The sequence below is a fragment of the Deltaproteobacteria bacterium genome, from assembly GCA_020848905.1.
Classification (GTDB): Bacteria; Myxococcota_A; Polyangia.
The window spans coordinates 115,343-230,685 of the sequence record JADLHG010000004.1 but is presented as its reverse complement, the minus strand read 5'-3'; the positions used below and the strand labels follow the sequence as shown (position 1 = coordinate 230,685).

At 69.8% G+C, this 115,343-nt stretch carries 94 protein-coding genes and 1 tRNA gene (2 of these 95 running past the window's edge); 36 read left to right on the top strand and 59 right to left on the bottom strand.

The features are described 5' to 3' along the window. From IT371_01735 to IT371_01710, 6 genes are all read right to left on the bottom strand, one after another. Positions 1-560 carry the beginning of a 2-oxo acid dehydrogenase subunit E2 gene (locus IT371_01735; GenBank protein MCC6746348.1) on the bottom strand. Its footprint begins 862 nt before the window's first position, so 560 of the gene's 1,422 nt are visible here — the first part of the coding sequence; it begins with the start codon at positions 558-560; its stop codon lies off the left edge, out of view. 32 nt (positions 561-592) lie between these two features. Beyond that, positions 593-1,573 carry an alpha-ketoacid dehydrogenase subunit beta gene (locus tag IT371_01730; protein MCC6746347.1) on the bottom strand — a complete coding sequence of 327 codons (981 nt, stop codon included), beginning with the start codon at positions 1,571-1,573 and terminating at the stop codon, positions 593-595. Continuing rightward, positions 1,566-2,663 (bottom strand): pyruvate dehydrogenase (acetyl-transferring) E1 component subunit alpha, encoded by a 1,098-nt coding sequence (gene pdhA, locus IT371_01725; protein ID MCC6746346.1) that lies wholly within the window; start codon positions 2,661-2,663, stop codon positions 1,566-1,568. Before pdhA ends, IT371_01730 begins: the two co-directional genes overlap by 8 nt. A gap of 173 nt (positions 2,664-2,836) precedes the next feature. Next, positions 2,837-3,436: a hypothetical protein gene (locus IT371_01720; protein ID MCC6746345.1), complete on the bottom strand. Its 600-nt coding sequence runs from the start codon at positions 3,434-3,436 to the stop codon at positions 2,837-2,839. 122 nt (positions 3,437-3,558) lie between these two features. After that, positions 3,559-5,727, bottom strand: coding sequence for a zinc-ribbon domain-containing protein (locus tag IT371_01715; protein MCC6746344.1), 2,169 nt, complete (start codon positions 5,725-5,727; stop codon positions 3,559-3,561). Positions 5,728-5,833: 106 nt separating this feature from the next. Further along, positions 5,834-6,793, bottom strand: a complete 960-nt coding sequence (locus tag IT371_01710) for a hypothetical protein (GenBank protein ID MCC6746343.1) — start codon at positions 6,791-6,793, stop codon at positions 5,834-5,836. A gap of 175 nt (positions 6,794-6,968) precedes the next feature. Between IT371_01710 and IT371_01705 the strand changes: the two genes are divergently transcribed. Beyond that, the gene (locus tag IT371_01705; GenBank protein ID MCC6746342.1) at positions 6,969-7,217 is read left to right on the top strand and encodes an acyl carrier protein; all 249 of its coding nucleotides are present in this window, start codon (positions 6,969-6,971) and stop codon (positions 7,215-7,217) included. Here IT371_01705 and IT371_01700 read toward each other — a convergent pair. After that, positions 7,177-8,052: a hypothetical protein gene (locus IT371_01700; protein ID MCC6746341.1), complete on the bottom strand. Its 876-nt coding sequence runs from the start codon at positions 8,050-8,052 to the stop codon at positions 7,177-7,179. The two genes, IT371_01705 and IT371_01700, sit on opposite strands and share 41 nt — an antisense overlap. 176 nt (positions 8,053-8,228) lie before the next feature. On the opposite strand from IT371_01700, the gene IT371_01695 reads away from it, so the two are divergent. Further along, a complete protein-coding gene (locus IT371_01695; GenBank protein MCC6746340.1) occupies positions 8,229-9,383 on the top strand; it encodes a hypothetical protein in 1,155 nt (384 codons plus the stop codon). A gap of 6 nt (positions 9,384-9,389) precedes the next feature. Next, a complete protein-coding gene (locus IT371_01690) occupies positions 9,390-10,553 on the top strand; it encodes a hypothetical protein (protein ID MCC6746339.1) in 1,164 nt (387 codons plus the stop codon). Here the strand turns inward: IT371_01690 and IT371_01685 are convergent. From IT371_01685 to mutL, 4 genes are read right to left on the bottom strand one after another with little or no spacing between them, the layout of a single operon-like run. Then, complete coding sequence (locus IT371_01685) at positions 10,523-12,724, bottom strand: rhomboid family intramembrane serine protease (protein ID MCC6746338.1); 2,202 nt, start codon at positions 12,722-12,724, stop codon at positions 10,523-10,525. The genes IT371_01690 and IT371_01685 overlap by 31 nt on opposite strands. 4 nt (positions 12,725-12,728) lie before the next feature. Next, the gene (locus IT371_01680; protein ID MCC6746337.1) at positions 12,729-13,685 is read right to left on the bottom strand and encodes an acetyl-CoA carboxylase carboxyltransferase subunit alpha; all 957 of its coding nucleotides are present in this window, start codon (positions 13,683-13,685) and stop codon (positions 12,729-12,731) included. Next, positions 13,660-14,619, bottom strand: a complete 960-nt coding sequence (miaA, locus tag IT371_01675; GenBank protein ID MCC6746336.1) for a tRNA (adenosine(37)-N6)-dimethylallyltransferase MiaA — start codon at positions 14,617-14,619, stop codon at positions 13,660-13,662. The genes IT371_01680 and miaA overlap by 26 nt, the downstream gene beginning before the upstream one ends. Then, on the bottom strand, positions 14,616-16,388 hold the full coding sequence (mutL, locus tag IT371_01670; GenBank protein ID MCC6746335.1) for a DNA mismatch repair endonuclease MutL: 1,773 nt from the start codon (positions 16,386-16,388) through the stop codon (positions 14,616-14,618). The genes miaA and mutL overlap by 4 nt, the downstream gene beginning before the upstream one ends. A 180-nt stretch (positions 16,389-16,568) precedes the next feature. On the opposite strand from mutL, the gene IT371_01665 reads away from it, so the two are divergent. From IT371_01665 to IT371_01655, 3 genes are read left to right on the top strand one after another with little or no spacing between them, the layout of a single operon-like run. Then, complete coding sequence (locus IT371_01665) at positions 16,569-17,597, top strand: NAD-dependent epimerase/dehydratase family protein (GenBank protein ID MCC6746334.1); 1,029 nt, start codon at positions 16,569-16,571, stop codon at positions 17,595-17,597. Continuing rightward, positions 17,575-18,744 (top strand): acyltransferase family protein, encoded by a 1,170-nt coding sequence (locus IT371_01660; protein MCC6746333.1) that lies wholly within the window; start codon positions 17,575-17,577, stop codon positions 18,742-18,744. The genes IT371_01665 and IT371_01660 overlap by 23 nt, the downstream gene beginning before the upstream one ends. A 6-nt stretch (positions 18,745-18,750) precedes the next feature. Next, positions 18,751-19,281, top strand: coding sequence for a hypothetical protein (locus IT371_01655; GenBank protein MCC6746332.1), 531 nt, complete (start codon positions 18,751-18,753; stop codon positions 19,279-19,281). Positions 19,282-19,287: 6 nt separating this feature from the next. Here IT371_01655 and IT371_01650 read toward each other — a convergent pair whose 3' ends face one another. Together IT371_01650 and IT371_01645 are read right to left on the bottom strand one after the other, a co-directional pair. Then, positions 19,288-20,658: an MATE family efflux transporter gene (locus IT371_01650; protein MCC6746331.1), complete on the bottom strand. Its 1,371-nt coding sequence runs from the start codon at positions 20,656-20,658 to the stop codon at positions 19,288-19,290. Between the two features lie 11 nt (positions 20,659-20,669). Beyond that, the gene (locus IT371_01645; protein ID MCC6746330.1) at positions 20,670-21,473 is read right to left on the bottom strand and encodes a diguanylate cyclase; all 804 of its coding nucleotides are present in this window, start codon (positions 21,471-21,473) and stop codon (positions 20,670-20,672) included. Between the two features lie 263 nt (positions 21,474-21,736). On the opposite strand from IT371_01645, the gene IT371_01640 reads away from it, so the two are divergent. Then, complete coding sequence (locus tag IT371_01640; GenBank protein MCC6746329.1) at positions 21,737-23,044, top strand: penicillin-binding protein; 1,308 nt, start codon at positions 21,737-21,739, stop codon at positions 23,042-23,044. Here the strand turns inward: IT371_01640 and IT371_01635 are convergent. Then, positions 23,007-23,906 (bottom strand): tetratricopeptide repeat protein, encoded by a 900-nt coding sequence (locus tag IT371_01635; GenBank protein MCC6746328.1) that lies wholly within the window; start codon positions 23,904-23,906, stop codon positions 23,007-23,009. The two genes, IT371_01640 and IT371_01635, sit on opposite strands and share 38 nt — an antisense overlap. A gap of 167 nt (positions 23,907-24,073) precedes the next feature. On the opposite strand from IT371_01635, the gene IT371_01630 reads away from it, so the two are divergent. Together IT371_01630 and IT371_01625 are read left to right on the top strand one after the other, a co-directional pair. Continuing rightward, positions 24,074-24,817: a hypothetical protein gene (locus IT371_01630; GenBank protein MCC6746327.1), complete on the top strand. Its 744-nt coding sequence runs from the start codon at positions 24,074-24,076 to the stop codon at positions 24,815-24,817. Beyond that, positions 24,814-26,469, top strand: a complete 1,656-nt coding sequence (locus IT371_01625) for a hypothetical protein (protein MCC6746326.1) — start codon at positions 24,814-24,816, stop codon at positions 26,467-26,469. Before IT371_01630 ends, IT371_01625 begins: the two co-directional genes overlap by 4 nt. 76 nt (positions 26,470-26,545) lie before the next feature. Here the strand turns inward: IT371_01625 and IT371_01620 are convergent, their stop codons facing one another. Further along, positions 26,546-27,283: a GAF domain-containing protein gene (locus IT371_01620; protein ID MCC6746325.1), complete on the bottom strand. Its 738-nt coding sequence runs from the start codon at positions 27,281-27,283 to the stop codon at positions 26,546-26,548. 219 nt (positions 27,284-27,502) lie between these two features. Here IT371_01620 and phnD point away from each other — a divergent pair, with 219 nt between their 5' ends. From phnD to IT371_01605, 3 genes are all read left to right on the top strand, one after another. Then, positions 27,503-29,566 (top strand): phosphate/phosphite/phosphonate ABC transporter substrate-binding protein, encoded by a 2,064-nt coding sequence (gene phnD / locus IT371_01615; protein MCC6746324.1) that lies wholly within the window; start codon positions 27,503-27,505, stop codon positions 29,564-29,566. 4 nt (positions 29,567-29,570) lie between these two features. Then, positions 29,571-31,127, top strand: coding sequence for an acyl--CoA ligase (locus IT371_01610; GenBank protein ID MCC6746323.1), 1,557 nt, complete (start codon positions 29,571-29,573; stop codon positions 31,125-31,127). Between the two features lie 142 nt (positions 31,128-31,269). Continuing rightward, the gene (locus IT371_01605) at positions 31,270-32,787 is read left to right on the top strand and encodes an acyl--CoA ligase (protein MCC6746322.1); all 1,518 of its coding nucleotides are present in this window, start codon (positions 31,270-31,272) and stop codon (positions 32,785-32,787) included. Between the two features lie 18 nt (positions 32,788-32,805). Here the strand turns inward: IT371_01605 and IT371_01600 are convergent, their stop codons facing one another. The 12 genes from IT371_01600 to IT371_01545 all read right to left on the bottom strand — a co-directional run bounded on the left by IT371_01600 (position 32,806) and on the right by IT371_01545 (position 47,314). Beyond that, positions 32,806-33,957, bottom strand: a complete 1,152-nt coding sequence (locus tag IT371_01600) for an AI-2E family transporter (protein ID MCC6746321.1) — start codon at positions 33,955-33,957, stop codon at positions 32,806-32,808. Between the two features lie 17 nt (positions 33,958-33,974). Next, on the bottom strand, positions 33,975-34,307 hold the full coding sequence (locus IT371_01595; GenBank protein MCC6746320.1) for a hypothetical protein: 333 nt from the start codon (positions 34,305-34,307) through the stop codon (positions 33,975-33,977). 9 nt (positions 34,308-34,316) lie between these two features. Next, positions 34,317-35,414 (bottom strand): hypothetical protein, encoded by a 1,098-nt coding sequence (locus tag IT371_01590; GenBank protein MCC6746319.1) that lies wholly within the window; start codon positions 35,412-35,414, stop codon positions 34,317-34,319. A 12-nt stretch (positions 35,415-35,426) separates the two neighbouring features. Next, positions 35,427-37,394 carry a zinc-ribbon domain-containing protein gene (locus IT371_01585; GenBank protein ID MCC6746318.1) on the bottom strand — a complete coding sequence of 656 codons (1,968 nt, stop codon included), beginning with the start codon at positions 37,392-37,394 and terminating at the stop codon, positions 35,427-35,429. Between the two features lie 357 nt (positions 37,395-37,751). Beyond that, entirely contained in the window at positions 37,752-39,041 is a 1,290-nt protein-coding gene (locus IT371_01580) for an adenylosuccinate synthase (protein MCC6746317.1), read from the bottom strand. A gap of 63 nt (positions 39,042-39,104) precedes the next feature. Then, the gene (locus tag IT371_01575) at positions 39,105-39,920 is read right to left on the bottom strand and encodes a methyltransferase (GenBank protein MCC6746316.1); all 816 of its coding nucleotides are present in this window, start codon (positions 39,918-39,920) and stop codon (positions 39,105-39,107) included. Further along, a complete protein-coding gene (locus IT371_01570) occupies positions 39,917-40,516 on the bottom strand; it encodes a threonylcarbamoyl-AMP synthase (protein ID MCC6746315.1) in 600 nt (199 codons plus the stop codon). The genes IT371_01575 and IT371_01570 overlap by 4 nt, the downstream gene beginning before the upstream one ends. After that, positions 40,513-41,799: a phosphoribosylamine--glycine ligase gene (gene purD / locus IT371_01565; protein ID MCC6746314.1), complete on the bottom strand. Its 1,287-nt coding sequence runs from the start codon at positions 41,797-41,799 to the stop codon at positions 40,513-40,515. The genes IT371_01570 and purD overlap by 4 nt, the downstream gene beginning before the upstream one ends. A gap of 51 nt (positions 41,800-41,850) precedes the next feature. After that, complete coding sequence (purH, locus tag IT371_01560; GenBank protein ID MCC6746313.1) at positions 41,851-43,413, bottom strand: bifunctional phosphoribosylaminoimidazolecarboxamide formyltransferase/IMP cyclohydrolase; 1,563 nt, start codon at positions 43,411-43,413, stop codon at positions 41,851-41,853. A gap of 253 nt (positions 43,414-43,666) precedes the next feature. Beyond that, complete coding sequence (locus IT371_01555; protein ID MCC6746312.1) at positions 43,667-44,185, bottom strand: DNA-binding protein; 519 nt, start codon at positions 44,183-44,185, stop codon at positions 43,667-43,669. A gap of 35 nt (positions 44,186-44,220) precedes the next feature. Further along, positions 44,221-44,751 carry a MerR family transcriptional regulator gene (locus IT371_01550; protein ID MCC6746311.1) on the bottom strand — a complete coding sequence of 177 codons (531 nt, stop codon included), beginning with the start codon at positions 44,749-44,751 and terminating at the stop codon, positions 44,221-44,223. Between the two features lie 619 nt (positions 44,752-45,370). Then, positions 45,371-47,314, bottom strand: a complete 1,944-nt coding sequence (locus IT371_01545) for a protein kinase (GenBank protein MCC6746310.1) — start codon at positions 47,312-47,314, stop codon at positions 45,371-45,373. A gap of 56 nt (positions 47,315-47,370) precedes the next feature. Here IT371_01545 and IT371_01540 point away from each other — a divergent pair, with 56 nt between their 5' ends. The 3 genes from IT371_01540 (at position 47,371) to IT371_01530 (ending at position 51,380) form a co-directional block, all read left to right on the top strand. Further along, positions 47,371-47,871 (top strand): hypothetical protein, encoded by a 501-nt coding sequence (locus tag IT371_01540; protein MCC6746309.1) that lies wholly within the window; start codon positions 47,371-47,373, stop codon positions 47,869-47,871. A 72-nt stretch (positions 47,872-47,943) separates the two neighbouring features. After that, positions 47,944-48,858: a penicillin-insensitive murein endopeptidase gene (locus IT371_01535; protein ID MCC6746308.1), complete on the top strand. Its 915-nt coding sequence runs from the start codon at positions 47,944-47,946 to the stop codon at positions 48,856-48,858. A gap of 176 nt (positions 48,859-49,034) precedes the next feature. Beyond that, positions 49,035-51,380 (top strand): tetratricopeptide repeat protein, encoded by a 2,346-nt coding sequence (locus tag IT371_01530; protein ID MCC6746307.1) that lies wholly within the window; start codon positions 49,035-49,037, stop codon positions 51,378-51,380. Here the strand turns inward: IT371_01530 and dnaK (IT371_01525) are convergent. The 4 genes from dnaK (IT371_01525) to IT371_01510 all read right to left on the bottom strand — a co-directional run bounded on the left by dnaK (IT371_01525) (position 51,377) and on the right by IT371_01510 (position 56,668). Further along, positions 51,377-53,302: a molecular chaperone DnaK gene (dnaK, locus tag IT371_01525; GenBank protein MCC6746306.1), complete on the bottom strand. Its 1,926-nt coding sequence runs from the start codon at positions 53,300-53,302 to the stop codon at positions 51,377-51,379. The two genes, IT371_01530 and dnaK (IT371_01525), sit on opposite strands and share 4 nt — an antisense overlap. 172 nt (positions 53,303-53,474) lie before the next feature. Further along, positions 53,475-55,922, bottom strand: coding sequence for an endopeptidase La (gene lon, locus IT371_01520; protein ID MCC6746305.1), 2,448 nt, complete (start codon positions 55,920-55,922; stop codon positions 53,475-53,477). Positions 55,923-56,200: 278 nt separating this feature from the next. Next, positions 56,201-56,398 carry a hypothetical protein gene (locus IT371_01515; GenBank protein MCC6746304.1) on the bottom strand — a complete coding sequence of 66 codons (198 nt, stop codon included), beginning with the start codon at positions 56,396-56,398 and terminating at the stop codon, positions 56,201-56,203. Between the two features lie 12 nt (positions 56,399-56,410). Beyond that, positions 56,411-56,668 (bottom strand): hypothetical protein, encoded by a 258-nt coding sequence (locus IT371_01510; protein MCC6746303.1) that lies wholly within the window; start codon positions 56,666-56,668, stop codon positions 56,411-56,413. Between the two features lie 169 nt (positions 56,669-56,837). Here IT371_01510 and IT371_01505 point away from each other — a divergent pair, with 169 nt between their 5' ends. Genes IT371_01505 through IT371_01495 form a run of 3 tightly spaced genes read left to right on the top strand, consistent with a single transcriptional unit; the run spans position 56,838 to position 59,250 of the window. Next, positions 56,838-57,662: a ParA family protein gene (locus IT371_01505; GenBank protein ID MCC6746302.1), complete on the top strand. Its 825-nt coding sequence runs from the start codon at positions 56,838-56,840 to the stop codon at positions 57,660-57,662. After that, the gene (locus IT371_01500) at positions 57,659-58,525 is read left to right on the top strand and encodes a ParB/RepB/Spo0J family partition protein (protein ID MCC6746301.1); all 867 of its coding nucleotides are present in this window, start codon (positions 57,659-57,661) and stop codon (positions 58,523-58,525) included. The genes IT371_01505 and IT371_01500 overlap by 4 nt, the downstream gene beginning before the upstream one ends. Beyond that, positions 58,522-59,250 carry a TIGR02266 family protein gene (locus tag IT371_01495; protein MCC6746300.1) on the top strand — a complete coding sequence of 243 codons (729 nt, stop codon included), beginning with the start codon at positions 58,522-58,524 and terminating at the stop codon, positions 59,248-59,250. Before IT371_01500 ends, IT371_01495 begins: the two co-directional genes overlap by 4 nt. 20 nt (positions 59,251-59,270) lie before the next feature. On the opposite strand, the gene folD is transcribed toward IT371_01495, so the two are convergent. Continuing rightward, the gene (gene folD, locus IT371_01490) at positions 59,271-60,128 is read right to left on the bottom strand and encodes a bifunctional methylenetetrahydrofolate dehydrogenase/methenyltetrahydrofolate cyclohydrolase FolD (GenBank protein MCC6746299.1); all 858 of its coding nucleotides are present in this window, start codon (positions 60,126-60,128) and stop codon (positions 59,271-59,273) included. A 164-nt stretch (positions 60,129-60,292) separates the two neighbouring features. Between folD and IT371_01485 the strand changes: the two genes are divergently transcribed. Both IT371_01485 and IT371_01480 read left to right on the top strand, forming a co-directional pair. Beyond that, positions 60,293-62,446: a DUF1926 domain-containing protein gene (locus IT371_01485; protein MCC6746298.1), complete on the top strand. Its 2,154-nt coding sequence runs from the start codon at positions 60,293-60,295 to the stop codon at positions 62,444-62,446. 19 nt (positions 62,447-62,465) lie between these two features. Then, positions 62,466-63,914, top strand: a complete 1,449-nt coding sequence (locus IT371_01480) for a glycogen/starch synthase (GenBank protein ID MCC6746297.1) — start codon at positions 62,466-62,468, stop codon at positions 63,912-63,914. Here the strand turns inward: IT371_01480 and sctQ are convergent. Both sctQ and IT371_01470 read right to left on the bottom strand, forming a co-directional pair. Next, entirely contained in the window at positions 63,905-64,939 is a 1,035-nt protein-coding gene (sctQ, locus tag IT371_01475) for a type III secretion system cytoplasmic ring protein SctQ (protein ID MCC6746296.1), read from the bottom strand. The two genes, IT371_01480 and sctQ, sit on opposite strands and share 10 nt — an antisense overlap. 133 nt (positions 64,940-65,072) lie before the next feature. Continuing rightward, positions 65,073-65,855, bottom strand: a complete 783-nt coding sequence (locus IT371_01470) for a flagellar hook-length control protein FliK (protein MCC6746295.1) — start codon at positions 65,853-65,855, stop codon at positions 65,073-65,075. 164 nt (positions 65,856-66,019) lie between these two features. Here IT371_01470 and IT371_01465 point away from each other — a divergent pair, with 164 nt between their 5' ends. The 4 genes from IT371_01465 to IT371_01450 all read left to right on the top strand — a co-directional run bounded on the left by IT371_01465 (position 66,020) and on the right by IT371_01450 (position 72,847). Next, positions 66,020-66,400, top strand: a complete 381-nt coding sequence (locus IT371_01465) for a PilZ domain-containing protein (GenBank protein MCC6746294.1) — start codon at positions 66,020-66,022, stop codon at positions 66,398-66,400. A 178-nt stretch (positions 66,401-66,578) separates the two neighbouring features. Next, positions 66,579-70,733: a HEAT repeat domain-containing protein gene (locus IT371_01460; protein MCC6746293.1), complete on the top strand. Its 4,155-nt coding sequence runs from the start codon at positions 66,579-66,581 to the stop codon at positions 70,731-70,733. Positions 70,734-70,814: 81 nt separating this feature from the next. Then, positions 70,815-71,747 (top strand): FHA domain-containing protein, encoded by a 933-nt coding sequence (locus IT371_01455; GenBank protein MCC6746292.1) that lies wholly within the window; start codon positions 70,815-70,817, stop codon positions 71,745-71,747. 26 nt (positions 71,748-71,773) lie between these two features. Beyond that, positions 71,774-72,847, top strand: a complete 1,074-nt coding sequence (locus IT371_01450; GenBank protein ID MCC6746291.1) for an FHA domain-containing protein — start codon at positions 71,774-71,776, stop codon at positions 72,845-72,847. Positions 72,848-72,860: 13 nt separating this feature from the next. Here the strand turns inward: IT371_01450 and IT371_01445 are convergent, their stop codons facing one another. The 9 genes from IT371_01445 to IT371_01405 form a co-directional block, all read right to left on the bottom strand. Then, a complete protein-coding gene (locus tag IT371_01445; GenBank protein MCC6746290.1) occupies positions 72,861-73,202 on the bottom strand; it encodes an IPT/TIG domain-containing protein in 342 nt (113 codons plus the stop codon). 137 nt (positions 73,203-73,339) lie between these two features. Then, a complete protein-coding gene (locus tag IT371_01440; GenBank protein MCC6746289.1) occupies positions 73,340-74,596 on the bottom strand; it encodes a sigma-70 family RNA polymerase sigma factor in 1,257 nt (418 codons plus the stop codon). A gap of 326 nt (positions 74,597-74,922) precedes the next feature. Then, positions 74,923-75,831 (bottom strand): lysophospholipid acyltransferase family protein, encoded by a 909-nt coding sequence (locus tag IT371_01435; GenBank protein ID MCC6746288.1) that lies wholly within the window; start codon positions 75,829-75,831, stop codon positions 74,923-74,925. After that, positions 75,828-76,850 (bottom strand): tetraacyldisaccharide 4'-kinase, encoded by a 1,023-nt coding sequence (gene lpxK / locus IT371_01430; GenBank protein ID MCC6746287.1) that lies wholly within the window; start codon positions 76,848-76,850, stop codon positions 75,828-75,830. Before lpxK ends, IT371_01435 begins: the two co-directional genes overlap by 4 nt. Beyond that, positions 76,850-78,175, bottom strand: coding sequence for a hypothetical protein (locus tag IT371_01425; GenBank protein MCC6746286.1), 1,326 nt, complete (start codon positions 78,173-78,175; stop codon positions 76,850-76,852). Before IT371_01425 ends, lpxK begins: the two co-directional genes overlap by 1 nt. Positions 78,176-78,197: 22 nt before the next feature. Beyond that, complete coding sequence (locus IT371_01420) at positions 78,198-80,528, bottom strand: methyltransferase domain-containing protein (protein ID MCC6746285.1); 2,331 nt, start codon at positions 80,526-80,528, stop codon at positions 78,198-78,200. Between the two features lie 42 nt (positions 80,529-80,570). Then, positions 80,571-81,437 carry a phosphatidylserine decarboxylase gene (gene psd, locus IT371_01415; protein ID MCC6746284.1) on the bottom strand — a complete coding sequence of 289 codons (867 nt, stop codon included), beginning with the start codon at positions 81,435-81,437 and terminating at the stop codon, positions 80,571-80,573. Positions 81,438-81,533: 96 nt separating this feature from the next. Next, positions 81,534-81,872, bottom strand: a complete 339-nt coding sequence (locus IT371_01410; GenBank protein MCC6746283.1) for a P-II family nitrogen regulator — start codon at positions 81,870-81,872, stop codon at positions 81,534-81,536. A 68-nt stretch (positions 81,873-81,940) separates the two neighbouring features. Further along, positions 81,941-83,788 carry a serine/threonine protein kinase gene (locus tag IT371_01405; protein ID MCC6746282.1) on the bottom strand — a complete coding sequence of 616 codons (1,848 nt, stop codon included), beginning with the start codon at positions 83,786-83,788 and terminating at the stop codon, positions 81,941-81,943. Between the two features lie 151 nt (positions 83,789-83,939). On the opposite strand from IT371_01405, the gene IT371_01400 reads away from it, so the two are divergent. After that, on the top strand, positions 83,940-84,776 hold the full coding sequence (locus IT371_01400; GenBank protein MCC6746281.1) for a PEGA domain-containing protein: 837 nt from the start codon (positions 83,940-83,942) through the stop codon (positions 84,774-84,776). A 98-nt stretch (positions 84,777-84,874) separates the two neighbouring features. After that, positions 84,875-85,252 carry a ribosomal protein S18-alanine N-acetyltransferase gene (gene rimI, locus IT371_01395; GenBank protein MCC6746280.1) on the top strand — a complete coding sequence of 126 codons (378 nt, stop codon included), beginning with the start codon at positions 84,875-84,877 and terminating at the stop codon, positions 85,250-85,252. Between the two features lie 10 nt (positions 85,253-85,262). On the opposite strand, the gene IT371_01390 is transcribed toward rimI, so the two are convergent. Both IT371_01390 and IT371_01385 read right to left on the bottom strand, forming a co-directional pair. Next, complete coding sequence (locus IT371_01390; GenBank protein ID MCC6746279.1) at positions 85,263-86,390, bottom strand: SDR family oxidoreductase; 1,128 nt, start codon at positions 86,388-86,390, stop codon at positions 85,263-85,265. Then, positions 86,387-86,992, bottom strand: coding sequence for a dephospho-CoA kinase (locus IT371_01385; protein ID MCC6746278.1), 606 nt, complete (start codon positions 86,990-86,992; stop codon positions 86,387-86,389). The genes IT371_01390 and IT371_01385 overlap by 4 nt, the downstream gene beginning before the upstream one ends. 69 nt (positions 86,993-87,061) lie before the next feature. On the opposite strand from IT371_01385, the gene IT371_01380 reads away from it, so the two are divergent. Next, complete coding sequence (locus IT371_01380; GenBank protein ID MCC6746277.1) at positions 87,062-87,655, top strand: YihA family ribosome biogenesis GTP-binding protein; 594 nt, start codon at positions 87,062-87,064, stop codon at positions 87,653-87,655. Here IT371_01380 and IT371_01375 read toward each other — a convergent pair. From IT371_01375 to IT371_01320, 12 genes are all read right to left on the bottom strand, one after another. Beyond that, the gene (locus IT371_01375) at positions 87,645-89,195 is read right to left on the bottom strand and encodes a hypothetical protein (protein MCC6746276.1); all 1,551 of its coding nucleotides are present in this window, start codon (positions 89,193-89,195) and stop codon (positions 87,645-87,647) included. The genes IT371_01380 and IT371_01375 overlap by 11 nt on opposite strands. 112 nt (positions 89,196-89,307) lie before the next feature. Next, a complete protein-coding gene (gene dnaK, locus IT371_01370) occupies positions 89,308-91,137 on the bottom strand; it encodes a molecular chaperone DnaK (protein MCC6746275.1) in 1,830 nt (609 codons plus the stop codon). A gap of 95 nt (positions 91,138-91,232) precedes the next feature. Beyond that, positions 91,233-92,843 carry a DnaJ domain-containing protein gene (locus tag IT371_01365; GenBank protein MCC6746274.1) on the bottom strand — a complete coding sequence of 537 codons (1,611 nt, stop codon included), beginning with the start codon at positions 92,841-92,843 and terminating at the stop codon, positions 91,233-91,235. 182 nt (positions 92,844-93,025) lie between these two features. Then, positions 93,026-94,393: an ATP-dependent protease ATPase subunit HslU gene (gene hslU, locus IT371_01360; protein MCC6746273.1), complete on the bottom strand. Its 1,368-nt coding sequence runs from the start codon at positions 94,391-94,393 to the stop codon at positions 93,026-93,028. A 5-nt stretch (positions 94,394-94,398) separates the two neighbouring features. Beyond that, complete coding sequence (hslV, locus tag IT371_01355; GenBank protein MCC6746272.1) at positions 94,399-94,983, bottom strand: ATP-dependent protease subunit HslV; 585 nt, start codon at positions 94,981-94,983, stop codon at positions 94,399-94,401. Further along, positions 94,980-95,912, bottom strand: coding sequence for a tyrosine recombinase XerC (locus IT371_01350; protein MCC6746271.1), 933 nt, complete (start codon positions 95,910-95,912; stop codon positions 94,980-94,982). Before IT371_01350 ends, hslV begins: the two co-directional genes overlap by 4 nt. A 58-nt stretch (positions 95,913-95,970) precedes the next feature. Continuing rightward, positions 95,971-97,284: a PhoH family protein gene (locus IT371_01345; protein ID MCC6746270.1), complete on the bottom strand. Its 1,314-nt coding sequence runs from the start codon at positions 97,282-97,284 to the stop codon at positions 95,971-95,973. Between the two features lie 5 nt (positions 97,285-97,289). Beyond that, on the bottom strand, positions 97,290-99,455 hold the full coding sequence (locus IT371_01340; protein ID MCC6746269.1) for a diguanylate cyclase: 2,166 nt from the start codon (positions 99,453-99,455) through the stop codon (positions 97,290-97,292). A gap of 3 nt (positions 99,456-99,458) precedes the next feature. Then, on the bottom strand, positions 99,459-99,752 hold the full coding sequence (locus IT371_01335) for a septum formation initiator family protein (GenBank protein MCC6746268.1): 294 nt from the start codon (positions 99,750-99,752) through the stop codon (positions 99,459-99,461). Positions 99,753-99,820: 68 nt separating this feature from the next. Next, on the bottom strand, positions 99,821-100,240 hold the full coding sequence (locus IT371_01330; protein ID MCC6746267.1) for a biopolymer transporter ExbD: 420 nt from the start codon (positions 100,238-100,240) through the stop codon (positions 99,821-99,823). After that, positions 100,237-100,947: a MotA/TolQ/ExbB proton channel family protein gene (locus tag IT371_01325; GenBank protein ID MCC6746266.1), complete on the bottom strand. Its 711-nt coding sequence runs from the start codon at positions 100,945-100,947 to the stop codon at positions 100,237-100,239. The genes IT371_01330 and IT371_01325 overlap by 4 nt, the downstream gene beginning before the upstream one ends. A 76-nt stretch (positions 100,948-101,023) precedes the next feature. After that, the gene (locus IT371_01320; GenBank protein MCC6746265.1) at positions 101,024-103,012 is read right to left on the bottom strand and encodes a hypothetical protein; all 1,989 of its coding nucleotides are present in this window, start codon (positions 103,010-103,012) and stop codon (positions 101,024-101,026) included. 196 nt (positions 103,013-103,208) lie between these two features. Between IT371_01320 and IT371_01315 the strand changes: the two genes are divergently transcribed. The 5 genes from IT371_01315 to IT371_01295 all read left to right on the top strand — a co-directional run bounded on the left by IT371_01315 (position 103,209) and on the right by IT371_01295 (position 108,051). Further along, positions 103,209-104,048 carry a hypothetical protein gene (locus IT371_01315; GenBank protein MCC6746264.1) on the top strand — a complete coding sequence of 280 codons (840 nt, stop codon included), beginning with the start codon at positions 103,209-103,211 and terminating at the stop codon, positions 104,046-104,048. Positions 104,049-104,124: 76 nt separating this feature from the next. Beyond that, positions 104,125-104,916 carry a tetratricopeptide repeat protein gene (locus IT371_01310; protein ID MCC6746263.1) on the top strand — a complete coding sequence of 264 codons (792 nt, stop codon included), beginning with the start codon at positions 104,125-104,127 and terminating at the stop codon, positions 104,914-104,916. 46 nt (positions 104,917-104,962) lie between these two features. Beyond that, positions 104,963-105,038 (top strand) — tRNA-Ala (locus IT371_01305). 126 nt (positions 105,039-105,164) lie between these two features. Continuing rightward, positions 105,165-106,442 (top strand): citrate synthase, encoded by a 1,278-nt coding sequence (locus tag IT371_01300; GenBank protein MCC6746262.1) that lies wholly within the window; start codon positions 105,165-105,167, stop codon positions 106,440-106,442. Between the two features lie 127 nt (positions 106,443-106,569). Further along, positions 106,570-108,051: a response regulator gene (locus IT371_01295; GenBank protein ID MCC6746261.1), complete on the top strand. Its 1,482-nt coding sequence runs from the start codon at positions 106,570-106,572 to the stop codon at positions 108,049-108,051. A gap of 15 nt (positions 108,052-108,066) precedes the next feature. Here the strand turns inward: IT371_01295 and IT371_01290 are convergent, their stop codons facing one another. Together IT371_01290 and IT371_01285 are read right to left on the bottom strand one after the other, a co-directional pair. Then, positions 108,067-109,233: a hypothetical protein gene (locus IT371_01290; GenBank protein MCC6746260.1), complete on the bottom strand. Its 1,167-nt coding sequence runs from the start codon at positions 109,231-109,233 to the stop codon at positions 108,067-108,069. Further along, positions 109,230-110,843, bottom strand: coding sequence for a protein kinase (locus IT371_01285; GenBank protein MCC6746259.1), 1,614 nt, complete (start codon positions 110,841-110,843; stop codon positions 109,230-109,232). Before IT371_01285 ends, IT371_01290 begins: the two co-directional genes overlap by 4 nt. 132 nt (positions 110,844-110,975) lie before the next feature. On the opposite strand from IT371_01285, the gene IT371_01280 reads away from it, so the two are divergent. The 4 genes from IT371_01280 to IT371_01265 all read left to right on the top strand — a co-directional run. Beyond that, positions 110,976-113,354, top strand: a complete 2,379-nt coding sequence (locus tag IT371_01280) for a VWA domain-containing protein (GenBank protein MCC6746258.1) — start codon at positions 110,976-110,978, stop codon at positions 113,352-113,354. 27 nt (positions 113,355-113,381) lie between these two features. Further along, on the top strand, positions 113,382-114,290 hold the full coding sequence (locus IT371_01275; protein ID MCC6746257.1) for a hypothetical protein: 909 nt from the start codon (positions 113,382-113,384) through the stop codon (positions 114,288-114,290). A gap of 233 nt (positions 114,291-114,523) precedes the next feature. Then, complete coding sequence (locus tag IT371_01270; GenBank protein ID MCC6746256.1) at positions 114,524-115,102, top strand: hypothetical protein; 579 nt, start codon at positions 114,524-114,526, stop codon at positions 115,100-115,102. A gap of 67 nt (positions 115,103-115,169) precedes the next feature. Continuing rightward, on the top strand, positions 115,170-115,343 hold the beginning of the coding sequence (locus tag IT371_01265; GenBank protein MCC6746255.1) for an AgmX/PglI C-terminal domain-containing protein. It continues 2,127 nt past the right edge of the window; only the first 174 of its 2,301 coding nucleotides appear in the window; its start codon is at positions 115,170-115,172; the stop codon falls past the right edge of the window.

Sequence of the window (115,343 nt, the reverse complement as noted above, 5' to 3'; positions counted from 1 at the left end):
TGCACGTCCTCGGAGGTCACGCGTCCGCCGGGGCCGCTCGCCGGCACGCTCCGGAGCTCCACCCCCAGCTCGCGTGCGAGGCGGCGCGTGGCCGGGGCCGCGGGGATCGGCCCCTCGCGGAGCGGCGCGGGAGCCGGTGGGCTCGGGGCGGCGGCTGCCGGGGCCGGACGCGGCGCGGGCGCGACGGCGACGGGCGTAGCCCGCACGGCGGGGGCAGGCTTCGGCTGCGCGGCAGGTTGCGCGGCAGGTTGCGCGGGGGCCGCGGCGGGGGGTGCGGCCGTGACCTGCGGCACCGGTGCGCGCGTGGCCGAGGCCGCGCTCGTCCCGTTGTCCTCGATGACCACTAGCACCGCACCGACGGAGATCGTCTCACCGACCTGCCCGGTCCGGCGGAGAACCTTGCCCCCCTTGGGGGAGGGGATCGTCACGGCCGCCTTGTCGGTCTCGACCTCCACCAGCGGATCGTCGGCCTTGATCTGGTCTCCCTCGGAAACGTACCAGTGGAGGATCTCTCCTTCGTGCACGCCTTCGCCGAGGTCTGGAAGCTTGAATTCGAACACCGGATCCTCCTGAGCAGCCAGCGAGAGCGCTTCTAGAAGTCGAGCGTCGCCTCGAGCGCGCGGCGAATGCGGCCGGCGCTGGGCATGTAGAGCAGCTCGCGCTGAAAGTACGGGGTAATCACATCGTAGTGGGTCACCCGACCGACGGGCGCCTCGAGCGACAGGAACGCCTCGTCGTTGATCCGGGCCACGATCTCCGACGAGACACCGAAGGAGCGGGGCGCCTCCTGCACGACCACGCACCGGCCGGTCTTCTTCACCGACGCGACGATCGTCCGCGCGTCGAGCGGCGAGATGGTGAGCAGGTCGATGACCTCGACGCTGACTCCGCGGCTCTGCTCGACCTCGTCGACGGCCTTCAAGACCGGAGGCATCATCGCGCCCCAGCCGACCACCGTGAGCTGCGTGCCGGCGCGCACGACCTGCGCCCGCCCGAGCTCCAGCACCTCCTCGACCTCGGGGACCTCCTCGCGGAAGGCCCGGTAGGAGTGCTTCGGCTCCATGAAGATCACCGGGTCGGGATCCCGGATCGCGGCCACGAGCAGCGCGCGGGCGTTGCGCGGCCCCGACGGGATCACGACCTTCAGCCCGGGCACCGTGGCGAAGGTCTGCTCGCGGCTCTCCGAGTGGTGCTCGAGGGCCCGCACGCCGCCGCCGTAGGGCATGCGCACCACCATCGGCACGGTGAACTGGCCCTGCGTGCGGTTCCGATAGCGCGCGGCGTTCCCCTCGAGCTGCCCCATGGCCAGGAAGGCAAAGCCGTCGAACTGCATCTCCGCCACCGGGCGCAGGCCCGCGAGCGCCATGCCGATCGCCGTCCCCACGATCCCCGACTCGGCGAGCGGCGTGTCGATGACGCGCTCCGCGCCGAACTTCTGATAGAGCCCGGCGGTGACGCGGAAGACGCCTTCATTGCGGCCGACGTCCTGGCCGAGCACCAGCACCGACGGATCGCGCTCCATCTCCTGCAGCAGCGCCAGGTTGATGGCCTGGACCATGGTCATCTTAGCCATGGGAGGCCTCCCCCGCCGCGCGATGCACCTCGGCCAGAAACTCGGCGCGCTGCGCCTCGAGGTCGTCCGTCGGCTGCGCGAAGACGTGGTCGAAGGCCGCGTCGGGCTTGATCGGGTAGGGCTCCTCCAGGGCCGCCACCGCCTCTTCCACCGCACGCCGCGCCTTGGCCTCGAGACCACCCTGCAGGTCGTCGTTCCAGATCCCGCGCCGCTCGAGCAAGGTCTTCAGCCGCGCGAGCGGGTCTTTCTTCCACTCCTCGGCTACCTCGTCCTCGGGGCGGTAGCGCTTCGGGTCGTCCGCCGTGGTGTGCATCATCAGGCGATAGGTGATCGCCTCGATCAGCGTCGGGCCGCCACCCGCCCGCGCCCGCTCGAGCGCCGCGTTCGTGGCCTTGTAGACGGCCAGCACGTCGTTGCCGTCCACCTGGATCCCCTCGAAGCCGAAGGCGATGGCCTTCTGCGCGATCGTCTCGGCCCGCGTCTGCGCCTCGCGCGGCAGGGAGATGGCCCACTGGTTGTTCATGCAGACGAAGACCACCGGCGCCTGCCACACCCCCGCGAAGTTCATGGCCTCGAGCACGTCCCCCTCGGAGCTCGCGCCGTCCCCGAAGTAGGTCACGACGGCGGCCGGCTCGCGGCGGAGCCTCGTCGCGTAGGCCACGCCGACCGCGTGGAGGGCCTGCGAGCCGACGATGGCGGCGATGGGCAGGTTTCGCCCCTTCTCGGGGAGGGTGTTCCCCTCCTCGTAGCCGTTCCAGTAGCGCATGTACTGCAGGAGCGGGTACCCCCGCATCAGCATCGCCCCGAGCTCGCGGTAGGACGGCACGAACCAGTCCTGCTCGCGCATGGCGAAGGCCACGCCGCACACGGCGGCTTCTTGCCCGGTGGAGAGGGGGAAGGTGCCCATCCGCCCCTGGCGCTGGAGCTTGAGCATGCGCTGGTCCGCCTCGCGAGCCAGCGTCATGGCCTCGTAGAGCTTCACGAGGTCGGCGTCGGGGAGCTTCGGGTCGAGCTTCTCGTCCACCCTCCCCTGCTCGTCCAGCACCTGCAGGTGCGAGACGGCAAAGCGTGCAGCATCCTTGAGCGGCATGCATTCGTCCTCGGCGAGGGGTCTCTCCCCCGCGCTGCCGGTTTAGCTTCCGGGCGGCAAAAGGTCAACGGGCTCGACGCGGCGCTGCCCGTCGGACACAGAGTACGAGCGTGGAGGGGGACGGGCTACGGTGCGGAGGGCGGAAACCGACGTGGTCGTGACCGGTCGCCGAACTAGAAGATCACGCCGCCGCCGAAGGAGAGGTTGTAGCGCGCCTGGAACGGGAAGTCGCCCGCGAAGAAGTCCAGCTCGAAGGGCCGGAAGAACACGATCCCGCGATTCATGATCACCAGCTTGCCCTCGAAGCCGAACCCGAAGTTGAAGCCCGCAGCGGCCGAGCCCCCGGCACCAGCGAGCGCGAACGCAATGTGGGCCGTCGGAGCGAGGTAGACCCCGAGGTCCCGCACGATCTGGAAGTCCCAGGTGAACTTGGGGCCCACCTGAAAGCCGAAGAAACCCGATCCAAACGACTCGGCCAAGATACCGCCGATCGCCGGGCCGTCGGACTTGCCGGAGAAGTGGTACCCGAACTCCTCGGAGAGCCGAAACTGGCTGCCCGAGAAGGAGGTCATTCCGATGGCCCCGCCCATGCCGAAGAAGCCCCACATCGGGCGCGTGCCCGCCTGGAGCGCGGGCGGAATGGCCTCCGCGCGAGTCGGAACGAGCGCCAGCAGGGAAGCGAGCGCCGCGGCGCCGAGCAGCCCGGTGCGCATCCGACGGGCAGAGCGCTTCGTGGACGGAGAAACCGATTGAGAGCGGAGAGCGGTGAGCATCCTTTCCTCCTTGGAAGTCAGCGGCGGACAGCGATCGCCCGTGGAACCCAGGCCTTTAGCCTTTCACCCCGCAGCGTGTCAACACCGACCGTACGGCGAGGCGGGACAAGCGGGCAACTTCTTCACCGGAGGACGTAGGGATAGCGCAGCGTGACGGTGGGGTTCGCGAAGCGCGGGAAGCGCGCGGCCTCCTTGGCCGCCTCGAGGACGCACCCCCCGGCCTCCGTACCGGCCAGGTCGCCGAGGACCTCCCCCTGCACGATGCGTCCCGTCGACCCCGAGATGGTGACCTTCAAGATCACCTGGCCCGGCTGCTTGTGCTTCTCGTGGCAGCGCTTGACCGCCTTCTCCGCCTTGGCCATCCCGGTCGCGATCTGCGCGCGAGAGAGGGTTCGCGCGAGCTCTCCCGGGCGAGGAGCCTTAGCCTCCGCGGTCCCGGCCGCGTCCCCCTCCCCCGCGGCCAGCGACGGTTTCGCGGCGGGAGGCGTCTCGGCGCTCTCTCCGTCGGCTACTCCGCCCCCCTTCTCCGCCGCCTCGCTCGCCTTCTTGAGCAGACGCTGGAGCCGCGTTTGCGAATCCTCCTTCTGAATCGTGCTGCGGCCGCTCGGTCGCGCGCCCCCCTTCGCGGGCACCGCGGCAAGCGCGCGATCCGGCCCGCGGGCGAGATCGGCTGGGGCTGCGTCCACGACCACGACGGCAGGGCGAACTGCCTCCGAAGCGGGACGGCCCGCGTCGGGAGCCGAGGCGCTCGCCCCCGCGTCGGCCGCGCGCGAGGGGGCAGCCGTACCCGCGGCCCCGGTCCCCGGGTCGCGCGGAGGCACGGTGGGGCCTCCCGATCGGACCTCCACGGAACCCGACGCGCCGTCGGCCCGCCCGAGCAGCACCTGCAGCGCCCGCGGCTGCATCAGATAGATCGCGAGCACCAGGCCCCCGGCCCCCAGCATCGCGCCGCCGAAGGCCACGCCGACGAGCCGTCCCCACCCCTCGCCGAGTCCACGTCCCGCTGCGGGGCCGACCAGCACGGGGGGCGGCGCAGCGAGAGCCTTCGCGGACGCGGGAGCCTCCTCCCCCGCCGCAGCCAGCGCGCTCGCACGAGCGACCTCCCCCTCGCGGGCCACGGCGTCGATGGCCGACGGGATCTCCTCGGCCTCCTTCTTCGGCGCCGCCGCCGGCTTCTTGTACATGTTGGCCAGGTGCGGCAGCGAGAAGAGCACCGAGCTCTCGTTGCGCTCGCCCTTCAGCAGCTTGTCGCGCGAGGGGTCGCCACGCGAGGGGTCACCACGCGAGGGGTCACCACGCGAGGGGTCGCCACGCGAGGGGTCACCACGCGAGGGGTCACCACGCGTCGCACCCGAGGACGGGGGCCGCTCCTCGGCCACCGCAGCGCGCGGTCCGCCACGCGAGGGGTCGCGCCTCCGCGCAGCTTGCGGTTCGCTCGCCGCACGCTCGGCAGCCAGGGCTGCGGGCACCGACTCCTCGATCGTGGCCTTGTCCATCCCCACGTCGAGCGCGTCCCCGAACAGCCCCCCCGGCCGCCCTTGCGCCACGACCTCGTCGCGCACCCCCGGCTCGGAGAAGACTGCGGCTCCCGGATACCAGTTCGGCGAGACCGCCGTCGGGACCCCCGTACCTCCCGCGTCGGCTGCCGGTCGCACCTCGTCCCGAGCGGGCTCGTCCTCGGAGGCATCGTCATCCGCGCTGGCCTGGGCGACGCCCTCGGCCGGGTCGGCCCAGCCGGTATCGATCCCCGCGGGCCACCCGCCCTCCAGCTTGACGGCCTCCTCCCGCCGGTTCTCGTCGGGCTGAAGAATGGCCGTGGCGGCGTCGGTGTCGGGCAGCGCCTCGGCTGGCGCTGGTGCAGGAGCCGGTGCCGGCTCGTCGATCCGGGGGAGCGAGCCGCTCGGACGCGAGGCCCTCGGCGGCTCGGCGATCGTCCCGCCCGCGAGGTCGCTGAACTCCTCGATGCGACGGAGCCGCTCCCACTGCGTCAGGCTCGGATGCCAGGCGTAGGTGGTAAGCTGGACCTCCCCGCGCGCGAACCGGTCGCGCACCTCTTGCGCGGTGAAGGGACCCTTGCGCTCGCCCCCCACCGCGACGTACCAGCCCTTGCGCCCCCGGGCTACCGCAGCCCCGGCCGTGCTCCCCTCGGTAACCCGAACCTCGAACAGGTTCTGACAGGTCTTGCAGCGGATGCGCAGAAGCCTGCCGCGCACGCGCTCGCCGGGGAGGCTATACCGGGCACCGCAGCTCGTGCATTGAACCTTCACGGAGCCCGCGCCTTCGGTGGCCATCTTGCGCCTTCCTCGCCATGCTGGTGGAGCTGTTCGCTCCCGCCGCCCGGCCCGGAACCCCGCGAATTCCTCGCTCCAGGGCGCCGGGCGTTAACCCCTCTGCCGTCTATTTCACGAGGCGGCCGAGCGCCTCTTTCAGCCCCTCGTGGAGCGCCCGCACCGCCGGCTCGGGCCACTGCTCGCGGGGCTCGCGCACGAAGCTCGTCTTGTCCACGCGGTTGTCGAACCGCGCCAGCGGAATGTGGAAGACGCGGTCCCCCTTCTTTACCTCCACGGTGCCCGGCTTCGACGCCCGCGAGAGCAGGTACTCCATGTCGTCGCAGCCGTACTCGTTCAGCATGACCTCGATCGGCACCCCATGGTGCAGGATCGACCCGGGGTCGTTCGGATCCGTGCGCGCGGCGTTTTTGCGGCGGGACTCCTCGGGCGTGACCCAGATGTAGAGCGCCGCGGAGCGGGAGAGAATCTCCTCGGAGAGCACCGACAGCGAATAGCCGTAGCCGTACGGCGGCACGAGCGGGAGCGACGAGCCATCCGCGCCGCCTCGCGCGAACTCGATGACCACCGTGCGCTCCGCTCCCGGCGCGAGGACCTCCGGCTGGGTGTGGCGCACGACGTCCGCGGCCTCGCCTTCGAGTCGCTTCGCGAGCTCGGCCCGCACCCCCGCCTCGAGCCGGCTCAGCTTCGGCTGTCCCCCGACGCTCACCCGCGCGGCCTCCAGACGCTCCAGAAGCCAGGTCGCCCCGTGGCCGGGACGCATCGCGCCACCGTGCAGACGACGATAGTCCTCGTTGATGAGCGCGATCAGGGTCCCCCACTCGATGCCGTCCTGGAAGGGACGGTCGTCGGCCCAGAAGAAGATCCGCGGCTGCCCGAGCGCCACAAGCTCCTCGTCGATCCGCCGCATGAAGTGGACGTAGGGGAAGTCGTCGAGCTGGGCGGTCGGCGCGATGTGGAACTCGTCCCGACACTGCCTCTCGGTCAGACCGGCCAGGTAGCGGCGCACCTCGGATTTCCCCGAGGCCGGGAGCGCTAGGAGCAGCAGCGTGTCGATGAGCTGGGCCATCTGGATGAAGCCTCCGGCGGGCGCGGACCATAGCACAGCCCCGGTGGGCTGTCCCTCGGCGGGCGCACCGCCTCGCGCGCCATCGCCGATCTGGTCGTGATTTACATCATTTTTGCCGCTCGGGCGAGGGACACAAGATTGACAACACCCCTGGGTTTCCGTAGACGATTAGAAGATGGACATCGAACAGAGGCTCCGGCAGTACATCGTCGAGAACTTCATGTACTCGGGCGATGTAGGCCAACTGACCGCCGACTACCATCTGTTCGAGAACGGCGTCATCGATTCGACCGGGGTGCTCGAACTGGTCTCCTTCCTCGAGCAGGACTTCGGGGTGAAGGTCGAGGACAGCGAGCTCGTGCCGGAGAACTTCGCGACCGTGGCTAGCCTCGCCGCCTTCGTGGCGCGCAAGAGCGACGCCTGAGCCACCAGGCGAGCGCCCAGAGCGGCGTGAGCCCCTCCGTCGTCCCTCCCGTCGGCACTTCGCACGCGCAGCCCGCTCCGCCACCGCTCCCTCCATCGCCCCCTCCGGGCGAGGTCTCCGCACCCGCGTCGCGCCGGGGGCTGACGCCACCGTCCGGCACCGCGGCAGCCGCATCCCAGCCCGGCCCGGGACAGGCCTTCGGATAGCGTCCCGACGGGTCCGGCTCCCCGGTGGTCCCGCACTCGTAGTATTGGCCGGTGCCGCGCCAGCCGCAGCGACGGTTCAAAAAGCAGGAGACGCGGACCAGCCGCCCCTCGTCGCAGTAGTAGAGCGCCTCCTGGGCGCAGCAGCCCTCCAGGGGCACTCCGCGGCAGCCGCCCCCGTCGCCCGAGCTACCCGCGTCGGGGGCCCCCGGGACGCCTCCGTCCCCGAAACGGCACTCCCGCCCGAAGGTCCCCGTCGGGTCGGCGCCACCGCCCGTGTCGCAATCGTAGCCGTGCGTGCGCCACCCGCACGCCGGACGAGCGCGGCAGTCGAGTCGCCGCAGCCCGGCGGTCGCGCAATAGTAGAGCACGTTCCCGAGACAGCACCCCTCGGCGGGGACTACCCCGCAGCTTGCGGCCCCGGCGTCGGTACTCGCGTCGCTCCGCGCTCCGCCGTCGGTCCGCGTTCCGCCGTCGATGGACCGCGCCGCCCGGACCCATCGCGACCCGCCCGAAGACGGCGGTGCAACGTCGCCTCCGCAGGCCGCGAGACCCGCGACGACGAGCGCGAGGCCGCCGCCGATCTTCCGGCCTCGGCCGAGCTGCACCCGCGTGGCGCGTTGACGGTTCACCGCCCCATTGTGCGAGGCTGCGGTCCACGGCGTCAAAGGCAACCTGCGGGCACCACGCCCCCGGCCGCCTCCGGCACTGCGGGCACTGCCGTTGACAGCCGACACAACGTTGCCGATGCTCCGCCTCGACCGCCGCCGCAACGAGACGCACGCGGCCCCAACGAAAGGAACCGGCCATGCGCCACCGGGTGTTCCTCGCCCTCGCCCTGCTCGTCACGGGACCCGTCTCCGCGGCTCCGAGCTCGAAGCTCTGGAGCTTCGCGCCAGAGCAGGGCTTCGTGGACGACCCCACGGCCTTCTCGGCGAACGGAGAGCTCCTTGCGTACATCCACACCGACGCGGCCAAGTTCCTCCACCTGCTGGTGCTGGACCTCCGGACCCTCAAGCCGCGCGCCAAGATTGTCGTCAAGGACCCGACGCGCGTGCCCAAGCTCCTCGAATTCTCCCCCGACGGCACGCGGCTCCTCTTCGGCTGGATGGACAGCCACAAGGGGGCCCACGGCGCGATGCTCTTCGCCGTCGAGGACGCCAAGCTGGTGCGCGAGGTGGGACCCGCGGACACGCTCGAGCTCGCTGCCCTCGACGGCCGACCGGTGCTCTCCCTCGTCGCGACGAAGACCGGGGCGCAGGGCGACGCGACGGTCTCCGTGGCCGTGTACGACACCGCCGACCTGAAGAAGCTGCGAACGGCCCGGCTGAGTCTCCAGGCCGACCAGACGGTGCGCAAACCCCCCATGCGCCTGCTCTACTGGGAGGCGGGGCACCTCTCGCTCGTGGGGCTGGAGAAGGGCTCGTACGACCGCAAGAAGGACGTTCGGCTGCCGGACCGGGTGGTGCGCTTCGACCTGCTCGCGCAGAAGGTCGTCTCGAGCGACGCGTCCTCGGACCTGCTGGCGTGGACGAAGGCCGCCAACCTCCGAGGCGATCATCCGGGCCAGCACCGCTTCCTGCACGTGAGCGAGGACCTGAAGACGCTGCACGTGGTGGACCGCGAGAACACGTCCGCAGCAGTCTCGCCCCCCGTCGCCTGGCGCCTCTACGAACCCAAGTCTCTCGAGCAGAAGGAGTCCTGGGAGGGCAAGGCGCTTTTCTTCTCACTCACCATCGACCCGGTGAATCCCGACGCCGTGAAGCGCCAGAAGGCCGACCTCGAGCGCATGGACCTCTACCGCCTGGATCCGGGCCCCAAAGCCGTGCCCGTCGGACAGGTGCTCACGGAGAAACGCCGCTTCAGCTGGGCCATCGGTCCCAAGCACTTCTCCTACCTGCGCAAGCTGAAGGGGTTCGGCCGAGGGGGAAAGCAGCTCGAGCTCTACGGCCTGGGTCGCTGAGGCGAGATGTCGACGAAACCCCTTCTGCTGCTCGCGGGGCTCCTCGGCGCCTGCACCTTGCCGGTGGAGGACCTGCCCGGGCGCTCCGTGACGTCGGCCTCGGACGCCACCGACGAACGCTACACGACGGGCCGCTCCGTCACCGCCCGTCGGTACCTGCTCGACACGACGCTCGAGGTATCCGGCATCGGCGGCTTCGCCCGCCTCACCGGCCCCCAGAAGGAACAGCTCGCACGCCTCGGCGCGCGGCAGGTGGCGACCACCGAGGTCCTGGCGCTCGGGGAGCGGATGCTGGTTCGCCTGCCCGAGGATCATCCGGCGGGCCCCCTCGAGCTCCTCCTGGCCGACGACGCCGACGACCTGACCGTCTTCGCACCCGGCAACGTCACCCAGACCCTCTCCCGCGAACGACTCCCCGATCTGCTGGACGGCAGCGAGGCCTCCGCCCGCAGCGAGCTCCAGCTCGAGCCGCCCGCCGAGGAGCAGGCCGACGCGTTCCCCGCGCGGGCCGCGCTCTCCACGCCGATCCGCGTCGACCTCCCGCTGAAGTACCGCCCACCGGGGCGCCACGCGGGGTCCTGGTCCGTGCGCCTCGCTCTGCGCCTCGAGGGACGCGACGCTGCAGGGCGCGGCCCCACGCCGTCGGCAGCGCCGCTCCTCCACCTCGCGCTTCCGCTGCTGCAGGACTTCGAAGGCCTCCCCGTGCTGGACACGCTCGCGCAAGGGGTCGGCGAGCCGCTCGGGTGGCAGCTCACCGTCGAGAACGCGACCGCCCGCCCCGGACGAGCCCCGACCTACCGCACGCGCGTGCGCGAGGCGAGCTGGGTCAAGGTGCCGCTGCGACGGTTCAGCCGGGAGCGGCCGGGCTACGAGACGGCCATGCGCCCCCTCAAGCCGCGGCGGGCCGGCATGCAGCGACTACGGGGCAAGGAGCTGTCGCCCCTGCGCGCCGGCGCGCCCGGAGGTCCACTTCGTGTGCGGAACCTCTCGCCGTTCGCGGCCTGGCTCTACCTCGACGGGCTGCGGCTCGGCTGGGTGGCTCCCGAAAGCGACTTCAGCTTCGCGGAGGTCCCCGCCGGCTACTACCGGCTCTATGCCGTCACCTCGACCGGCGTGCGCGCCTGGGGCCCCGTCGACCTCTACGTGCCCGGCGGCTGGACGCTGCGCTGACCGCCGCGCTCGGCGAGCGAGAGGCTCCGGCCCACCCGCTCGAGGAGCGCGCGGTAGGTCGCGAGCCGGGCCGGGGGGAGACGCGAGCGCCCCACGAGGAGCAGGTCGGTCTGACGGCGGAAGTAGATCAGCTCGACCGCGGGCTGGCCATCCACGACCACGCGCCGTTCGACCTCGATGAGGTCCGGGTGCAGCGCGCGCTGGTGCGGCTCCGGGCCGGCCGCGGCGCCGGGGTTCGACCGCGTCTCCGCCCGCCGCAGGGCCGCCAGGTATTCCCTGACCACCTCCGCGAGCGGCGTGCCCGGCTCACTCAGCCCCTCCGGCGCGAGCATCTGCCAGGTCGGGTAGATGTCCTCGAGGAGCGGGTCCTGCACCATCGTCCCCGCCTGCCCGCGGAGCTCGACCCAGTGCCGCGGGATACGCGCCACGACGCCGCTTCCGACGAGGTTTCTGCCGGGGAGCCGCGCGAGAGTCTGCGCCGGTCCCGTCACCGAGACCATCACCGCGCTCGCGGCCGTCGCGCCGCCCCAGATCACGGCAAGCAGGATCAGCGCCTGTCGCGCCGCCGGAAGAGTCGCCACCTTCGGCAGCGCCAGGAGGAGCGCCACCGCCCCACCGCCGACGAGTCCCCCCACGTGCGCCGCGTTGTCGATCATGGGCACCGTGAAACCGATGTAGAGCTGCAGGCCGACGGAGATGAGCAGGTTCATGGTCAGCTCCTTGCGCCACGCCTCGGGGACCTGTCCCCGCAGGCGGCGCACGCCGACCAGCGCCGCTCCGAGCAAGCCGAAGATGGCCCCCGAGGCCCCCACCGAGAGGCGCTCGTCCCCCCCGTAGACCGCGCTCGCGAGGGCCCCCGCGAGCCCCGCGCCCATGTAAATCGTCCAGAACCGGAGCGAGCCGTAGAGCTGCTCCACCAACCGCCCGAGCAGGTACAGGGCGTAGAGGTTGAAGGCGAGGTGGAGGAGGCCGCCGTGCAGAAACATGCTGGCCAGCAGACGCCAGGGCTCGCCGTGGAAGGCCGCCAGGCGAAAGTTCGCCCCGAAGCGCCACAGCACCCACGCGCGCTCCGCGCTCCCCTGGAGCTCTACACCGACGTGGATCGCCGCGAGCACCACGAGCAGCGCCGTCGTGACCGGCGCGGCCCGCCACACCCTCTTCGCGTTGCGCGGCACGCGATGGTGCGCCCCAGCGCGCTCGGTGACGATCCGCACCAGCTCCTCGACCCCTTCGTCCTCGGGCGGCGCCAGCGAGGGAGGTGGGCTTTCGAGGCGCCGGCGCGCGGCCTCGACCGCCTCGCCGTCGGCGCCCACCTCGACGACCGTTCTCCATAGCGCCGTGGCCTCTTCGGCGCCTCCCGACCGCGCCAGCGCCACGCCCAACCAGAGCATGCGTCGCGCCTCTGAGAGCTCGGGCATGAAGCCCGAAGCGGGGTCCAGCAGCTTCGAGACCTCTTCCACCCGGCCGAGGTGCGCGAGCAGGCAGAGCCGCGCGCCGTTCACGACCTCCGCCGCGCTCCCCTCCACGGCCGCCGGATGGCGCTCGACCACCCACTGGCAATGGGCCGCGAGCTCGAGCTCTCCGAGCTCGGCGTAGGCGCGCACCATGGTCGTCGCGATCCCCGGCGCAGCCTCTGCGAGCGGCATTCCGCCGTGGCGCTCGAACTGCGCCACCACCTCGCCGAAGCGCCGATCGTAGAGGTAGAGCACGAGGAGCCGCTCCACGAGCACGAGGCGTACGGTTTCGTCGGTCGCGCGCGCCAGCTCGGCCTGGGTCTCCGACACGGCCTCGGAGAGCCGCCCCTCTCGGACGAGCGTCAAGCTGGAGAGGAGCTGCTGCTCCACCCCCTGCCCGGTCCCCGGCTGCATCACCGCCCGGACCCGCTGCAGCAAGAACGCCGCCCGGACCCGACCCGTTCGTAGGAGGCGCCGCGAGAGTCCGAGGAGCAGCGCGGGAAGGAGCAAGAGCCAGGCGAAACCCGCGAGCGCGGCGTAGACCCAGAACGGCGAGGCCTCGCCCCGCGAGATGGAGAGCGTGAGCAAGCCGAGCTCGCCGACGAGGAGGGCCGCGAACGGCAGGCCCGTCCGCCCGCGTCGCTTGACGGTCACGAGCAACGCCAGGGCGGTCGTGGCCGCCAGGATGAGAAGGAGAGAACGCTCGAGAGGATCCAACCCGTCAACGCTCCAGAAAGACACCCATGTGCCGGAACTTCTGGTAGCGCCGCTCGAGCAGCACCTCCGGGGAGAGCCCCCGAAGCTCGGCCAGGTGTCTTTGCACCACGGCCCCGAGGTTCTGCGCCGCCTGATCCGGACTCCGGTGCGCGCCGCCCGGGGGCTCGGGGATCACCTCGTCCGCCACCTTGAGCGCGCAGATCTCCTCGGCCCGGAGCTGCATCACGCGAGCCGCCTCCTCCGCGCGCGAGCCGTCCTTCCAGAGGATCGAAGCGCACCCCTCGGGCGAGATCACCGAGTAGACCGAATACTGGAGCATCAGGATGCGGTCCGCGACCCCGAGCGCGAGCGCCCCGCCGGAGCCCCCTTCGCCGATCACCACGCAGATGATCGGCACCGGCAGCCCGGCCATCACCTCCAGGTTGTGCGCGATGGCCTCGGCCTGGCCACGCTCCTCGGCGTCGATCCCGGGGTAGGCCCCAGGCGTGTCGATGAGCGTGAGCACCGGCACCGAGAAGCGCGCCGCCAGCTCCATCAAACGCTTGGCCTTGCGGTAGCCCTCGGGGCGCGGCATACCGAAGTTCCGGCGCAAGTTCTCCTTCGTGTTGCGTCCCTTCTGATGTCCGAGGACCAGGATCGGCCGGCGGTCGAAGTAGCCCAGACCTCCCACGATGGCCGGGTCGTCAGCGTAGAGCCGATCGCCGTGGAGCTCCACGAAGCCCGTCACGAGGCGGTCCAGGTAGTCGACGGTGTACGGTCGGGCCGGATGGCGGCTGAGCTGCACCACTTGCCATGGCGTCAGCGTGGCGAAGGTCTCCTCGCGCAGCGACGTCGCCTTGGCTTCCAGCCGATCGATCTCGTCGGAGAGCGTCTCGTCGCCGCCGAGAAGCTGCTTGAGCTCTTCGATCTTGCGTTCGAGGTCCAGGATCGGTCGCTCAAACTCCAGGGCCGGGCCTTCCACCACGGTGCTCCTCTTCCGCCTCTTCCGTCGCTTCGTCGAGGGCCGCGGCTAGCCCCGGCAGGGAGACCGCCGCCGCATCCGGCTGCCAGACCACGGCGGTCTCGGCCGCAAACCAGGCCCGCTGTCGGCGGGCGAAGCGTTTGGTCTCCCGCCTTGTCTGGCGCACCGCCTCGGACAAGTCAAGTCTCCCCACGAGGTGCGCCCGAAGCTGTCGGTATCCAAGGGCCCCCATCGCGTGGCTCTCGCCGTGACCTTCGGCGCAGAGTCGCACGACCTCGTCGAGCCAGCCTCGCTCGAGCATGCCGTCGACGCGTTCGTCGATGCGGGCGGCGAGCGCTTCTCGGCCAGGATCGAGCCCCACGGTGACGTGCGCGTAGCGCTGGGCCTTGAAGCCGTGAGCTCTTCGCAGGGCCGACACCGGCTGTCCCGTCTGTTCGAACACCTCGAGCGCGCGGGAGACACGTACGTGGTCGTTCACGTTCAACGCCGCCGCCGTCTCGGGGTCCACCCGCGACAGCGCCGCGTGCAGAGCTCCGGGGCCCTCTCGACGGCGCAGCTCGGCGTGCGCAGCGCGACGCTCGGGGTCGGCCGGCGGCGCCTCGAAGAGGCCTCTGAGGAGCGCCCGGACGTAGAGGCCCGACCCGCCCACTACCACCGGCCGGCGTCCACGCGCGATCACCTCGGCGATGGCGCGGTCCGCCGCCTCCACGAAACGCGCCGCCGAGAAGACCTCCGAGGGGTCGGCCAGGTCGAGCAGGTGATGTGGGACCCCCGCGCGCTCCTCCGGGGTCGGCTTCGCCGTGCCGATGTCGAACCCGCGGTACACCTGCATCGAGTCGGCGCTCACCACCTCGCCGCCGAGCTCGCGCGCCGCCCGCAGCGCGAGCGCGCTCTTCCCCGCGGCCGTCGGTCCCACGATCACGAGGAGCCTCACCCCTCGTCCTCCTCGAACAGCGCCTCCAACCGCAGCCGCACTCCCGGAAGGTCGCGGGCCCCGTGCGCGCGCGCGGCGTGAAGCTCCGCGGCCAGCTCCTCGAACGAGAGGCCCATCTCTCGCAGCTCGGCGAGCAGATCGTGCGGCGTCGGGAGCCGCGTCTCCAGGCGAGCGGCGCGCCGGGCGAGAAGCGCGCACAGCCTCTCGGGGCCGTCGGCGAGGCCGGTCGGCCGCTCCCCGAGGCGGGCCAGCTCCTCGAGCGCCACCTCGAAGATCCGCTCGGGGTCGAGCTCGGCCAGCGGGCGCGGCACCGCTCGCAGCACCCACCCCTCCCCTCCGAACGGCTCGAGCGCAAACCCCAGCCGCTCGAGCAGCGCCACGCGACGCCGGAGGAGAGCCCCTTGCCCCTCGTCGAGAGTCAGGCTGCGTGGCGGATCGAGGGCCCGCCCCGGAGAGGTCGGCCGGGCGAGCTCTTCCTTCAACTGCGCCTCGAACAGCACGCCGCGCAGCCGCCGCAGATCCAGGAGCACCAGCTCGCCTCCCGCTTCGCACACGAGCAGCCGAGTGCCGGCGCGCCCGATGACCCGCAGGCCAGCCCAGACCTCGCGCCCCACCTGCTTCTCGAGGCCTTCGGCCACGCCGGGAGGTCGACGCTGCGCCGACCAGAAACGCGCCGCCGCCGCGAGGCGCCGCGCGTCCCCGCGCTCCGCGGCAGCCGCGCCCTCGTCGGTCAGTCGGTAGACCCGCGCCGGCGGTTCCTCGGCCCTCGACGGCGCGCCGCTCACGAGCTCGAGCGCACAGCGACGGATCAGCCGATACACGGCCGCCGCGTCCGCGAAGCGCACCTCGAACTTCTGCGGGTGCACGTTCACGTCCACGAGCTCGGGCGGAACGTCCACGTGGACCACCCCGACGGGATACCGTCCTCGCGGCAGGAGCTCCCCGTAGCCCGCGAGGACCGCCTGAAGCAGGGGGCGGTCCCGCACCGGTCGCCCGTTCACGAGAAGCATCAGTCCCCGTGGCGAGCCGAGGCTCTGCGTGGCCGCCGAGAGGCAGACCTCGACCCGAAGCCCCTGCTCCTCGACGACCCCGCCGCGCAGACGCCCCCCGCGTTGCCCAAGGAGCGCCTGGGCGCGCTCGAGCCGGCTCTCGCTGCCGGGCAGATCGAACCCCGCCCGCCCCTCGGGTCGCCAGCCGAAACGCACCCCGGGCGCGGCGCAGGCCAGGCTTCCGAGGAGCTCGCCGACGAGCGCCACCTCGGTGGTCGAGCTCTTGAGGAACTTCCGTCGCGCCGGGGTGTTGAAGAAGAGCTCGCGAACCTCCACGCGGGTGCCGATCGCGCACCCCGCGGGCCCCGTCTCCATGAGGCGACCGCCCTCCACCTGCAACCGGCTTCCCGCCTCGCTCCCCGCCTGCCGGCTGACCAGCGTGAGCCTCGATACCGCGGCGACCGACGAGAGTCCCTCGCCCCGGAACCCGAGCGTTCGCAGCTCCTGCAGGTCCGAGAGGCGGCGCAGCTTGCTCGTCGCGTGGCGCTCGACGGAAAGCTCGAGCTCCGCGGCGCTCATCCCACAGCCGTCGTCGGTCACACGAATGAGGCTCTGCCCCCCCCCATGGAGCTCGACCTCGATGCGGCGCGCCCCCGCATCCACCGCATTCTCGACGAGCTCCTTCACCACGGCGGCCGGGCGGTCCACCACCTCCCCCGCGGCGATCTGTTCCACGACGTCCGCGTGAAGCCGCACGATGCGCGAAGACCTCGCCTCCACGTCCCTCCTCTTCGTCGAGACTCGTTCGGTACCACGGTCGTTCGCCACTGTCACGCCGCACCCGCCGCGCCCGCCGCGCCTCCGCCTTTGACTTCCCCCGGACCATCTCCTAACGTCCTCGCCATGGTGGCCAAGTCAGCTCCGCCTCCGCCCTCCGCTCCGACGGAGGCCTCGCGATCCATGGTCCCCCGTTCTCCGCGGGGGCCTCACCGCCGCGTAGTGGCCGTGACCGGGGCCGCGGCGTTTCTCGGCTCCGAGCTCATCCGTCGCCTCGAGCAGGATCGACGCTACGCGAAGATCCTCGCCCTCGACGTACGCCCGCCCGACGTCCCGGCTGGCAAGACCGACTTCCACAAGATAGACCTCACCCTCCCCACGGCCGACGCAGAGGTCGCCGAGCTGCTCCGGAAGGAGCGCGCCGACACGCTGGTCCACCTGGCCTACCTCTACCGCGCCTCGCACAACGCCGCCTGGAGCCACGAACTCGAGGCGATCGGCACCATGCACGTGCTCAACGCCTGCGCGGCGAGCCAGGTGCGCAAGGTGGTGCAGAAGAGCACGACCGCGCTCTACGGCGCCGACCCGCGTCACCCCAACGTCCTGCCGGAGTCCCAGACGCTCGTCGGCAGCGCCGACTGCGCCTACCTGCGGGACAAGGTCGAGGCCGAACGCCTGGTGCGCCGCTTCCGCAGCGAGAACCCGCAGGCCGTCGTGACGGTCCTGCGCATGGCGCCCATCCTCGGGCCGCGCATCGGCAACCTGGTGTCGCGCTACTTCGGGCGCCCCGTGGTGCCCGTCCTGATGGGCTACGACCCGCTGATGCAGCTCCTGCACGAAGACGACGCCGTCTCCGCGCTCAAGCTGGCCCTCGATGCCGACTTCCACGGCGAGTACAACGTCGCGGCCCCGGGCGTGCTCCCTCTCGGGACCTTGCTCGCCCTGGCGGGACGCATCGCGCTGCCTCTCCCGCTCTTCGCCGCCCGACCGCTCGCGGGGCTGCTCTGGATGGCGCAGCTCAGCGACGCGCCGCCCCCATTTCTGGACTTCCTGCGCTACCTCTGCGTCGCCGACCTCTCGAAGAGCCAGCGCGAGATGGGCTTCACGGCGAAACACGACATCCGGCGGGTCGTCGAGACCTTCGCGGGCGATGCGCCGGCGGAGGCTCCGCGAACCGCAGAGCACCTCCATGCCCAAGACTCCCGCACGTAAGCGGCCGGCGCGCACCCCGCCGGCCGACCGCCCCGACGCCCCGAGCGCGGAGCCGACCTCCCCGTTCGTCGACGGAGCCGCGGCCCGCCGCGCCGCCACCGCCGTGATGCGCCGCTCGTCGCCGCTCGCTCTCGGCGACGCCGCGCCACGACCCGGGCCCAGCCTCGATGCGGAGGCTCCTCGCCCGGCGCGCGCCGCGAGCCTCTCGCCCGGCGGCAGGCGCGCCGGGGTCGACGGGCCCCTCGTGCGGCTTCTCAAGGGAGGGCTCCTCCGCTCAGGCGAAGAGCGCGGGCGAGGGCTGCTCGGGCGATGGAGGCCCTCGGCGCTACGCGCCACGATCCGCGCTCTCGGACTTCGCAACCGGGCCGAGACCGTGGACGAGTTCGGGCTCGATCCGGTCTACGCCGAGCGCTTTCGGCCGCTCTTCGAGGCGCTCTACCGACGCTACTTCCGCGTGGAGACGGTCGGGATGGAGCACGTGCCCGACCACGGCCGCGCCATGATCGTGGCCAACCACTCGGGGGTGCTCCCCTACGACGCCACGATGCTGATGTACGCCCTGCGCTACGACCACCCGGCGCACCGTACCGCCCGGCCGCTCGTCGAAGACTTCCTCTTCCACTTCCCATTCCTCGGGGTCGCCCTCAACCGCATCGGGTGCGTGCGAGCCTGCCAGGAGAACGCAGAGCGACTGCTCGTCGGCAACCAGCTCGCGGTGGTCTTTCCCGAGGGGATGAAGGGGATCGGCAAGCTCTATCGCGAGCGCTATCAACTCCAGCGCTTCGGACGCGGCGGCTTCGTCAAGCTCGCCCTGCGGACGCGAACCCCCATCGTGCCGGTCGCCGTCGTCGGAGCCGAGGAGACCCACCCGATCCTGGCTCGCTTCACCTGGCTCGCCAAGTACCTCGGGCTGCCGTACCTGCCGATCACGCCGACATTCCCGTGGCTTGGATTGGCCGGAGCGGCCCCGCTGCCTGCGAAGTGGTATATTCACTTCGGCCCGCCGCTGGACCTGGCGACTACGTACGGACCGGAGGCGGCGGCCGACCGCGTGCTCGTGAATCGCCTGACGGAGCAAGTACGGGCGCGCATCCAGGAGATGATGGACCGGCGACTGGGTCAGCGATCCTCGGCGTTCTTCGGGTGACCAAGCATGTCCTGCGAGGAGTTCGACGACTACGTGGAAATGGCCCGCGCCCTCCTTGGAGGACACGAGAGCGCCGGCGATCTGTGGGAGGCGAACGACTACGTCAACATGGCCCTGAGGCTTCGCCCCACGGACCCCGCGGCGTGGATCCTGAAGAGCCAGATCATGTCGTCCCTCGAGGACGACCCGGCGGCGCTGGCCGCAGCGGAGATGGCCGTCCGGCGTGCGCCCCGTAGCGCCGAAGCCCTGTACGTCCGCTCGGCCGTGCTGGCGGACATGGAACGCTACGCCGAGGCGCTGCAGGGTCTGGAACGCGCCTTTCGCGTCGTCCACCGCGAGGACGAATGGCTCCTCGAGGACCTCTACTACGAGAAGGCGGCCATCCTGGACGCGCTGGACCGCGCCGACGACGCAGTGGCCGCGTTCGAGGCCGGCCTGCGCCGCTGTCCCGACTCGCCCTTGCTCAAAGCCGGGCTGGAGCCGCTCCGCCGGGAACGCATGCGGCGCGCCTTTCGCGTCATCGACGGCGGCGCCTGAGCGGCGCTAGACCTTCGCGGCCGTCCAGCCGCCCCGCCAGAAGAGCAGCAGCATCACCGCCGAGAAGGCGCTCCGCCAGACCCCCAGACTGATCCAGAGCGCGAGCAAACCTCCCCCTCCCTTCACTCCCCACAGATACGCGACGGGGAGAAAGACCCCCCACTGCAGCACGATGCTCACGACCATCACGCGTCGGACCGCGCCGGCCCCGAGGAGGGACTGGGAGAGCACGACCCCCACGGCGTCCAGCGGCTGCAGCATGGCCAGCAGCACGAGCGGCACGCGCGCCAGGGCCTGCGTCTGCCGGTCGTTCGCGAGCAGCCCGAGCCAGGTGTCCGGCGCAATGGCCAGCACGAGCCCGAGGAGGAGCATCTCACCGCTCGCCAGCCCCACCGTCGTCCACCCCCAGCTCGCAGCGCCCTTCCGGTCCCCGGCCCCGAGGGCCTGGCCCACGAGCGTGGCCGCGGCCAGGCCAAAGCCCATCGCGGGGAGAATGCAGACCATGGACAGGTTGATGAGCACGTTCGTGGCGGCGAGCTGCCGCGTGCCGAGGAGCTCCGCGAGCCGGTAGAAGAGGACGAAGCCCGCCGCGAGAAACGCCCCCTGGAGTCCCGCCGGGACCGAGAGTCGCAGCACGGCCCCCACGGCGGCGCGGGAGAAGCGGCCTCGCGAGAGAAAGCCATCGGCCCCCGCGTGCCGTCGTGCGAGGAGCACGTAGATCCCGGTCCCGGTGGCCACCGCCACCGCGCTCGAGATGCCCGCCCCCAGCACCCCGAGCCTCGGCGCGCCGAGATGCCCGTAGATGAGGACCCAGTTGAGCAAGATGTTGACCGCGTGGATCACGAGGATCGTGGAGAGGTAGACCGTGGAGCGCCCGGTCCCGTTCCAGAAGCCGCGAAAGGCGAAGTTGGCCACGACGAAGCCGGAGGCCGCCATCCGGCAGGCCAGGTAGGGCGCCCCGAGCGCGGCAACCTCCGGGTCGCTCGTGAGGAGACCGAAGAGAAAGCGCGTCTGCGTGGCGAGCAGGAGCGACAGGGGGACGAAGACGAACAGCCCTACCACCAGCGCGGCGTGTAGCGCCTCCACCGCCTCCCCGGGGCGCCCCTCCCCGGAACGGCGCGCAGCGATGGCTTGGACTCCGGCCCCCATGCCGAGGAAGAACGCGCTCGAGAGCCAGTTCACCATCCCGCCCAGCCCGACCGCGGCCAATGCGGGCGCGCCGAGCCGGCCGACCATCGCCGTGTCCACGAGGTTCAGCAGGTTCTGGCTGAGCATCCCGCCGATGATCGGCAGCGCCAGGGCGAGGATGCGCCGCACCCGCGCGCGGAGCGGAACCGCCCCGGCGGCCTGCAGCGCAGGCGTCGAACCCTCGGGCATGCCCGCGGCTGCTAGCCGACCACGCAGTTGCGACCGCGCCGCTTCGCCTCGTACAGGTTCTCGTCGGCGAGCTTGATGAAATCGGTGGAGGTGGTCAGGTCGGCCGTGACGCAACCCACGCCGATGCTGATCGTGACGGGGATCTTCGTGTCCTCGAACTTGAAGGCCGTCTTCTCGACGAGGCGGCGGATCTTGTCCGCGAACTGGCGGGCGTTGAACGCGTCGATCTCGGGGAGCACGATGGCGAACTCCTCCCCGCCGTAGCGCGCCATGATGTCCTCGCGCCGGATGCGCTCTTTCACCACCTGGGCCAGTTGATGGAGCACGTGATCACCCGCCAGGTGCCCGTAGGTGTCGTTGATGTTCTTGAAGTGATCGATGTCGAACATGATCAGGGAGAGCTCTCGGCCGTAGCGGTGCCCTCGGCTGATCTCGCGCTCCAGCACCTCCATGAAGTAGCGCTTGTTGTAGACCTGGGTGAGCCCGTCCACCGTGGTGAGTCGATAGATCTCCTCGTGGTACGCGTGCTCGATGTTCCCCCCGGTGAGGAACTTGAAGATCGTGCGCCCGACCTTCACCAGGTCCCCGTCGCGGAGCACGTGCTCGTCGAGGAGACCCTCGTTCACGTAGGTCCCGTTGGTGCTGCCGAGGTCGCGGAGGATGATGGTCTTGCCCGTATTGATGAGCTTGCAGTGGTTGCGACTCACGGACTCCTGGTCGACCTGGATGTCGCACTTGGACGACCGTCCGATGATGATCGAGGGGCTCTCCAGATTGTATTTTCGCCCGAGTTCTTGGCCGTAGATGACCACCATGCAGGCTTCCTTGGCCGCAGGGCGCTCGGTGATCCGGCTGATGACCGTGACCACCGTCTTGTTCTTCAGGTCACTGCTCAAGGAGTCGTCTCTGCGCTGGCTCACTGGCGTCTGCGGCTGAAAAGCCTTCTTAATTCATACCATATATAGAAGGCTCACGGGTCGCAACCCGCGCCGAAGCCTCCCCGACGGGATGGGGGGCCTTTTTTGACACCCCCCCTCGCCCTCCACTAGACTCGGGAGATCGCCCCTGGCTCCCCGTAATGGCAACGCTTTCCCATCGCACCCGCCGCCGTCCCCTCGCCTGGGGTCTCTTCGCCCTGTGCGGACTCGGCGGGCTTGGGATCTACGTGCACGGGCGACGCCCCTCCGCGCAGCCTCCCGCCCTGCTCGTCCAGGCCCAGGCGGCCACGCCGACCCGATCGTGGCAGAAGCAGCTCGACCTGGACCGCGCGCGCGTGCTGGGTGGGCAGTTCGTGCAGACGCTCCCGGACGGGACGGAGGTGCGCTACACCCTCGACCCCGTCCTCCAGGAGAAGGCGCGGTCGATCCTCCGGACCTACGAGCTCCCCATGGCGGCGATGGTGCTCTACGACTACCGCTCGGGTGAGGTCCTGGTCCTGGCCGGTCACCAGGCGGAGGCCTCTGCCCTCGACACGGAGCGACTCACCCTCGCGCCGTGGGCCCCGGCGGCGTCGATCTTCAAGCTGGTAACGGCCGGGGCGCTCCTCGACCGAGGGGTCTCGGCCTCCACGCGGGTCTGCTACCACGGAGGCCTGCACGGACTCACCGCCGAGCACCTGCGCGACAACCCGGCCCTCGATGGAGCGTGCCGGACCCTGCACGACGCAGTCGCGCACTCCATCAACCCCATCCTGGCGAAGCTGGCCCTCCGGCACCTGGATCGGCGCTCGCTCGAGGCGGCCGCCGGACGCTTCGGCTTCAACCGCGCACTCCCCTTCGAGCTCCCCGTGGCGCCGAGCGCCGCCCGGATCCCCGCCGACGGGCCCGAGCGAGCCAAGGCCGCTGCGGGGTTCTGGCACACCGAGCTGAGTCCGCTGCACGGCGCGGTCCTCGCCTCGGCCGCCGCAAGCGGTGGGATGATGCGCTTGCCGCACATCGTCCGCTCGGTGCGAACCCCCGACCAGAAGCCGGTCCGCCTGCCCGTGCCGGCCCCGCTCCGCGCGCTCAAGGCGGAGTCCGCGGCGGACCTGCGGCGCATGATGGTCGCCGCGACCGAAACCGGAACCGCGCGCCAGGGGTTTCACACCCGTCGAGGACGCCCCCACTTCCCTGGCATACCGGTGGCCGGAAAGACCGGCTCGCTCGCGAAGCAGAACCCCTTCGTGCACTACAGCTGGTTCGTGGGCTTCGCCCCGGCCGACAAGCCCGAGGTGGTCTTTTCGGTGCTCCTCGGCAACCCCATGAAGTGGCGCATCAAGGCCAGCACCGCGGCGCAGCTCCTCCTCGCGGCCTATTTCCGCCATCGGCACGGCGGGCAAGGAACGAAAAGCCCGGGCGCCCCCGCCGACGTCAGTTCGCGCCGCCGACCGGCGCGGAAAGCTCCTTGATCCTCCGCCGCGCGCGGGCCGCCAGCGCCCCCGCCGGGTTCCGTCGCGCGTACTCCTGATAGGCCGCGCGCGCCTTCTCGCGCTGGTCGGCCTGCTCGAACGCGCTCGCCAGGTAGAAGCGCACCTCCCGCGCGACCAGCTTCTCCGCGTCGGCGCGGATCGCGCGTTCGAGCTCGTCGGCCGCCTCCTGAAAGCTGCCTAGCTTCGTGAGCGCGATGCCCAGGTAGTAGAGGAGCGACGCGGCGTGCGGCGGATCCTTCAGCAGCGCAAGCGAGCGCCTGAACTCCGTTACCGCCCGCTTGTAGTGTTTCTCGCCGATGGCCGCCATGCCGGCGGTGTACGCCCCGTAGGCCAGCCGCTCCCGGCGTCGTTTCAGCAGCTCGCCGAGGACCGTCGCCTCGACCCGCGAGAGCGGCAGGCGGGCCACCTCGCCGTAGCGTTCGATGGCCTTATGGATCTCCCCCGCGTCGATCAGATGGTAGAGCGCCGCGGCCTGCGCCTCCGTCTTGCGCCGGAGCTCGTGGGCCTGTCGGAGCTCCTCGAGCCGGCTCTGGACCGCCGCGTATTCGCGCGCGAGGACGTCCTTCTCGAATTCGACCCGCTCGATCCGACTCCGGTGCGTGAGGTAGAACCCGAGCGAGATGATGACGGCGAAGATCAGGTACGCCCCAACGGAGTTGATGGTCAGGGCGCGGTTCTGGCGTTGATGCAGCCGACCGATCTCGCGCACCTCGGTGGCGAGCAATCCCAAGCCGTTGCCGGTCTTGATGACCTGGTTGCGGGTCTCGACCACCTGCCGGGTGAGCTCCGCGAGCCGCTCCTGCGGCCCTCCCGTCCCGGCTTCCTGCTCGTCCTGCGCCATGACCGCCGCATCCTGCCCCGTCCCCTCCGCGCGGCGCAAGCCTCAACCCGCGAGCCTCGCCTCGCGTGGCCTCTCGTGGTTCCGGGCACCCGGACGTCGCGGATCCCGTTCGACTCGAACGCGCTCTGAGGGTAGAGTCCGCCCACCAAAAGGAACCGAGGTTCACGATGTCGCGTACTGCCATCCTTCTGACTGCGCTCGCGGGGCTCTGCTCGCGCGCGCACGCCGCCGACGCCCTCCGTCTTCAATGGGACGGAGCGCAGAAGCAGGCCCGCGCCGCCCTGAGCTCCGTCGAGAGCGCGGTGCGCGCCACCGGCGCCCGCCTCACCGTGCGCTGGGCGGCCACCGAGGCCCGGCCGACCATGCTGCACGGCCTCGCGATGATCCTTCCGGGCGCCACCGACGAGGAACGCCTGCGGGGGTTCGTCGATCGCTACCCGGGGCTCGTCGTCTCCCACCGCCGAGAGCTCGAGCTCGTCGAAACCCTGCGGCTGGGGTCGCGACGCATCCTCCGCTTCCAGCACGTTCTCCAGGGCGTGCCGGTGGTGGGCCAGCGCGTGACGGCCACGTTCGACGCGCGCGACCGCTTGCAGGTCGTGCACTCGACGGCGCGCTTCGTCGCGCTCGGCTCCACGCGCCCCACGGCCTCCGCCCGCCAGGCCGTCGAGGTCGCCTGGCGGACCCTGGCCGGCGCGACCGCCTCGCCCACCGACGCGCTAACGCGAGCGCAGACGCGGCTCGTGATCCTGGCCGATGGCCCCGCCCGCCTCGCGCACCAGGTGGTTCTCCCCTTCGGCCTAGACCCGCGAGGGCGACTGCACTACGTGGACGCCCAGACGGGCGCCTACCTCGGACATCGCCCCGGCGTGATCTGGGAACGAACGGCCGCCTCGGCGGAGGTGCGACGATGAAGCGCGCGGCGTGGCTCTGCCTCCCTCTTTACGTTGCGTGCGGCGACCCCGCGCTACCCCAGGGCGACGCGGGCCTGGCCGGAGACGGCGGCCGGACGGGCGACGCCACCTCTCGCGCCGACGGCGGGGGCCGCGGCGAACCGATGGCCAACGTCTACGCGGTCAACCCGGTCGAGGACCAGCGCAAGACGGTCCAGGTGCGGCTGAATCACCTCACGGACCCCAAGGGGTTTCTCACCGGCAAGTACGCCAACGTCTTCAACTGCACGCGCAAGGACGGCGGAGAGAAGATCAGCGCCGCCTTCGGCGGGATGTCGATCACGGGGCGGATGTGCAAGATGGAGAAGGTGGCGACCAGCGGCCCCGACGGCAGCTACCTGCACATCAAGCCGGCCAGCGAGTCCGACGGAAACGACCCCTTCGCCGAGGTCATGATGTACCACCACGTGACCTCCGTGCACGACTACTTCGCCGACACGCTGGGCTTCAAGAAGACGATCGATCGGTCGCTGCGAGCGCTCGTGAACGTCCAGGCCTACGTCGACCTGCTCGGCCGCTGGATGAGCATCCCGAACGCGGCCTTCGTCCCCAAGGAGACGGGCAGCTTCTTCCAGTCCTTCGGCGTGGACCTGAACAAGGGCGAGGACACGATCATCTTCGCCCAGGCCGACGCCGTGGACATGTCCTACGACGCCTCGGTGATCAATCACGAATACACGCACGCCGTCATCGGGATGGCGCTCAGCGGCCTGGCCTACGACGAGTACGGCGTGGACCCCTCGCCCGGCGCGCTCAACGAGGGCTTCGCCGACTACTTCGCGGCGTCGCACCTGAACGTGCCCACGATCGGCACCTACGCGCTGGCGAACCTGGGGGGCGCGCGCGACCTGCGCAGAAAGCTGCTCTGCCCCGGGCATCTCGTCGGCGAGGTCCACCACGACGGCGAGGTGGCCGCCGGCGCGCTGTGGGCCGCACGCACCATCCTCACCCCGCAGGTCGCCGACAAGGCCTTCCTCGGCGCGGTCCTGGGCCTCGCCGGCACCACCGGTTTCGAGGGCGCGGCCCAGGCTCTCCTCGCCGAGGTGAAGCTCGCCGTCCCCGACAAGCACGACGCGGTGAAGGCCCTGTTCGAGGAGTACGGCCTCCTCGGCTGCAAGCGCCTCCTCGAGCACAAGGACTACGACTACCTCGCCTCCGGCAGCCCGCTCGCGCCGCGCTACTTCGGCACGCTGGGCAGCCCCGCCGTCTTCACCGACGGCGTCCCCGGTTTCGTGCAGTACAAGGTGGAGGTGGCCGCCGACACCAAGGAGCTCGTCATCGAATACGTCCCGCTCGGCCAGAGCATGAGCGGCCTCCTCGGCGGGGGCGGCGCGACCAAGGGGGACGTGGCCGTGGCCCTGCGCAAGGGCGATTCGCCGATCACCTACGCCTACGGCACCGGGAAGGCCGTCTCGACGGCGCATGTCGTGCTGAAGGGCGCCGACGACGCCCAGGGCTACAAGCTGACGGTTTCCGGCAGCTGCCTGACCAAAGGAACCCTCGTTTTCCAGTTCGTAGGCAAGGGGACCGAGGGGGGTGAGCTCAAGCGCGTGAAGGTGACGCAGAGCGCCGTCGCCTCCGGTGCCCCCGCGAACTTCTCGAGCTGTCCCTAAAGGGGGGTGTGGCCCTAGCCGACCTGCCGTCCGGGCCCCCTCTCCGGTCGCCTAGACCCTCGCGTCCTGCTCCGGCTCAGGTCCCGCTGCCGCGTCCGTAGTGTTGCTCGAGGCATGGAGGACAAATGCTGTGGCTGAACTCTGCCTCGGTGTGCTTGGAGACGTAGGCCTCGACCCGTTGCCACGCGCCCTCGTCGTCGCGGATTTTCATGCAATGACTGCAAATCGGAAGTAACCCGCGAAGCGTTCGAATCTCGCCCATCGCCGCCTGGAGTCGCCCGACGGTCTCTTCGAGCTCCGCCGTCCGTCGGCGGACGCGCGCCTCTAGCTCCTGATAGAGCTGGACGTTCTCCATGGCCACCGAGGTGGTGTCTGCGAGAGCCTGAAGCCCCCGCACCTCCTCCGCGCGGGGCTGACGCGCGGAGGCCCAGTAGGCCCCGATCGCGCCGATGGGGGCGGAACTCCGGATCGGCACCATCGCCAGACTCCGCACGAAGGTGGGCCTATAGGCCTCCGCCGGGATGCGGGGATCGGCGTAGATGTCAGGGATGACCGCGGTCTGTCGGTTGAGCATCACCCAGCCGCTGATGCACGCGGACATGGGGAAGCGGTGCCCTTTCCACAGTGGCGCGATCGCATCTTCGTCCGCGTAATGACACCTGTCCCCGTCCCGCAACACGAACGTAGCGCCGTCCGCCCCCGTCAGCGCCCGGGCCTCGCGACGCACCACCCGCATGACCCCTTCGAGAGTTCGCGCCAGCGACAGCTCCTGGACGACCGCGACCATCATTTCGACACGCAGGGTAAACGTCATTGCTCCTCGTCTGTCCTCCCCGCGGGCCCCGCCAGAGACGCAGGACGGCCGGCTGAGTGACCGCCCAAGAACCCCATCGACCGCCCGCGCGCGAAACTGAGGCGGACCACCCTGTCGGGCTCGCCCCGCGGGCGCCGCCCTTTCCCCGACTACAACTTCGCGGTATCGTATGTAGTTCGTCGCCACCGGCCCCGTAAGAGCCGGCGAGCTGTGTCCCCGATGCCCGAAGAAGATCGACCGCAGGACGGCCAGGATTCCCCGGCCCCGACGCGTCCCCCCGAACGACTGGTGGGCGGCAAGTACCGGCTCGGCCGCTTGCTCGGCGAAGGGGGGATGGGCGCCGTCTACGAGGCGGAGCACATCGGCCTCGGCGTGACGGTCGCCGTCAAGCTGCTCAACGAGATCTTCGCCAGCGATCCGAACTCCGTCTCGCGCTTCCGTCGGGAGGCCCGCGCCGCTGCCGCCATCCGGCACCCCAACATCGTGACCGTGACGGATACCGGCACCGACGAGGGGAGCGTCCCCTTCATCGTCATGGAGCTCCTCGAGGGCGAGAGCCTGAGCTCGCTCCTTCGGCGCGAACGCCAGCTCGCGCCGGAGGTGGCCGCCGCGATCGCCTGCCAGATCCTGTCCGGCCTGCAGGCGGCACACGAGAAGGGCGTCATCCACCGTGACCTCAAGCCGGGGAACGTGCTCATCGCCATCCGCCCCGACGGCGGCCACCAGGTCAAGGTCCTCGACTTCGGCATCTCCAAGTTCTTCACCGGGGGCCACGTCCCCGACGTGACCGCGATCGGTGCCGTGATCGGCACGCCGCGCTTCATGGCGCCCGAGCAGGCGCGGGGGCAGCTGAACCTCGACGCGCGCGTCGATCTCTACGCCGTGGGGGTCCTGCTCTATCGCATGCTCACCGGGCGGCTGCCCTACAACGCGGCGACGCAAGACGACCTACTGGCCCAGATCCTCGACGCGGCCCCCACGCCGCCGCGGGAGCTGCGCCCCGACATCTCTCCCGCGCAAGAGGCCGTGGTGCTGAAGGCCATGGCCTCCAGCCGCGACGACCGCTACGCATGCGCCGCCGACTTCCACGCCGCGCTCCTCGACGCCACCCCGGGACTCTCCGCCGAGGCAACGCTGCGCCTGCCGTCGCACCTCATCCTCTCAGCGAGCACCACGGGGCCCATCCCCGCGCCCACCCCGTCCATCGTAGGGGCGGGGCTCTTGCCGGCGATGGATTTCCCCACCCCGTCGGCGGAGAACTTCGTCACCGGCGAGACGCGCGCGTGGCAGAGCGAGGTCAGGCCACCCGCGGGCGAAGGCGAAGTGGGCGAAGTGGGCGCAGCGCCCCCCGCTCGACGATCTGGCCGCCGGTGGCTGCTCCCGCTCGCGCTCCTCCCTCTCGTCGGGGTCCCGCTCTGGTACTGGAAGACCCACACCGCTTCGACGAAGCTTCCCGCCAGCGCCGCGACGGCGCCCCCGCTGACCTTCGGCATCACGCGCTACCTGCCGCCGCAGATCCTGGTGCGGACCCACGAGCCGCTCATGCGGTACCTTTCGAAGGAGCTCGGACGCCCCGTCAAGCTCCGCATCCTCGACGACTATGTGGACCTCGCGGGGCAGCTGCTCTCGGGCGAGCTCGACGTGGCCGGGCTCTCTGGATACGCGTACGTGCGGGCCAAGCGCCGATCTCCGAGCATCCGCGTGCTCGCCACGTACGTCACCGCCGGCGAGAGCTCGTACGAGGGCGCGATTCTGGTGCGCACGGGGTCGGCGCTGCGTTCGCTGAAGGACCTCAACGGGAAGGTGTTCTGTTACGTGAATCCGACCTCCGCCTCGGGATACCTCTACCCCCGCTCGCTCTTCCGGCGCGCGGGACTCGACCCCGACCGCGCGTTCTCCGCCACGCGCTTCACCGGCGACCATCTCGGAGCGCTTCGGGCCCTCCAATCCGGCGCGTGCGACGGTGCCGCCGTCTTCGCTGGGGTGTTCCTCGAGAGCTCGCGACACGGGATGTGGAAGCACCAGTTCCGGTTCCTGGCCGTCACCGACCGCATCCCGAACGACGCCTACTGCACCTCGGAACGCCTGCCGCCGAAGGTGGCCGCCGCGCTCCAGGCGGCGCTGCTCAAGTTGAAGTCCGAATCGCCGCGCGCAAAGGAGGTGCTCGGAGCCACGAGCCGCGTGACGGGCTTCGCCGAGGCGCGGGATTCGGACTACGACTCGGTACGACGCATCGAACGGTTCCTGGACGACGCGTCGCCGTCGACCCGGAAGAAGGAGTGACCCCGTGGCCCTCCTACACGACCTCCTCCGGCGCGCAGCCGAGCGGCACCCCGAGCAAGAGCTCTTCGTCCTGCGCGACCGATCCCTGACCTACGCGGAAGCGGCCACCGCGGCGTCTCGACTCGCGGGAGCGCTCGCGGCTCTCGGCGTTCGCGCCGGCGATCGGGTGGCGCTCGTCCTCGACAACGTCCCCGAATACGTGATCGCCTATTACGGCGTCCTCGCGTGCGGCGCCGCCGTGGTCCCCCTCTGTCCGGACACCCGCGAGGCCCCCCTCGCGCGAGCCCTGGCCCACTGCGAGGCACGAGCGGTCGTCATCTCGGGCAAGGGGAGCGGGCTGCTCACCGACGCTGCGGCACAGCTTCCGGCGCTGCGCCTGCTACTCACCGTGGGAACGCCGCTCGTCGCGCCGACCGAAGGTCTCGCCGTGCACACCCTCGCCGAGGTCCTCGACGCCGCCCCGCCCCTCGACGGGGTCCGCGTCGACGACGGCGACCTGGCCTCCATCGTCTACACCTCGGGCACCACCGCCGCGCCCAAGGGCGTCATGCTCTCGCACCGCAACGTGGTCTCCAACACGCAGTCCATCGTCGAGTACCTCGGGCTCGTCTCCACGGACCGCGCCGCGCTCGTCCTGCCGCTCTTCTACTCTTACGGAAACTCCGTGCTGCACACGCACGTGGCGGTCGGGGGGACGCTCGTGCTCTTGCCGAGCGTCGCCTTCCCGGCCGCGGTGCTGCAGGGCATCCAGGACCATCGCTGCACCGGGCTCCCCGGTGTTCCGTCGACCTTCGCGCGGCTGCTCCATTCCACCTCGTTCGGCAGCTTCGACCTGAGCAGCCTCCGCTACGTGACTCAGGCGGGCGGCCCGATGACCCCCGCGCTGGCCGACAAGCTCCAGCGCGCCCTCCCGCACGCGCAGGTCTACGTGATGTACGGGCAGACCGAGGCCGCGCCGCGACTCTCGTACCTGCCCCCCGCCGACCTGCGCCGGAAGCCGGGCTCGGTGGGCATCCCCATCCCGGGAGTGCGCCTCGCCGTGATGGACGACGCCGGACGGGTGTTGCCCCCCAACGTGGTCGGTGAGCTCGTCGCCCAGGGCGAGAACATCATGCTCGGGTACTGGAAGGATCCCGAGGCCACCTCGCAGGTGCTGCGCCCGGAGGGGCTTCGCACCGGCGACCTCTCTCGCGTCGACGAAGACGGCTTCTTCTACATCGTCGGGCGCAACAGCGACATCATCAAGTCGGGAGCCCACCGCATCAGCCCTCAGGAGATCGAGGAGGTGGTGGAGCGTCTGCCGGGCGTGGCCCAGTGCGCGGCCGTGGGCATCCCCGATGAACTGCTCGGTGAGATCATCGCCGTCTTCGTGATTCGCGCCCCCGGGGCCGAGCTCACCGAGCGAGACGTGGCGCGTTCCTGTTTCGAACAGCTCCCGCGCTTCAAGGTTCCCGCACACGTGGTCTTTCGCGAGCAGCTCCCCCGCACCGAGTCGGGCAAGGTGCAGCGTGCGGCCCTGAAGAGCTGGCGCCCCCCCGCTCCCCCGTCTCCCGTCGCCTGACCTCTTCCAGCGTCACCCCTCTTCCCTCGGCCGCGAGCTCCCCCGCCCGACGAGAACTGGCCCGTCAGATTCGATTGAACGCGGCGCACGCTCTGCGCTATAGTCCGCCGGCTATTGTCTACCTACCCTTCAGGGAAGTGACATGTTGCTCTACGGGTGGTTGCAGAAGGCTGCCAAGGCGAGAGGGGGCACGAAGTCCCTCATCTATCGCGACACGTACCTGAGCTGGCGAGGGCTCGCTCACCGCGTGGATCGGCGCGCCGATGAGTTCGCCGCGGCGGGAGTGCGACCGGGCGACCTCGTCGGCCTGATGCTGGGCAACGTGCCGGACTTCATCATCCTGTCGCTCGCTCTCAGTCGACTGAAGGCGGCCCCCCTTCCGCTCGACCCGACGGCCAGCAGCCGCGAGCTCGAGATGCTCATGGCCAAAGTGCCTCTGCGGGGCCTGATCACCCGTCCCCGCGGCGGCGAAGGGGCGCAGGCCACCGCCTCGAGCACCCAGGCGCCCGCGCCCTCCGCTCCAGCGCCCGCGCCCACCGCCACCCCCGCGGGCAAGGGCTCGCGTCGGCGCGCCGTCCCCGAGAGCCGGCGCCGGCTGCAGGGCACGCTGCTCAGCTGCTCCATCTTCGGTGTGGATGCGCGCCCCGTGCCGAAGAAGGCCGAGGACCAGACCTGCGCTGTCCTCGTGACGGCCGATTCGGCGGGCGACCCCAAGCCCGTCGAGCGGACGGCCGCCAACCTGCTAGCCGAAGCGCAGCACCTGGCCCAGGCGCTCGAGCTCACCGAGGAGGACCGCGCCCTGCTCACGGTGCCGCTCTTCCACTCCTTCGGTTTCGACGTCGGCATGGCTGCCTGCTTCTTCGCCGGGGCGACCATCTACCTTGAGGACGAAATCGCCGCGAATCGCATCGCGAAGCTCGTGCGCGATCAGAAGATCACCCTCCTGCCCGGAACCCTGACCCTGTTCGCCGAGATGGGGCGCCTCCCGGCCTCTCGCCCTCTGAGCCACAAGCCGATCCGTTTCGTGTCGCTCGGCGGTGGCCTGACCGGGGCGGCGCTCGAGTCGTTCCGCGAGAAGTACGGCGTCCGCCCCATGAGCTGCTTCCACACCACCGAGACGGGTACGGTGTCGCTGGACGCGCGAGGTCAGAACGGCGACAGCGTCGGCAAGTCGCTCGAGGGCGTGGAGCTTCGCGTCGCCGACCCGAAGACGGACAAGCCGCTCGCCGCGGGCAAGCTGGGGGCTCTCTGGGTGAAAAGCGACGCCATCTCCCCGCTGAAGCTGGGCACATCCCCGGGCTCGAGCAAGAGCGCGCCATCCGGAACGCGGGACGCGGCGGGGTACTTCCGGACGGGTGACCTCGCGAGCCTCGATCGCTCCGGCCGGCTCGTGCTCGCCGGGCGGGAGGACGACCTCGTGCGGCTCGACGGAAAGCGCGTGGCACTCGGCGAGGTGGAGGGGTGCATCGAAGCCTTCCCGAAGGTCAGCGCCGCCCAGGCCCAGGTCATCACCGACCCGCTGGGAGGGCCGATGGTCGTGGCGCGGGTGGTGATGAAGGACAAGATGTCCGTCGACCCCGAGGCGATCATCGATCATTGCGCTCGGAATCTCGCGCCCTACAAGGTCCCCCGGCGCATCGAGATCTGCGACGCGCTGTAGGCGCAGCGCACCAGGCGATCAGGCGCCCCTGTCGGGCGCTTCTTCGCCCCCATCGGTAGGCACCCTGGCCTCCCCTCGCAGGTAGAAGTCGCTCCGCCGGTAGGCCTCCAGAGCCCGTCGCAGCACGACCACGAGCGCCGCCGCGACGGGCACCGCCAGGAGCACGCCGGTGAGGCCGAAAAGGTTCCCTCCCAGCATGAGGGCCAAGAGCACCCCGACGGGCCCGAGACCCACCTTCTCCCCCACGAGCCACGGCGTCAGCAACAGCCCCTCGAGGAGCTGCATCACCAGGAATACGACCCCCACGCCGATCAGCGGACCGGGGCCGCTGTACTCGAGCAGGCAGAGGAGCGCGGAGAGCACGAGCCCCACGACTACCCCGACGTACGGGATGAAGGCCAGGAGCGCGGTGGTGATCCCGATGAGCACGCCCATCTTGACCCCCACGACGGACAAGCCGACCGAATAGAGCACCGCCTGAACCGCCATCACGGTGAGCTGGCCGCGGATCCAGGCCGCGAGGACGCGGTCGACCTCCTTTGCTGTCCCGTCCACCCAGGTCGCAAAGCGTCGGGGCACCATCTCTCGCGCGCTGGCCACGAAGGCCGGGAACTTGGGCAGGAAGTAGAAGGTGAAGATCGGAACCAGCAGCAAGGAGGAGACGGCAGAAAGCATGCGTGCCGTACGGAGCGCGACCTGCCCCGCCACTCCGCCGAGCGACCCGGCGAGCTTCGAGGCCACCTGTCCGACGTCGGAGCCCACCTGATCCGTCAGCTCCTGGAGCGAATGCGGTAGATGGACCCCGAAGCGCGCGGCGACCCACGGGTCCACGGTGGCTCGGAGCTTCCGCAGGTAGCCCGGCAGTGCGGTGGCGAAGATCTCGAGCTCGCGCGCCACCAGAGGGACGACGAGGATCAGCGCGGCGGCAAGCACCAGCAGCCCCGCGACAAAGAGGAGCAGCGTCCCGGCCCAGCGCGGCAGCCGAAGGCGGCGTTCGAGCCAGCCCACCAAGGGGTCGAGCAGGTACGAGAGGAGCAGCGCACCTGCGACGGGAGCGAGCACGCCGCTCAGCCGGCGGATGGCCAGAAAGAGGAGGAGCAGGACCGCCGCGAAGAAGATCGCGTGCCAGTACCGATGGGTGAGGCGAGAGAGCTTTCTGGCGGAGTCCACGGGGACCCGAGCGTCACTCAGAACGGTTCGGGACGCAAGCGCACCTCGAGCCGGAACGAGCGGCCCGCCACGACGTCGAGCTCGGCGAAGTGGGAGAAATATCCCTGACGGCGTAGCTCGATGCGGCAGGGGCCCGCCGGGACGCCGATGGGCCGACCTCGCCGCGCGGCGACGGGTCGCTCGTTGACCAGGAGCTCGGCATCCTGCGGCACGACCGACACGACGAGCGCACCGAGGGCGGTGTGCCGAACACCTGCGCCCGGCGGGCCACCCCGGCAGGCGGACACCGCGAGCGCGAGCGACAACGCAGCGATGACACCCAGGGCGCGCGCCACGCAGCCGTCGAGCATCGTCAGGTCTCAGCTCCCCGCCGCAGACTGGGCCGCCACCTGCATCCAGATCGTCCCGGCCGCGAGGCTTCGGAGACGCAGCCTGAAGCCTTTGAAGGCCTCACGCCGCAGGAGCTCCACCAGGGCTGCCGCCGGGAGCGGCGTCCGGAGGGCGTACCACGCGTCGCCTTGCGAGAAGCGTCGCGGCTCGCACTGCAGCTGCGCCGTCCCCCCGCGCTCGAGCGCTCCGCAGATCTGGTCCTGCTGACCAAAGGCGGTCAGCCCCGAGACGTGCAGGATCTTCTCCCCGAGGTCGGGAGCTCCCGCCGTCGGGAAACGCCCCGCCATGCGCGTCGCCACAGGACCGAGAGCCGCGGCCAGAGCACGCTCCCCTGCGGCCCGCTCCGCCTCCGCGGGCGCCGGCTCCACGCCCCAAGCCGTTCCTTCGCCCTTCACCAGCGGACGCGTCTCACCCATCACCTGAACCTCGAGCCGCGCCTCGCCTCGCGCACCAGCCAGCTCCACTCCTCGCACCCCCTCCGCGGCAACCACGGTCACCTGCGCACGCACCGCCAATTGTGCGCCTCGCAGCCGCGCCTGCCCCACGGCCTGCGTCGAGCAGGCGTCGAGCGCCTCGAGCCCCAGCGCACGCAGCGCGATCTGCAGGCGCGTTCGAAGCTGCCCCGCTAGGCCCAGATCCGTGGGCGCCTGCGCCACCACGCAGGCGGCCACGGGCATGTGCGGGACCGTCGGAGGGCTCGTTCGCCGGCGCGCCAGGCGCTCCAGCTCCGCCGTCAACCGCGTTCGGTTCACCGTCGCGCGGAGCTCCACCTGGATCACGCCACGCGCGTTCACCTCGCGTAGCACGCTCTCGCGGAGCACGTACCGGGTGGCGGACCCGGCGAGGGCGGATCGCAACTCGTACGCCGCTGGACCGGCAGCCTCGGCACCCAGCACGCCGGCGATGGCGCGTCCCACAGCGTCTTCGCGGGCGCGGCGTTGAGCCAGGCGCCGCGCGGCATCCAGGTCTCCGCGCTCGACCGTCGCCGTGCCGCGCCCCACGAACTCCTCCACGACCGCTACGTGTGGCAGGAGCAGGACGGGAAGCCAGGCACCGACGCGCAGCATGCGCCTAGGAGGTCAGCGGAGGACGAAAGGATACGTGATGGTGATCGGCGAGCCCTTGAAGCGGGGGAATCCGGCCGCGCGGACGGCCGAGATGACGCAAGCCCCCGTCGGGGTGCCGGTGAAGATGCCCTGAATACGCGCCGACGAGACCTTGCCCGCGTTACCGATCTTCACCTGGACGTTCGCCAGGCCCGGCACCTTGAAGCGATCGTAGCAGGCCTGGATCCGCCCCTTCACCGACTGCATTCCACCCTGAATCTGCGCGCGCGTGAGCGTGTCGGGCAGGCTCGAGTCAACCGATGCGGCGACAGCCCCCGAAGAACCGCCGCCGCGGGAGCGCTTCTTCCCGCCCGCGAGCGCCCCATCGATCAGATCGTCGAGAGAGTCGCGTCGTCCGGACTTCGCCGCCGGTCGGCTCGGCTTCTCCTCGGAAGGCGCAGGCGCGGGGGCCGTGGCCACACGCGTCCCGCCGGACGACTTGCCGCCCGACTTGCCCTTCTTCTTGCTGCTCCCCTTGCCCTTCTTCTTGCCGCCCTCGCCACGGCCCCCCGAGTCCTCGCGCTCTCCCTCTTCGGACTTGGCCGTCTTCTCCTCACCGCTCCCCTCGGTCCCCTTGCCAGCAGCCGCCTTCTCGGTCGCGCCCGCCGCACCCTCCTTCTTCGCGTCGCCGGGGGTCGCCGCGGCCACCGCACCCGCTGCCGGGGTCGTCGTCAGGGTCGGCGGCGGAACGACCACCTGCTCGGGCTTCCGAAGGACCAGCACGACGGTGAGAACCACGACCGCTACCACCAGCGTCCCGCCGATACCGATGATGGTCGGAAGCAACCACTTGGGCTTCTCGTCCACGGCCGCCGGGATGAGGACCGAGGCCGGCACGATCGGCGCCGAGAAGCCGCTCAAGCTCGGCAGGTGGTCTTCGTCGCCCCGTCCGGCCGAGCCCGCGCCCGCGGACGGCCCGCTTCCGGCCATCGTGCGGATGTCGATCAGACCCGAGCTACCGACCGGCGCCGCACTCGAGCTCGCGCTGGAGGACGAAGGCACCGGAGCTGACTTGCCGCCCATCGCGAGCTGCTGCAGGTTCGAAAGACTGAACAGCACCGAGTTCTCTCCGCGCTGCGCCGTCATCTGCGACGGAGCGCTCGCCCCACCGCCTCCGCGCGCCGCGCCGCCCGCCTGCTCCTCCTCGGCCGGGAAGAGCTGCTGCTTGCCGCCCGCCGCCGGGGCGGTGTGCGCGCCGAAAATGTCCGCCCCGCCCCCCTGAGCAGCCCCGCCCGATCCGCCCCCGTAGAAATCCCCGCCGCCGGTCTGCGCCGAGGACACCCCGAAGAGTCCGCCCGCCGCGGCGGCGTCATGTCCACCGCCTCCCCCGCCGCCCCCGAAGAGGTCGCCAGCCGGCGCGGACGCGGCGCCACCCCCGAATAGCCCGGGCGAGTCATGCCGCGCAGGTTCGCTTGAAGCGCCCCACCCGCCGCCGGCGGAGGCCGCCCCCCCCCCGAGCCCCGCGCCCCCCCCGCCTCCGGCCCCGACGGACATCGTGGGCCCCGTGCCGAGAGACGGGCTGCTCGCGCGTCCCCCCGCCGCGGGGGAGAGCGCCGCCGACGCAGCCATGTCGGCGAACTCCGGAACCGAGCTCAAGCGCACCCAGTCGGCAAACCCCTCTCGCCAGGTGAAGGTCTCGCCGTTCACCTCACCGCGCGAGAAGCGGTCCCTCACCTCGCCGGCGGTGATCGGGCCTACCTGCTCCCGGTCGATGACGACGTGCCAGATGGGTGCCTCACCGCTTGTCGCAGCCGCCGCCGCGGCTCCGAACTCCGGGCTCGACTCGGCCTCGCTGGAGGCGTAGGCATCCTCGCCCTCGCCGCTGCCTCTCACCACGATGATGTGCTGGCACTTCTTGCAGCGGATCTTGAAGACCTTCCCCTTCACCTTGTCGTCGGCGATCGAGTACTTGGTCGCGCAGTTGTCGCAAATGATCTTCATCGTTGTGCCTCGAAAAGCGTGTTCAGTAGCCGATGCGCCGTTCGCGCCTGTCGGGCGGATGCGGGCCGCGTGCGCTGACGAGGCCGGCTCCCGCGCTCCAGGCGCCCTGACCGCACGTCGTGACGAAGGGTTATTCGATGGTCCTCAACCGGTACGCCAGCGTCGCCCACCGGGCCGCCAGGCGCCCCGGGTTGCTTCGCCGCCGGCTCGCCGATCCAGAGTTCAACGAGCTCCATTATATGAACCTGCCTGGGTGATTGCAAATCGACAAAAGCTCACCACTTTTCGGCGCCACTCCTGGTTGGCGCTCGTCTCTTGGACACGCGCCCGAGGCCACCCGTTTGCAGAAAGTGCGGTTCATCGGACCCGGAATGCATCCGCCCGGAAAATGGTCTGGTCACGCCCGGGTCCAACGGAGACGAGACAGATGGGCACCCCGACCTCCCGGGAAACCAGCTCGAGATACTCTCGGGCGGCTTCCGGCAACTCCTCGTACGACCGGGCCGCCGAGAGGTCCCCGGAGAATCCCGGCAAACGCTGGTAGACCGGCTGCACCTGGCCGAGGTCTTCGGGGTCAGCGGGCAGCGTGTCGAGACGTTCGCCTCGGAGGGTATACGCCACGCAGACCTCGAGCGGGTCGATGCCCGACAGGACATCCAGCTTCGTCAGCGCCAGGTAGTCGAGCCCCGAAACCCACGCCGCATGGCGCAGCGCCGGAAGATCCAGCCATCCGCAGCGACGGGGCCTCCCCGTGGTGGCCCCGAACTCGGCGCCGCGCTGGCGTAACGAGCTCCCCTCGGGCTCGGGCAACTCGGTGGGAAACGGGCCACGGCCGACGCGAGTGACATACGCCTTCGCCACCCCTACCACGGCACCGAGCCGACGAGGCCCCACCCCCGCCCCCGCGCAGGCGCCTCCGGCCAGCGTCGTGCTCGACGTGACGAACGGGTAGCTCCCATGGTCCACGTCGAGAAGCACCCCCTGCGCCCCTTCGAAGAGCACACTGCGCCCAGCCTCCATCGCCCGGCGCAGGTAGCTCACGGTGTCCGCGATGGAGGGGGCGAGCCGTGCGGCCTGCTCCGAAAGCGCGCTCCATACCGATTCGAGCTCCAGCGGTTCTCCACCCTGACGGACGATCCTCGCGTTCGCCTCGTCGAGCGCGAAGCTCAAGCGCTCGCGCAGGCGCGCCGGATGGAGCAGGTCCGCCACGCGCAGCCCGCGACGCGCCACCTTGTCCTCGTACGCCGGCCCGACGCCGCGCCGCGTCGTCCCGATCGGGCGTGCGCCGCGCTCGCGCAGCTCGTCGAGCACCCGGTGGTACGGCAGGACCACGTGCGCGCGGCTGCTGACCAGCACCGCCCCCGCGTCCACCGCCAGGCCGGCCTGCGCCAGCTGGTCCAGCTCGTCGAGCAGCGCCGCCGGGTCCACGACCATCCCGTCGCCGAGAATGCACACGCGTCCACCGCGCACAACCCCGCTCGGGATGAGGTGCAGAACGACCTTTCGCCCCTCGACGACCAGCGTGTGACCTGCGTTGTTCCCGCCGCCGTAGCGGACGACGACGTCCGCGCTCTCGGTGTAGAGGTCGACGACCTTCCCCTTGCCCTCGTCTCCCCACTGGGCACCGACTACGGTGAGGTTGGTCATTGCGGCTCCGGACCGGATCTGGCGCTACGCTCCGAGGTTTCGGGCGCCGCTCAGCGTGTCACGCTAGGACCGCGTGAACCTCTCAGAGGGCTCCTCCTCTGTCAAGAGCTGCAAGGGCCCCATCGGCTCCAGGAGGTCTCGCAGCTCCTCGGAAAACCGCCCGACCGCCTCGGCCACGACGAGTGGTGGGTCCACGCGCGCCACCTCTCCGTCGGGCGGGGAGCCCTCCGCTCCGCGGCGTTCGGCGAGCACCAGGACGCGGTGCCTCGGACGTCCGGGCAGCGGGTGAACGTCACGCACCCGTCGCACGACGAATGCGTCGCCGAGCGCCGCCAGCAGCGACTCGCGCCGCGTCGCCAGATGAATCAACGCCAGGAGATCCCCGGGCGCCACGTTCCGGGCGACCGTCGCCACCAGCTCCTCGAGCGTGCAGCGCAGCTCGTGCCGCGCCATCGCCACCTGGGGGTCAGCGCTCACGCGTCCGGACGCGGTCGGGAAATAGGGAGGGTTGCTCACCACGAGCACCGGCCGGCGAGGCGATCGGGGCCATGCCCCCCAGCTCCGCAGGTCTGCGTGGTGCACCACGGCGCGTTCCGCCAGCGCGTTGCGCGCGGCATTCTCACGCCCGAGGTCGGCGAGCTCCGCCTGCAGCTCGACCAAGTGCACGGCGCACCGGGGCCAATGCCTGCCGAGGAGGAGCCCCACCACGCCGCAGCCGGCACCGAGGTCCACCACCGCCTCCGGGGCCTGCACACGCCCGAGGCAGAACTGCGCGAGGAGCAGGGGATCCAGGTCGAAGCGGTAGCCGCGCCGGGGCTGCTCCAGCGCAAGCAGGCCGCGGCACACCGTGTCGAGCGTCCGACCTCGGTCGCTCGTCATATCACCACCGCCCCTTGCCGCAGCACGACCGGGACACCGGTGACGTCCACGACCGTACTCGCCGGCGCGCAGCGCGGACCGTCGTCGAGCACCAGCGCTACGCCTGCCAGGCCGGCACCCTCCGCCTCCGTTGCCGCCGGCTCCCCCGACCGATTCGCGCTCGTAGCCGTAATCGGTCGCCCGACGGCGCGCAACAAGGCCTGCACCACCGGATCCGACGAGATCCGGACGCCGACTCCACCGGTAGAATTCACCAGGGCCGCAGGAAGCCCCTCCCGCGCGGGCACCACGAGCGTCAGCGCGCCCGGCCAGTGCCGCGCCATGAGCTCCTCCGCGACAGGCGAGATGCGCGCTGCCACGCGCGCCAGCATGGCCCTGTCCGCGACGAGCACGGAGACCTGATGGCCCTCTGAGCGTCCCTTGATCGCGAGCACCCGGGCGACGGCGAGCGGATCCAACGCGTCGGCCGCGAGCCCGTAGCTCGTCTCGGTGGGAACGGCCACGACCGCAGCCTCGGTGATCGCGACCGCCGCGCGGCGGATCCCCTCCGCGTCGGCCCGCGTGCGGTCGGGGACGGACCCGGAAGGCGCCGTCACGCGCCGCTCCCGGGGGCGGCTCCGAGGGCGCGCCACCCAATGTCGCGGCGGTATTGCACTCCCTCCCAGTGGATCCGGCTGGCCGCGTCGTACGCGCGCGCGCGAGCCTCCGCCACGTCGCCTCCCAGCGCCGTCACGCCGAGCACGCGCCCGCCGGCAGTCACGAGCTGCCCGCCCGCCTCGGCCGTGGCCGCCTGAAACACCGTGACCTGCGCGAGACCCTCGGCCTCCGACACCCCGGTGATGGGAAGGCCCGTCCGACACTCCCCCGGATACTCGCGACTGGCCAGCACCACGCAGACCGCGACCCGCGGATCCCAGACGATCGCCTCGTCGGGCAGCTTCCCGGCTGCGGCGCCGAGAAGGTGCGGCGCGAGGTCGCTCTCCATCCGGAGCATGAGGGGCTGCGTCTCGGGATCCCCGAGCCGGCAGTTGAACTCGAGCACCCGGAGCTCGTCGTCGCGGATCATGAGCCCCGCGTAGAGGAAGCCCCGGAAGGGCGCGCCATCCGCCGCCATGCCGCGAACGGTCGGCTCGAGCACGTCCCGGATCGCACGCTCCAGCAGTGCGGGACGAAGCAGCGGAGCCGGTGAATAGGCGCCCATACCGCCCGTGTTCGGTCCCCGGTCTCCGTCGAGCAGCGCCTTGTGATCCTGACACCCCGCGAGGACCTGGATCCGCTCCCCGTCGGTCAGCGCGATGAGCGACAGCTCCTCCCCTTCCAGCCGCTCCTCGACCACGATCCGGCGGCCCGCTCCCCCGAGCGCACCGCCGAGCATGGCGGCTGCCGCGCGCTTGGCCTCCTCCGCGTCCCCCGCCACCACGACCCCCTTCCCCGCCGCCAGGCCATCCGCCTTGATCACCCGCGCTCCCCGCTCCCCGTCGATGTATCGCGCGGCCTCCGCGGGATCCTCGAAAACCCCAAACGCAGCGGTCGGGATCCCGTGCCGCGCCATGAACTCCTTGGCGAAGGCCTTGGACCCTTCGAGCCGCGCCGCACTTCGGGTCGGCCCGACGAGCGGGATCCCCTTTGCCGCGAAGCGGTCGGCGATCCCGTCGCACAGGGGTGCCTCGGGGCCCACGACCACGAGGTCCAGCGCCTCATCGACGGCCAGCGAGAGCAACGCCTCCGTGTCCGACACCCGGATCCCGACGTTTGCCGCCACCGCCCCGGTGCCGGGGTTTCCCGGCGCGCAGTACAGGCGGTCGATGGAGGGGCTCCTCGCGAGCCGCCAGCACAATGCATGCTCCCGCCCTCCGGATCCCAACACCAGCACTCGCATCACGTATGCTCCTGACGCAGTCGCGATTCGGCCCGCGAGACGAAACTCCGCTCAGTGTCTGAAATGCCGGACGCCCGTGAACACCATGGCGATGCGGTGCTCGTTCGCAGCGGCGATCAGCTCGTCGTCCCGAACCGATCCACCGGGCTGAACCACCGCCGTCACCCCAGCGGCCACGGCCGCGTCCAGTCCGTCGCGAAAGGGAAAGAAGGCGTCCGACGCGAGCGCCGTTCCAGCCGTCGGAAGAACCGCTCGCGTCGCCGCGAGGCGAACTGAGTCCAGCCGCGACATCTGACCGGCGCCCACGCCCACCATCTGCCCCGCCCTCGCCAGCACGATGGCGTTGCTCTTGACGTGCTTGCAGATCCGCCAGGCGAGGGACAGGTCGGCGAGCTCGTCCTCCGTCGGGCGTCGCTCGCTGACCACACGAGCGGTCGCGAGATCCTCCACCGAGAGATCGCGTCGCTGGACCAGGATCCCACCCGCCGCAGATCGGAGGTGCAGGTCGGCGCCGCTCGCCCCCGGGCGCGCGCGGAGAAGACGCAGGTTCTTCTTCTTGGTCAGGAGCTCCAGCGCACCCGGCTCGTACGCGCGAGCTACCACCGCCTCCAGAAACAGCTCCTTCATCTCCCCCGCCATGGCCGCCGTCACGGTCCCGTGGCAGGCCACGATCCCCCCGAAGGCGCTGACCGGGTCGGCCGCGAGAGCCCGCCTGTATGCCACCGCCGGGTCGCCCGACGTCTCCCACGCCACCCCGCAGGGGTTGTTGTGCTTGATGATGCAGACCGCCCCGGGAGGCAGATCGGCCGCCAGCTCCCAGGCCGCATCGGCGTCTAGAATATTGTTGTAGCTCAGCTCTTTGCCATGCAATTGCTCGAGTGCGAGCTCACCCATCGTCTGACCGGCCCGGGCCACACGATAGAAGCCGGCCGCTTGATGCGGGTTCTCCCCATACCGCAGCCCCTGCGCACGCTCGAGGCGGAGCGTCAGAGTCTCGGGCAGCTCCTCCTCGGCGGCCACCCCCGGGGCCGTCCTCTCCAGGTAGCCGGTGATGGCGGCATCGTACGCGGCGGTGTGGGCGAACGCCTTTGCAGCCCACTGTCGCCGCAGCTCCAGCGTGAGACCCGCGTCCTCGCGATCGAGGCTCTCGACGAGGCGCGCGTAGTCCGCGGGATCCACGACCACCGCCACCCGCTCGAAGGTCTTCGCCGCCGCGCGAAGCATGGCCGGCCCCCCGATGTCCACGTTCTCCATCGCGACCTCATCGGTCACGGCCGGATCCGCGACCGCACGAACGAAGGGATAGAGGTTCACGACCACGAGGTCGATGGGATCGATGTCGTGACGGACCAGCTCGTCCTGCTGCTCCCGCGTCGCGCGCGCGAGGATCCCAGCGTGGATCCGCGGATGCAGGGTCTTCACGCGTCCGCCCAGGATCTCCGGGGAGCCCGTGTACTCGGACACCCGGGTCACCGCAACGCCCCCCGCCTCCAGCGCCTGGGCCGTTCCCCCGGACGAAACGACGGAGACCCCATACCGCTGGAGCGCAAGGCATAGCTCCACGACCCCCGTCTTGTCGGAAACGCTGACGAGAGCTCGGCGGATTCGGACCATCGGACACCTCCTGACTCGGGACGACGGCACCGCGTGCGAAGCGAGCGGAGCACCGTGCGGCGCACCGGCGCTCGGATCGCTCCCACTCTGACGCGCCAGGGCGGCTTGTAACAGCGAGGATCTGAGCCGTCAAGGTGCCGGGCCCACGAGGGCAGACCCGTGGGCTCGCGGGTCGGCGGCGGGTCGGCGGCGGTCGGCGGCGGGTCGGCGGCGGGTCGGCGGCGGTCGGCAGGAGGAGACTGGGAGAACGGCCTCAGCTACCGGGGGTGATGCCGTCGGCGGCCGCCGTCATCTTCAACTTCAGCAGCCCACGGACCTCCACCTGCCGGATCCGCTCGCGGGTCAGGTTCATGATCTCCCCGACCTCCTCGAGCGTGATCCCGCCGCGGTCCGCCACGTCCAGCGAACAGGTGTCCGCCATCTCCCAGACCTCGAGGTGCGGGAAGTTCAACTTGATCGACCCCGTCTCGGGGTTCACGTCCAAGTAGAGGTGATGCTTGCAGCTCACGAAAGGACACGGACGCGCGCCACCGCAGCATTCGGCGCGAGTCTGGGGCCGCTCGTGGTCGAGGAACGGAATGAGCAGCGCGCCCTGCCGAAGCTCTTCCTTCGTCAGCCGCTTCATCGCGATCGTGCGGCTGCGCGGGCGGTCGCGCCGCCGACGCCGACGGATCTTCCGACTTACCTCGTCCACCTCGTCTGCAGGAGCGGCAGGCTGGTCGATTTCCAGATCCAGCGCGGGGTCCAACTTGAGCTGCGTGTCCTGATCCATGCTCTCCTCCTCGGCGTTCGAATGCGGCACCAATGTCAGAAGTCGGCGAGCGTCCCGGCCCCAACCACGCGACGGGGCCGATCAGCGAGGGTGACTTCGTTTTCGATCTCGATGATCCGACGGACCAGATCCGTCGCCGTGCGACGCGCCACACCGATGTCGCGCGACAGCGTGCGACGGCGTGACAGGTCGAAGGCCGGCTGGCCGATCTCGCGCTCGAATCCCTTGAACAACTCGTCGAGAGCGGCCTCGATGTCGTCGATCTGCTGCTTGAAGGCGCTGAAGCTGCGCTGGATCTCCTCGATCGTGTAGCTGCTGGCCATCAGGCGCTTGATCGAGTTGATCCGACGCACCGTCGCGCAGGGATAGATCCCGTGCGAGCCCCGATGCTTGCCCTTGCTTCCCACGCGCTTGCTGCGGGGCAGCAAGCCGAGCTGCACGTACTTCCGAAACGTGGCCTCGGAAAGGCGCGCGCCCCGAGCCTGGAAGATCTGAATGATCTGAGCGGACGTCAGGCCATCGGCGTGCACCTTCTCGATCTGGGTCAGGTCCCGCTCGTTCAGCAGCGGCTCGCTCTCGAGAATTCGCTCCACCGACCTGGCCTTTCCCTTTCGTTCTCGGCCTTCGCCTAAGCCTGCGCTCCGCTCGCCCCTACGCCCCACCCACCTCGGATCCAACCAACACGACTACAACGATGGATACATTCGATGGCGACCATTGAATGTATTCCATTTAGAGGAGTATATTGATTGGTGTGAACTGACTATATTCCACTCAATGGATTCTCGCCAAGAAAAATCTTCAGTAGCTGCACGCAATTGAAGGCGGAGAACACTGAGCGCCCGTTCAGGACGCGACCCCAAGCCGGCTTGTAGCTTTTGTTTTTCGACGGCGCTCGCCGCCGTTCGAAAACACGCCGCGACACCGCCATCGGCGGCGGCGGATCTCGTCCCTCAAAGCAGTGCGTGGTGCCTTTCCGAGGATTCCGGAATGCGCAACGCAGCTTACGGTGCGAGCGTCGTGCGCTAAGAACGCGCGGCCTGGATCGAACCGCTCGGCGCGCGAACGGCCCCCCTTCGGCTACTAGGTGAGTAGAGGGTGAAGAATGCCGCTGTCGGAGCCAGAGGGGTCAGTGCGAGCCCTGCAACGGGGTCAGAAGTCGCTGGCGCTCGAAACGGTACGGAGCTACTGCGCGGTCCAGTCGCGGCGGATGCGCTGCAGTTGGCCCGGCGCGACGCGGATCTTCACCAGCTCCCGTCGCCCGATCTCGGGGTTGCTGAGCTCGACGCGGTGGCTCCCGCCGGCGATCTGGTGGCCGCGGATCGGGGTCTCGCCTATTTCCTTTCCATCCACCAGCACCCTCGCCCACGGAGCCACCACCACGTCCAACAGCCCTTGCCCTCGTGGCTTGCCGCTCGGACGAGAGGTCCGCCGGGAGGCCTTGCCGCGGGCTTCCTTGAGGGCCGGACCAGGACTCGCGTGACCATCCGCGGCCTCCGGGACAGGAGCAGATGCCGGGGCCTGGGCCGGGGTTGGGGTTGGGTCGTCCTGTGCGCGAGACGGCTGGCTGCCCGGGCGGGTTCCGTCAGACCCCTTCGGCTGGAGGGCCGCCGTCTCGCCATTCAATCGAAGCACGGTGCGTTCGAGGTCACCCAGCCGCACCTCGCTCACGGCCCTACGTGCTCCCAGCCGCGCCTCCAGGCGCAGGACGGTGCCACGCGCCCCCGCAAGGCGATGGGGCGACGGTGCGGCGATGGAGACTCCGTCCACCCGCAACGCAGCGCCCGGCGGATCGGTCTCGACCAGAACCATGGCCACGTCCGACCGCGTCTCCGACGGCGCGGGCCGCGGACGGGACGCCAGTCCGAGCTGCTCCGCCAGAAGCCAGGCGGCCGTCCCGCTGACCGAGAACGCCAGCAAGGTCGAGAGGACGATCAGCCCATAGCGCGGTCGCCCCCGCGGCGCGAGACGCCCCACGGTGGCCCCCTCCGGCTGAGCCTCGGCGAGCGACACCTCGCCCTCCTTCGGTCGAGCGCTCGGTTCGCTCGCGCCCTCACCACCCGGCGGGGCCAGCACCCCTACCTCATCTGCGGCGAGGAACTCCGGGAGCCCCGGGTCTTCCCCATGGGTGTGCGTCGGCGCGTCGGGCGGCGCTTCGAACCCTCCCCACCCGTCGACGGGGGTCGCCAGCATCTGGGTCTCTTCCCGTTCCCCTCGCTCCGCCTCGCCCGGAAGCAGGAGTTTCAGGAAGCGCGCGACCTCCAGGGAATCCTGCACGCCGGCAAACCGGCTCAGATCGGAGAGCGCCTCGGCCGCGGTGGCGTATCGCTGCTCGGCCCGCGACGCGAGCAAGCGCGTCACCACCGCCTCGAGCTCGACCGGTACGTCGGGAGCGAGGCTTCGAACCGGCGGCGCCTGCGCGCGCCGCACCTGCGCGATGAGCTCCGCCTCGCTCGCGCTCCCCTGGTACAGACGCTGCCCGGTCAGAAGCTCCCAGATCACGACCCCGAGCGCGTACAGGTCCGTTCGCGCGTCGACTCCCGACCCGTCGAGCTGCTCCGGCGACATGTACGTCAGCTTGCCCTTGACCACGCCGCTGTTCGTGGCGCTCGCCAGCGCAGCCATTTTCGCGATACCGAAGTCCGTCACCTTCAGCTCGCCGGAAAACGAGAGGAGCAGGTTGTGAGGGCTGATGTCCCGGTGAACGATGCCGAGTGGCTTTCCTCCCTCGCTCCGGGTGTGCGCGTAGTGCAGCCCCTTGAGCGTCTCCACGCCGACATGGAGCGCCAGCGTGCGGGGGAGCGCCATGGAACGCCTGCGCGCCACCTGATGGACGCGCCGCAGGTCCGTGCCGTCCACCCACTCCATGGCGATGTAGTAGACCCCCGCCACGTGGTCGAAATCGAAGATCTGGACGATGTTCGCGTGCTGAAGGCGGGCCGCCAGATGGGCCTCGTTGATGAACATGCGGACGAAGTCGGGGTCCTCGTTGAACGCGGGAAGGATGCGCTTGATCACCACGTGCTTGACGAAGCCCTGCGCGCCGTGCGTCTTGGCGACGAAGACCTCCGCCATGCCGCCGACGCCGATGCGTCGCACGAGCTCGTACTTGCCGAAGCGTTCACCCATGTCGCCCAGACCCCCGAAGGTTGGCTCGCGGTCGGCAGCCGTCGTATCATCACCCCATGCGTTGCGGCAGTGCGACCTGCGTGATCCTGACTTCGATCACCTTCGCCCTGCCCGCCGCCGCAGAGCCCTATGGAAGTTACAGTAACTCGGAGCTTGGCCTCAAGGTCGAGCCCCCCGAGGACTGGACCCTGACCCTTCAAACCGGGTACCCGCGCATCCTGGCCGTGCTCACGAGCTCGCTGGATCCCGCCACCGTGAGCGTGGCCGTCGAGGACCCGTCGTGGCGACGCCCCCTCCGCAGCCAGGTCGCAGACAACAACCGCATCCTGAGCCAGCGTGGCTTCCGCGTTCTCTCGACGAACCCGACGCAACGCGCTCAGCGCACGGGCTGGGAGGTCGTGGCCCAGACGCGCGACGGCCGCAGCGAGCTTCGGCAGGTCTACTTGGAGGTCCGTGGCCGCGCGGTCGTGTTCACGCTCACGGCGCCACGCGACCGGACCCGTCGGCCGCGGCAGGATTTCCTGCGCCTGCTGGACAACGCGCAGCTCGCGCCGTGAGGCGCGCTATCGCCGACCCACGACCCCGTCGCGGAACTTGCCCCCGTAACGCGCGCCACCAATAATCCGATCATGGGTCGCTGGCTCGCCTCCCCCCTGCTCGTCGGACTCGCGGCCTGCGTTGGCCCAGGCTTACTCACCGATGGAAGTTCGGTCTCGGTCGGTACCCACTCCCGGGGTCTACTGCGCCGTGGACACAAGCTCCCTGCCCGAGGAGAGGGCTACGTCGTACCCCCGCGGTGGCTGAGCCGGGACCGAAGCTACGGCACCGACGAGCTCGTCTCCCTCATCCTCCGGGCCGCCCGGCGGGTGGAGCGCCAGCACCGCAACGCTATGCTCGGGGTGGCCGACCTGAGCCCCCGCGGCGGCGGACCGTCGCCCGAGCACCTGTCGCACCGCTCGGGTCGTGACGTGGACCTCATCTATTACACCACGGACCTCCGGGGCAAACCGGTGCTCCCTTCGGAGATGCTGCACTACGACGAGTCCGGGCTGAGCCGCTCCGATTCGGCGGAGGGAGCGGGCGGGATCTTGACCGGCGCGGCCGCGTACTGGCAGCGGCCGCCACCGACGGCCGAAGGTCCGGCGGGAACGCCACCGCCGCGGCGCCTGGACGTCCAGCGCACCTGGGCCCTCGTGCGCGCGCTCGTCACCGACCCCGAGGTCCACGTGCAGTGGATCTTCATCGGTCGCACGGTGGCCCGACAGCTGCTCGCTCACGCACAGCGTATCAACGAGCCGGCCTGGGTCGTAGAGCGCGCGGAGAGCCTCATGCACCAGCCCGGTGACGCCCAGGCCCACGACGACCACGTCCACGTACGGGTCTTCTGTCCGCTCTCGGATCGCCAGCTCGGCTGCGTCGACCGCGGGCCACCACGCTGGATGAAGAAGAGCCTGAAGTACAGCCACCTGCCACCCTTCCGCCAGGCCACTCAGGTGGACCTACAGCAGCTCACGCTCGCCCCTATTCGGTACCCCTTCCTCTAGTCCCCGACGCGCGCTCTCCGCATCGCTGCGTGGCGGAAGCTCGCGCTCCGCGGGGCGTATCACCCCGGTAACGAAGACGGTGGCAACGGCGGGCGTGCGTCTTGTCTGCCAGTCTGCTTGCTCGTACCATCGAGCGTTCGTCGTTGCCGTCTGTGTCTTCCCTGCGAGGAGCGTCCATGAGGTCCATCGTCGCCACGTCCGTGCTGCTGGTGTCTTTCCTGCTCGCGCCTGAAGACGCGGGGGCCAAGAAGACACGCAAGCCCAAGACCGGCCCGGCAGCCGAGCAGCTGCTGAAGCAAGGGGACGCCCTCGCGATGGTCGGTAGCTTCGACGAGGCCGCCAAGGCCTACCGCAAGGCGCTTGACGCCGACGCCAACTTGTCGCTCGCGAAGGTGCGCCTGGCCCATTGCCTCTGGAAGGCGGGCCAGGTCGCCGAAGCGCTCAAGCTCCTCGAACCCATGGCCGCCGAAGCGAACCCGAACGTAGACGGCCTCAGCTTGCTGGCGGACATCTACCTCGACGCGAAGGAACATCAGAAGGCCGCCGGGGTGCTCGAGAAGCTCGTCGCCCGCCGCAGCTCTGACCTGTCTCTGAAGCTCCAGCTCGCGCAGTGCTACCGCCAGATGGCCGAGGGCGGCAATGCGGAGGCGAAGACGAAGGCCATCGAGCTGTTCGCCGAGATCGAGAAGTCCGCCAGCGACCCGCACCTCCGCCGCACCGCAATGGAGGCCGGACTCACCATGCGGTTCGGCGAGCTCGGCAAGCGCATCCTCGTGGCCAAAGAGCAGCTCGCCGACGGCAAGGCCGTGGAAGCGCTTCGGGCTCTCAACACGATCGCCGCCCAGAACAGCCAGGTGGGCTACGTCCATTACCTGCGGGGCCTCGCCTGCCTGAACCCCTCGGTCGACGACCGGAAGCAGGCCATGACCGCGTTCGGCAAGGCCAAGGGCGTCGCCGACGCCGACTTCCAGCTCGGCGTCCTGCACTACGAAGAAGGCGATCTGAAGAAGTCTGCCGAGCGCTTGAAGGCCGCCATCAAGGCCGACGCGACCCACCAGCAAGCCCACTATCAGCTCGGACTTCTCTATCGCGAGGAAGGGCACGACAAGAAGGCTATCGACGCCTGGCAGAAGGCGGTGAGCCTCGGCCCGGGCACGCCGATCGCGCAGTGGGCGCACACCAAAATGCAGGTGCTGACGGGCAGGATCCAGGCGCTCGCCGCGGGCCAGGTCATCGACCCGGCCTCGGAGATCCTGATCGGGAAGCGGACCTGCGAGCTGATCGAGAAGCGATGGCCGGTCATCAAGGACCCGCGCCTCGAGCAGCGTCTCACCCGCATCATGGACCGGCTGCTCGTCCATTCGGACCGCCCGAAGCGGGATCTGCGCTACCAGATCGCGGTCATCAACGTTCCGGTGGTGAACGCGCTCACCGTGCCGAACGGCAAGATCTACTTCTTCACCGGCCTCGTGGACCTCATTCGCACGCGCATGGGCGACAAGGATGACGCCTACGCCGCGGTGCTCGCGCACGAGATCTCGCACAACACGCTGCGCCATGGCAGCGGCATGATCAAGATGGCCTCCACGCAGAAGGACTACCAGAGCTTCTGGCAGCTCATGATGCTCATGAACGCGCTCAGCCGCACCCACGAGTTCGAAGCCGACCAGTACGGCGTCCTCTACGCCTACCGCGCGGGATACGACCCTTCCTATTCCGTGCTCCTGCATCAGAAAATGCTGCAGAACAAGGGCGAGATCCCGAAGGGGATGACGCATCCGCAGCACGCCGAGCGCATCGAGCGGCTGCGCGACTACATGCTCGAACTGCGGGCCAAGGTGCGCAACTTCAACAAGGGCGTGGAGGCCCTCAAGACGAAGAAGTACGACGTGGCCGTGGACCACTTCGAGATCTTCCTCGGCGTGTTCCCTGACAGCGCGGCCGCCCGGAACAACCTGGCGGTGGCGCTCCACGAGAAGGCCCTGATGGCCACGGAGGCGGCTCCGGTCTATCGCCGCAGCACGGACATCGACCCCGAGGCGCGCATCAAGACCATCAAGCTGCGCAGCACGGCCGACGAGGAGCGCCGGAGCCGCAAGCTCAACAAGCGTCTGCTCTGGGAGGCGGCGGGCGAATACGCAATGGTGCTGAAGAAGGACCCGGGCTACGCGCAGGCGCACAGCAACCTCGGCACGGCGCTCTCGGACCTCGGGGACCTCAAGCGGGCGAAACAACACCTGCAGAACGCGTTGAAGGTGAACCCGCGCTACAAGGAAGCGATGAACAATCTAGCCATCGTCCTAGCGCAGCAGAACGACCTGAAGGGTGCGGCCGCGCAGCTCCAGCACGCGGTCAAGCTCGACGGCAAGTACGCCTGCGCCTTCTTCAACCTGGGGCTGGTGCTGGAGAAGCTCGGCAACAAGGTCGAAGCCGCGAAGGCCTGGGAGAAGTACGTGGCCCTCGACTCCACGAGCGGCTGGGCCACCGTCGCCCGTGCCCGCCGCGCCGCGCTGAAGATCTAGTCCTTCGCTTCCTCGAACTCCGCGTCGATCACGCCATCCTTGGGGCCGCCGTTCCCCCCCGACCCGCCGGGCTTGCCGCCCGTTGCGCCCCCCGTTCCGGTCGAGGCACCCCCTCCGGCTGCTCCCGCGGCACGGTACATGGCCTCCGCCATGCGGTGCGACGCCTGCTCGAGCTCCTGCAGGGCGGCCTTCATCTGATCGAGATCCTCACGCTCCATCACCTTGCGCCCCTGCTCGATCGCCGCCTCCACCCGCTTGCGGTCCTCCTCGGCCACCTTGTCCCGGTTCTCGCCGAGCAGCTTCTCCACGTTGTAGACCATGGAGTCGAGCTTGTTCCGCGTGTCGATCTGCTCCCGCTTGCGCTTGTCGTCCGACTCGTGATCGGCGGCCTCGCGCACCATGCGCTGGATGTCCCCCTCGTGCAGCCCGCTCGACGCCGTGATCGTGATGGCCTGCTTCTTCCCCGTGGCGCGGTCCGCCGCCGTCACGTTAACGATGCCGTTCGCGTCGATGTCGAACGACACCTCGATCTGCGGCACGCCGCGCGGCGCCGGGGGGATGCCGTCCAGATGGAAGCGCCCGAGGGTGCGGTTGTCCCGCGCCATGGGCCGCTCCCCCTGCAGCACGTGGACCTCCACCGAGGGCTGGCTATCGGCGGCGGTCGAGAAGACCTCGCTCTTTTTGGTGGGGATCGTCGTGTTGCGCTGGATGAGCGTCGTCATCACGCCGCCGAGCGTCTCGATCCCGAGGCTGAGGGGCGTCACGTCGAGCAGCAGGATGTCCTTCACGTCGCCGGCCAGCACGCCCGCCTGGACCGCGGCCCCGAGCGCCACCACCTCATCGGGATTGACGCCCTTATGGGGGTCCTTGCCGAAGAACTCTTTCACCCGCTGCTGCACCATCGGGATGCGGGTGGACCCTCCCACCAGCACTACCTCGTGGATGTCGCCCGAGGACTTGCCGGCGTCGGAGAGCGCCTTTCGACAGGGCTCCATCGTCCGGTCGATGATGTCGGCGATCATGCGCTCGAACTGCGCGCGAGAGAGCTTCATCAGCAGGTGCTTCGGTCCCGTCGCGTCCGCCGTGAGGAACGGCAGGTTGATCTCCGTCTCCGTGAGCGAGCTGAGCTCGATCTTGGCCTTCTCGGAGGCCTCCTTCAGCCGCTGAAGCACCATCTTGTCCTTGGAGACGTCAATCCCCTGGTCCTTGCGGAACTCGTCGGTGAGCCACTGCATGATCCGGGCGTCGATGTCGTCGCCACCGAGGTGCGTGTCGCCGTTCGTGCTGATCACCTGCACCACGTTCTCGCCGACCTCCAGGATGGAGACGTCGAACGTCCCCCCCCCGAAGTCGTAGACCACGATGAGTTCGTCCTTCTTCTTGTCGAGCCCGTAGGCCAGGGCGGCGGCCGTGGGCTCGTTCACGATGCGCTTCACGTCCAGGCCGGCGATGCGCCCCGCGTCCTTCGTCGCCTGCCGCTGCGAATCGTTGAAATAGGCTGGGACGGTGATCACCGCCTCCTTCACCTCTGCCCCCAGGTAGTCCTCGGCGGCGCGCTTCAGCTTCTGCAGCACCTTCGCCGAGATCTCGGGAGGCGAGTAGCGCTTCCCACGCACCTCGACGTGCGCGTCGCCGTTGTTCGCCCGCACGACCTTGTAGGGGACGCGGCGGCACTCGTCCTGAATCTCGTCGAACTTCATGCCCATGAACCGCTTGACGGAAAAGACGGTGTTCTCGGGGTTCGTGATGGCCTGCCGGCGTGCGATCTGTCCGACGAGAACCTCGCCCTTGTCATCGAAGGCAACGACCGAGGGAGTCAGCCGCCCCCCTTCCTCGTTTGTGATCACCTTGGGCTCTTTGCCCTCCATCACGGCGACCACGGAGTTGGTGGTGCCGAGGTCGATGCCAATCATCTTGCCCATAATCTTCGCCTCCGACGTAAGTCCTGCCGGGCTAGGGGCTCCCGGCCTCCAGGTGCAGGGGTCAACGTAAGCCTTTTCACTCAGATGTCAATCGGCCCAGCGAGGCGCCGGGAAGGGACGTCCGCGAGGCCCCCGAGCTCCCGCATGGAGAGCGACCCGGAGGCCCTCGCGGCTAGATAGCGGCTTGGGGAGGGGGCTCGGTCGCCGGTACGGCCGGCGGCAGCGGCGCCCCCTGTTCCCCGGGGACCTCGGCCGCGGGCGCGGCGTTCAGGCCCAGCAGCGGGAGCACCTCGTCCACGCGGCGCACGAACACGATCTCGAGCTCGGTCCGGGCCTGCTCCGGGATGTCCGGAAGATCTTTCTGGTTACGATCGGGCAGGATCACCTTCTTGATCCCCGCCCGATGGGCCGCCAGCACCTTCTCCTTGATCCCCCCGACGGGGAGCACCATCCCGCGGAGGGTGATCTCGCCCGTCAGCGCCACGTCGGGTCGGACCCCCACGCCGCGCAGCAGCGAGCAGATGGCCACGAACAGCGTGATGCCCGCCGAGGGTCCGTCCTTGGGAATCGCGCCGGCGGGGATGTGAACGTGGATGTCCTGCTTCTCGAGGAAGTTCTCGGCAATCCCGAGTTCCTTGGCGTGCGAACGGACGTAGCTGAGGGCGGCCTGCGCGGACTCCTTCATCACGTCCCCGAGCTGCCCCGTCAGCACCAGGTTCCCCTTGCCCGGCATGCGCGTGGCCTCGACGAAGATGATGTCCCCGCCCACCGGCGTCCAGGCGAGACCGGTCGCGACCCCCGGCTCGGCGGCTCGCTCCGCCACCTCGCTGAGATGCTTCTGCGGGCCGAGAAACTCGGAGAGGTTCTCCATCGTGATGGAGGGAAGAGCGCCCTCGGCCACTCCCCCGGCGACCTTCACTGCGCAGCCGCGCACGACGTTCGCGATCTCCCGCTCCAGATTGCGGACCCCCGCTTCACGCGTGTAGCAGTCGATGATCTCTCCGACGGCCTCCTGCGTGATGACGAGCTGCTCCGACGAGAGCCCGTGCTCCTCGAGCTGCTTCGGCACGAGGAACTGGCGCGAGATGGCGAGCTTCTCGTCTCGCGTGTAGCCGGGCAGCTCGAGGATCTCGAGTCTGTCCCGAAGCGCGGCGGGGACCGGGTCCATGAGGTTCGCCGTCGCGATGAACATCACGCGCGACAGGTCGAAGGGAACCTCCAAATAATGGTCCGAGAACGCGTTGTTCTGTTCCGGGTCGAGCACCTCGAGCAACGCCGCGGCCGGGTCGCCGCGGAAGTCGTGTCCGAGCTTGTCGATCTCGTCCAGCATGAACACCGGGTTGATCGTCCCCGCCTTCTTCATGTTCTGGATGATCCGGCCGGGGAGCGAGCCGACGTAGGTCCGCCGGTGGCCGCGAACCTCGGCCTCGTCCCGCACGCCGCCCAGCGAGACGCGGATGAACTTCCGGCCGATGGCCCGCGCGACGCTGCGGCCGAGGCTGGTCTTCCCCACGCCGGGAGGTCCGACGAGGCAGAGGATGGGACCCTTCTTGTCCGGCTTCAGCTTGCGCACCGCGATGTACTCGACGATGCGCTTCTTCACCTTGTCCAGGTCGTAGTGGTCCTCGTCCAGCACCTTCCGGACGTTGGTGATATCCAGATTGTCCTCGGTCGAGGTGACCCAGGGGAGCTCGACCAACCACTCGAGGTAGGTCCGCGTGACCGTGTACTCGGCGGACGAAGGCTGCATGACCTTCAGGCGATCCAGCTGCTTGAAGGCCACCTTCTCCACGTCGGTGGGCATCTGCGCCTTGGCGATCTTCTCCTTGAAGTCGTCGAGGTCGCCTCCGGCCTCGTCGAGTTCGCCGAGCTCCTCCTTGATCGCCTTCAGCTGCTGGCGGAGCACGTACTCGCGCTGGTTCCGCCCCATCTCCTCCTGCACCTGGGTGTTGATCTTCTCGCGCACCTTCAGGATCTCGAGCTGCCGCGAAAGGAACGCCAGCACCTTCCGGAGCCGAGCCTTCAGGTCGAAGGTCTCGAGGATCTCCTGCTTTTCCTCGACGGAGATGTCCAGGTTCGAGGTGATGAGGTCCGAGAGCTGCCCCGGCTCCGACACGCTGTCCACCAGGGCAGCAGCCTCCTTGGGCAGCTCGGGCATCAGCTTCACGACGCGCTTCGCGATGTCCTTCAGGTTGAGGACCAGCGCGTCCAGCTCGACGTCGGGCTTGGAAAGATCGGGAGCCGGCTGGACCCGCGCCACGATGAAGGGGTCGCGCTGCGAGTAGTCCACGATCCGGACGCGGCTCACCCCCTGCAGGATGACGCTGAAGTTGTCCTTGGCGAGCTTGATCACCTTCAGAATGCGCGCGGCGCAACCCACCGTGTAGAGGTCTGCGTCCGTGGGATCCTCGGTCCGCGCGTCGCGCTGGGTGAGGATGCCGATGACCGGCCGCTCCTTGCTGATGGCCTCTTCCACGAGTCGAACGGACTTCTTCCGCCCAACGTCGATCGGAATGATGCTGCCGGGGAAGAGTACAGAGTTGCGAAGCGGCAGGATGGACAACTGCTCTGGAATCTCAACCGGGCCCTCGGGACCCCCCGGGGCTTTTTGTGATGTCATCACGAGCTCCTAGATGCTGGCGAGACGAACCTACGGGCGCAGTGGTCACCTGTCAAGCAGCAACTGCCTCGGAAACCATCGCCTTACGCGCCGCTCCTCCACTCGGATAGCGGCCTGTGGAAGGTAGCGTGGTCGGCACGCCGCGACAAGAAGGACTACCTGGCGGGAGTGATAAGGGGTGCGGTGGCGGGCGGGGGGGACCGGAGATACCGCCCGCCACCGCTGGCAAACTCGTCGCTGCGCGCGCGGTCAGAGGCGCGCGCGTGGTAAGTGCACCATCAGCTCGGCGCGGGGCACAGCTCGTCGAGCTCGTCGGAGAGAGCGGCATCCGAGACCCCGATGCGCTCCTCCTCGAGCTCCGCGGACAGCATCTCGTCCACCATCGCGGTGATGGATCCATATAGCTGGTCGAGGCGGCTCAGCTCCGCGCGCTCGAACTCCTCGAACGATCGATAGACCCTTGGGAACAGCTGCATCGTCGTGCCCCTTCACGCGCGCGCGTCACCGCGCGGCTCGTAGACGCCGGACTCGTCCAGACGTTCGCCTTCCGCAAACCAACCTTCGATGAGAGATGCGTCCTCGCCCCACGGCGAGCTCCCCTCGCGCCTCAGACTCTCCAGCGTCCCCACCTCTGAGAAGTAGCGGCCGAAGGGCTGCCGCTGCGGTGGCACGGCGGTGAGCAGCTCCCACCAGTACTGCGCGTCCCGCCCCCGTAAGCCCTCTCTCCCTCGCGTGCCCCTGGCCATCTCCGCCGAACCTCCCGACATGAAGGTTTGTGTCCTACATCTGCTCACACCTTACCTTTCCGCGGCGAAGGGGTCAAAAATATGGCGCTGCAATTGGCCAATGCCTTGTAAACACAAAGCCAAATCCTCCTTTCGCACGCTCCTGCTTCGTGCTACACGAAGACGGCTCATGGCGCACGTCATCGCGGTCGCGAATCAGAAGGGCGGGGTCGGCAAGACCACGACCACCGTCAACCTCGGGGCCTCGCTCGCCGCGGCCGAGCAACGAGTCCTCGCGGTGGACATGGACCCCCAGGGGACCATGAGCTCGAGCCTCGGGTACCCGAAGGCTGCCGTTCAGGCCCACGTCTATCACCTGCTGACCGGCGAGCTCGGACTGGACGACGTGCTCCTCGAGACGGAGCTCGAGTTCCTCAAGCTCGTGCCGGCCCAGACCGACCTCATCGGCGCCGAGATCGAGCTCGTGGATGCCGAGGATCGGCATCGCCGGCTCTTCGACGTGCTGGAGGCCGCAGCCGACCGCTTCGACTACGTCCTCATCGACTGCCCTCCATCCCTCGGCCTGCTGACCCTGAACGCCCTCGTCGCCGCCCAATCCGTCCTCGTCCCCTTGCAGTGCGAGTACTTCGCCCTCGAAGGACTGAGCCACCTGCTGACCACCATCGAGCGTGTTCGCGGTGCGTTCAACCCATCGCTGGACCTAGAGGGCATCCTGCTCTGCATGTATGACAAGCGAACGAACCTCGTCCGGCAGGTGGCCACCGAGGTGCGGCAGCACTTCGACGGTCAGGTCTTCGACACCGTCATCCCCCGCAACGTCCGACTGAGCGAGTCGCCCTCGTTCGGCAAGCCGGTGCTGCTCTACGACATCGACTCGGCGGGGTCGCGCGGCTACCTGCAGCTCGCGCAGGAGCTGATGCGCCGACACGCCTCCGCCACGAACCGCCCGGTCGCGCGCACGCGAGCGGAGCGCGGGCAGGACAGCCGTCGATGAGCGTGAAGCGCAAGGCCCTCGGTCGTGGCCTCTCCGCGCTGATCCCGGACGCGCCCCAACGCCGCAGCGCGGGGGGGACGGAGTACTTCGTCTGCCCCATCGAGCTCATCACCCCGCAGCACGGCCAGCCGCGCCGGTACTTCGACGAGGCCCGCCTCGAGGAGCTCGTCGCCTCCATCCGGGAGCAGGGGGTCGTCCAGCCGCTCGTCGTGCGGCCAGCGGGCGCGGACAAGTACGTCCTCATCGCCGGAGAGCGACGCTGGCGCGCCGCGCAGCGGGCCGGACTCCACCAGGTCCCGGTCGTCATCCGCGACGTGTCGCCCGCACAGGCCTTCGAGCTCGCGCTGGTGGAGAACCTGCAGCGCGAGGACCTGAACCCGGTCGAGGAGGCAGAGGCGTATCAACGCCTCATCGAGGAGCACGGGCACACCCAGGAGCAGCTGGCGACGCGCCTCGGTCGCGACCGTTCGACGGTCGCCAACACGCTCCGCCTGCTGAAGCTGCCCGAACCCGCGCTGCGGCTGCTCGCTGCGGGCGCACTGAGCACGGGTCACGCCCGCGCGCTCCTCGGACTCGAGAAGCCGAAGGTGCTCGCAGCCGCGCTCAAGGACGTGCAGCAGCGAGAGCTCTCGGTCCGGCAGACGGAGGCTCTGGTTCGCAAGCTCCGGCAGTCCGACGGCGCGCCGAAGGCTGCCGCGGCACGCCCCATCTCGGCGAACGTGAAGGACCTCGAGGAGCGCCTCACCCGCAGCCTGAAGACGAAGGTGCGCCTGGCGCACACCGCCAGCAATGCGGGACGGATCGAAATCTCCTACGGTTCGCTGGACGAGCTAGACCGCCTGCTGGAGGTCTTGATCCGGTGAGCGGCGCCGACACCCGCAGGTTCCGTCGCGTACCGGTGGTCATGGAGGTCCACTACCGCACCACCGGTTCCTTCCTGATCAGCTACTCCATGAACCTCTCCAAGGGGGGGCTGTTCCTCGAGACCGCGGACCTCCTACCCTCCGGCAGCACCTTGCGCCTGCGCTTCACCGTGCCCGGCACGAACCATCCCTTTGAGACGGAAGCCAAGGTGATGTGGCTGCGCGAGGGGACGAGCGACGACGGACTCCCCTCCGGCCTGGGCGTCCAGTTCGACCGGCTCGACGACGGCATCGGCGAGCTCATCGACTCCCTCGTCAAGGACTTCGCCGGGGTTCGACTGATGGCCGCGGCCGGTGATCCGGGCGCCGCGGAGCGCCTCGGCCGGTATCTGGGCAGCATCCTGCACTGCAACGTGATCACGACCGGCACGGCGGCCGAGGCCTTCGCCCGGCTGGACGAGCGCACCGAAGCGGGAGTCGCCGCCCCCCCCGACCTCGTCGCGATCGACCTCGACTCCCTCGGCGAGGTGGGACTCACGCTCCTCCGAGCCACGAAGGGCATCTCACCCGCACCGCCGGTCGTGGCGCTCAGTCGAGACCCGGCGACCGCTCGTCTCGCACTCGATGCCGGGGCCGCCGCGACCCTCGCGAATCCCCCGAGCTACGAGCGCATGCGGCAGCTCGTGCTGGACCTGCTCGGCCGTCCCATGGGGACCAAACGCTGATCGCGGCTTGCAGTCCGCGCCTACGCCGCGTCGTCGATGCGCCGCCGGGCCGCCGCCACCGTATTCGAGAGCAGCATGGCGATCGTCATGGGCCCCACCCCGCCCGGCACCGGCGTGATGGCGCGAGCGCGCTCCGCTGCCGCGTGGAACTCCACATCCCCGACCAGCCGGTCCCCGACGCGATTCATCCCCACGTCGATAACAGTCGCCCCCTCCTTGATCCACTCGCCACGAATCAGCTCGGGCCGACCCACCGCGGCGACGAGGACCTCCGCCCGGCGCACGAGCTCCTCGAGGTCCCTGCTCCGCGAGTGCGCCATCGTGACGGTGCAGTCCCGCGCGAGGAGAAGCTGCGCCATCGGCTTGCCCACGATGTTGCTGCGCCCGATCACCAGCGCGTCGGCGCCGCGCAGCGGCGTCTTCGCTTCGTCGAGGAGGTGGAGGACGCCGAGCGGCGTGCACGGCACCACCGTGGGCTGACCCAGCATGAGCCGTCCGACGTTCAGCGGGTGGAAGCCGTCCGCGTCCTTGCCGGGATCGATGCGGCTGAGCACAACCGCGGCGTCCAGGTGGGCCGGCAGCGGGAGCTGCACGAGGATGCCGTGCACCTGCGGGTCGGCGTTGAGGCGCGCGACCAGCTCTAGCAGCGCGGCCTGCGAGGTCTCGGCGGGCAAGACGTGGTCGAAGTGCGCCATGCCGGCTTCCGAGCACGCCCGCGTCTTGTTGCGCACGTACACTGCCGACGCGGGGTCGTCGCCCACGAGGACCACCGCCAGGCCGGGACGCTCGCCGCGCGCCGTCAGGCGATCCACCTCCCCTTTCAGCGCCTCGCGAACCTTCCGCGCCGAGGCTTTGCCATCGATGATAGTGGCGGGCATGCCCTCTCCTCCGAGCGCTACGCGACGAGGCGACGTGCCGAGGCCTCGTTCGCGCCAGGCGGTCCCACTCGCGGTGCCCGACCCTCTACCCCATTTCCACTCGCGTTGACACCCCTTTCGGCACCCGCCTATAGTCCGCCGCAGTCAGAGGAGCGGCGACGCCCATGGGTACCGTAACCCTGCTGTTCGGCATCCACAATCATCAGCCCCAAGGCAACTTCGACCATGTCTTCGAACAGGGCTACGTCGACTGCTACCGCCCGCTCCTCGACGCCATGGCCCGACACCCGAGCCTGCGCTTCAGCGTCCACCACTCGGGGCCGCTGCTCGAATGGTTCGAGGACCACCACCCCGACTATCTCGACCAGCTCTGGGCTCTCGGGCGGACGCGCCAGATCGAGCTCCTCGGCGGCGGGTTCTACGAGCCGATGCTCTCCGTGCTCCCGGAGGCCGACGCGCAAGGGCAGCTGCGCATGATGGCGGACTACCTCGAGCAGCACACGGGCGAGCGCCCGCGTGGCATGTGGCTCGCAGAGCGCGTCTGGGAGCCGGGGCTGGCCCGCACGATCGCCAGCGCCGGGTACCGCTACACGCTGCTCGACGACGGTCACTTCCTGGCCGCCGGGATGCAGCGTCCGATGCGCGGTTACTACGTCACGGACAAGGCCGGGCTGCCGCTCTGCCTCTTTCCCATCGCGATGGAGCTGCGCTACGCGATCCCGTTCCGTCCCGCAGAAGAGGCCATCGATCTCCTGCTCCGCATGGCCGACGCGAGCGGCGAGCAGGACGTGGTCGTCACCTACGGCGACGACGGCGAGAAGTTCGGCATGTGGCCGCACACGAAGGAGTGGGTCTGGGAGAAGGGCTGGCTCGAGCGATTCCTGACGCTGCTCGAGGCCAACGGCGACCGGATCCGCACGGCCACCTTCAGCGAGACGCTCCAGCGGCATCGACCGTCGGGCCTGGTGTACTTGCCCACCGGCTCCTACGACGAGATGGGCGAGTGGTCTCTGCCCGCGGCGGCGCAGCACCGGCTCCACGAACTGACTGAAACCATCGACCAGCAGGGGCGCAAGGACACCTGGGGCCCGTTCGTTCGCGGAGGCATCTGGCAGGGGTTCCTCGCCCGCTACCCCGAAGCCAACTTCATGCACAAGCGCATGTGCTTCGTCAGCGACCGCGTCGCCCGGGCCGTGGCGCAGGCAGGGAGCCACGGCGCGCTGCAAGAGACGGCGACGCTCGCGGTCCGTGAGCTGTACCGGGGCCAATGCAACTGCGCCTACTGGCACGGCCTCTTCGGAGGGCTCTACCTCGGCAAGCTCCGGAGCGCGGTGCACACCCACCTCATCCGCGCCGACCGGCTCGCCGCAGAGGTGCTCGGCACGCGGTCCGCCGTCGAGCTCGAGCTCGCGGATCTGAACGGTGACCTCCTCGACGACGTCTACGTCTACGGTCCCGAGCTCGGTGCGATCGTCGCGCCCGGCCTCGGCGGAAGCCTGCTCGCCATCGACGACCGACGTCGCGATTTCTGCGTCACGGACGTGTTGAGCCGGCGGCCCGAGGGCTATCACGCGCGCATCCGCGCCCTCGCGCAGCAGGCGAGCGCCCCGCAGGAGGGGGAGGCCCCGCAGTCGATCCACCACATCGCCACGCTGAAGGACGAGGGGCTCGCCGACCTTCTGGTCTACGACCCCCACTCGCGCACGGCGCTGCTGGACCACTTCCTCCCCGAGACGACGAGCCTCGGCGCGCTGGCCCACGGAGCAAGCGATGAGCTGGGGGATTTCGTCCACACCCCCTACCAGCTGCTGCGCGCCATCCCAGGCGATGCGGCCGAGATCAGTCTCCAGCGGCAGGGGCACGTTCGCTCCCCCTACGGCCGCGCTCCCGTCACGCTGCGAAAGCAGCTGAGTGTCGAGCAACGACGCATCACGGCGGCCTACCGCTTTCACACCGAGGCCGACCTGGGGCACGTCCGCTTCGCCACGGAACTGAGCCTGGTTCTGCCGTCGGGTCCGCACCCCGACGGACGTCTCTCCGTCGTGAGCTCCGACGAGCGCACGGAACGTTCCGTCGTGGCCTCGGGCGAGGCCTCGCAGGTCACGCGCATCGAGCTGCGCGATCCCTTCACCCCCTTGACCGTAGCGCTGTCGCTTTCGCCGGCGGCGGACGTCGCGTACTTCCCGCTCGAGACGGCCTCGCAGTCCGAATCGGGGTTCGAGCGCACCTACCAGGGGACCGTCATTGTCGTGGGGTGGCGCTTTCCGCCCGGCGGAGCCGCCACCTTTGAACCACAGGTCCAGCTGGAGCTGCTGTAGCTCTCGCGCAGGAGAACCCATGCAAGTGATCTTTGTCGCGGCCGAGGTCGCCCCGTTTTCCGCGTCGAGCGAGCTCGCGGAGGTCGTGAGTCAGCTCGCCCAGAGTCTCGCGGAGGAGGGCACGACCGTCACCATCGTCGCGCCGCTCTTGCGCGGCATCTCCCCCGAGCGCTTCTCGCTGGCCCGCCGGCTCATCGAGCTGCAGATCCCCGTCGGCGGCGAGAGCGTGAAGGTCGGCGTCCTCGAGGGGCGGCTGCCCTCGAGCAACGTCCCGGTCGTCTTCCTGGACCAACCCGGCATCTTCACCGACGCGACCATCTCCGCAGGAACGGCTGGCGGCCATCGCGCCGCGTACCTCCTCGCGCAGGGAGCGCTCGAGCTCTGCCCGGCCTACCGGTGGCAGCCCGAGATCTTCCACGCGGTCGGCTGGCCCGCGGGCCTGCTACCGCTCCTCGCCGCCCGGCGCTACGGAGATGGGCCCGGCAGCCCCACCCGCGTCTTCACCTTCGACGACGCGTCCGCGACCGGCTGCTTCCCGGCCGCGATCCTCGACGAGCTCGCGCTGGGGCGCGAGGACTTCCATCCGGACGGGCTGGAGCTCCACGGTCAGGTCAGCCTGCTCAAGGCCGGAGTGCGGTGGGCGCACGCCGCAACGACCATGAGCCAGACGCTCGCGGAGCGTCTCCCGACCGAGGCGGTCGGCGGCGGGCTGCACGGCTTCTTCGCGGCGCATCGGGCTCGCCTCTGGGGCATCACTCCGGGGCTGAACCTCGGCGCCTACAACCCGGCCAGCGACCACCGCCTCGCCGCGCGCTATGACGCGAAGGACTTGACCGGCCGAGAGGCGTGCAAGCGAGCCCTCCAGCGCGACGCCGGGCTCCCGCTCCGCGCGGATGCGGCGCTTGTCGGCGTCGCCGCACCCACGGCAGACCAGGAGGGCATGGGGCTCTTCCTGGCGGCGGCGCGCGACTGGCACGGTCTCCGGGCCCAGTTTGTAGTGCAGGGTCCGCTCGACGAGGCGGCGCTGGCGGCCGTGCGGCAGTGGGTCTCGGCCAGTCCCGAACAGGTAGCCTACCGGGAGCGATCCGATGACCTCGCGCTGCGGCAGTTGCTCGCCGGCGCGGACTTCCTGCTCGTGCCGGACCGCCGCGTCACGACGCGAACGCAGCAGCTCCTGTCGAAGGCGCTCCACTACGGTGCCGTCGTGATCGCGCACGACTTCGCCGGCGTGTACGACGACACGATCATCGTCTGGGACGACCCGAGCCTCACCGGCACGAGCTTCCTCTTCCCCGAACTAACGGCCGAGGCTCTGCTGGTGGAGACGCAGCGTGCCCTGGCCTCCTTCGACAAGGATTCGTTCGCCGACCTGCGGCGGAACGGCATGCGCCAGGAGCCCTCCTGGGGCCTGGCCGCCCGGCGATACGCGGACCTCTATCGACGCGTACGCCCGCAGCCTCAGTCATAGACCTCTAGCAGACGAACACCCGCCTCGCCCTCCACGTCGACGAGCTCCCCCCGAGCGACCAGGCGGCCGCCGACCCGGAGCTCCACCTCGGCAGAGACCGGACGCTCGAGCGTGAGCACGTCGCCCGGCCCGAGGTCCAGCACCTGCGCGGCCATGACCTGAACCCGCCCCACCTCCACCGTGATCTGCACCGGCAGGCGGTCGGCGAGCTGGTCCCCTTCCACGGTCTCCTTGGACATGATGCTCACTCCCTGCGAGAAGGGCCCGTCGATGCTGACCGTGTCCCCCTGGACGCGCCCAGAAAACGATCCGTCGGCCACGAGCACGCGCACCGGGCATCCAGCCACCGCTCGAGGAATGCCAGCTGCAACGATGAGGTCGCCAGGCTCCACGCTCTCGAGCTCGGCGAGGGGGACCGAGAACGCTCCCGCCGCGATCGCGAGCGGCACCTCGACCGCGCCGAGACGCCCCAGGCGCTGCCTTCGTGCCCGACGCCGGGCCTCTGGGGAGCTCGGTTGCACCCACGGTTCGGGGAGGAGGAGCCACGCGAGCCCCGCATGATGCGGGAGCACGAGCTGCACCTCCAGGGCTCGGCGCGGCAGCTCTGCCTCCCGCGGAGGGCGCGCTCGCGCCGGACCGACGGACCAGGGACAACCGTTACCTAGCTGGTCCACGAGCGCCGCGATGGCATAGGTCAGAAGCCCGAGCTCACCGGCAGAACGCGCCGCGTGGACTCCCGTGAGCGGCACGCGGAGAAGGACGCCCAGGACCCCTGCCGTCACGCGCGCGTCGAGGGCCAGCCAGGCGAGCTGGCCGGCTGGCCCGTGCAGCGGGATCCAGGCCGTCGCACGCCCGGCGAGCCTCGGAGCGGCCTCTCCTTGCGGCCGCAGCCCGGCCACGCGCGCGGCGATCTCTCCGGCGGGCACCCCGAACAAGGCGGAGGCCCACCGCGCGAGCGCTCCTTCGGCCAGATCTCCGAGCTCTCGCCGCAGCAGCGCGGCTGCCGCCGCCGACTCGCGGGACACCCTCGGAAGCAGCTCGTGTCGAAACGGTCTCACCAAGGCGTCCGCATCTTACCCACCCGCGCAGCGACGGCACAATGGGATCGCCGCCAGGCCGCGGTGCTTCCCGTGGGCAAAGGCCTTGGCCGCGGTCGGATCAGGTTACGAAGCCGCCCCCGTCCGAAGTGCGCACGGCACGCCGTCCGCTCTTGGCTGCACGCCGCGGGACGCCGCCGGACGCCGTAGACTCCCCTTCGTCCGGCCAGGGTGCTCCTCCAGGATTGCGGTCGGCCGCCCCGTCGTGACGGGAAGGATCGAGCTGGACCGTGAGGGCCGCCAGGGAGACGCCTCGCGCCTCGAGCGCGGACTCCAGCAACGGCGCCGCCGATTGCAGCGCGCGCAGATCCGCTGCGTCACTCACAGCGAGGCTCGCCCGAAGGCGACCGCCTTCCATACGCAGGTCAACCCCCACGGGGGCCATCGCGGCGGCCTCGACCCGCATACGCACCCCCGTGGCCGAGCCCAACTGGTAGACCTCCACCCGCCTCAGGAGGTGCTGCGCCAGGTCTTGGAGGTCGCCCGCCGCGGACGGCGGCAGCGGCGCGACGCGCATCGGGGCCGGGTCAAACCCCGCTCGCAGCGCGCCAACGGTCCATGGATCCAGCAGGGGCCCCTCGGCCGCGGGACGCTCCGGCTTGCCTTGAGGCTGCGCGTCCCGGGTCTCGACGCGGCTGGGCGAATCCCCTGGTCCGCCCTCGGCAGGCGGCGCGGAATCGCTCGAGGACCGAACCTCCGCTCTCTCCGCCGGCGGGGTTCGCAGCACGTCGGAAAAGCGCAGCGCCCCGCCTCCCGCGAGCCCACCGCCTCCGGTGATGCCTTGGGAAAGCCCGGCCAGGCGGTCGTGGAGGCGGGTGGTCCCGTCCGATACGATCGTTTTCATGGGCACCTCTTCGGCGACCCGGTCGGGTGCGTTGCGCGGAGCGAGAAAACTGGCGCGCGGGGTATTTTGAGTACATTGTCCTACATCATCCCCTTGAACCCGGCTTGTACTCCACCAGCCTGGAATCATGGGACAATGCGTCATATCGGCACCAGGAGGACGGCATGGGCTCAGCAAATCGACGAGGCGGCTTCCGCATCCCCTTGCAGATGCTCATCAACGAGTACCGCGCGGACCACGCCCAGCGGTGCCTCACCATGAACGTGAGCGCGACCGGCCTCTATCTGAATCGTCTGGTGCGGCCGGCCAGCCGCGACGGACGGCAGGTGGCGCTCGAGTTCGAACTGCCGGGCACCGGCGAGACGATCTGGGCCGCGGGAGACGTGCGCTTCGACCACCACGACCGCCACTTCTACGGTACGGGCGTGCACTTCCGCGCGATGGCCCGTGGCCACCACCGCATGATCCAGGACTACCTGGCGGAATTCCGGGCGCGCGAGCTGCAGCGGCTCCTCTCCGCGGTTCGCCGCAACCGCCGCTCCTGACGCGAGGGCGCCTTCGCCCTACCCAGCGCTCCGCGAACCGCGGGGCCAACCCGCCAAGCTCCTCCCATCTCCACCGTACTAATGCACAAGCAATGCGAGCTTAGCCCGCGCAGGAAATGAGCGCGGGTGACCCCTCGCGATCGGCCCTATACTTACGGCTCAGCGAGATCACGCACGCATGATCGTCGTTCGGCTTGTCGTCGTCCTTGTGCTCCTCGGAGCGGCCGCCACCGTCCGCGGGGACGACTGGGAGGTCACCCGCTCCCCCTTCGACCCGCGCGTCGTCGCGCGCTACAAGGCTCTGCTCGCCCGTAACGCCGGTGACGCCACATCCCTGTCGGCGCTGGTCCGGCTCTATCGCCAGCACCGCTCCATCGCCGCTCTGGTCGCGGAGTACCAGGCCCTCGCCCGAGCGCATCCGGCGAGCGTCCCGCACCAGCTCGTCCTCGCGCATCTGTACCGACGCGTCGGGCGGGCCACCGAGGCTCTCGCCCAGTACGAGCGCGTCGCGAAGCTCTCCCCGAAGAACGCCAGCGTCGCCGCCGCGCTCGGGGCGCTCTACGGCAAGGCGGGCCGCGCGACCGAAGCCATGGAGGCCTACCGCCGCGCCGTGACGCTGTCCGGCCGCCCCGGCGAGAAGAAGACGCACCTTCGCACCATGGCGAACCTCGCCCTGGCGCAACGTGACGTGAAGGGCGCGATGAAGATCGTCGAGGAGCTGCTCGGGCTCGACCCACGCAACACGATGCTACGCACGGAACTGGCCCAGCTCCTCGCGAAGAGCGGCCAGGAGCGACAGGCCGTCGACCTCTACCGCGAGGTTCTGAAGCGCACGTCGGAGACGGCCACGCGCGCCGAGCTGCTCAAAGAGATCGGCACGCTGCTCCACCAACTGGGGCGCGACACCGAGGCGGTCGACACCTTTCAGAAGGCGATGGGGCTCGCCGCCCGCGGGCACTACCTGCAGCGGGAACTCACCGATCGCATCATCGACATCTATCGCAAGAAGGACGACCTGAAGGGCCTCATCACCCACTACGAGAAGACCTGGAAGCGCCGGGGTGCGTTCGAGCATCAGGTGCTCGGGCGGCTGTACGAGGAGACGGGCGACGAGGCGAAGGCGCTCAAGGAGTATCGGTCGGCCCTGGCCCTGGCCCGGCAGGAGCTGGACGTGCGCGTCCGGCTGATCGGGCTGCTCGACCGGATGGGACGCGACAAGGAAGTCGTCGCAGAGTATCGAACGCTGGCCCAGCTGGCGCCCGGCGAGGCGAAGTACCACCTGGAGCTGGCCAAGCGCCTGCATCGCGCGGGCGCGGTGGCCGAAGCGACGCAGGTCCTGGATCGCCTCGGCCAGAGGTTCCCCTCGGACGCCTCCGTGCACTCCGCGCTCTCCGACCTCTTCAGCCGTTGGGGCGACCAGAAGCGCGCGATGCGGGAGGCGCAGATCCTGGTGCGCATCGAACCCAAGGACGACGGCCACCTGATCAGCCTCGGGGAACAGTACTTCGCCTCGGGACAGAAGAAGAAGGCGGTCGAGGTGTGGCGCAAGCTCCTGACGACCGTCAAGGAACGGCACCAGGCGCTGGCGAAGCTCGCGGAGGTCTACGCCCAGCACGACCTGACCAAGGAGGCCATCGACCTCTACCGCAAGGCGATCAAGCTCGCGCCGCACGAGGTCGGCTACGCCAAGAGCCTCGCGGCGCTCCTCGAGCAGAAGCGCATGAACAACGAGGCCATCGCGGCGTGGGAAGACGTGCTGAAGAAGGCGCAAGGGGACGGCCATCGGCAGAGCCGCCGTGAGGCGCGCACGCGGATCCTCGACATCCTCGCGCGCACCTACCAGCTCCAGTTCCGCATGCGCGGCTACCAGATGCTGTTCGATCGGAATCCGCCCGACGTGGACGCCGGGCTTTTCCTGGCGGAAGGGCACCTCAAGCTCAAGGCCTACGAGCTGGCCGCGACGGCCTATCGGCGGATTCTGCAGCACCACGCGACCCACGCCGAGGCGATGGTGGCGCTCGAGGCCGTCTATCGACGCCAGCGGAAGCTCGCCGAGGCCGTCAAGCTGTTGAAGAGGCTCGCCGAGCTGCAACCAAAGAACGCGCGCGAGTACTACCAGCGCATCGCCAACCTGCAGGTCCAGCTTTCCAACGACAAGGAGGCGCTGCTCTACGCCCACAAGGCGATCGCCGCGGGACCGCACGACGCGCCCGCCTATCTGCGCCTCGCGCAGCTCTACGAGAGGCGCCAGGACTTCCAGTCGGCCGTCCAGGCCTACCGCAAGGCGCTGGAGATCAACCCGGCCCTCCATCGCGTGCACTTCGCCCTGGCACGTCTGCAGACCTGGCGTGGGGAGTACGACGACGCGGATCGCATCTACCGCCAGCTCGTCCGCTCCGGCCAGACCCCCGAGGTGGCGCAGAAGGCCTTCCAGCTCGCGCTCGATCTCTGCGGGTACCTGGGACGCCTCGAATCCCTCGAGCGCGACCTCGTGCCGCTAGCGCAGGGCAGCGGTCAGCATGCGGAGGTCTACCGTCGCATGGTGGTGGAGGTGCTTCGTCGGCGGGTCCCGCCGCTCGTCCGTCAGGCGCGCTACGGATCGACGCCCACGCAGCAGACGGCGCGGGCGGAGCTCCGGCGAATCGGGCAGCGCTCCCTGGGCCCCCTGCTGGACGAGCTGGCCTCGGGGAGCACCGGGCAGCGGGAGCTCGTCCGCATGCTGGGCTACCTGGGGAATCCCGGGGCCGTCCTTCCGCTGTTGCGCGTGGCGGAGCGGGAGGCCGACGAAGAGGTCTTCACCATCTACGGCTCCGCGTCCTCGTACTACGGCGGCGGGTATTCCCACATCTATAGCGCGGCGTACGGGGGACCCGGCCTCGGCAGGTCCGAACAGGCCTCCGGTCGCATGGCCCTGCGGCTCGAGGCGCTGGTAGCCATCGGACGCCTCGCGGACGGGCGCGCTGTCCCGGGCCTGGTACGGCTCCTCGGCAGTCGCGAGGGGGCCCTGCGCGACGCCGCCGCGTGGGCTCTCGCGCAGCAGCGCGACTCCAAAGCCCAGGCCGCCCTCTTCAAGGCGCTCGGGGATTCCCGCCCCTCCGTGCAGCTCATGGCCTGCGCGGGGCTCGGCGCGCAGCAGAACCGAGAGCTGCGGCCCGTCCTCGAGGAGGTCCTGCACGACGGCACGCGCAGCGAGCGGGTCCGTGCCGCCTGCGCCTGGGGTCTCGGCGCGCTCCGCGACCCACGCGCGCTCGGGAGTCTCGTTCAAGCGACGGACGCACCCGACGACGAGCTCCAGGCGAGCGCCGCCATGGCCATCGCGCGGCTCGGCGACCGGCGCGGCGCACCGCATCTGGTGCGAGCGCTCTGGGTAAAGCGCCCCACCGTCCGCGCCGCGATGCTCCGCGGCCTGTCGCTGTTGGGGGCGACGACCTCCGCTCCTGCGCCTGGGCTAACGATGCCAGAGATCTCCGTGCGCCAGGGGCAGGTTGACGTAGACGCCTTCGCCGCGCGGCTCTTTGCCGCGGGCGCCGAAGTCGACTCCCTCGGGGCCGAACAACTCGCGTGGGTCATCGAGCAACACGGCCCGCTCCTCCTCGAAGGACTCAAGAGCGCGCTCGACCGCCATCGAGACGTGGTGCTTCGCGCGCTCCACGACCTGGATGGGCCCGGTGGCCGGTTGGGTCTCGGTCCCTTCACCTCTGGGCTGGAGCGTCTCGACAACCGACGGCGCCAGCAGCTCGAGCGAACCATGGCGCACCTCGGGATGCGACTGGAGAGCCCCCTCGCCCGCTTTCTTTCCCACGGCGACTCCGCCCTCCGCACGGCCGCGCTCACCGTCTACGCCAAGCTGGCTCGCCACCCGCTCCTTCCCCTGCGTCGCGCGGCGCAAGGTGCGAACTGGTCCACTCGCGTGGCGGCGTTGCGAAGTCTGGAGGTCGCCCGGGCGCGCGGCGTCATCTCGTCGAAAGACCTGCTCGCCGACGCGACACGTGCCGCCCGTGGAGCTCACTACCGGGAGCGGGAGGCGGCAGCCGAGGTCCTGGCCAGCCTCGGCAAGCCGGGGCGCGAGCTCCTCGCAACCCTGAGTCGGGACGCGAACGGCTTCGTTCGGGAGGCTGCACTCGTCGCGCTCGGACGGTCAGGGGACGCCGAAGGGGCCTCGTCGCTCGTGGCCGGCCTCTCGGACGAGGCGACCCACGTCCGCGCCACAGCCTGCAGGGTCCTCGGCACGCTGCGCCTGCCGGGCACTCGAGCGGCCGTGACCACCAGACTGCGCGACCCCTCCGCGCGGGTCCGCGCCGCGGCGGAAGCCGCCCTCGCCCATTGGCCGTGAGTGTGTGAGGCCGACTCGCCGAAATTATTGAGTTCCTCCGACGTCCCCTGCTAGACTCCCGGTCGAACTGTCGAGAACCCCATGGACGTCGGCCTGGTCTGCGACCACTGTGACGCCTTTAATCCCATGGACGCGCGGCTCTGCTCCTGTGGCCGTCGTCTGGAAGCGTGGCCGCCCCCGGCTGCCCCCCTCGCTGCCCGCTCAGCAGCGCCGGCGAGCAAGGAGAAGAGCCCCATGAAGTGCCCCGCGTGTGGGACGCCAAACCCCGATGGGTTCCGTTTCTGCGGCAACTGCGGCGGTCGGCTCGAGGTAGCCCCCGCTCAGGCGGACGTCGCGCCGCGGACGCTCTTCTTCGGCGCGATGCAGGTCCCGAATCGCGCCAAGCTGATCCTCATCAAGGGCGAGGGCCTCGACGGTATCTCGTATCATCTCGCCGGAACGGAACACCTGGCGGGCCGAACGGAGGGGGACATCCGCTTTCCCGAGGATCCGCTGCTCTCCCCTCTGCACGCCACGTTCTACTACGACGGCGGAAAGCTCTTCGTGCGGGACGAGAGGAGCGCGAACGGGGTCTTCGTGCGCATCAGTTCGCCGGTGCTGCTGGCGCCGGCAGGACGCTTCCTCGTGGGAGAGCAGCTCATCCAGTTCGACCCCGTCGCCGAGGACACGGGAGCGCCGGAGGCGGACGAAGACGGCACCTTCTTCTACGGGAGCCCAAAGCGGCCCGGGCACTTCAAGCTGGCTCAGATCCTGCGCGGGGGCGACATCGGCATGATCTTCAGGGCGCCGACCCCGCAGGTCACGCTGGGACGTGAAGGAAACGACATCAACTTCCCCGACGACCCCTTCATCTCGGGGCAGCACGCCATGGTGAGCGTCACGCCGCGCGGCGTTCAGCTCAGCGACCTCGGTTCGAAGAACGGGACCTTCGTTCGCGTCGATGCGCCGACCGCCGTGGCCCACGGGGATTACGTCTTTCTCGGACAACAGTTGCTTCGCGTCGAGATTTCATAGCGCCCACGAGGTGCGGAGGCACAGCCGTGATCATTTGCAGCAGATGCGGCAAGGATAACCAGGACCACTACAAGTTCTGCCTCGGCTGCGGCGCGGAGCTGACGGCCGCCGAGGCGCCGCCGAAGCCAGAGGCGCGAGGACCGTCCGTCCGGCCGACAGCGAGCCCGCGCCCGGTTCCCGTCGAGATGCCCCCGCCTCCCGTCGAGCCGGTGATCCCCTTGACCGCGAAGCGGGCGACGGCAAGGCCGGGGCCCCCTGTAAGCGAGCTAGAACCCACGGTCCCCCCCGAGGCTACGCCGGCGGAAGCGCCCAGCGGGAGCGGGAGCGTGAGCTGCGCCGGCTGCGGCACGTCGAACCCCAAGGAGTTCGTCTTCTGCGGCAACTGCGGCGCCCGCATGCAGAAGGCCTCGCAGGCGACGCTCTTCCGGGCAGGCCGATCTCCGTCGGAACGCGTGGCGGCCCCCGTCGGCCGCGCGAGGCTCGCACTCATCCGTCCCGACGGATCGGAGGGCGGCAGCCATACGCTCTTCGACGCCGACACCGTGATCGGACGCGGCACCGGGGCGCTCTTCGACAGCGACGGCTACCTGAGCCCCACCCACGCGCGCTTTCTCTTCACCGGCGATCACCTGGTCGTGGAGGACGCCGGAAGCCTGAACGGCGTGTTCGTGCGCATCGTGGACGACGAGCCGCTCGAGAACTCCGACGTGTTCCGCATCGGACAGGAGCTCCTGCGCTTCGACGCGATCGGCGCACCGCAGGTCCTCGCCGACGGCACGGAGGTCCTCGGCAGCCCAAACCCCGGATACTGGGGTCGCCTGAGCCTCATCGTCGGCCGCGGCGTGGACGGCAGCGCCTTCCCTCTCATGGGAGACGAGATGATCCTCGGCCGCGAGCGCGGAGACATCCTCTTCTCCGACGACGGCTACGTGTCGGGTACCCACGCGAAGGTGTCGCTCCGCGGCGACCGGGTCTACCTGACGGACCTCGGCAGCTCCAACGGCACGTTCGCACGCCTCAGAAAGCCGCGCGTCATCCCGTTCGGCACCTTCGTGCTCATGGGTCAGCAGCTTTTTCGCGTGGAGCGGATCCGCGCATAGCTACGCGCGACGGCTACTTGCTCGTCTGTGCCTCGCTGCGGTAGCGATAGGCGCGCTTGAGCACGTACGTCCTGCCGTCCGTCGTGGTGAGCGCCACGTCCACGACGCCCTCGGGCCCGGAGGGCGTCTTGACCCGCGCACGCAGCGCGGACTCGATGATCAGACTACGGACCTGGTTTCGCCCGAAGTGAATCGTCATCCCGGGCCCGAAGCCGTTGCCGGTCAGAATCACGTCGTCGTTGCCGGCCACGTTGCCGAAGGCTGGCTCGACCGTCCTCAACCCGGTGCCGGTGGACTCGCACCCGGGGAGCCCGCCCACGAACGCCAGGGCCAGGACCACCGTCAACCTGCGCATGTGCCCGCCTCCTCGTCGGTGGATCGGTCGAAACCATCCTAGCCCGGCGGAGGTGAACAGCGCAAATCGGTGCGGGGAAGCGGTGGGGGCGAAGGAGAGCTGTGATGGCGCCGACCTCGGCCAGCGCCACCACACCCCTACGCCGGTTGCTGTCGCTGAAGCGCGCGACGGATCTTGCCCAGGGCCTGCTCCTGGAGCTGTCGAATGCGCTCGCGGGAGAGGTTGTAGGTCTCACCGATCTCCTTCAGGGTGAGCTCCTTGCCCCCCGCCAGACCGAAGCGCTTGCGCAGGATGTCGGCCTCGATGGGCTTCAGCTCGTCGAAGAGCTCCAGCACCTGCGTATTCTCCGACTGATCCATGAGCTGATCCGACGGAGAGGACGCCTCCGGGTCCTGGATGAAATCGATGAAGCGGCGACCGTCCTCGTCCGAGACCTCGCGGTCGAGCGAGACGGCCTGCTCCATCAGGTAGCCCTCGAGCTTGTCCACCTTGTCGGTCGAGAGGCCCGTGGTCTTCCCGATCTCGTCCTTGGTCGGCGGCCTCCCGAGCTGGCTGCTGAGCTCACGCCGCGCCTTCGCGACCTTGTGATGCGCATCGATCATGTGCACGGGGAGCCGGACGGCCCGTCCCTTGTCGGCCAGCGCGCGACTGATCGAGTGCCTGATCCACCAGCTCGCGTAGGTGCTGAAGCGATACCCTCGACGGTAGTCGTAGCGCTCCACGGCCTTGATCAGGCCGATGTTCCCCTCCTGGATCAGGTCGCTCAGGGGCATGCGGCCGTGATTGAAGCGCCGTGCGATGCTCACCACGAGCCTCAGGTTGGCCTTGACGAAGTCGTTGCGCGCGCGCTGCGACCGATGAAAGAGCATGCTCACCTCGCGCACGTGCCGCTTGAAGGTCTCCGTCTGCACGTTCACGCGCAGCTTCCCGGCGAAGGCGCGATCCTCCTCGCCGCGGGCGATCTTGCGAAACTCCCGGAGAGACGCGAAGAGCAGGCGTCGATCCACGTCGACCGCGTGCAAGCGCTTGGCGAGCTGCCCGCACTGCGCGGCGTAGCGCTTCCGCTGAACCGCCGTCCCTTGCCCTTTCATCGCCCGCGCCGAACGACGCACGGAGGCGCACTCGGTGAGCGTGTTCTCGAGTCCCCGCTCGACGACCGCCAGCACGCCTTCGGCAAGATGTGGATTGCGGAAGAGCTGCGCCCAGAGCTGGACCTCGAGCTCTTCGATGCGCCGCGCGGCCTCGAACTCCTCCTCCGGCCGCAGCACCGACAGCTCCGCCATCTCCTTGAAGTAGCGCGCGAGGAAATTCTCCGGAGGGCCCTTCTGCCGCCGCGGCGGTCCTTGCACCTCGCCCTCGGCGACCGTCTCGCTCGCCACCGGATCGTGGTGCAAACGCGGATCTTTCCTCTCCCGTGAGGGCCTCCCCCGCCGAGCCACGAACGGAGACACGCGTGATACTGCAGTTCTGGACATCGACGACTCCTATCTGACGCTCCGGCCCATCGAGCTCGAATGCACTACTAATTGAGACAAACGCCACCGGCCCTCTATTCCTTCGGCCTCCATGGCGCCGACGCAGGCCCTCGTCGGCGCGCGCGAAATCAGAGCATCCGACGGCTAAGGCCGCGTCACCAATGCCCGCCCACAGCTCCGTTCAGCTCTCTGACTAGTACGGCCCTGCCGCGCCGGACGTTCCATCGGCTTTCGGCGGTCTCGCTTTAGACACTCGGTTCAACGGATTCGTTGGTCCGGAGGGCGGGTGACCCCAACGGGTCGGGAGTAGGTGGGGGTCGGACCTTCCATCGTCGATGCACCCAGAACCACTGCGTCGGATAGGCGCGAACGACCTTCTCGATGGTCTTGGTGTAGGTCTGCGTGTTCAGCCGCAGCTCTTCGCGCCGGTCCGCCGCGCCCTGATAATGAATCGGCCCCACGAGCTCCACGCAATAGCGACCGCTGGCGTCGCGCACCATGAAGGCGCCGATCACCGGAGCGCCCGTCGCTCGCGCAAGTCGGGCGAGTGCAGAGCTCGTTGCCGCCGGCTGCCCGAAGAAGTCGACGACGACGCCATCAGGCTGGTGCTGGTCGAGCACGAGGGCGACGATCTCGTTTCGCGCGAGCGCCGCGCGTATCGCGCGCGCAGACCCCTGTGCCGGTACCAGCGTGACACCGCACGCACGCCGCTGGCCCATCCAGAACGCGTCGATCCAGGAGGTCTTGATGCGACGCGTGACGACGTTGACGGGCCACCCCATGCGGCCCGCGGCGCAGGCGAGGAGGTCCCAATGCCCGAGGTGGGCGCTCAGGACCAGCACGCCGCGCCCCTGCGCGCGCAGCGCCTCGAGCTCCTGCACGGCGCGCCGCCCGAGGAGTTCCTCCGCCCCTGCGGCTGTGAGGCGGCCGACGCGCAAGAAGTCGAGGAACGTCACGCCGAGCTCGCAATAGGTGGAATAGCCCAGCCGCCGCGCCGCGGAGCGCGATACACCTAGCGCGCGCCGCAGGTTATTCAGGACGACGCGGCGTCGGATTCGAAGCAGGCTGAAGGCGACGAACGCGAGGCACCGCGCGATCACCCGGACGGCCCGAGGAGAGAGTCTCTCCGCCAGGCGACTCAGGAGCTCCGTCATCCCGCCTCCCCCAGGACGTTCGCGCGAAGCTCGGGAAGCTGCCCCACGAGCGCCTCGAGCGCTGCGGCGCCCCGCACCAGCTCGGCCTCGCAGCAGAGCGAAACGAGGTGCCGGGCCTCCGGGCTCCCGTGCATGCGCACCGCATCCTTTTCGGTGCACAGCACGAGGTCGGGGCGGCACCTGGCAGCGGCACGCAGCGCGCGACGGGTCAAGGGCTGGTGGTCCCGCACCCAGCTCGTGTGGAGGACCTCCGCCCCCAGATCGCGCACGAGAGTCTCGAAGTGCCTGGGTCTCGCCACGCCCGCAACCAAGGCCACGCGGAGCCCGCGCAGCTCCGCGGCAGGCGCCAGAACCTCCCCGTCTGGTCGGGCGAGCACAGTGGCCCTGCTCCGCGTCACGACCTCCGCGTCCGGGCGTGGCGGGACGCTTCGTCCGTCCCGTTGGTGCCACCACCGCAGCGGACGCACGAGGCGGCGTGGCCGCCACTCGCGCCCCCAGCCCATCGGCAGCGGCGCTCGGTTCTCGTCGGGACTCGACACCACCACGTCCACGTCCCGACGGAGGCCGCAGTGCTGAAGGCCGTCGTCCAGGATCACGACTTCCGCCCCCGCGCCCACCGCCAGGGCGGCGGCCTCCCGCTTGTTCGCGCCGCTGCTCACGATGGCGGGGGTCGCGAGCCAGCGGGCGAAGAGGGCGGCCTCGTCCCCCAGTTCACGCGCCGACGCCGCGCCGCTCGGGCCCGCCGCGGCCACGACCTGCGGGCGAGCGCGGAATCGCACGCCGCAGGAACCCGTGACCACGGCTACCCGCACGCCTCTGGCGAGGAAGAACTCGGCCACTAGACGCGCCACGGGCGTCTTCCCGCTCCCCCCCATCGTGATCGCCCCGATGGAGAGCACCGGCACCGGCAGTCGGACGCTCGACACCCATGCGCGGAGGTAGGCTTCGCGGCGAGCGAAGGCCGCCCCCGCGTAGAGGCCGGCCAGCGGGGCTAGGCCCCAGCGCCACGGAGCGACCATCAGGAGAGGAGCTCCTCGAGCCGACGAGCCGTCCGTAGGGCGGCGCCTTGGAAGGAGAGAACGGTGCGCTGCGCGGCCTCGGCGCGGACCCTCGCCCCCAGGTCCCCGAGCCACCGGGCCGCTCGGTCGCCGAACTCCTCGGGGCGTGCGAGGCTCTGCGCGGCGCCGGCGGCGACGAGTGCTTCCAGCTCGCGCGCACAGTGCGCCGTATGAGGCCCCGTCAGGACGGCCGCACCGGCGGCAGCAGGCTCCAGCACGTTGTGCCCCCCGCGTGGGACCAGGCTCCCCCCCACGAAGGCTGCACGGGCCCCCTGGTAGTATCTGGGCAACGTCCCCATGCGGTCCAGGACCAGGGCACAGGCAGCGAGCGGAGACTCTCCACCACGAGAAGCCACGGATGACTCGAGCTCTGCACGGAGCCCCGCCCGTCGCAGGGCCCGCACCGTGCTCGGGGCGCGATGCGGATAGCGCGGCGCCACCACCAGGCGGAGCCGGGGGCAAGCCGCGAAGAGCGATCGAAGCTGCGGAAAGAGGAGCGCCTCCTCCTCCCGATGCACGGAACCGAGCACCAGCACGGGCGGGTCGTCCTCCCGCGGCGGCGCGGAAGCCAAATGAAGGCTCGCGTGCTTGCTGCTCCCCTCCACGAACACGACCTCGGGGCGCGTCCCGAGCGCCACGAAGCGCTCCGCATCCTCCTCGGTAAGCGCCCCCACCAGCTTCAGCGAGCGAAAGCACGGCGCGAAGAGCGGCCGGGCCCACCGATAGCGCCGGAAGCTGGCGACCGAAAGCCTGCCGTTCACGACGGCCACGGGAACCCCCTCGTCCTCGCAGGCCCGCATCCAGCTCGGCCATACCTCCAGACATTCGAGCACGAGGAGGCGCGGCTGCACGCCTCGCAGGGCGCGCCGCACACAGGGCGCGAAATCCAGCGGGGCCCTGCGCGTCGTGGTCCCGGGGAACTCTGCTCGGGCGATCTCGTGGCCTGCCCGGGTCCCGGCGGAGACGAGCGTGGGCCACCCCTGCGCCTGGAGTTCCCGCACGAGCGCCGACAGCGCGCGCACGTCGCCGGCGCTCGCCCCGTGAAACCAGACCGGGCGCTCGGCGGGCCGCGGCGGGTGAGGGACCCTCCGGCCTCCGAGGCGGTCCAGGAAGCCGCCACGCAGCCGAGGATGCAGGGCTAGCAGCGGCAGCAGAAACGGCGCTCCGAGGGCGTACAGGGCGCCGTACGCGGCGAGCCACGCCGGAGCGGGCCGCGACCGGGCGCCGTGCTCGCCGGGCGCGCTGCCGTCGCCGAGCATCGCATTCTGGCCGCGTGCTGGAGTCATGGCCGTGGTCGCGAGACGGACCCTACTGCCGCGCGATCTTCTCGGCGAGCAGGAAGAGCTGGCGGGAGTGATTGCCGAAGAAGCGGGCGCGGTGGGCCAGGTGTCCGGTGACTTCCAGCACGCGGAACCCCGCATGGTGAAGGACCTTGCCCAGCTCGTGGAGGCTGTACGAGCGAATCGAGATCTCCTGCTCCAGGTGCCGTCCGTCCTCGAACACTACCGACCGCTTGGTGAGCACGCGGCTGGTGAAGTAGTTGAAATCGACCTCCTCCAGGACCACGCAGCCGGCCCCTTCGCGCCAGACGCGGGCCGGCAGGTCCTGGATCAGGTAGTCGCGGTTGACTACCTCGAGGAGAAAACGCCCACCCGGCTTGAGGGCGCGGTTCACGCGGACGATCATCTTTCGATTGGTGTCGTCGTCGAAGTAGCCGAAGGAGGTGCCGAGGCAAAAGGTCGCGTCGAACTGCGCGTCGAAGCCCAGCTCCCTGAAGTCGCTGTGGACAAAGTTGACCTGCAGATTGCGGCGCTGCGCGTCGTCCGCCGCCCGGATGAGCAGGGGCAGGGAGAGGTCGTAGCCCGTGACCCGGTAGCCGCGCCCTGCGAGTTCGATGGCGTGCCGCCCGGCCCCGCAGCCCAGGTCCAGGATCTCACTGTCCGGGGCAGGCTGGAGCGTCTCCTCGATGAAGTCCACCTCTTGCCCGGTGAGCCTCGGCGTGACGTGCGGAATGGTCCGCAGGAAATCCTCGTCGAAGATCTCTTCGAACCACGCCTTGGCCCGCTTGCGGCCACGAGCTTGCGCCTCGGCCGCACGGTCGGCCTCGGCCGCCGGCGTCGGAGCGCGCTCCACCGGGGGACTGTCGGCGCGGCGCTCGGCGGGCGCTTCGGGCATCGGCGGCGGAAGACCGGCAGCGGCAGTTTCCGCCGCAGCGGCAGCGCGTGGAGCGGCAGGAGCCCCCGCGGGGGCTTGTGGCGGAAGCGGCGGAACGGTGATGGGGGCCGCCGTGGGCTCGCGGTCTGCCGGCGGAACCGGAGGAATGGAGCGCCGCGCCCCGGCGTCGCCCGCGAGCTCCTCATCGGGCGGCGCTGAGGTCATCACGTCCTCTTCGACCGCCCCCGCTCCATCCTCCTCGCTGAGGGGCACGCGCAGGACGAGCCCCGTCCCCGCCGTCTCCTGACCGAAGAGCTCGCCCTCGGTAACCGGCAGTGGCGGCGGGGCTACGAGCTCCTGAAGCTCATCGGCCGGCAACTCCTCCATCGAGCGCGCTCCCACCGACTCCGCAGCAGATTGCGCTGGGACCTCTGCCGCCGCCGCGGGCCGCTGCGCGGCGAGCTGTGGGTGCATCTCCTCGAAGGCGTCGTCCGGCTCGACCTCGGAAAAGGCAGAAGCCGGGTCCTCGATCGTCTCCAGATCCCCGTCCTCGACCGTCTCCACGTCACGCAACGCCGACGGGGGGACGCTCAGGCCGACCGCCAGGGTCGAGTCCTCCATCGTGGGCATCGCCGCGATTCCCCACGAGTCCGTCGACGAGCCCTCCGGTACGGCGGAGACCGTCTCGGTGCTCTCCGGCACCGCGTCGCCCGCATCCCGCGCCTCCCCCGAGAACGCCTCGGCGTCCGCCGCCTCGGCCGCGGGAAGGAGACCCGACAGCCACGAGGAACGACCGCCGGCCGCTCCCCCCTGCGAATCCTCGTCGGACGTGGGCGTACCCGCCTCGGCGTGCTCCCCTGACAAGGCCCGCTCGCGGCGCGCTCCGGCAGCCGCCGCCTCGACGGAGACCCGCAGCGCCGAGAGAAGGATCGCGACGCGATTCGACCGCTCCTCGTCCGCCTCGAAGGGGGAGGAATCCGGCGACGGCCCATCCCCGTGCTGGCGCGCGGCCAGATCCTCCATCGCGAGAGATGCCCCGGGCAGCGTGGGCCCATCGACGTCGAACGCCGAATCGGTGGACGAGGCGGGCGAGCCGTGCACCGCTTCCGCCGCCATCTCCAGGGCGAGGTTCAGACTTCGCCGCTCCTCGGGGTTCATCGAGCTCGGCGCCGCGGCGGCCTCTCCGGCGGGGACCGGCGGAGGTCCCAGCGGAGGTGCGGGAACCGCGTACATCATGGGTAGCGTCTTCGTCCGCGGCGGCTCGGCGTCGGGGGCGGGTGGAGGAAGCGACATAGAGCTCGTGATCGCCCCCGAGGGCGGGCGTCGCGGCACGGCCTCCGCCGGCACGCGGAGTCCGCGGCGCTGCACGCGTCGACGCGGCTGACCCGGCTCGGAGATGCTGGACCTCTCCTCGCGGCTGCGCTCGAGCTCCGACAGCTCGTCGGCGGAGAACTCCAGTTCGTCGTCCCAGCTCTTGTCCGCCACGCGCGTCCTCTTCGTCCTACGTCAGGGGTCCGAGGGGCGGCGTCATGACCAAACCCGCGGCCGAGGTAGCCAGCGCGCCACCGCCTGCCCCATTCGGAGCTCCTGTCGCGGGGCGAGCGGCGCGAGCTCCACGCACCCCTCCCCGAAGATCAAGATCACGGTGGAACCGAGATGGAAGGCGGCCAGCTCGTCTCCTCGTTCGAGGTGCAGGGGGGGATGCAGTTGCTGGTGGCCCGGACGCTGGTGCGGAAAAACCGTCGTGATGCACCCGACCGCCGTGGCGCCCACGCAAACCAGGGCCCACGATCGCCCGTCGGTCTCGGCCTCAAGAGCCAGCCGCTCGTTCCGCACGAACAAGCCCTTCACGTTGCGCGTGGCCGGCGGGTTCACCGGGAAGAGGCGCCCGGGGACGTAGCGCGTTCCGACCACTGAGGCTCTCAGGGGCGCGTGGATCCGGTGATAGTCCTTGGGGCGCAGGTAAATGGTGAGGAAGTGCCCACCCGTCAGGCGCTGCGCCAGCTCCCCGTCCCCGAGCAGATCCTCGAGCCGGTAGTCGATCCCTTTCGCCTGCAGCAACCGGTCCCCGTCCAGGCGACCCGCCGCGCTGACGCAGCCGTCCACGGGGCTCACCACGGCGTCGGCCTGCTCGTCCACGGGTCTCAGCCCGGGCTTGAGCCGCCGCACGAAGAGCTCGCCGAGGCTCTGATACTCGGCCACGTCGTGCTCCGCCTCGCCCAGGTCCATCCCCAGGTTCTGCGCGAGCCGCCCCAAGACGGGGCGCCGGAGCTCACGGGGCAAAGGCAGGTCCGCGAGCGCTCTCACAAGTCGGGTATAGGTCCGCAGCGGGGCGACCCCGAGGAGGTTCACCCAGGCCCGCTCGCCCCACTGCGCCAGCTTCTCCTGGAGCAAGGTCTCACTTACCTTATCGGATTCGAGCCATTATAGGTGAGCGACGGCTCAGGGTCAAACGCGGCGACGGCGCGGTTCGCGCCAGTAGACCGCCCTTCACAGGGCCTCGTCGCCCGTCTCGCCGGTCCGGACGCGCACGGCTTCTTCGACCGCCGTGACGAAGATCTTGCCGTCGCCGATGCGCCCGGTGCGTGCCGTCTCGACCATGGTGTCCACCACCTGCCGCACGAGGTCGTCCCCCACCACCACCTCCACCTTGACCTTCGGCACGAAGTCCACGACGTAGGCCGAGCCCCGGTAGACCTCCGTCTTGCCGCCCGTTCGGCCGAAGCCCTTCACCTCCGTCACGGTCATCCCCTGGACGCCGAGCTCGCTCAGGCGCTCCTTGACCTCGTCCAGCTTGAAGGGCCGGATGATCGCCTCGACCTTTTTCACGTCACGTCTCCCTTCGGCGCCTCCGCGCCCGGCGAGGCCCGATGATATAGCAAGGGCTCCGACCGCATTCAACCGCCGCTCCCCTTCCGGACCACGGCCATCTTCTGACGAAGCTCGTCGAGCATGCGGCTCAGCCGACGATACCCTTGTTCGTCCATCGTGCCGTACGTGTTTGCAAAGAGGATCCGCTGCCACTCCCTGTCGAGGCGCGCGCCATAGGCGCTCGCGAAGCGTTGATACTCGAGCCGCACCTGCTGGAACTTGGCCTGCACCTGCGCACTCGTGATCGGCGCCTCGCGTCGCAGGACAGGCCGCCGTGACGCGCTCCGCCGCGCACCTCTTCGCGTCCCCGCAGATCCACGGCGTGTGGGTTGCGAAGGCCGCACCGCCGCGTCGGGAGCCTCGGGCGCCTCGCCCACGCCGGCATCGGGTCCTTCGGCGTCGGGCTCCTCGGCTCGAGCGCCTCCGGCCGCCGAAGCGCGCCCATCGACCTCCCCTTGCCCCTGCGGCGGAAGCACTCGCACGAACACCCTCCCGTCGGAGTCCGTATCGCCGCCCGTCGAATCCCCCGACTGCGGCCCGCTGGCCCCCTGGAATCCGAGGTCCGCGGCGAGCCAGACCGCCGTGGCCACGAGCGTGGCGACCGCAGCCCCCGCGGCAACCGCCAGCAGCCGTTTCACGCCAAACCGACGCCGCCGGGCCGTTCCGCCTGCAACCACGCCGCCGACCGGCTCGGCGGCCGCCCGACGCGCCGTCGCCGACAGCGGCCGCGTCCCGCCGCCCTCGGCGCTGTCCCCCTCCTCCGCTCCCACCGTCGGCGCCGCCCTCGCACCCACCACCGGCGCCCATTGCGGGCCAAGCGCCAGCGAGACCGTCCGGTGCGTGGCATCGTGCAGCTCATCTCGAAAGCGCGCGAGGTCGGTTTGCGTCGCGCTCCGCAGCATCGATCGATCCGCCACGCTCTCCTCAGGAAAGAGCTCCTGCATGCTCGCCGCGAGCCGGTCGGTCGTGATGGTCGGCTCGAGCGCATAGAGCACCTGCTGGATCGCGTCGCGCAGCTCTTCTGCGCTCTGGAAGCGCGCCGCCGGATCCACATTCATCGCGCGCGAGACGAGCGCGTCGAAGCGGTCCCCGAGCCTGAGGTCGCGCTCGCTCGGCAGTGGCGCACGCCCCGAGGTCACCTCGCGGACGACGCGCCGGAGGTCCACGTCCGGAGGGAAGGCATGAAGGCGCTGCCCTGTCAGGAGCTCGTAGAGCAAAACCCCCGTCGAGTAGATGTCGGCTCGACGATCCACGCTGGCGCCTTGCACGAGCTGCTCTGGCGCCATGTACCCGTACTTTCCGAAGCCCACGTCCTCTCGCGCCTGCGCGAGCTGCAGCGCCGTCTTGGCCACGCCGAAGTCGATGAGCTTCACCTCCCCCTCGTAGGAGAGCAAGACGTTCGGAGGGCTGACGTCGCAGTGCACGAGGTGCAGCGGACGCCCGCGCTCGTCGGCCTTGCGATGCGCGTAGGCCAGGGCGCTCGCCACCTCCCGCGCGACGAGCAGGCACAGCGCCGGTTCGAGACGCCGACGCCGCTCCGCGGCGCGCTGCACGACGGCGCGCAGGTCGCGCCCCTCGACGTACTGCATGGCCAGGAAATACTGCCCCTGCACCATCCCCACCTCGTAGACCGGCACGATGTTCGCCTGACTCAAGGTGATCGCGATCTTCGCCTCGGTGATGAAGCGCCGCAGGAACTCCTCGTCCTGCGCGAGCTCGGGCAGGATCATCTTCAGGACCAGCGGCTTTTCGAAGCCCCGGATCTCGCCGAGCTTGGCGATGAAGATCTCTCCCATCCCCCCTCGGCTCAGCCGCCGCAAGAGCACGTAGCGACCGAAGACCGCAGGGAGGCTTATCGGCGGGGACAGGGCCATTGACCGTTGGAACCGCACTTGACCACACGTGGAGTCCGGCGCGCAATCCGCATCGAGGAGGCGACGGAGGAGCGGGGGTGGGCGCGTTGCTCACCATCGGGCGCTCTGGTACTTTTGTTCCTCTTCCGACCGTCGCAAGGAGTCCCTCCGCGTGCGCGCCCTCGGTACGATCCTGCTGACATTCGTGGCTCTCGCCTCGCGGGGGCGTGAGGCGCAGGCGGCCTCCGGTCGCACCATCGCCGTCCTCGAGTATCGCGCCGGCGTGCGTGGAGGAGAGCGCCTCGCCTCGGCCATGGCGTCGCAGCTCGCGCGCTCCACCGCCAACGTCGCGCTCGATCCGCAAGAGGCCCGACGCCGCTTCGGCCCTGCACTCGAGGCAGAAGTGGCGCGGTGCAAGGGGTTGCCGGCCTGCGTTGCCGCGCTCGGAGCGCGTCTCGGGGCACAAGAAGTCATTCTCGTGGGGGTGAGCCAGCTCGGCGACTTGATCCTCGCCATCCAGCGCATCGCCGTCCCCTCGGGGCGTGTGCTGGCGCGGATGGCCGACTCCGCCGCCCCCTCGCACGTCTTCACCGCCGACGTGCTCCTCGGCTACCTCCAGCAACTCCTTCCTCCGGACGACTTCCGCCGCTACGGTCGGATTGCCGTCCGCTCCGACGTGGCGGGGGACCTCGTGCTGCTGAACGGGCGACGCCAGGGCCGGACCCCCCTCTCCCCGCTCGTGGTCCCCGCTCCCGGCCGATACACGATTCGCGTGCGGCGCCCGGGTCACCTCGACTTCGTTGCGCGGCTCGACGTCCTTCCGGAGGCCGCGGTCGAGGTCACTCCATCCCTCCCGCGCGCGGGGGCGCCCCCTCCGCGCTGGTATCAGCACTGGTGGGTCTGGGCCATCGTCGGTGGCGTGGTGGCCTCGGGCGCCACCACGGCCGCGGTGCTCGGGCTGCGTCGCTCACCCGACAGCGTGGACGCGGTGGTCCAGTGGGCGCGTTGACCGACTCGCCGGCCTCCGTTGCCGAATCGTGGCGGGTCCGCCCGGCGCGGAGCGAGGACCTTCTAGCCCTCGTCGCGCTCGAGGAGCGCAGCTTCCCCGTGCCCTGGACTGCCGACGACTACGAGCGAGAGCTCGCTCGCCCCTTCTCGCGCCTGCGCGTAGCCGAGCCCGCCGGTGGTGGCACCATCGGCGGATTCTCCAACTACTGGATCGTCGCGGACGAAGTGCACCTGCTCAAGGTGGCGACGGCGCCGACGCTTCGCCGTCAGGGCGTGGCACGGTCGCTGCTCCGCGAGCTCCTCGAGGAGGGACGGCGATGCCACTGCCGGCTCGTCACGCTCGAGGTGCGGCGCTCGAACGACGCCGCCGGCGCGCTCTACGCCTCGCTCGGCTTCCAGACGGCCGGCGTGCGGCGCCGCTACTACGAGAACGGAGAAGACGCGCTGGTCATGCTGCTCTGCCCGCTGCCCGCGTAGCAGGACGGTGTCAGAGCGCCCCGCCGTCCAGGGCGTCCGCGATCTCGTCGTCCTGGCGACGCCGCGAGCTCTGCGCGCTGCGCACGAACCGGACGAGGTTGTCGACGTAGCGCTCGAACGCCGGACACCAGACGTCGGTCCCGCGCAGCGCCTCGAGGGTGTTCCGGCAGTTGTACGACACGTGCTGGTTGAACCCCTCCATGATCGTGCGCGGCGAGCCTTTGAGCTGGCCAACCCAAGGCACCTTCAAGAGAGCGCGCGCGAGTCCCGGCGGGATGACCCCCTTTGGCACCTTGCGGTGCGCGCGATCCGCGACGAGCTGATAGACGCTGCGCCCCGAGAGGGGGCACGGGTCGACCAGGTGGAAGGTCTTCGAGACGGTGCTCTCCAGCCGCGCGATGGTGTTGGCCGCCTCGATGACGAAGTCCACCGGCACGAGGTGAAAAGGCCCCTCTCCCTTGCCCGGCAGCGGGAGCTGCAGGTCGAAGGGCGAGTTCGTGAGCACCGCGACGAGGTGGTACGGACCGTCGAAGCGGTCGATCTCTCCCGTCGTCGAATCCCCGACGATGATTCCGGGTCGCACGATCGTCGAGGGGACGCGACGCGACATGGCGCGCACGATCTTCTCGGCCGCGTACTTGCTGTGCTCGTAGGCGTTCCTGAAGCGCTGCCCCACGTCCAGCTCGTCCTCCATGATCACGCCCTCGCGGTCGCCCGAGACGTGGATCGTGCTCCAGAAGACGAACCGTCGCAGCTCCTGGCACTCGAGCGCGAGCTCGAGCACTCCCCGCGTTCCTCCGACGTTCGCCTGGTTCACCTCCTCTTTCGAGGCGCCGAGGTGATATCGCGCGGCCATGTGGTGGATGCAGGTCAGCTCCGCCATCAAGGCGCGATACTCCTTGCCGGAGAGCCCGAGGTCCATGCTCGTGGCGTCGCCCACGAGCACGGTGATCCGGCGCTGGTCGGCCACCGGCAGAGGCGCGACGAACTCGCTCGCCGCCCCCGCGTCTTGGTGACGCACGAGCACGAAAAGCCGATCGCGCGGGTCCTCCCGCAGCAGGCGCAGGATCATCCGGCGAGCGGTATAGGACGGGAAGCCCGTCACCAGCGTGGTTTCGACGGGAAGCTTGAGCGTCATGTCGTCTTTTCCGTTTGCGTGAGGGCGCGCCACACCGCCTCCACCTGGCGCCGAGTCTCCGCCAGGGCGCCCGAGTTGTCGACCACGTAGTCGGCGACGCGCACCTTCTCCTCCTCGGGGAGTTGCGCCGCCAAGCGAGCCAGCGCGTCGGCTCGCGTGAAACCGTTTCGCGCCATGAGGCGCGCGACGCGGACCTCCTCGGTCGCCGTGACGACGACCAGACGATCCATCTGCCGATACCGTCCCGTCTCCACCAGCAGTGCGGCCTCGTAGATGAGCAGCGGAGCCCCCGCGTCGCGCAGTTGCTCGAGCCGTGCCGCGGAAGCCGCCGCGATCGCCGGATGCGTGATCGCCTCCAGCTTCGCGCGTTCCGCAGGGTCGACGAAGACCCGTCTGCCGAGCGCCGCGCGGTCGAGAGAGCCGTCCGCCCCCAGGACCTCGTGCCCAAACACGCGGACGATCTCGACGAGAGCGGGAGCACCTGGCGCAGTCACCTCGCGGGCGAGTCGGTCCGCATCCACCACGCCGGCCCCGAGCTCCGCGAAGACCTCCGCGACGGTGGTCTTCCCGGCCGCGATACCGCCGGTGAGGCCCACGAGCAAGGGGTGCGGGGTCGACAACGCAGCCTCCACTTGAAGGTCCGAGTCCCGACATGTTACCTCAACGGGACCATGGAGGCGCAGCTCCTCGCCGCGTGCGGCACCTTGAAGGCTCTACCCACATCCGATCTGCCAGAGATCGCGATCGTGGGACGATCCAACTGCGGCAAGTCATCGCTGATCAACGCCATCACTGCACGCCGTCGGCTCGCGCGCACCTCGAGCACGCCCGGACGAACGCGGCAGCTCTTCTTCTATCGCGTCACCGCGCCGGCCAGGCCCCCCTTCGTCCTCGTCGACCTCCCGGGCTACGGCTACGCGAAGGCGCCCAAGTCCGAGCGCGACGCGTGGGCGCCGCTGATCGAAGGCTACATCGAGGAGCGCCGTCAGCTCCGCGCGCTCCTCGTGCTCTGCGACGTTCGGCGGGACCTGGGGCCGGACGAGGCCGGGCTGCTGACGTGGGCCGGCGCGAGGGAGCTCGAGCGGCGGGTCGTGCTGACCAAGGCAGACAAGCTCTCGAAGGCTCAGCGCTTCGGCGCGGCCGAGAGAGCCAAGGCCGCCCTCGGCCTCGCCGCTCGACCACTGCTCGTCTCGACGGAGGACGACGCCAGCATCGAGGCGCTCCGCGAGGCGGTCTACCAGTTCGCGAGCGCCGCTACCCCTTGAGACCGATGACCCGCTGCTCGAGGAGCTGAGCCAGGATGCGGCACGCCTCGAACCGGCTCATGCCGCTCACGTCGAGGATGTCCTCGAACGAGATGGACCCGTCGATCTGAGCCAGCAAGAAGCCGGCTCGGTGGTCGAGCTTGTGCCAGAGCACCTCCTGGGGCGCGAGCCGCACCTCGGGGGTCTGTCCGAGGTCACCGAGCTGTCGCTCGTAGTGGGCGAGCAGCACGTTGCGGTTCAGCTCGAGCAACTCGGTCGCCTCGCGATTGCGGGGCTCGAGCGCCAGGACGCGCTGGCAAAGCCAGAGGGAGCCCTCGAAGGTGCCCTGCTCGTAGAGCTGACGCGCCCCATCGAGCATGGTGTCCGCGCGCTCTTCGTTCACCGGCGTCGCGCCCACGCCCGGGGCGTGCGAGACCTCGCTCGCCATCGTAGGCAGCCCGAGGAGCGTGCTGCTCGAAACCGCCGCTCCGCGCGCGTCGGGCTCTTGCGGCCGCATCCATTCCGATGCGGCCCCGCCAACCTGCGGTCCCCTCGATCGGCCCTGGGGGACCCCAGCGGGCCGAGGAGCCACGGGTCTGTCGTGGCTCCCCGAAGGAGGCGACTCCGCCCGGCCGCGGCCCCCCGACGGAGGCCGCCCCTGCCGCACCTCGTCCTGCGTCGCACCCACCATCCTCGCGGGCTCCGGGATGCTGAACCCTACCGGCGTCGGCTCGAAAGGATCGAACTCGGTGTCGTCGAAGGCCGCTCCGCCCGGAAGCAGCGTGAGGGGCGTGGGCCGCCGGGGCGAATCCTCTCGCTCCTTCGGCCGCGGAGGCACCTCCGGAGGCGCAGCAGGCTCGGGCTCCTCCTCGGGCTCGAGGAGTCCCTGCACCTCGTTCAGGTCGATGGGTCTCGTGATCGCGTCCATCGAATGCCTGACGGAGACGTGGACCTCGGGCTCACCCACCGCAGCACCACGCTGCTCTACGTCGTCGGGCCAGCGACTCAGCTCCAACCGAGGCGTGTGATCTTCTGCTTGCGGCTCCGCGGGGGCCGGCGTGGCCATCTCCCAGGTGACCTGGCCCATCGGAGTCCGTTCGTCCGCGCCGAAATGCTCGGGCGAACTGCCGTCCAGGTCTATCCTCGGCAGGCGGTCTTGCGTCGGACGCGTCCCCCGCCCCGCTCCCATCCCTTCCTCCGGGGGGAGACGAATCGCCTCGGAGACCTCGTCCTGCGGCACGATGAGCGGGCGCCCGTCGAAGGCGCTGCGCGGCGAGGAGTCCTCGAGTTCACCGAGGTCCACGTCCACGTCCAGGTCTTCGTCGGCTGCCCCCTCGGTGGCCGCTTCGTCGGCTGCTCCCGCTGTCATCGGCTGAAAGGTGGCCTCGAGCGCCGCTCGATTGTCCTCGACGTAACGGACGTACTCTTCGGCGCGTTCGAAGCCGGGGACGAGGGCCAGCGCCTGCCGCCAGCGCGAGAGGGCTTCCTCCAGGCGCCCGCGTCCGTAGAGCTGCAACCCTTCCTCTACGAGAGCATGCGCGGTGGACTCGGCGTCGGACATCCTCTGCTACTTTCCGGCCCCCGGGATCGCAGTCGCGGGGTTCCCCCGCTCGTTGGTCGCCTCCCGCAAGCGGAGGCGAAGCTCGCTCGCGCGGCGTCGGCTCACGGGCGGCCTAGCCGAGCTGGGTCTTCGAAACCACCCCCTTGAACATGTTCAACGTTCGACTGAGGGCCTCCTTCGTCTCGGACATACCCTGGCGATCTCGCGACGCGATAGCGCCTCGCGCGCGGTCGAGCACGGCGTGGGCCTTCTTCACCGCGTCGCGCCCGAAGTCGCTCCCGGCGATGATCTCCTCGACCTTGGGGAAGAGCTTCTCGATCTCGTCCACCATGCGCTCGATGAGCTGCTTCTCGCGTTCGAACTCCTCACCGTCGCGCACCTCGAGCAGATAGTCCTTGTTCTCCTCGACCATCCGACGGATCTCGTCCTCGGTCAGACCGCTCGTCGCAGTCACCGTGATGCTCTGCTGCTGGCCCGTCTCCATGTCCTTGGCCGAAACGGAGACGATCCCGTCGGCGCTGATCTCGAAGGTGACCTCGATCTCGACCTCACCCCGCGGCGCCCGGCGGAGCCCCGTAAGGATGAACTCGCCGAGGAGCTCGTTCTCCTCCGCCCGTTCGGACTCGCCCTGCAGCACGAGGATCTTCACCGAAGTCTGGTTGTCCTTCACCGTCGTGAAGATGTGGCTCTTGCTCGTCGGGACCGTGGTGTTCTGCTCGATGAGTTTGTGGAAGAGCCCACCCACGATCATGATCCCGAGGGAATGCGGCGTCACGTCGAGGAGCAGCATCTCGCTGTCCTCGTCCATGAGCGCCTGTCCCTGGATCGCTGCGCCTAGCGCCACGACCTCGTCCGGGTGGACCCCCTTGCAGGGCTCCAGTCCGAAGAACTCCGCGACCATCTCCTGGACCTTCGGCATGCGCGTCTGCCCGCCGACCAGGATCACGTCCTCGAGTTCGGACTTGTCGATGTCCGCCTCGCGCAGCGTCTTCTTGCAGATGTGAACGGTTCGTTCGACCAGGTCGATGGTGAGTTCCTCGAGCTTCTCACGGGTCAGCGTCCTCTGGAGGTGCAGGGCGTCGTTCCTGGAGGTGCTGATGATGAACGGGAGATTGATCTCCGTCTCCTTCACCGCGCTCAGTTCGCACTTGGCCTTCTCGGCCACGTCCTTGAGCCGCTGCAGCGCCATCTTGTCCTTGCGCAGGTCGATCTTGTGCTCTTTGGCGAACCCGAAAACGAGCCAGTCGATGATGCGCTTGTCGAAGTCCTCGCCGCCGAGGAAGGTGTCTCCCGCCGTGCTGATCACCTCGAAGACGCCGTTCCCGATCTCGAGAATCGAGATGTCGAAGGTGCCTCCCCCAAGGTCGTAGATCGCGACCTTGCGCTCGATGTTCTTGCCGAAGCCGTAGGCCAGCGCCGCCGCCGTCGGCTCGTTGATGATCCGGATGACGTCCAGTCCCGCGATTCGTCCGGCGTCCTTCGTGGCCTGCCGCTGCCCGTCGTTGAAGTAGGCCGGGACGGTGACCACGGCCCGGGTCACCTCCTCGCCGAGGTAGTCCTCGGCGACCATCTTCATCTCCTGCAGCACGAAGCTGGAGATCTCCGGCACGGAGTAGACCTTGTCGCGCAGCCGGATGCGCACGTCGTCGTGCGGGCCCTCGACGATGGAGTACGGCACGCTTTCGATGGCCGCCTTGACCGGGGGGCTATTCCACTTGCGCCCGATGAGGCGCTTCGCGGCGTAGACCGTGTTCTCCGCGTTCGTGATGGCCTGCCGCTTGGCGATGTGACCGACCAGGCGCTTGCCGTTCTCGGCGACCGCGACCATCGATGGGGTCGTCTTGTAACCCCCTCGATTCGGAATGACCGTCGGCGTGCCGTCCTCTACGACCGCGACGCACGAGTTCGTCGTGCCGAGGTCGATGCCAATGACTTTTTCCATCGTGGATTCCCGTCGCTCTCCCCTGGCACCTTGACCGGGAGATACTGCTCCGCTGCGAGCGCGACTCTCTCCCAGCCGAGGGCACTAGGCCTCGGCTAGCCGCGCCGAATCTCCTTCAGGAGGTCCTGGGCTTCCTGGCTCTTCGGATCGAGCCTGAGCGCCATGTCCACCTCGCGGCGGGCGTTCTTCTTGAGCCCCGCCGCCAGGCAAACCCGCGCCAGACTCAGTCGCGCGTCCGCGGAAGTCGGATCGACCTGAACGGCCTTCGTAGCATATTCTTTAGCTTTATTCAAGTCTTCCGCCCAGAGCATCGCCCGCGCGGCCTTCTGCAGGTACGGGGCGCACGGAAAGACGTCCGCGGCCCGGGCGAAGAGCTGCCCCGCTGCGTCGAGCCTCCCCACCGATTCCTCGAACAGGGCGCGCTTGAAGTACCCCTCGCCCGTCTGGCTGCGGGACTTGTCCACCGCTTCTTCGTACCGCCGCTGATACTCCGCGTCCGTCTCGTCGAAGGTGATGGCCAACTTGAAGCTCGCCGCTGCGGCGAGCCACTTGCCCGCCTCCATCTGCTTGACCCCGCTCTCGAAGAAGCCACGGGCGCGGCGTTGTCGCGCGAGCACAGGGTTCGCGCCGGTCAGTCGCCGCCGACGCTGCCGATCCTGCTCCCGACGCGCTTCCCGCTCGGGGTCCTCGGCCGCCGGCTCCTCGACGGCCCCTGCCGCGACGGGCTCCGCCGCGTGGACCTGGGACGCTGGCGCCCCCACACTCGCCGGCGCCACGGGCCCCGTCAGAGGGCGCTCGACGCTGCCCGCCCCTCTCCGCGTCGACGGCGCTGCAGCCTCTCCCTCCTCGCCCACGGCCGCATCGGACCGGGGTCCCCGCTCGCTCACCGCCCTCGCCCGTACGTTCCGGACGAACGAGTACTCGCCGCTGCCCTGGTCGAGCCCGGTACCCGAGGCGCTGGCTCGGATCCCGAGCTCGGCCGCCAGCACCTCGTTCGCCTGCTCGCGGAGTTGCTGACGGAGCTGGGACTCCTCCGCCTCTCTCACCAGGGTCTCGCGGTACTCCAGCCGCTGGCCCTCGTCCTCCAGGAACTTGTAGGCTGCGGCGATCTGCTTGAAGACCTCGGCGAGCATCTCCTTGTATGGGCCGATGTTGCGGTTGAAGTAGCGGTCCGGATGGAACTCCTTGCTCCGCGAGAAGTAGGCGCGCCGGATCTCCTTGGTGTCGGCGGCGACGTCCACCTCGAGCAGCTCGAAGAAGTTCATCTCGCGGAGCCGGCTGTGGAACATGCGAAGTCGCTGCCGCACCTCCACCTTGATCTCGAGCCCCTCTTCGTGGGGCGGGAGCTCGACGTGCGCGACGCTGGCACGCGCCGCGCCCGCAACGGGCTCTGGGTTCACCACCGGCGTGGAAGGGGCCGCTACCTTGGGCGAGGCCGGCGCCGGCGAGCCCTGGGGCTTCGCCGTTCTCTCGTCGCCGACCGAGATCAGTCCGTGGGCGTGCAAGCGCCGCAGGATCTCCACCGTGGTGTTCTCGCCGAGGCCCGAGATGACGCACAGCATCTCGATCGTCGTGGACCCGTCGATGCGCGAGAGCACGAAGCCCTCTTGCGCGCTGAGCGCCGCTCGGCTGAAGTCGGCGTCGCGCGCCAGCCTGACCGGCAACGCGCGGTCCCCGAGGCCGTCGATGTGTGCGCCGTGCGGCATGGATGGCCTGTGTGCTACGCGTCCGTGTCGGCGGTGGCCGACCACCTCCTGACATTAGCCGATCCCCACGGCGGAGTCGATTGCCACCGGGGCCGCGACAGGGGCCCTCGAGGCGCGCGGAAGGGTGGTAGGACCGGGCCAAAGCGAGCGCGTCGAAGGACGTCGGCGGGGCGGGACACCCCCTACAGGATGTAGCGAGAGAGGTCGTCGCTGGCCAGGACCGCCTGGAGCCGCTCATTCACGTAGTGCGCCGTGACCGAGATGGTCTGGGGCCCGATGTCCGGCGCCTCGAAGCTGAGCTCCTCGAGGAGCTTCTCCAGGATCGTGTGCAACCGCCGTGCGCCGATGTTCTCCATGCGGTCGTTCACCTCGGCGGCGATCCGGGCCACCTCCGCCACCGCATCCTCGCCGAACTGGACCTGGATCCCTTCGGTGGCCAGGAGCGCCTCGTACTGCGCGCAGAGCGCGTTCTTCGGCTCCGTGAGAATGCGGATGAAGTCGTCGCGCGTGAGCGGCTGCAGCTCGACGCGGATCGGGAAGCGGCCCTGCAGCTCCGGGATGAGGTCGGAGGGCTTCGCCACGTGGAAGGCGCCCGAGGCGATGAAGAGGATGTGGTCGGTCTGGACCGGGCCATACTTCGTCGTCACCGTCGAGCCCTCGATCACTGGGAGCAGATCGCGCTGCACTCCCTCGCGGCTCACGTCGGGTCCCCCCCCGCCGCTCTCCCGGCTCGAGACCTTGTCGATCTCGTCGATGAACACGATCCCCGAGTTCTCCACCCGGCGCACCGCCTCCTTCACCACGTTCTCCGAGTCGATGAGGCGCGCCGCCTCCTCCTCCTCGAGAATCGCCTGCGCCTCGGGAACCTTCAGCCGCCGCTTCTTGGTCCGCCGCGGGAAGGCGTTGCCGAACATGTCGGAGATGTTGACGACCATCTCCTCCATGCCGTGCTGGCTGAAGTTCTCGAAGACCGGCACGGTGCGATCCTGCACGTCGAGCTCGACCTCGCGGTCGTTGAGCTTCCCGTCGCGCAGGAGCTGGAGCATCTTGCGGCGCGTCCCCTCCACCGGCGGGCGCGCCCCCCCCGCCTCTTCGGGACGGTCGGCGAAGGGGTGATCCGATGGCGCTTCGGGCAAGAGCAGGTCGAGCAACCGCCGTTCGGCGTGCTTCTTCGCCTCGACGCGCACGCGCTCGCGCTCTTCGCCCTTCACTAGGTTGATCCCGATCTCCGTGAGGTCGCGGATCATGGACTCGACGTCGCGCCCCACGTACCCGACCTCGGTGAACTTCGAGGCCTCCACCTTGATGAAGGGGGCCTGCGCGAGCTTCGCCAGCCGGCGCGCGATCTCGGTCTTCCCCACCCCGGTCGGCCCGATCATGATGATGTTCTTGGGGTAGATCTCGTCGCGCAGCTCGGCCGACACCTGCTGTCGGCGCCACCTGTTGCGCAGCGCGATGGCCACGGCGCGCTTCGCGTCCCGCTGCCCGATGATGTAGCGATCCAGCTCCTGGACGATGGCCCGGGGCGTCAGGGATTCGGTGGTAGCGATGGCCTTCACGACAGCTCCTCGATGACCAGTTCTCGGTTGGTGTAGACGCAGATCTCCGCGGCGATGGTCATGGCGGACTCGGCGATCGACCGGGCGTCGAGCTCGGTATGCCGGACGAGCGCCCGCGCTGCGGAGGTGGCGTACGATCCGCCCGACCCGATCCCCACCACGCCGCCGTCGGGCTCGATGACGTCGCCGGTCCCCGATAGCAGGAAGATGCGCTCGCGATCGGCGACGATCATCAGCGCCTCGAGCCGTCGCAGGAGCCGATCGGTGCGCCAGTCCTTGGCCAGCTCCACCGCGGCCCGCGTCAGGTTGCCGCCGTACTCCTTGAGCTTCGCTTCGAAGCGGTCGAAGAGCGTCATGCCGTCGGCGGCGGACCCGGCGAAGCCGGCCACGATCCGTCCTTCGGCGCTGCGGCGCACCTTGCGGGCCGTGCCCTTGACGATCGTTCCGTTCATGGTGACCTGACCGTCGCCGGCCATCACCGTGACGCCCTTGTGTCGGAGCGCGAGGATCGTCGTGCTCCGGATCTCGGGTCTCAGCGTGAGCTCGTGCTCCGCCCCTCGACGATGGATCCGCGTGCTCATGGCTTGGCCTTCTTCTCCCGCACCGCCACCGCGCGTGGGTGGGCAGCGTCGTAGACCTTCATCAGGTGGTCGATGCTCACGTGCGTGTAACGCTGCGTGGTCTGCAGACTGGCGTGGCCGAGGATCTCCTGGATCGAACGAAGGTCGGCGCCTCCGTCGAGGAGGTGGGTCGCGCACGAGTGTCGCAGCGCATGCGGACTCACGCGGCCGCGGGTCCCCGCCGCGAGGCCCGCACGCCCCACGATGCGCGCCACCGACCGCACTGTCAGCCGCCCGCCGCGCTGGTTGAGGAACACCGCGTACGGATCCTGTCCACCGTGCTTCGGGTGCCGGAAGCCGCCGCGCGCCGCGAGGTAGAGCTGGAGCGCCTCGACCGCGGGTCGCCCCATGGGCACCACGCGCGCCTTGTCTCCCTTGCCGTGCCGCACGCGCACCATCGCCTGATCCAGCTCCAGGTCCCCGAGGTCCAGCGCGCAGAGCTCGGAGACCCGGAGCCCCGCCGCGTAGAGCAGCTCGACCATCGCCCGATCCCGAACGGGCGCCGCGTCGTCGCCCGCCACCGCTCCCACCAGCCCAAAGGCCTCATCCACGCTCAGAAAGCGCGGCAACACCTTGGCCCGTTTGGGCATGGATACCAGCTTGACGGGATTGTCGGGGCGTACGCCGCGTCGCACCAGGAAGGCGCCAAAACTCCTCAGACTGCTCAGTTTCCTCGAGATGGTGCTCGCGTCATTCCGCTCGAACAGCGAGGCAAGGTAGCCACGCACCTGGGGGATGTCAAGGTCACCAAGGGCGGGCTCGCGACCGAGTCGCGCCCGCAGAAACGCCATAAATTCGTCGAGGTCGTGCCCGTAGGCCCGCGCGGTGTGCGGTGAGAGCCGGCGCTCGTGGAGCAGGCTGTCGAGGAAGGCCCGCGCGTGGTCCTGCATGCCGCCCTCGCCTCTCCAGGGGAGTTGGTTCCGGCGGGGGTGCCCTCCCCCCGAGCGGTCAGAGCATGTTCGCGGCCAGCTCGGCGAGCTCGGAGCGCTCACCCTTGAAGAGCGTCACGTGGCCGGCCAGCCGCTCGCCCTTGAACCGCTCGACGACGGTCGAGAGGCCGTTGCTCGCCGAGTCCACGTACGGGTTGTCGATCTGGTAGGGGTCGCCCGTGAGGATGATCTTGGTGTTGTCGCCCACGCGCGTGATGATCGTCTTCACCTCGTGGGGGGTCAGGTTCTGCGCCTCGTCCACGATCATGAACTGGTTGGGGAGCGAACGCCCGCGGATGTAGGTCAGCGGCTCCACCTCGACGTAACCCAGGTCGAGGAGCTCCCGGTAGCCGCGCTCCTTGCGCTCTCCCTTGGCCCCCCCCATGAGGAGCTCCAGGTTGTCGAAGATGGGCTGCATCCACGGGTTGAGCTTGTCCTCGAGGTCCCCCGGGAGGAAGCCGATGTCGCGGCCGAGCGGGAAGATCGGCCGACTGACGAGGAGCTTGTGGTACGCGCGGTCCTCGACGACCTTGTGCAGCCCGGCGGCGATGGCGAGCAGGGTCTTGCCCGTCCCGGCCTTGCCCACCAGCGTGACGAGCTTGACGTCGTCCTGCAGGAGGAGGTCGAGGGCGAAGGCCTGTTCCTTGTTGCGCGGCCGGATCCCCCACACCCCGTCGCGTACCCGCCGGAGCGCGACGAGAGTGCGGTGCTGATCGTCGTAGCGCGCGAGCGCCGCGTGACCCGCGTTGGCCTTGTCCTTGACGAGCGCATACTCGTTCGGCAACAGGTCGCCGGGCGCGGGCATGACCCCCTCGGAGTAGAGGCGGTCCACCATCTCGCCCTGCACCTCGAGGTCGCGCACCCCGCTGTAGAGCTCCGAGATCTCCACGCGCTCGTCGAGGTAGTCCACGGCCTGCAGACCGAGCGCGTCCGCACGAATGCGCAGGTTCACGTCCTTCGTCACGAAGATGACCGGGACGTTGGGGCTCCGGCGCTGCTCCTCCTGCGCGACGGCCAAGATGAGCTCGTCGGCGCTCAGCCGCGGCCGCTTCCCCTCCACCCCCTCGGTGGGCGAGCGCACGAAGGCTACCCGGATGCGACCCCCGCTCTCCGTCGGTACGCCGTCGGAGAGCCGCGCGCCGTTCGAGCGCAGCTGGTCGAGGTACCGGGTAAAGACTCGCGCGTTGCGTCCCCGCTCGCTCAGCTCGCGCTTGAAGCCGTCGATCTCCTCGAGGACGTAGATCGGAATCACCACCTCCTTGTCCCCGAAGTGCTCGACGGCGCGCGGATCGTGCAGCAGGACGTTCGTGTCCAGGACGAATCGTTTTTCCAAGTTTTCTATCCGGCTCCCGCGTGGGCTCGTGCGCCTCGCATCTCCGCGTACCGGACGGTCCGGTTACGCCCGCTCTCCTTCGCCTGGTATAGCGCCTGGTCGGCCCGTTCGACCAGCGTCTCTTTCTCGCGCCCGTCTGCCGGGTAACTCGCCACCCCGAGGGAGACAGTCACGCGGAAGGGCCCCTTCTCCGAGCTCATGACCTGCGCGGCCATCTGCTCGCGGATGCGTTCGCAGAGCAGGCGTGCCCCGGCGCTGTCCGTCTCCTCGAGCACGATCGCGAACTCCTCTCCTCCATAGCGCGCCGCGAGATCCACGCGCCGCACCTGCTCGGCCAGCACGCCAGCCACGCGTCTCAGTACCTGGTCGCCCACGGGGTGACCGTACGTGTCGTTGACCGACTTGAACTTGTCCACGTCGGTGAGGATGAGCGAGATCGGCTTGCCGTGCCGCTCGGCGCGCTGGAGCATCTCGGCGAAGCGAGCCTGGAAGGTACGGTGATTGGGCAGGCCCGTCAGGCCGTCCGTCGTCGCCATCTCCTCCATGCGCTTGTACATCTTCGCGTTCTCGATCGACACCGCCACCTGATTCGTGATCACGCCCAGCATCTCGCGCACCTCCTTGGGGAAGCGCGATTCGCTGCGCGACGCGAGCACGAAGGTCCCCACGGCGTTGTCGTGCACGATGAGCGGCAGCACGACCAGCGAGGGGGTCGAGCCGATGCGGAGTTTGCGCGTGAAGACCACCGCGTCGCGCTCGCGTGGGCCGTCGCCCGCCGGCAGGAAGTGCTTGTTCTTGACCACCATCGCCACGAGCCCCGCGTTGTCGCCGAACTCTTGCCCCTCGAGCGTCTCGCGGTCGTCCCCGTAGACGCGGCAGATCGTATGGACCCCGCGCTGCCGGTCGTGGAGGGTCACCGCGGCGAAGTCGAACTCCACGATCTGCTGCGCCGCCGAGAAGGCGGTGTCGTAGACCTGGGCGAGCGTGAGCGCCCCGTTCAGCATCGCGCTCGCCCGGTAGAAGCGTTCGTGCTCGAACTTGGCGCGCTCCACCGCGCAGAAGACCCGTTCCGTCTGGATCGCGCGCAGGATCTGCCGCGTCGCCTCGACGAGGAGCTCCTCCTCCATCTCGGTGAAGGGGCGATCGCTTCGCCGGTCGGCGCAGAGCACACCGCGCAGGTGCCCATTCTCGAGCACCGGGACGCCCGCGAACGCACCGACCTCCTCGGGACCCGCGTAGTACGGGATGGCCTTGGCCCCCTGCCGCGGCCGCCTCAGGTTGAGCAGCAGCCGGTTCTTCACCACGCCGCCGAGCGCCCCGGCCTGCGCCGGGATGGGAGTTTCCGTCACCAGCGTGCTGTCGGTGACGAGCTCCTTGATGCGCAGGCGCTCCCCGCTCCCATCGAGCCAGAGGAGCACGCAGGTCTGCAACTCGAGCGACTTCTTCAGCATCTCGAGGACGAAGTACATCTGCTGATGGATCGCCTCGACGGCGCCCCGCGCCAGCTTGGACTCTTCCTGCGGACGACTCCGCACGCCGCCGCTCGCGAGCGAGCTCGAGATGAGACGAAAGTCGCGCGCCTCGTCCCGGAGCGCGCGAATCTCGGCCGCCAGCCGTCGGTCGTGGTCGCGACGCCGCTTCTGCACCTCGAGCTGCAAGAGCACGATGTTGGCCCCGGCGAAGAGGAGGATCGCGCCCCCCCGGAGCGCCGGTTCCGTCCATCGGCCGGGGAGGTCCCCCGCGGCGAAGTGGAGCGCCCCCTGCAGGCCGAGCGCGGCGAGCGTGAGGACGGCAGCCGCCGGACGCTCGTTCACCCCCACGAGGTAGGCCACCGAGAGATACGCGGCCGGCTGCAAGGGAGAGGACGGGCCGCCGGTGAGCTGGAGCCCGATGTAGACCGTGGAGAGGAGCCCGAGCCCGGTCTCGATCTGGTCGACCGCCCGCGTCAGCCTGGAGGCACGGGCCGGCCTACCGAGAAGAAGGCGCTTCAGGACGAGCCCGAGGGAGACGCCGCCAACGGCCCACCGGAGCCACGGCGCGTGTGGGAACCACGGGGCGGCGAAGAACCCGAGCCCGAGCAGGATCGACGCGCCGAGAGCCCACAGCAGCCCGTGGCGCGTGGCCAGCCATCGCCGGACCGCATGGGTGAGCTTCGCCAGACCGCGTCCCATGATCTACTCGAACTGGAAAACGAGGTCGCCCGGGCGCACGAGTCCGAGCTCGTCCCGGGCGACGCGCTCGATGGCTCGCCGACCGTCGGTGAGCCGCTTCACCTGTCCCCGAAGACGCTGGTTCTCCTCCTGCATCGCGGCGTTCCCGCGGTCGAGGCGGTCGAGCTGCTGCTCCAGGCGATGGACGCGGCCCACGCCGCTCGGTCCGTAGGCGCGGTACGGGAGGTATCCGAGGCCCACGGCGAGGCCGCCGGCGAGAGCGAGGCGCAGAACCCAGCGGTGCGAGGCGGGGGACATCTGCGTCATTATAGGAAGGCCCCTGCGGCGGGCCAAGAAACGTGCACCCGCGCCGCAGGGTCGCGGGCCTACTGACCGGCTTGCGTGGCGACTCCCAGGCGCTTGTAGCCCACGGCCTTCGCCGCATCCATCACCTTCACCACCTGCCCGTGGTAGCTCAACCGGTCGGCCTGGATCAGCACGCGCGCCCCCGGACGCTGCGCGAAGGACTTCTTGAGCGCCCCCACGAGGTCGCTCGCCGACACCGTCTTGCCGTCGAACTGGATCGCGCCCTCGCGGGTCACGACCACCACCACGTCGCGCTCGGGAGAGGAGGTCGCCGTGGCGGACGACTTCGGCAGCTCCACCCCCACGTTCGGCGTCGCGACGAAGGAGGCCGTGAGCAGGAAGAAGATGAGCAACTGAAAGATGCAGTCGATGAGGGGCGTGATATCCAGTATCACCGGCGGCCGCCGAGGCCGGAAGCCCCCCTCCTCCCTGAAGCTCATGCGTCCGCCTGCTGCCCCGCCCCCGCGACGGGCGGCGCCTCGCCCGGCGGGAGAGCGCCTGCCCGGTCGCTCGCTGGCGCGCGCGAGGCCGCGAGCAGGTCCACGATCTCCATCGAGTCCTCCTCCATCTCGACTGCGAGGGCGCTGACCCTCCCCTGGAGGTACCGGTAGCCGACGTAGGCCGGGATCCCCACCATCAGCCCCGCGGCCGTGGTGATCAGGGCCTCCCAGATCCCCGAGGCCAGGGCCCCGGGGCTGACCCCTGCCCCCTTCGCGGCGAGCCCTTCCACCGCCTGAAAGGCCTTGATGAGGCCGGTCACCGTACCGAGGAGCCCGAGCAAGGGCTCGGCCGCAGCGATGGTGCCGACCAGCTCCAGCCACCTCTCGAGGTAGGTCACCTCACGCCGACCAACCTCGGTGATCGCCTCCTTGACGTCACTGCGCGGCTCTCCCGCGTGCTTCAGCCCGGCAGCGACGATGTTGGCCAGGGCGGAGCCGTTCTCCTGGCAGAGGACCTCGGCCTCCGAGAGCTTGGCCTCGCGCACGAGCGCCCGCAGCCGCTGGCGAAACGCGCCGGGGATGACGCGCTCGCGCCGGAGGGCCCAGGCCCGCTCGAGGATGAGGGCGAGCGCCACGACGGAGCCAGCCACGATCGGGTACATGACCGGGCCGCCCTTGAGAAAGAGAAACTCGTAGATCTTGTACATGCGCCTCGTCCCCGAGCGGTGACCGTGCGACCGATCCCTCTCTGGTCTATCGCGGCCCCCGCGCGGTTGCCCGGCGTCAGGGGGTGACGATCGACAGCCCTCGACTCGTGAGCACCCAGAGACGTCCTTCGAGGTCCACGCGCAGATCGCGCACCCCGTCCCCGGCCAGCCCGTGGACCGAGGTGATGCGCAGCGTCTTGCCCCCCTCCCACCGGACCAGCCCCGCGTCGGTGCCGACCCACACCGCGCCCCCCCGCCGCACCACCGCCCGCGCGGTGGCGCTCAACGCGTCGGCGAGGCCGAAGCGCCATTGCCGCCCGTCGTAGCGCCCGAGCCCACGCTGCGTCGCGGCCAGGAGCTCCCCCGCCGGCCCACGGTCGATCGCGTAGAGCAACTCGCTCTCCATCCCCTCGTTCTCGGTGAAGAGGTCGACCCGCTGGCTGCGCACGCGACACGCTCCGCTGTCGGTCGCGAGCCAGGTTTCTTCCCCGGAGAAGTAGATGTCTCGCACGTCGTCGGGGAGGGCGAGGCTTCCCGCGGCGCGGTCCTCCGTCGGTAAGAGCGTGCTCCGGTGGTAGAGCACGTTCCCGTCGGGGCGCAGCACGGCCACTCCCCAGGGGCGGCGCTCGCCGTCAGCGTCCACGTACTGGAGCCCCACCCAGAGCTGGCCCGTCAGGTCGTAGCGGGCGAAGCGCACCTCTCCCTTTCGACCGGGGGGCAGGGTCAGCTTCGCCTCGAAGGCCTTGTCGAAGCGGTCCCCCGCGAGCCGGCTCATCACGACCGACCGTCCCTCGGCGGGCGACCACAGCGCGACCACCGCGCCGGCGCTGTCGGTGAGAAAGGCGTGCACCACCGCCGCCTCAGGAGTGACGACGAGCGGCGAGAAACGCCCCTCGCGGTATCGGAAGGCCCTGCCCCCGCCGGCGAGGTAGCAGGTCTTCTCGAGACACCCGAGCTGCAGCTTCTCGCCGTCGCCCGTCAGATCCAGCGTGCGATACCACTTCACCGAACGCCCGTCGTAGAGGGCGGCGCCGGCCGCACGGGTTCCGATGAGGACCTCGCGGCCGTAGCCGACGATCACCGTCGGGTTCGGCGGGAACCAGGTGTCCACACGCGCGGTGGCGAGCTCGGGCATCGGCAGACGCGAGGGCATCACCGGAGACCGGCTTCCCGCGAGCCGCAGCGGGCCGGCCCGAGAGCTCGACCGTCCGCCGGGGGCCGCCACGGGGGCAAGAGTCCGCACCGCCACGACGCGGCCTCCCGCCGAGAGCAGAAGGTCGTCCCCGACGGCGCTGACCCAGTCGAGTGTGTCCTGCGGCTCCACGTCGTACGAGGTCCAGTACGTGCCGTCGAAATACGCCAGGCGTTCGCGCTGGTCGTCGCGCCCCACGACGAGGAGCGCCCCCGTCGCGGAACGCGCCATGCTCCGGACGTGCCGCACGACCTGCCCCTGCGCGGCGGTGAACGCGACGAGCTTGCCGCCCACGAAGCGGTAGACGCCCTCCCCGGCCGTGCCCACCCAGAGCCCGTCGGCCTCGAGGTCGGGGAGCAGCGCGGTGATCTTCGCCCCCGGCAGGTGCGCCCGCCACGCGCCGTCGGCCAGGCGCCCGAGGCCTCCCGGCCCGCCGGCCCAGACTCCATTTTCCGTCGCGACCATGGCGGTGACCCGCGGGCCCGGGACCGCCCCTACGGGCTGATTACTCCACACCCCGGCGCGGTGCTGGCTGATCCCGCGGTCCGTGGCGACCCAGAGCCCCGACCGCGGATGGCCCGCGATGGCCGTCACGCGGTCGCTCGCGAGCCCCTGGGCCTTGGTCAGGCGAACCCACTCCCCGCTCCGACGGTGGAAGCGGATCACCCCCCCCGGTGTTCCCGCGTAGAGGTGCTCGCCGAAGGCCGCGAGGGAGGTATAGGGGAGCGTCTCGCTGAACGCGTGCAGCTGGCTGAACCCGGTCTCCCGGGGAGCCTCCGTGTCGGTCGGCAACGTCCCTTCCGCGCCCCCGCCGTGCTTACAGCCTGCGGCGAGCAGCCCGAGGAGGCTTGCACTGAGCCAGAGCCTTTTCATCGGACGATCCTCTCGGCTGAAGCGAGACCGGGGCGCCACACCAGACGACGACACGCACCCACAAGGGGTCTGGGTACCAGGGCCTGGCGAGCCGTGTCAAGGACGGGGCCCAGCCGGCGCGCGCAGAGGCCCCGACCCGCAACCGACAGTGGTCCTCCGACGGACGGATGCTACGCTCTAGAGGAAGGCAGTGCCGATGTACCGTCGAGATCGCGCCCTGGGAGTTCGTGCGGGAGGACGCCTCCCGACGACGATCGTGATGGCAGCGCTGTCGCTCGCGCCGACCCTCGCCGGCGCGCAGCCCGAGCTCGTCACGGGCCAGACCCATCTCGTGCAGGTCAGCCCCGCCCCGACGGGCGGCCTCGAGGCCGGCATCCCGCGCAGCGGCTGGTACGCCCGCGCCACGGAGCTGGACCTGCGAAGCCAGTGGGAGGAGTCGTACCAGGCGTATCAGCGCGCGCGCGACGAGTTCCGCCAGCTCCTCGTCGAACGGCCCCAGCTGCAGCGCCTGCTCGACGGATGGGTGGCAAAGGCGGAGTTCCAGATGGACCTCAGCCGCAACCTCCAGAGCAACGCCACCTACCTCGCCCTCGCGGCCTATATTCCGGCGAGCACGCGGTACTATTGGGCCGAGCACAAGCACAACAAGTGGCTCGCGATCCGCGCCTTCACCGGGCAATCCCACGCCCGGCTGCTCGCCGAGGTCCTCGCCGACTACCAGCGCGTCATCGCCCAGAGCCCGACCTACTACTACGTGCAGCTCGCTCGACTCTCTCTGGCCGCGCTCCTCCACGAGACCGGCCAGCGCCAGCGGGGCTGGCAGGAGTTCAGCCGGCTCTCGCACCCCCTGCCGAGCTGGCTCGACGTCCAGCTCGCCCACTACTACGTCGCTGCCGGACACCTCGAGCGCGGGTTCCGGACGCTGCAGCGCGTCTCGACCCACAACCGGTACGGGCTGGCGCACATCTTCCGCTCGAACCAGTTCGACCCCTTGCGCACCGACCCACGTTTCCAGCGCCTGCTCGCCGCCCCCTGACGCTCGCTGCGCGCCGCCGAGGAAGGGTGGCCTGCGACCCCTCGTAGGCTGTCGCAGGCGTGCTATGGTGCGAACGATGAAACGGTCGCTTCTCCCGCTGTTCGTGGCGCCCTTCTGCCTCGGCTGGGCCGTCTCGGAGCCTGGCCTGCCGACGGGGCAGAGCCACATGGTGCAGGTGACCTCGAGCCCCACGGCAGGCCTCGAGGCGGGGATCCCTCGACGGGGCTGGTACGCCAAGGGGATCGACCTCGACCTCCAGGGGCGCTGGGAGGAATCCTACGCCGCCTATCAGAAGGCCCGCGAGGAGTTCGTGGAGTGGCGCCGCCAGCGCCCGCGGTGGGCGAAGATGATCGACGGCTGGCTGATGAAGTGCGACTACCAGCTCGAGCAGTCGAGCCGGCTGCGCTATCGCCCCTACCACACGAGCTGGCGCTACCCGTCGTCGGCGGCGAGCAACTACTACTATCGGGCGACCGCCAAGCACAACAAGTGGCTCGCCATCCGCGCCTTCACCGGGCAGGCCCACCGCAAGCTCATGCAGGAGGTCCTCGAGGACTACCAGGCGGCGCTCAAGCAATACCCGACGCATCAGTCGGCGCGCCTCGCCCTCGCCACTGCCTACCACGAAGCCGGTCAGGCGAAACGCGCGGTGCAGGAACTCCAGAAAGTGCCGCGACCCATCCCTCGATGGCTCGCGCTGCAGGAGGCCTACTACCACACGGCGGCGGGCCAGGTGGACCGCGCCTTCGCGTTGCTCAGCGACGCGATGGCCTACAGCAGCAGTTCGAGGCTGCACATCCTGCGCAGCAACGACTTCGACCGCCTGCGCGCCGACCCGCGTTTTCGCAGGCTGGTCGGTGAGCCGTGACGCTGTTGACAGCCACGATGCAAGCTGCTAGGACACCCACACCTCTGGGGCTGTAGCTCAGCTGGGAGAGCGCATGACTGGCAGTCATGAGGTCGTGGGTTCGATCCCCATCAGCTCCACCAGGTAGCCGTTCGAAACCCCGCCGTGCTCCGCACCGCGGGGTTTCGCTTTTTCGCCCCCCCTTGAGATCCCCACGTCCCAGGCGTAGAGTGACACCTCGCGTCAACCCCCTAGACCTGCGAGGACCCATGGGCACAGCCAAACTGATCGTGGAAGGCCAAGAGTTCGAGCTTCCAATCATCGAGGGTACGGAGGGCGAGCGGGCAATCGACATCGGCAATCTTCGGGATCGAACGGGGCTCATCACCCTGGATCCCAGCCTCGCGAACACGGGCGCGTGCAAGAGCAGCGTCACGTTCATCGACGGGGAGAAAGGAATCCTGCGCTACCGAGGCTACCCCATCGAGGAGGTGGCCTCGCGGGCCCGCTTCACGGAGGTCTGCTACCTCCTCATCTACGGACACCGGCCGAGCAAGGAAGAGCTCACGAAGTTCCGCGCGCAGATGACCTATCACACGCTGATCCACGAAGACATGAAGAAGTTCTTCGAGGGTTACCCGCCGACGGCTCACCCGATGGCCATCATGGCGGCCATGCTGGCCTCGCTCTCGACGTTCTATCGCGAGTCCGACCGTCCCGAGGACATCGAGCTCAACATCATTCGCATCCTGGCCAAGGCGAAGACCGTCGCCGCGTTCTCCTACAAGAAGTCGATCGGCCAGCCCTTCGTCTACCCGCGCAACGACCTGAGCTACCCCGCCAACTTCCTGCGCATGATGTTCGCAGTCCCCGCCGAGGACTACCAGGTGCCGAAGGTCCTCGAGGAGGCGCTGAACGTCCTGCTCATCCTGCACGCCGACCACGAGCAGAACTGCAGCACCTCGACCATGCGCATGGTGGGCAGCAGCGAAGCGAACCTGTTCGCCTCCGTCTCGGCTGCGGTCTGCGCGCTCTGGGGGGCACGCCACGGTGGCGCCAACCAGGAAGTGATCGAGATGCTGGAGCAGGTGCACGCGGCCGGCGACGACTGCAAGACCTACCTCAGCAAGGTGAAGGATAAGAAGACGGGCATCCGGCTGATGGGCTTCGGCCACCGAGTCTACAAGAACTTCGACCCCCGGGCGAAGATCCTGAAAGCGGCGGCGGACCGGATCTTCGACCAGCTCGGCATCTCGGACCCCACGCTCGAGCTGGCCAAGCACCTCGAGGAGGCGGCGCTCTCCGACCCCTACTTCGTGGAGCGCAAGCTCTATCCGAACGTGGACTTCTACAGCGGGATCATCTACCGGGCCATGGGCATCCCCACCAACATGTTCACGGTGATGTTCGCGCTCGGGCGGGTACCGGGCTGGATCGCCCAGTGGAAGGAGATGCGTGAGGATCCGACGGGATATCGGATCCAGCGTCCGCGCCAGGTCTACATGGGGGCGACCAAGCGGACCTTCGAAGACTGGGGTACGAAGTAGCCTCTCGCCGTCGCACCGGCTACGGGCCGGTGCGGCGCCTCCCCCACCACGCCCACCGCACGCCCTGGCTCAAGGCCGCGCCAGAGCTGTCGATGGAGTTAGTACGGGTTCGAGCAGGAGGGACAGAATGGGGAGCATGGAACAGCCGGCGCGCATCCTTCTCGTAGACGACGAGCCGCTCATCCTCTCCGCCTACCAGCGGACCCTGCGAGGACTGGGGGTCGAGCTCGAAGTCGCGGAGGGGCCGCTCCAGGGGCTGAGGCTCCTCGAGGGACGGGCCGCGGACGTGGTCATCGCCGACTACCGCATGCCCGGCATGAACGGGGACGCGTTTCTCGAGCAGGTCCGGCAGCGCTGGCCCGACACGGTACGCATCCTGGTGACGGCGTACACCGACGTACATATGGTCGAGGACGTCGTGCGGCGCGGAGGCGTGTTCCGCTTTCTCACCAAGCCCTGCGAGGCGCAGAAACTGAAGGAAGCGGTCAACGAGGCCATCGACCAGCACCGTCGGGTGCTCGCGACCCACCGCGACTCGGCCAAGTTGAAGCTCGACCTGCACAGTTATCGGCACCTCTTCGACAGCTCTCCCGAGCCGATGATGATCGCCGACCTGGACGGCCGGCTAGCCGAGGTGAACGAGGCCTTCAGTCGCTCCGCGGGGGAGAGCCGCGAGGAAGCCCTGCGCGCACGCCCCACGATCATGTGCGGCCGTGAGGCTCCGGGGTGCCCCTGGGAGACGATCCGCGCGTCCCTCGAGCGGGACGCGCAGTGGTCCGGTGAAGTCCGTCACGGCGATAGGTTCGCGCTGCTCAGCATCTCCACGCTTCGGGACGGCGAGGGGAAGCCCTACGCCTACGCCGCGATCGAGAAGGACGTCACGGCGCAGCGGCACCTCGAACAGGCCAGCCGTGCCGCGCAGTACGAGGTCATCCTCGCCCTCGCGAAGCTGGCCGAGTACCGCGACCCCGAGACGGGAGCGCACCTCGAGCGAATGCGTCGCTACAGCCAGACCCTCGCGCGGGAGATCGCTCGCTCGCCCAAGTACCAGGGCCAGCTCGACCCGGACTACGCCGAAGCCATCTTCTACTCGAGCCCGCTCCACGACATCGGCAAGGTAGGTATCCCCGACTCCGTGCTGCTCAAGCCCGGCAAGCTCACGCCCGAGGAGTGGGTGACGATGCAGCGGCACGCCAACATCGGGGCCGAGGTGCTCGCCGTCGCCGGAGACACGCTGTCGCACAAGACCTGGCTGGCGCTGGCGCGCGTCATCGCGCTGCAGCACCACGAGAAGATGGACGGCTCGGGGTACCCGAACGGCCTCAAGGGCGAGGAGATCGACATCTCGGCGCGCGTCGTGGCCCTGGCCGACGCCTACGACGCGATCACCTCCCGGCGCGTCTACAAGGCCGCGCTTCCGCACGAGGAGGCGAGGCGGCGCATCCTCGAGTCCTCCGGGTCGCACTTCGATCCCGACGTGGTGGAGGCCTTCCTGCGCTGCGAGGCGGAGTTCGTGGCGATCAAGGAGCGCTACACCGACCTCGAGGCGGAGGAGCTCCACGAGAAGGAGCGCTACCTGAGTCTGGCCCACGCGCCTGCGGCAAGCTGAGGGCCCTCGCGCCGGCTACGGACCGACGATCACGGTCCCCGACACCCCGACGATCCACGCCACGTTGGTCCCGAGCGGACCCCCGTCCCGCGGCACGCCCGCGTCGAGGCGACCGGTGCGCGCCGTCCCCCAGATCCCCTCCAGGCGACGCGCCGTGATGCAATCGTAGAGGTCGAACGTCGCGCCGTTCGTGTACGAGGGACCTCCCGAGACGCGGAGGAGCGAGCCGTCCCAGCCCACGACGTAGATCACGCTGCCGTCGTCGGCGGGGCCCCACACCGCCCTGAAGAACTGCTTTGGCGTCCCCTCGACCGCCTCCCACTTGCTGCCGTTGAAGTGCAGGAGCGTGCCCGCGAGGCCCACCGCGTAGACGTCGTTTCCACCGCGCCCCCAGACGGCGCGGAGCTGCTTGGCCGTGCCGGTCTGCGCCTTGGTCAGGCCGGTGGACGAACCCGAGAGCACCGTGCCGAAATCGCCCACGATGAAGACCTGATTGGGGCCCGCTCCCCACACGTCCGCGAGCTTCTCCTCCACGCCGCTGGCGACGCGGGTCCAGACCGTGCCGTTGTAGAAGACCACCGCTCCGCGGTCGCCGGCCGCGTAGACGGCCTGCGGTGCCGCCCACACGCCCCAGAGGTTGCGTCGCGCGGCCACCGCGGCGTCGCCGGTCGGCACCCCGCCGTCGGTCGACACGAACACCGTGGGTGGCGGAGAGCGGTCCTGCCACGTCTGCCCGTCGAACTGGAGCACGGTCCCGCCGAAGCCCACGGCCCACACATCGGTCGCGGACGATCCCCACACCGCCGTCAGGTCCTGCTTCGTCGGTGTCGCCTGCGCCTTCCAGGTCTTGCCGTCGTAGTAGATGACCTTCCCCTGCGAGCCCACCGCGAAGACCTGCGTCGGCGACGCGCCCCACACGTCGAACAGGTTGGCCAGGCCGCCGCCGGGGCCGAGGCTCACCGCTTCGCCGGGATCTTCCGGCTTCCAGTTGTGCGGAGCGCCGTCGCTGCAGCTCCTCCCCGGCACGCCACCGTCGGGAGTCGGCGCGCGCGCGTCGGCACTGACACCGAGAGGCTTGCACGCCGCGGCAGCGAGGGCCAGGAGCGCGACCGCGAGCACCCGCGCCGTCGCGCGATGGGGCGGAGCGTGACCGCGACCGGTCGTGCGTTCGCGCGTCCTCATTGCTGCAACGACACCGCAACCGTCTTGGTGTTCCCCGCCTCCACGTCGACGGTCACCTCGCGGCTCAGCCCGAGCTCCGGATTGACGAACTTCAACCGATGGCGCCCGGGCGCGACCTTCACGCCGTAGATGGGCGTGTTCCCGCGCAGCCGGCGCCCGTTCAGGTACACCACCGACCAGGGCCAGCTGTTGCAGTTGAGTGCCGCGACCTCTTCACCTCGGGCGGGCGCGGTGCCACGCCCCGCGCGCCGGTGCGGCGCGGGATCCTTCGGCTCGCGCGCCTCGGGGGGCGCCTCCGGAGCCGCCGTCGCTCCTCCCTCCTCGGCCTTCAGCGAGGGAGGCACGAGGTGCTCGGTGGGCGGCGCGACCGGCGGCGTGGAGGGCTCGCGACCGGTCAGCGTGGCCCCTCCGTGCGGCTCGCCGAAAACTCCCACCCAGACGGCGATGCCCAGCGCCACCGCTGCCGCCAGCGCCCCCGCGACCCAGGGCCAGGCGTGCCGCTCACGCTTCGGGCGCGTCGCGGCCTTCGCCGCCGAGATGGCCACGGTCCCCATCGACAGCAGGTCCTCGGTGCTCGCGGTGGCCGCATCCACCTTGATGCCCGCCTTCGCGAGCTGGAGGAGCAACCGGTCGCGCAGGGCGTCCGACGACGGTCCGGCCTGGGCGAGCTCCCACGCGAAGAGATCGCGCATCACGTGACCGAGCTTCTCCGCGGTGTAGTCCGGCCATCTCCCGTGGAGGTACTGCGTGAGCGCCACCTGCAGGTCCCCCGCCCGCTGATGGCGCTCCGCGGGGCTCCGAGCCATGGCCTTGAGCACGATCTGGTCGAGCGCGAAGTCGACCTCCGGATTGTAGTGGCTGGGCGGCTTCACCTCGTCCGTGCGCGCGCGCTCGAGGATCTCCGCTTCGCTCTCACCGTCGTAGGGCCGCCGGCCCGAGAGTGCCTCGTAGAGCAGCGCGCCGAGGGAGTAGATGTCGCCCCGCGGAGCGGCCGGCTCTCCGTCGAGCTGTTCGGGGGCGAGGTAGCAGGGCTTGCCGCGGACCACGCCGTCGGCGGTACCGGCCTTGGTCGCGGCCAGCGCGATGCCGAAGTCCGTCAGCTTCACCTCGCCGTTGTACGAGATGAGCACGTTGTGCGGCGTCACGTCGCGATGGATGACGGCGCGGTTCGTCCCGGTGGCGTCCGTGTACGCGTGCGCGTACTGCAGGCCCTTGCAGACCTCCGCCGCGATGAAGAGCACAGCCGGCACGTCCAGCCGCTGTCCCCCCTCGGCCACGCGACGCAGCACCTGATGCAGGTTCTGCCCCCGGATGTACTCCATCGCGAGGAAGTAGACGCCCTCCACCTCGCCGAAGTCGAAGACCTGGGTGATGTTGCCGTGCGTCAGGGGCAGCGCGATCTTGGCCTCTTGCACGAAGAGCGACATGAAATCGCTGTTGCTCGACAGCGCCGGCAAGATGCGCTTGATGCACAGATGCTTCTCGGCCCCGGCCGCCGTAGCGAGCCGCGCCCGGAAGACCTCCGCCATTCCCCCTTTCGCGAGCAGCTCGAGAAGCTCGTAGCGGCCGAAAACGGTGGGCTGCGTCGGCTGAGGACCCGCCGCACTCACATTAGGCTCCGTCTCGAAACGTCCATCCTCTGAGTGGTCAGCGGCGTCGACCCTCTGCCAGCGACGGGTTTCCCGCCCGGCGGCGCACAAAGCGTGCTACAGTGTGAAGCACTCCAAGCATACCCAGAGACGATGACCTATCGCAAGCCTGTAGTCGGCCTTCTCGTGGCCACGGCGCTGACGAGTGCCCTCCTCGGCGCGTGCACAGACGCTGGCCTCTATCAATGGAAGCGAGACCCCTACCAGGCGAACAAGCTCACCGTCTCCGGAACCGTGTGCAGCGACGATCCCCGGCAGAGGAACTTCCCGGTGAAGATCCTCTTCATGATCGACACCAGCCAGTCGCTCGCCTCCGACGCCAACGACCCGAGCGGCTTCCGCGGCAAGGCCGTCGACGACATCACCACCACGTGGGGCAAGAACCCGAACTACTCGTTCGGCATCATCGCGTTCGGCGCGAAGGCGCGAAATCTGATCGACGAGGGATTCACGCGCGACTCGTCGAAGCTGAGCTCCGCCGCGGCGTCGGTCCAATCCTCGGGGGGCGCCGGTACCGCCGCGGGTTGCATCGCCGGAAGGTGCCGCGACCTGCGGGCCGCGATGAGCCTCGCCAACAGCATCATCACGGGGGACATCCTCTCGGGGAATCCGGGGCTCGTCGCCCGCACGACCTACGTGCTCGTGCTCTTCTCGGGGGGCTCGCCCGTCCCCGCGATGAGCCGCTGCGCGTGCCGCGACAAACAGACCGAGACGCTCGTGGACAACTGGCAGGGCTGCCCGTGGACCGAGTGCGACGGCTGCAAGGTCACCTGCCCGGCCAGCACCACGTGCAAGGACACCCAGTGCTTCCCGGTGTGCAACCCCGAGTGCGACGACCGGCAGTTCTGCGACACCGACTTCGTGTGCAAGGACAAGGACGACAGCTTCAGCGGGAACCCGACGGTGCCACCCGTGTCGGGGCAGCCCGTCGGCATCCCGGACACGTTCACGCAATGGTACCTCCCGGCGAAACACGGGCTCGACGCCTCCAAGCTGGGCGGCGCGAAGAGCTGCCAGCTCGCCTGCGTCTATCCCGCCGGAGGGCACCCGGATTCCTGCGAGGAGCGGCAGCTCATCGCCACCGTGCGCGAGCTGCGCGACTTCGCGAAGAAGAACGGCGCCGCACAGCTGCAGCTGCACACCACCTACCTCCCCGACAAGGAGCAGCGTCAGGCCCCGGACCCGTTCCTCCCGCCCTGCAACGACCCCGCCGCCGACGAGGCGCGGACGGTGCGCCTGCTCAGCGAGATGGCCTTCGCCGGCGACGGGGGATTCACGCAGTTCGGACAGGCGAGCGCCATCACCTTCAAGGACGTGGATCTGCACACCAGTCGGGACGCTCTCGTGATCAAGGAGCTCGTCGTGACGAACGCCAACGTCATGACCGACGCGCAGGGGATCCACGCCGACTCGGACCAGGACGGGCTCCCCGACGAGGTGGAACAGAAGATCGGGCTCTGTCAGAGCGACCGCGATACCGACGGCGACGGGCTCGGCGACGCCGTGGAGGTGAAGCTCTCGACGGATCCGCTGGTCCCCAACGACCCCGTCGAATGCGTCGACCTCATCGCCACGCAGACGCCGGGAGAGGATCTGTGCAAGCCCGGCACGAGCAAGAGCTGGAAGACCTACGAGGACAAGGACAAGGACTCGCTCAACGCCTGCGAGGAGCGGCTCCTCGGCACCGAGGATTCGCTGTTCGACAGCGACGCGGACGGGATCCCGGACAAGGTGGAGTTCGTGGCCGGGACCAACTACCTCGAGGTGGATCCCTTGCGCGACGCCGACTTCGACGGGGTGGTGAACCGCGAGGAGGTTCGCGGCCACACGGACCCACGCTCGAACGACGCGCAGGGGCAGCTCGACCTCGCCTACCGCTACGAGGAGGTGGACGAGGGGGTCAAGACGGTGCACAGCTACAGCCAGCCCCCGACGATCACCGGGGTCATGCTCAAGAACGTCTCGGCGCAGTCGGCTCCCGGCGTGGGGTACCTGCGCTTCAACCCGGGCCCGCCCCCGACGCTCTCCTGGCGCAGCCCGGCCGACATGGGACCCGGCGGGGACTTCGGGCCGCCCGTCGACATCAGCAAGAACAACAACGAGGGCTACCAGCTCGTCTCGAAGCCCAACAAGGAGCACTTCGTCACCGTGCTGGTCGAGGGTCCGGCCTCGTATCCGCCGAAGGAGCTGATCGACAAGATCGTGATCAGCGCCGCCCCACGCAATTGCCTGCGGTTTCGAGTTCGTAACATCACTTTGCTCGACACGGCGAAGGACCCCGAGCTCAAGACCACGGGGAACAACACCGTCTTCATCTTCTTCGCCGAAGCGCCGAAGAACGCGAAGGACGGCTTCGGCATCTTTCGCGTGGCGAGCGTGCGACTCAACTACACCAAGGGTCCCCCCGAATCGCGGACCCCCAAGGCCGCAGAGCTGTCGTTCGCCGACGACGACTTCGTCCTGTTCGAATGAAATGAAATGATCGGAAAAGGCACCCTCATGCACGACCCCAAGGCGGGCACCGGGCCGCGTGTCGAACGCAGGTGGCCCCTGCTCTCGATCGCGCTCGTCGCCCTCGGCTGTTCCGGAAGCGGAAGCTACGGCAGCTGGACCAACGAGGAGACGGGCACCGTCACGGGGCTCCCCGAGGCGGCGCTCCTGCGGGGCCAGCTCACGCTCGAGAGCCAGCGCACCCTCGGCGGCGCCGCGCCGAGCAGCATCACCGCGGCGCTGCGGCTCGTGGACACCACGCAGGGCTACCGGGTCTCGCGCACGACGGAGGGGATGGCGTTTCCACCGGCCTGCTTCGGGCTCACCGGAGCGGTGCAGGAAACCTGTCGGCCGGGCTTCTCCAAGCCCTGCCCCCAACAGCCGCTCGACGTGGACCGGGCGGAGCTCTCGTCGCCCACGGCGGCGGTGGCCTTGAAGCGGAACAGCGCGGGGAACTACGGGGCCGAGGCCGTGCCCGAAGCGATCTTCAACGGCGAGCTCACCGCGAAGGTGACGGGGAAAGCCGACAAGGGGTTCTTTCCGACCTATCAGCAGACGCTGAGCCCCCCCGAGGCGATCGAGCTCGAGGTCCCCGACTTCAAGACGCCGCCGCAGGTGGGCGGAGCCGACTTCAAGCTCCAGTGGGTCCCCGGGAACGGAGACCACGTGGAGATCACGGTGCGGGTGAAAGACTCCCCAATCACGGACAAGGTCGTGTGCCTCGTGCAGGACGACGGACGGCACGCCATCAACGCGGGGGCCTTCGAATGGTTCCGCAACGGGGACCCGCCGCTCAAGGCCCAGGACATCTTCCTCGTCACGGTGAAGCGCGTGCGCGCCAAGGTCGATGCGGTCGACGCGAAGACCAGCGTGCAGCTCAAGAGCTCGAGCCAGGTCGAGTTCGCGGTGGCGCAGTAGGCCGGCGAGGACGGTGGGCCATTGAGTTGGGGGGGGCGGCACTGGATCTCAGGATCGCGATCATGTTAACCTCTCGAGGCGCATCACTCTTTGCCGACTGCCCCCTGGGCTCGCCGTCGCCCCTTGCTGCAGCGTGGTGCGACCCAGGCATTGGAAACGGGGCCGAGGAGCGGTGCGAAGTCCGGAGCGCAGCAGAGCTCGCGTCGCCGGTACAGCGGAGAGCCAAATAACCGATGAACGTCATTCCCCACACAGAAGTCCTCGTGGACCACCGCCCTGGCGCGCGCTGCCTGCTGAAGCCCATCACCCTCGCAGCCGTGATGGTTCTGGTGGGCCTCGGCGCGCTCGAGGCCAGCGCGTCTCCGCGCTTGGACGTGCGCGAGGGGGTGCCGCGCCTCAGCCCCCCGTCGGGACCGGTGCTCGTGGCCTCCCGCCGCCGCCGCAAGCGTCCGACGGTGGCGCCGGTGGTGCGCAAGCCCAAGAAGGGCGGCGCCAAGGCGGGGGGAGCCAAGGGAGACGCCGACGCGAGCGAGGGTGGCTCCGAGGGCGCGGACGGCGCCGCGGCGGGCGGCGGCAGCGAGGGGGGGGAGGGAGGCGGCCAAGCTTCAGCGCCGCCTCCGTCGGCTGGAGCGCTGCAGCGGGGCGCACGCGTGGAATTCGACGGCCGCCTCGTGCAGGGGCAGATGGCCAAGTCGGGCGCGATCTACCTCTTCGCCCGCAAACGCAGCCAGCTCCGCAGCATGGTCAAAGAGCGCACGGACTACCGCAAGGAGATCCTGCGAACCGTCTATCCGAGCTACGAGTCGAACTGATGCACGTTCTACCTTTCGCCCCCCGCGTCCGGGACGCCCGAGACGAGCGCACAGCCCACGGGTGCCGATGAGCAAGCGCGAAGCGGGCGCGGTCGAGGTCTTCGTCTTCAAGGGCAGCCGGTTCCTCGGCTCGCGCTGCTTCACGCAGCGAACGATCGTCATCGGTCGCGGCTCGGGGGCGACGCTGAAGCTCAGCGATCCGGGGATCTCGGAGAAGCACGCCATCGTGCGCGTCGAGGGA

Bases quoted from the DNA above. Each gene is read 5' to 3' on its own strand.
- IT371_01435 (MCC6746288.1), bottom strand. From the start codon at position 75,831: ATGACGGAGCTCCTGAGTCGCCTGGCGGAGAGACTCTCTCCTCGGGCC.
- IT371_01350 (MCC6746271.1), bottom strand. From the start codon at position 95,912: ATGCAGGACCACGCGCGGGCCTTCCTCGACAGCCTGCTCCACGAGCGC.
- IT371_01405 (MCC6746282.1), bottom strand. From the start codon at position 83,788: ATGGCCCTGTCCCCGCCGATAAGCCTCCCTGCGGTCTTCGGTCGCTAC.
- IT371_01480 (MCC6746297.1), top strand. From the start codon at position 62,466: ATGCAAGTGATCTTTGTCGCGGCCGAGGTCGCCCCGTTTTCCGCGTCG.
- IT371_01290 (MCC6746260.1), bottom strand. From the start codon at position 109,233: ATGAGGACGCGCGAACGCACGACCGGTCGCGGTCACGCTCCGCCCCAT.
- folD (MCC6746299.1), bottom strand. From the start codon at position 60,128: ATGCCCGCCACTATCATCGATGGCAAAGCCTCGGCGCGGAAGGTTCGC.
- IT371_01340 (MCC6746269.1), bottom strand. From the start codon at position 99,455: ATGGGACGCGGTCTGGCGAAGCTCACCCATGCGGTCCGGCGATGGCTG.
- pdhA (MCC6746346.1), bottom strand. From the start codon at position 2,663: ATGCCGCTCAAGGATGCTGCACGCTTTGCCGTCTCGCACCTGCAGGTG.
- IT371_01555 (MCC6746312.1), bottom strand. From the start codon at position 44,185: ATGGATCAGGACACGCAGCTCAAGTTGGACCCCGCGCTGGATCTGGAA.
- dnaK (MCC6746306.1), bottom strand. From the start codon at position 53,302: ATGGGCAAGATGATTGGCATCGACCTCGGCACCACCAACTCCGTGGTC.
- IT371_01535 (MCC6746308.1), top strand. From the start codon at position 47,944: ATGGGTCGCTGGCTCGCCTCCCCCCTGCTCGTCGGACTCGCGGCCTGC.
- IT371_01715 (MCC6746344.1), bottom strand. From the start codon at position 5,727: ATGGCCACCGAAGGCGCGGGCTCCGTGAAGGTTCAATGCACGAGCTGC.
- IT371_01730 (MCC6746347.1), bottom strand. From the start codon at position 1,573: ATGGCTAAGATGACCATGGTCCAGGCCATCAACCTGGCGCTGCTGCAG.
- IT371_01635 (MCC6746328.1), bottom strand. From the start codon at position 23,906: ATGGCGCAGGACGAGCAGGAAGCCGGGACGGGAGGGCCGCAGGAGCGG.
- IT371_01605 (MCC6746322.1), top strand. From the start codon at position 31,270: ATGTTGCTCTACGGGTGGTTGCAGAAGGCTGCCAAGGCGAGAGGGGGC.
- IT371_01595 (MCC6746320.1), bottom strand. From the start codon at position 34,307: ATGCTCGACGGCTGCGTGGCGCGCGCCCTGGGTGTCATCGCTGCGTTG.
- IT371_01580 (MCC6746317.1), bottom strand. From the start codon at position 39,041: ATGACCAACCTCACCGTAGTCGGTGCCCAGTGGGGAGACGAGGGCAAG.
- lpxK (MCC6746287.1), bottom strand. From the start codon at position 76,850: ATGGTCGCTCCGTGGCGCTGGGGCCTAGCCCCGCTGGCCGGCCTCTAC.
- IT371_01330 (MCC6746267.1), bottom strand. From the start codon at position 100,240: ATGAGCTTCAGGGAGGAGGGGGGCTTCCGGCCTCGGCGGCCGCCGGTG.
- IT371_01540 (MCC6746309.1), top strand. From the start codon at position 47,371: ATGCGTTGCGGCAGTGCGACCTGCGTGATCCTGACTTCGATCACCTTC.
- IT371_01320 (MCC6746265.1), bottom strand. From the start codon at position 103,012: ATGAAAAGGCTCTGGCTCAGTGCAAGCCTCCTCGGGCTGCTCGCCGCA.
- purH (MCC6746313.1), bottom strand. From the start codon at position 43,413: ATGGTCCGAATCCGCCGAGCTCTCGTCAGCGTTTCCGACAAGACGGGG.
- dnaK (MCC6746275.1), bottom strand. From the start codon at position 91,137: ATGGAAAAAGTCATTGGCATCGACCTCGGCACGACGAACTCGTGCGTC.
- IT371_01545 (MCC6746310.1), bottom strand. From the start codon at position 47,314: ATGGGTGAACGCTTCGGCAAGTACGAGCTCGTGCGACGCATCGGCGTC.
- IT371_01585 (MCC6746318.1), bottom strand. From the start codon at position 37,394: ATGAAGATCATTTGCGACAACTGCGCGACCAAGTACTCGATCGCCGAC.
- IT371_01530 (MCC6746307.1), top strand. From the start codon at position 49,035: ATGAGGTCCATCGTCGCCACGTCCGTGCTGCTGGTGTCTTTCCTGCTC.
- IT371_01425 (MCC6746286.1), bottom strand. From the start codon at position 78,175: ATGACTCCAGCACGCGGCCAGAATGCGATGCTCGGCGACGGCAGCGCG.
- phnD (MCC6746324.1), top strand. From the start codon at position 27,503: ATGCCCGAAGAAGATCGACCGCAGGACGGCCAGGATTCCCCGGCCCCG.
- IT371_01620 (MCC6746325.1), bottom strand. From the start codon at position 27,283: ATGACGTTTACCCTGCGTGTCGAAATGATGGTCGCGGTCGTCCAGGAG.
- IT371_01460 (MCC6746293.1), top strand. From the start codon at position 66,579: ATGATCGTCGTTCGGCTTGTCGTCGTCCTTGTGCTCCTCGGAGCGGCC.
- IT371_01335 (MCC6746268.1), bottom strand. From the start codon at position 99,752: ATGTCCCCCGCCTCGCACCGCTGGGTTCTGCGCCTCGCTCTCGCCGGC.
- IT371_01510 (MCC6746303.1), bottom strand. From the start codon at position 56,668: ATGGCCAGGGGCACGCGAGGGAGAGAGGGCTTACGGGGGCGGGACGCG.
- hslV (MCC6746272.1), bottom strand. From the start codon at position 94,983: ATGAGCACGCGGATCCATCGTCGAGGGGCGGAGCACGAGCTCACGCTG.
- IT371_01720 (MCC6746345.1), bottom strand. From the start codon at position 3,436: ATGCTCACCGCTCTCCGCTCTCAATCGGTTTCTCCGTCCACGAAGCGC.
- IT371_01640 (MCC6746329.1), top strand. From the start codon at position 21,737: ATGGCAACGCTTTCCCATCGCACCCGCCGCCGTCCCCTCGCCTGGGGT.
- IT371_01280 (MCC6746258.1), top strand. From the start codon at position 110,976: ATGACCTATCGCAAGCCTGTAGTCGGCCTTCTCGTGGCCACGGCGCTG.
- IT371_01445 (MCC6746290.1), bottom strand. From the start codon at position 73,202: ATGCGCAGGTTGACGGTGGTCCTGGCCCTGGCGTTCGTGGGCGGGCTC.
- purD (MCC6746314.1), bottom strand. From the start codon at position 41,799: ATGCGAGTGCTGGTGTTGGGATCCGGAGGGCGGGAGCATGCATTGTGC.
- IT371_01705 (MCC6746342.1), top strand. From the start codon at position 6,969: ATGGACATCGAACAGAGGCTCCGGCAGTACATCGTCGAGAACTTCATG.
- IT371_01485 (MCC6746298.1), top strand. From the start codon at position 60,293: ATGGGTACCGTAACCCTGCTGTTCGGCATCCACAATCATCAGCCCCAA.
- IT371_01315 (MCC6746264.1), top strand. From the start codon at position 103,209: ATGTACCGTCGAGATCGCGCCCTGGGAGTTCGTGCGGGAGGACGCCTC.
- IT371_01650 (MCC6746331.1), bottom strand. From the start codon at position 20,658: ATGCCCGAGGGTTCGACGCCTGCGCTGCAGGCCGCCGGGGCGGTTCCG.
- IT371_01365 (MCC6746274.1), bottom strand. From the start codon at position 92,843: ATGCCGCACGGCGCACACATCGACGGCCTCGGGGACCGCGCGTTGCCG.
- IT371_01655 (MCC6746332.1), top strand. From the start codon at position 18,751: ATGTCCTGCGAGGAGTTCGACGACTACGTGGAAATGGCCCGCGCCCTC.
- IT371_01665 (MCC6746334.1), top strand. From the start codon at position 16,569: ATGGTCCCCCGTTCTCCGCGGGGGCCTCACCGCCGCGTAGTGGCCGTG.
- IT371_01695 (MCC6746340.1), top strand. From the start codon at position 8,229: ATGCGCCACCGGGTGTTCCTCGCCCTCGCCCTGCTCGTCACGGGACCC.
- IT371_01690 (MCC6746339.1), top strand. From the start codon at position 9,390: ATGTCGACGAAACCCCTTCTGCTGCTCGCGGGGCTCCTCGGCGCCTGC.
- IT371_01310 (MCC6746263.1), top strand. From the start codon at position 104,125: ATGAAACGGTCGCTTCTCCCGCTGTTCGTGGCGCCCTTCTGCCTCGGC.
- IT371_01325 (MCC6746266.1), bottom strand. From the start codon at position 100,947: ATGTACAAGATCTACGAGTTTCTCTTTCTCAAGGGCGGCCCGGTCATG.
- IT371_01470 (MCC6746295.1), bottom strand. From the start codon at position 65,855: ATGAAAACGATCGTATCGGACGGGACCACCCGCCTCCACGACCGCCTG.
- IT371_01380 (MCC6746277.1), top strand. From the start codon at position 87,062: ATGGAGGCGCAGCTCCTCGCCGCGTGCGGCACCTTGAAGGCTCTACCC.
- IT371_01630 (MCC6746327.1), top strand. From the start codon at position 24,074: ATGTCGCGTACTGCCATCCTTCTGACTGCGCTCGCGGGGCTCTGCTCG.
- IT371_01515 (MCC6746304.1), bottom strand. From the start codon at position 56,398: ATGCAGCTGTTCCCAAGGGTCTATCGATCGTTCGAGGAGTTCGAGCGC.
- IT371_01390 (MCC6746279.1), bottom strand. From the start codon at position 86,390: ATGACGCTCAAGCTTCCCGTCGAAACCACGCTGGTGACGGGCTTCCCG.
- IT371_01645 (MCC6746330.1), bottom strand. From the start codon at position 21,473: ATGGTGGTCATCTACGGCCAAGAACTCGGGCGAAAATACAATCTGGAG.
- IT371_01625 (MCC6746326.1), top strand. From the start codon at position 24,814: ATGAAGCGCGCGGCGTGGCTCTGCCTCCCTCTTTACGTTGCGTGCGGC.
- IT371_01660 (MCC6746333.1), top strand. From the start codon at position 17,575: ATGCCCAAGACTCCCGCACGTAAGCGGCCGGCGCGCACCCCGCCGGCC.
- IT371_01275 (MCC6746257.1), top strand. From the start codon at position 113,382: ATGCACGACCCCAAGGCGGGCACCGGGCCGCGTGTCGAACGCAGGTGG.
- IT371_01500 (MCC6746301.1), top strand. From the start codon at position 57,659: ATGAGCGTGAAGCGCAAGGCCCTCGGTCGTGGCCTCTCCGCGCTGATC.
- IT371_01300 (MCC6746262.1), top strand. From the start codon at position 105,165: ATGGGCACAGCCAAACTGATCGTGGAAGGCCAAGAGTTCGAGCTTCCA.
- lon (MCC6746305.1), bottom strand. From the start codon at position 55,922: ATGACATCACAAAAAGCCCCGGGGGGTCCCGAGGGCCCGGTTGAGATT.
- IT371_01375 (MCC6746276.1), bottom strand. From the start codon at position 89,195: ATGTCCGACGCCGAGTCCACCGCGCATGCTCTCGTAGAGGAAGGGTTG.
- IT371_01465 (MCC6746294.1), top strand. From the start codon at position 66,020: ATGGGCTCAGCAAATCGACGAGGCGGCTTCCGCATCCCCTTGCAGATG.
- IT371_01710 (MCC6746343.1), bottom strand. From the start codon at position 6,793: ATGGCCCAGCTCATCGACACGCTGCTGCTCCTAGCGCTCCCGGCCTCG.
- IT371_01270 (MCC6746256.1), top strand. From the start codon at position 114,524: ATGAACGTCATTCCCCACACAGAAGTCCTCGTGGACCACCGCCCTGGC.
- IT371_01295 (MCC6746261.1), top strand. From the start codon at position 106,570: ATGGGGAGCATGGAACAGCCGGCGCGCATCCTTCTCGTAGACGACGAG.
- IT371_01590 (MCC6746319.1), bottom strand. From the start codon at position 35,414: ATGCTGCGCGTCGGTGCCTGGCTTCCCGTCCTGCTCCTGCCACACGTA.
- IT371_01455 (MCC6746292.1), top strand. From the start codon at position 70,815: ATGGACGTCGGCCTGGTCTGCGACCACTGTGACGCCTTTAATCCCATG.
- IT371_01575 (MCC6746316.1), bottom strand. From the start codon at position 39,920: ATGACGAGCGACCGAGGTCGGACGCTCGACACGGTGTGCCGCGGCCTG.
- IT371_01505 (MCC6746302.1), top strand. From the start codon at position 56,838: ATGGCGCACGTCATCGCGGTCGCGAATCAGAAGGGCGGGGTCGGCAAG.